Annotated in this window: 98 protein-coding genes and 1 pseudogene (1 of these 99 running past the window's edge); 55 read left to right on the forward strand and 44 right to left on the reverse strand. The window is 69.3% G+C overall.

Annotated elements, in window-relative coordinates:
* Positions 1 to 44: 44 nt before the first annotated feature.
* Both N5079_RS13685 and N5079_RS13690 read right to left on the reverse strand, forming a co-directional pair.
* Complete coding sequence (locus N5079_RS13685; RefSeq protein ID WP_261584038.1) at positions 45 to 1,223, reverse strand: trypsin-like serine peptidase; 1,179 nt, start codon at positions 1,221 to 1,223, stop codon at positions 45 to 47.
* A gap of 409 nt (positions 1,224 to 1,632) precedes the next feature.
* Positions 1,633 to 2,763: a trypsin-like serine peptidase gene (locus N5079_RS13690; RefSeq protein WP_261584039.1), complete on the reverse strand. Its 1,131-nt coding sequence runs from the start codon at positions 2,761 to 2,763 to the stop codon at positions 1,633 to 1,635.
* Positions 2,764 to 3,137: 374 nt separating this feature from the next.
* Between N5079_RS13690 and N5079_RS13695 the strand changes: the two genes are divergently transcribed.
* Positions 3,138 to 3,437, forward strand: a complete 300-nt coding sequence (locus N5079_RS13695; protein WP_261584040.1) for a subtilase-type protease inhibitor — start codon at positions 3,138 to 3,140, stop codon at positions 3,435 to 3,437.
* Positions 3,438 to 3,571: 134 nt separating this feature from the next.
* Here the strand turns inward: N5079_RS13695 and N5079_RS13700 are convergent, their stop codons facing one another.
* A complete protein-coding gene (locus N5079_RS13700) occupies positions 3,572 to 4,696 on the reverse strand; it encodes a trypsin-like serine peptidase (RefSeq protein ID WP_261584041.1) in 1,125 nt (374 codons plus the stop codon).
* Between the two features lie 296 nt (positions 4,697 to 4,992).
* Entirely contained in the window at positions 4,993 to 5,448 is a 456-nt protein-coding gene (locus tag N5079_RS13705; RefSeq protein WP_261584042.1) for a protein-tyrosine phosphatase family protein, read from the reverse strand.
* Positions 5,449 to 5,601: 153 nt separating this feature from the next.
* On the opposite strand from N5079_RS13705, the gene N5079_RS13710 reads away from it, so the two are divergent.
* The 3 genes from N5079_RS13710 to N5079_RS13720 all read left to right on the forward strand — a co-directional run bounded on the left by N5079_RS13710 (position 5,602) and on the right by N5079_RS13720 (position 7,330).
* On the forward strand, positions 5,602 to 5,907 hold the full coding sequence (locus tag N5079_RS13710; RefSeq protein WP_261584043.1) for a hypothetical protein: 306 nt from the start codon (positions 5,602 to 5,604) through the stop codon (positions 5,905 to 5,907).
* Positions 5,855 to 6,280 (forward strand): type II toxin-antitoxin system VapC family toxin, encoded by a 426-nt coding sequence (locus N5079_RS13715; RefSeq protein ID WP_261584044.1) that lies wholly within the window; start codon positions 5,855 to 5,857, stop codon positions 6,278 to 6,280. The genes N5079_RS13710 and N5079_RS13715 overlap by 53 nt, the downstream gene beginning before the upstream one ends.
* 87 nt (positions 6,281 to 6,367) lie before the next feature.
* Positions 6,368 to 7,330: a zinc-binding dehydrogenase gene (locus tag N5079_RS13720; RefSeq protein ID WP_261584045.1), complete on the forward strand. Its 963-nt coding sequence runs from the start codon at positions 6,368 to 6,370 to the stop codon at positions 7,328 to 7,330.
* Between the two features lie 24 nt (positions 7,331 to 7,354).
* Here N5079_RS13720 and N5079_RS13725 read toward each other — a convergent pair whose 3' ends face one another.
* The 6 genes from N5079_RS13725 to N5079_RS13750 all read right to left on the reverse strand — a co-directional run bounded on the left by N5079_RS13725 (position 7,355) and on the right by N5079_RS13750 (position 14,157).
* Positions 7,355 to 7,537 (reverse strand): hypothetical protein, encoded by a 183-nt coding sequence (locus tag N5079_RS13725; protein ID WP_261584046.1) that lies wholly within the window; start codon positions 7,535 to 7,537, stop codon positions 7,355 to 7,357.
* Positions 7,538 to 7,566: 29 nt separating this feature from the next.
* Positions 7,567 to 8,334: a PadR family transcriptional regulator gene (locus tag N5079_RS13730; RefSeq protein ID WP_261584047.1), complete on the reverse strand. Its 768-nt coding sequence runs from the start codon at positions 8,332 to 8,334 to the stop codon at positions 7,567 to 7,569.
* A complete protein-coding gene (locus N5079_RS13735; protein ID WP_261584048.1) occupies positions 8,331 to 9,089 on the reverse strand; it encodes a DUF4097 family beta strand repeat-containing protein in 759 nt (252 codons plus the stop codon). Before N5079_RS13735 ends, N5079_RS13730 begins: the two co-directional genes overlap by 4 nt.
* A gap of 259 nt (positions 9,090 to 9,348) precedes the next feature.
* Complete coding sequence (locus tag N5079_RS13740; protein WP_261584049.1) at positions 9,349 to 9,522, reverse strand: DUF6104 family protein; 174 nt, start codon at positions 9,520 to 9,522, stop codon at positions 9,349 to 9,351.
* An 87-nt stretch (positions 9,523 to 9,609) separates the two neighbouring features.
* Positions 9,610 to 13,320: a multifunctional oxoglutarate decarboxylase/oxoglutarate dehydrogenase thiamine pyrophosphate-binding subunit/dihydrolipoyllysine-residue succinyltransferase subunit gene (locus N5079_RS13745; protein WP_261584050.1), complete on the reverse strand. Its 3,711-nt coding sequence runs from the start codon at positions 13,318 to 13,320 to the stop codon at positions 9,610 to 9,612.
* A 171-nt stretch (positions 13,321 to 13,491) separates the two neighbouring features.
* Positions 13,492 to 14,157 carry a B3/4 domain-containing protein gene (locus tag N5079_RS13750; RefSeq protein WP_261584051.1) on the reverse strand — a complete coding sequence of 222 codons (666 nt, stop codon included), beginning with the start codon at positions 14,155 to 14,157 and terminating at the stop codon, positions 13,492 to 13,494.
* 410 nt (positions 14,158 to 14,567) lie between these two features.
* Between N5079_RS13750 and N5079_RS13755 the strand changes: the two genes are divergently transcribed.
* Positions 14,568 to 15,644 (forward strand): MBL fold metallo-hydrolase, encoded by a 1,077-nt coding sequence (locus tag N5079_RS13755; RefSeq protein ID WP_261584052.1) that lies wholly within the window; start codon positions 14,568 to 14,570, stop codon positions 15,642 to 15,644.
* 73 nt (positions 15,645 to 15,717) lie between these two features.
* Here N5079_RS13755 and N5079_RS13760 read toward each other — a convergent pair whose 3' ends face one another.
* From N5079_RS13760 to N5079_RS13770, 3 genes are all read right to left on the reverse strand, one after another.
* Positions 15,718 to 18,330, reverse strand: coding sequence for a discoidin domain-containing protein (locus tag N5079_RS13760; protein ID WP_261584053.1), 2,613 nt, complete (start codon positions 18,328 to 18,330; stop codon positions 15,718 to 15,720).
* A 97-nt stretch (positions 18,331 to 18,427) separates the two neighbouring features.
* Positions 18,428 to 19,474, reverse strand: a complete 1,047-nt coding sequence (locus N5079_RS13765) for an enolase C-terminal domain-like protein (protein ID WP_261584054.1) — start codon at positions 19,472 to 19,474, stop codon at positions 18,428 to 18,430.
* Positions 19,471 to 20,265, reverse strand: coding sequence for a FadR/GntR family transcriptional regulator (locus N5079_RS13770; RefSeq protein WP_261584055.1), 795 nt, complete (start codon positions 20,263 to 20,265; stop codon positions 19,471 to 19,473). The genes N5079_RS13765 and N5079_RS13770 overlap by 4 nt, the downstream gene beginning before the upstream one ends.
* A gap of 232 nt (positions 20,266 to 20,497) precedes the next feature.
* On the opposite strand from N5079_RS13770, the gene N5079_RS13775 reads away from it, so the two are divergent.
* The 11 genes from N5079_RS13775 to N5079_RS13825 all read left to right on the forward strand — a co-directional run bounded on the left by N5079_RS13775 (position 20,498) and on the right by N5079_RS13825 (position 32,259).
* A complete protein-coding gene (locus N5079_RS13775; RefSeq protein WP_261584056.1) occupies positions 20,498 to 21,829 on the forward strand; it encodes an ABC transporter substrate-binding protein in 1,332 nt (443 codons plus the stop codon).
* On the forward strand, positions 21,826 to 22,713 hold the full coding sequence (locus tag N5079_RS13780) for a carbohydrate ABC transporter permease (protein ID WP_261584057.1): 888 nt from the start codon (positions 21,826 to 21,828) through the stop codon (positions 22,711 to 22,713). Before N5079_RS13775 ends, N5079_RS13780 begins: the two co-directional genes overlap by 4 nt.
* The gene (locus N5079_RS13785; RefSeq protein ID WP_261584058.1) at positions 22,710 to 23,639 is read left to right on the forward strand and encodes a carbohydrate ABC transporter permease; all 930 of its coding nucleotides are present in this window, start codon (positions 22,710 to 22,712) and stop codon (positions 23,637 to 23,639) included. The genes N5079_RS13780 and N5079_RS13785 overlap by 4 nt, the downstream gene beginning before the upstream one ends.
* Before the next feature lie 58 nt (positions 23,640 to 23,697).
* On the forward strand, positions 23,698 to 25,413 hold the full coding sequence (locus tag N5079_RS13790; protein ID WP_261584059.1) for a class I mannose-6-phosphate isomerase: 1,716 nt from the start codon (positions 23,698 to 23,700) through the stop codon (positions 25,411 to 25,413).
* Positions 25,414 to 25,418: 5 nt separating this feature from the next.
* Positions 25,419 to 26,330, forward strand: a complete 912-nt coding sequence (locus N5079_RS13795; RefSeq protein ID WP_261584265.1) for an ROK family protein — start codon at positions 25,419 to 25,421, stop codon at positions 26,328 to 26,330.
* Between the two features lie 318 nt (positions 26,331 to 26,648).
* The gene (locus N5079_RS13800; RefSeq protein ID WP_261584060.1) at positions 26,649 to 27,659 is read left to right on the forward strand and encodes an ABC transporter substrate-binding protein; all 1,011 of its coding nucleotides are present in this window, start codon (positions 26,649 to 26,651) and stop codon (positions 27,657 to 27,659) included.
* Positions 27,656 to 28,483: an ABC transporter ATP-binding protein gene (locus N5079_RS13805; RefSeq protein WP_261584061.1), complete on the forward strand. Its 828-nt coding sequence runs from the start codon at positions 27,656 to 27,658 to the stop codon at positions 28,481 to 28,483. The genes N5079_RS13800 and N5079_RS13805 overlap by 4 nt, the downstream gene beginning before the upstream one ends.
* Positions 28,476 to 29,396 (forward strand): ABC transporter permease, encoded by a 921-nt coding sequence (locus N5079_RS13810; protein ID WP_261584062.1) that lies wholly within the window; start codon positions 28,476 to 28,478, stop codon positions 29,394 to 29,396. The genes N5079_RS13805 and N5079_RS13810 overlap by 8 nt, the downstream gene beginning before the upstream one ends.
* Positions 29,393 to 30,793, forward strand: a complete 1,401-nt coding sequence (locus tag N5079_RS13815; protein WP_261584063.1) for an LLM class flavin-dependent oxidoreductase — start codon at positions 29,393 to 29,395, stop codon at positions 30,791 to 30,793. The genes N5079_RS13810 and N5079_RS13815 overlap by 4 nt, the downstream gene beginning before the upstream one ends.
* A gap of 52 nt (positions 30,794 to 30,845) precedes the next feature.
* On the forward strand, positions 30,846 to 31,529 hold the full coding sequence (locus N5079_RS13820; RefSeq protein WP_261584064.1) for an NADPH-dependent FMN reductase: 684 nt from the start codon (positions 30,846 to 30,848) through the stop codon (positions 31,527 to 31,529).
* Between the two features lie 148 nt (positions 31,530 to 31,677).
* Positions 31,678 to 32,259, forward strand: coding sequence for a flavin reductase family protein (locus N5079_RS13825; RefSeq protein ID WP_261584065.1), 582 nt, complete (start codon positions 31,678 to 31,680; stop codon positions 32,257 to 32,259).
* 34 nt (positions 32,260 to 32,293) lie between these two features.
* Here the strand turns inward: N5079_RS13825 and N5079_RS13830 are convergent, their stop codons facing one another.
* Positions 32,294 to 33,352, reverse strand: a complete 1,059-nt coding sequence (locus N5079_RS13830) for a dihydrodipicolinate reductase (protein ID WP_261584066.1) — start codon at positions 33,350 to 33,352, stop codon at positions 32,294 to 32,296.
* A 208-nt stretch (positions 33,353 to 33,560) separates the two neighbouring features.
* Between N5079_RS13830 and N5079_RS13835 the strand changes: the two genes are divergently transcribed.
* Positions 33,561 to 34,457, forward strand: a complete 897-nt coding sequence (locus tag N5079_RS13835) for an SDR family oxidoreductase (protein WP_261584067.1) — start codon at positions 33,561 to 33,563, stop codon at positions 34,455 to 34,457.
* Positions 34,458 to 34,478: 21 nt separating this feature from the next.
* On the opposite strand, the gene N5079_RS13840 is transcribed toward N5079_RS13835, so the two are convergent.
* From N5079_RS13840 to N5079_RS13870, 7 genes are all read right to left on the reverse strand, one after another.
* Positions 34,479 to 36,716 carry a glycosyl hydrolase family 95 catalytic domain-containing protein gene (locus N5079_RS13840; RefSeq protein WP_261584068.1) on the reverse strand — a complete coding sequence of 746 codons (2,238 nt, stop codon included), beginning with the start codon at positions 36,714 to 36,716 and terminating at the stop codon, positions 34,479 to 34,481.
* 381 nt (positions 36,717 to 37,097) lie between these two features.
* A complete protein-coding gene (locus tag N5079_RS13845; protein WP_261584069.1) occupies positions 37,098 to 39,473 on the reverse strand; it encodes a glycoside hydrolase family 65 protein in 2,376 nt (791 codons plus the stop codon).
* Positions 39,470 to 40,213, reverse strand: coding sequence for an HAD family hydrolase (locus N5079_RS13850; RefSeq protein ID WP_261584070.1), 744 nt, complete (start codon positions 40,211 to 40,213; stop codon positions 39,470 to 39,472). Before N5079_RS13850 ends, N5079_RS13845 begins: the two co-directional genes overlap by 4 nt.
* Positions 40,214 to 40,246: 33 nt before the next feature.
* A complete protein-coding gene (locus N5079_RS13855) occupies positions 40,247 to 40,759 on the reverse strand; it encodes an MSMEG_6728 family protein (protein WP_261584071.1) in 513 nt (170 codons plus the stop codon).
* 322 nt (positions 40,760 to 41,081) lie between these two features.
* Positions 41,082 to 42,167 (reverse strand): Zn-dependent alcohol dehydrogenase, encoded by a 1,086-nt coding sequence (locus N5079_RS13860; RefSeq protein WP_261584072.1) that lies wholly within the window; start codon positions 42,165 to 42,167, stop codon positions 41,082 to 41,084.
* Positions 42,168 to 42,215: 48 nt separating this feature from the next.
* On the reverse strand, positions 42,216 to 42,419 hold the full coding sequence (locus N5079_RS13865; protein WP_261584073.1) for a ferredoxin: 204 nt from the start codon (positions 42,417 to 42,419) through the stop codon (positions 42,216 to 42,218).
* A gap of 70 nt (positions 42,420 to 42,489) precedes the next feature.
* A complete protein-coding gene (locus tag N5079_RS13870) occupies positions 42,490 to 42,981 on the reverse strand; it encodes a pyridoxamine 5'-phosphate oxidase family protein (RefSeq protein WP_261584074.1) in 492 nt (163 codons plus the stop codon).
* Between the two features lie 147 nt (positions 42,982 to 43,128).
* Here N5079_RS13870 and N5079_RS13875 point away from each other — a divergent pair, with 147 nt between their 5' ends.
* On the forward strand, positions 43,129 to 43,758 hold the full coding sequence (locus N5079_RS13875) for a class I SAM-dependent methyltransferase (protein ID WP_261584075.1): 630 nt from the start codon (positions 43,129 to 43,131) through the stop codon (positions 43,756 to 43,758).
* A 173-nt stretch (positions 43,759 to 43,931) separates the two neighbouring features.
* On the opposite strand, the gene N5079_RS13880 is transcribed toward N5079_RS13875, so the two are convergent.
* The 3 genes from N5079_RS13880 to N5079_RS13890 all read right to left on the reverse strand — a co-directional run bounded on the left by N5079_RS13880 (position 43,932) and on the right by N5079_RS13890 (position 47,283).
* Positions 43,932 to 44,993 carry a prenyltransferase gene (locus N5079_RS13880; protein ID WP_261584076.1) on the reverse strand — a complete coding sequence of 354 codons (1,062 nt, stop codon included), beginning with the start codon at positions 44,991 to 44,993 and terminating at the stop codon, positions 43,932 to 43,934.
* Positions 44,990 to 45,703 (reverse strand): class I SAM-dependent methyltransferase, encoded by a 714-nt coding sequence (locus tag N5079_RS13885; protein ID WP_261584077.1) that lies wholly within the window; start codon positions 45,701 to 45,703, stop codon positions 44,990 to 44,992. The genes N5079_RS13880 and N5079_RS13885 overlap by 4 nt, the downstream gene beginning before the upstream one ends.
* A gap of 266 nt (positions 45,704 to 45,969) precedes the next feature.
* Positions 45,970 to 47,283, reverse strand: coding sequence for a glycosyltransferase family 4 protein (locus N5079_RS13890; RefSeq protein WP_261584078.1), 1,314 nt, complete (start codon positions 47,281 to 47,283; stop codon positions 45,970 to 45,972).
* A 199-nt stretch (positions 47,284 to 47,482) separates the two neighbouring features.
* Between N5079_RS13890 and N5079_RS13895 the strand changes: the two genes are divergently transcribed.
* Positions 47,483 to 48,508, forward strand: a complete 1,026-nt coding sequence (locus N5079_RS13895) for a GDP-mannose 4,6-dehydratase (RefSeq protein WP_261584079.1) — start codon at positions 47,483 to 47,485, stop codon at positions 48,506 to 48,508.
* Between the two features lie 167 nt (positions 48,509 to 48,675).
* Here the strand turns inward: N5079_RS13895 and N5079_RS13900 are convergent, their stop codons facing one another.
* The gene (locus N5079_RS13900) at positions 48,676 to 49,164 is read right to left on the reverse strand and encodes a MarR family winged helix-turn-helix transcriptional regulator (protein WP_261584080.1); all 489 of its coding nucleotides are present in this window, start codon (positions 49,162 to 49,164) and stop codon (positions 48,676 to 48,678) included.
* An 88-nt stretch (positions 49,165 to 49,252) separates the two neighbouring features.
* Between N5079_RS13900 and N5079_RS13905 the strand changes: the two genes are divergently transcribed.
* Entirely contained in the window at positions 49,253 to 49,840 is a 588-nt protein-coding gene (locus N5079_RS13905; RefSeq protein WP_261584081.1) for an NADPH-dependent FMN reductase, read from the forward strand.
* 10 nt (positions 49,841 to 49,850) lie between these two features.
* Positions 49,851 to 50,265, forward strand: a pseudogene (locus tag N5079_RS13910) (IS5 family transposase); the annotation flags it as partial.
* 44 nt (positions 50,266 to 50,309) lie between these two features.
* Here the strand turns inward: N5079_RS13910 and N5079_RS13915 are convergent.
* Entirely contained in the window at positions 50,310 to 51,557 is a 1,248-nt protein-coding gene (locus tag N5079_RS13915) for a cytochrome P450 (protein WP_261584082.1), read from the reverse strand.
* Positions 51,558 to 51,867: 310 nt separating this feature from the next.
* Here N5079_RS13915 and N5079_RS13920 point away from each other — a divergent pair, with 310 nt between their 5' ends.
* From N5079_RS13920 to N5079_RS13945, 6 genes are all read left to right on the forward strand, one after another.
* Positions 51,868 to 52,725 carry a fumarylacetoacetate hydrolase family protein gene (locus tag N5079_RS13920; RefSeq protein ID WP_261584083.1) on the forward strand — a complete coding sequence of 286 codons (858 nt, stop codon included), beginning with the start codon at positions 51,868 to 51,870 and terminating at the stop codon, positions 52,723 to 52,725.
* Positions 52,722 to 54,032 (forward strand): L-fuconate dehydratase, encoded by a 1,311-nt coding sequence (locus N5079_RS13925; protein ID WP_261584084.1) that lies wholly within the window; start codon positions 52,722 to 52,724, stop codon positions 54,030 to 54,032. The genes N5079_RS13920 and N5079_RS13925 overlap by 4 nt, the downstream gene beginning before the upstream one ends.
* A gap of 40 nt (positions 54,033 to 54,072) precedes the next feature.
* Positions 54,073 to 54,825, forward strand: a complete 753-nt coding sequence (locus tag N5079_RS13930) for an SDR family NAD(P)-dependent oxidoreductase (RefSeq protein WP_261584085.1) — start codon at positions 54,073 to 54,075, stop codon at positions 54,823 to 54,825.
* Between the two features lie 31 nt (positions 54,826 to 54,856).
* A complete protein-coding gene (locus N5079_RS13935; protein ID WP_261584086.1) occupies positions 54,857 to 55,162 on the forward strand; it encodes an L-rhamnose mutarotase in 306 nt (101 codons plus the stop codon).
* Entirely contained in the window at positions 55,159 to 56,094 is a 936-nt protein-coding gene (locus N5079_RS13940; RefSeq protein ID WP_261584087.1) for an aldo/keto reductase, read from the forward strand. The genes N5079_RS13935 and N5079_RS13940 overlap by 4 nt, the downstream gene beginning before the upstream one ends.
* Before the next feature lie 240 nt (positions 56,095 to 56,334).
* On the forward strand, positions 56,335 to 57,183 hold the full coding sequence (locus N5079_RS13945) for an amidohydrolase family protein (protein WP_261584088.1): 849 nt from the start codon (positions 56,335 to 56,337) through the stop codon (positions 57,181 to 57,183).
* A gap of 574 nt (positions 57,184 to 57,757) precedes the next feature.
* Here N5079_RS13945 and N5079_RS13950 read toward each other — a convergent pair.
* A complete protein-coding gene (locus tag N5079_RS13950; RefSeq protein WP_261584089.1) occupies positions 57,758 to 58,477 on the reverse strand; it encodes a hypothetical protein in 720 nt (239 codons plus the stop codon).
* A gap of 672 nt (positions 58,478 to 59,149) precedes the next feature.
* Between N5079_RS13950 and N5079_RS13955 the strand changes: the two genes are divergently transcribed.
* A complete protein-coding gene (locus N5079_RS13955; RefSeq protein ID WP_261584090.1) occupies positions 59,150 to 59,713 on the forward strand; it encodes a C40 family peptidase in 564 nt (187 codons plus the stop codon).
* A gap of 115 nt (positions 59,714 to 59,828) precedes the next feature.
* On the opposite strand, the gene N5079_RS13960 is transcribed toward N5079_RS13955, so the two are convergent.
* The 3 genes from N5079_RS13960 to N5079_RS13970 all read right to left on the reverse strand — a co-directional run bounded on the left by N5079_RS13960 (position 59,829) and on the right by N5079_RS13970 (position 62,626).
* Complete coding sequence (locus tag N5079_RS13960; protein ID WP_315967830.1) at positions 59,829 to 60,509, reverse strand: FadR/GntR family transcriptional regulator; 681 nt, start codon at positions 60,507 to 60,509, stop codon at positions 59,829 to 59,831.
* A 225-nt stretch (positions 60,510 to 60,734) separates the two neighbouring features.
* Complete coding sequence (locus tag N5079_RS13965; protein ID WP_261584092.1) at positions 60,735 to 61,895, reverse strand: steroid 3-ketoacyl-CoA thiolase; 1,161 nt, start codon at positions 61,893 to 61,895, stop codon at positions 60,735 to 60,737.
* 128 nt (positions 61,896 to 62,023) lie between these two features.
* Complete coding sequence (locus tag N5079_RS13970; RefSeq protein WP_261584093.1) at positions 62,024 to 62,626, reverse strand: TetR family transcriptional regulator; 603 nt, start codon at positions 62,624 to 62,626, stop codon at positions 62,024 to 62,026.
* A 255-nt stretch (positions 62,627 to 62,881) separates the two neighbouring features.
* Between N5079_RS13970 and N5079_RS13975 the strand changes: the two genes are divergently transcribed.
* The 6 genes from N5079_RS13975 to N5079_RS14000 all read left to right on the forward strand — a co-directional run bounded on the left by N5079_RS13975 (position 62,882) and on the right by N5079_RS14000 (position 69,751).
* Positions 62,882 to 64,774: an AMP-binding protein gene (locus tag N5079_RS13975; protein ID WP_261584095.1), complete on the forward strand. Its 1,893-nt coding sequence runs from the start codon at positions 62,882 to 62,884 to the stop codon at positions 64,772 to 64,774.
* Positions 64,774 to 65,844 carry an acyl-CoA dehydrogenase family protein gene (locus N5079_RS13980; RefSeq protein ID WP_261584096.1) on the forward strand — a complete coding sequence of 357 codons (1,071 nt, stop codon included), beginning with the start codon at positions 64,774 to 64,776 and terminating at the stop codon, positions 65,842 to 65,844. The genes N5079_RS13975 and N5079_RS13980 overlap by 1 nt, the downstream gene beginning before the upstream one ends.
* Positions 65,844 to 67,016 (forward strand): acyl-CoA dehydrogenase family protein, encoded by a 1,173-nt coding sequence (locus N5079_RS13985; protein WP_261584097.1) that lies wholly within the window; start codon positions 65,844 to 65,846, stop codon positions 67,014 to 67,016. Before N5079_RS13980 ends, N5079_RS13985 begins: the two co-directional genes overlap by 1 nt.
* 32 nt (positions 67,017 to 67,048) lie before the next feature.
* Positions 67,049 to 68,044, forward strand: coding sequence for a bifunctional MaoC family dehydratase N-terminal/OB-fold nucleic acid binding domain-containing protein (locus tag N5079_RS13990; RefSeq protein ID WP_261584099.1), 996 nt, complete (start codon positions 67,049 to 67,051; stop codon positions 68,042 to 68,044).
* Positions 68,044 to 68,454: a MaoC family dehydratase gene (locus tag N5079_RS13995; RefSeq protein WP_261584100.1), complete on the forward strand. Its 411-nt coding sequence runs from the start codon at positions 68,044 to 68,046 to the stop codon at positions 68,452 to 68,454. Before N5079_RS13990 ends, N5079_RS13995 begins: the two co-directional genes overlap by 1 nt.
* Positions 68,455 to 68,578: 124 nt before the next feature.
* Positions 68,579 to 69,751 carry a lipid-transfer protein gene (locus N5079_RS14000; protein WP_261584101.1) on the forward strand — a complete coding sequence of 391 codons (1,173 nt, stop codon included), beginning with the start codon at positions 68,579 to 68,581 and terminating at the stop codon, positions 69,749 to 69,751.
* 89 nt (positions 69,752 to 69,840) lie between these two features.
* Here the strand turns inward: N5079_RS14000 and N5079_RS14005 are convergent, their stop codons facing one another.
* Complete coding sequence (locus tag N5079_RS14005) at positions 69,841 to 71,382, reverse strand: RNA polymerase sigma factor (RefSeq protein WP_261584102.1); 1,542 nt, start codon at positions 71,380 to 71,382, stop codon at positions 69,841 to 69,843.
* A 315-nt stretch (positions 71,383 to 71,697) separates the two neighbouring features.
* Here N5079_RS14005 and N5079_RS14010 point away from each other — a divergent pair, with 315 nt between their 5' ends.
* The 5 genes from N5079_RS14010 (at position 71,698) to N5079_RS14030 (ending at position 75,992) form a co-directional block, all read left to right on the forward strand.
* On the forward strand, positions 71,698 to 72,825 hold the full coding sequence (locus N5079_RS14010) for an ABC transporter ATP-binding protein (RefSeq protein ID WP_261584103.1): 1,128 nt from the start codon (positions 71,698 to 71,700) through the stop codon (positions 72,823 to 72,825).
* A complete protein-coding gene (locus tag N5079_RS14015; protein ID WP_261584105.1) occupies positions 72,822 to 73,496 on the forward strand; it encodes an ABC transporter permease in 675 nt (224 codons plus the stop codon). The genes N5079_RS14010 and N5079_RS14015 overlap by 4 nt, the downstream gene beginning before the upstream one ends.
* The gene (locus tag N5079_RS14020) at positions 73,493 to 74,155 is read left to right on the forward strand and encodes an ABC transporter permease (RefSeq protein ID WP_261584107.1); all 663 of its coding nucleotides are present in this window, start codon (positions 73,493 to 73,495) and stop codon (positions 74,153 to 74,155) included. The genes N5079_RS14015 and N5079_RS14020 overlap by 4 nt, the downstream gene beginning before the upstream one ends.
* A gap of 37 nt (positions 74,156 to 74,192) precedes the next feature.
* Positions 74,193 to 75,110 (forward strand): ABC transporter substrate-binding protein, encoded by a 918-nt coding sequence (locus N5079_RS14025; RefSeq protein WP_261584108.1) that lies wholly within the window; start codon positions 74,193 to 74,195, stop codon positions 75,108 to 75,110.
* A 405-nt stretch (positions 75,111 to 75,515) separates the two neighbouring features.
* Positions 75,516 to 75,992, forward strand: coding sequence for a flavin reductase family protein (locus tag N5079_RS14030; protein ID WP_261584109.1), 477 nt, complete (start codon positions 75,516 to 75,518; stop codon positions 75,990 to 75,992).
* 31 nt (positions 75,993 to 76,023) lie between these two features.
* On the opposite strand, the gene sppA is transcribed toward N5079_RS14030, so the two are convergent.
* The 4 genes from sppA to N5079_RS14050 form a co-directional block, all read right to left on the reverse strand.
* Positions 76,024 to 77,715 (reverse strand): signal peptide peptidase SppA, encoded by a 1,692-nt coding sequence (sppA, locus tag N5079_RS14035; RefSeq protein WP_261584110.1) that lies wholly within the window; start codon positions 77,713 to 77,715, stop codon positions 76,024 to 76,026.
* Positions 77,716 to 78,001: 286 nt separating this feature from the next.
* Positions 78,002 to 79,552, reverse strand: coding sequence for a glycosyl hydrolase family 18 protein (locus N5079_RS14040; protein WP_261584112.1), 1,551 nt, complete (start codon positions 79,550 to 79,552; stop codon positions 78,002 to 78,004).
* A gap of 182 nt (positions 79,553 to 79,734) precedes the next feature.
* On the reverse strand, positions 79,735 to 80,526 hold the full coding sequence (locus tag N5079_RS14045; RefSeq protein ID WP_261584113.1) for an aminotransferase class IV family protein: 792 nt from the start codon (positions 80,524 to 80,526) through the stop codon (positions 79,735 to 79,737).
* A 236-nt stretch (positions 80,527 to 80,762) separates the two neighbouring features.
* Positions 80,763 to 81,152, reverse strand: a complete 390-nt coding sequence (locus tag N5079_RS14050; RefSeq protein WP_261584114.1) for a hypothetical protein — start codon at positions 81,150 to 81,152, stop codon at positions 80,763 to 80,765.
* 209 nt (positions 81,153 to 81,361) lie between these two features.
* On the opposite strand from N5079_RS14050, the gene N5079_RS14055 reads away from it, so the two are divergent.
* Positions 81,362 to 82,201 carry an IS5 family transposase gene (locus N5079_RS14055; protein WP_261584115.1) on the forward strand — a complete coding sequence of 280 codons (840 nt, stop codon included), beginning with the start codon at positions 81,362 to 81,364 and terminating at the stop codon, positions 82,199 to 82,201.
* Positions 82,202 to 82,408: 207 nt separating this feature from the next.
* Here N5079_RS14055 and N5079_RS14060 read toward each other — a convergent pair whose 3' ends face one another.
* Complete coding sequence (locus N5079_RS14060; RefSeq protein ID WP_261584116.1) at positions 82,409 to 82,822, reverse strand: hypothetical protein; 414 nt, start codon at positions 82,820 to 82,822, stop codon at positions 82,409 to 82,411.
* Positions 82,823 to 83,142: 320 nt separating this feature from the next.
* Between N5079_RS14060 and N5079_RS14065 the strand changes: the two genes are divergently transcribed.
* Positions 83,143 to 84,069, forward strand: coding sequence for a hypothetical protein (locus tag N5079_RS14065; RefSeq protein WP_261584117.1), 927 nt, complete (start codon positions 83,143 to 83,145; stop codon positions 84,067 to 84,069).
* Positions 84,070 to 84,191: 122 nt separating this feature from the next.
* Here N5079_RS14065 and glgB read toward each other — a convergent pair whose 3' ends face one another.
* The 4 genes from glgB to N5079_RS14085 form a co-directional block, all read right to left on the reverse strand.
* Positions 84,192 to 86,399, reverse strand: a complete 2,208-nt coding sequence (gene glgB / locus N5079_RS14070) for a 1,4-alpha-glucan branching protein GlgB (RefSeq protein ID WP_261584118.1) — start codon at positions 86,397 to 86,399, stop codon at positions 84,192 to 84,194.
* Between the two features lie 69 nt (positions 86,400 to 86,468).
* Positions 86,469 to 87,875, reverse strand: coding sequence for a maltokinase N-terminal cap-like domain-containing protein (locus N5079_RS14075; protein ID WP_261584121.1), 1,407 nt, complete (start codon positions 87,873 to 87,875; stop codon positions 86,469 to 86,471).
* A complete protein-coding gene (gene treS, locus N5079_RS14080; RefSeq protein ID WP_261584122.1) occupies positions 87,872 to 89,617 on the reverse strand; it encodes a maltose alpha-D-glucosyltransferase in 1,746 nt (581 codons plus the stop codon). The genes N5079_RS14075 and treS overlap by 4 nt, the downstream gene beginning before the upstream one ends.
* 31 nt (positions 89,618 to 89,648) lie before the next feature.
* Entirely contained in the window at positions 89,649 to 91,814 is a 2,166-nt protein-coding gene (locus N5079_RS14085) for an alpha-1,4-glucan--maltose-1-phosphate maltosyltransferase (protein ID WP_261584123.1), read from the reverse strand.
* Positions 91,815 to 92,376: 562 nt separating this feature from the next.
* Between N5079_RS14085 and glgP the strand changes: the two genes are divergently transcribed.
* The 12 genes from glgP to N5079_RS14145 all read left to right on the forward strand — a co-directional run bounded on the left by glgP (position 92,377) and on the right by N5079_RS14145 (position 110,267).
* Complete coding sequence (gene glgP, locus N5079_RS14090; RefSeq protein WP_261584124.1) at positions 92,377 to 94,974, forward strand: alpha-glucan family phosphorylase; 2,598 nt, start codon at positions 92,377 to 92,379, stop codon at positions 94,972 to 94,974.
* 143 nt (positions 94,975 to 95,117) lie between these two features.
* The gene (locus tag N5079_RS14095) at positions 95,118 to 97,268 is read left to right on the forward strand and encodes a glycogen debranching N-terminal domain-containing protein (RefSeq protein ID WP_261584126.1); all 2,151 of its coding nucleotides are present in this window, start codon (positions 95,118 to 95,120) and stop codon (positions 97,266 to 97,268) included.
* Between the two features lie 28 nt (positions 97,269 to 97,296).
* Positions 97,297 to 98,394, forward strand: coding sequence for a glycosyltransferase family 4 protein (locus N5079_RS14100; protein WP_261584127.1), 1,098 nt, complete (start codon positions 97,297 to 97,299; stop codon positions 98,392 to 98,394).
* Positions 98,395 to 98,440: 46 nt separating this feature from the next.
* The gene (locus tag N5079_RS14105) at positions 98,441 to 99,214 is read left to right on the forward strand and encodes an enoyl-CoA hydratase/isomerase family protein (RefSeq protein ID WP_261584128.1); all 774 of its coding nucleotides are present in this window, start codon (positions 98,441 to 98,443) and stop codon (positions 99,212 to 99,214) included.
* 412 nt (positions 99,215 to 99,626) lie between these two features.
* Complete coding sequence (locus tag N5079_RS14110) at positions 99,627 to 100,058, forward strand: hypothetical protein (RefSeq protein WP_261584129.1); 432 nt, start codon at positions 99,627 to 99,629, stop codon at positions 100,056 to 100,058.
* A gap of 6 nt (positions 100,059 to 100,064) precedes the next feature.
* Entirely contained in the window at positions 100,065 to 101,294 is a 1,230-nt protein-coding gene (locus N5079_RS14115) for a DUF6395 domain-containing protein (protein WP_261584133.1), read from the forward strand.
* A complete protein-coding gene (locus N5079_RS14120) occupies positions 101,279 to 102,133 on the forward strand; it encodes a M55 family metallopeptidase (protein ID WP_261584135.1) in 855 nt (284 codons plus the stop codon). Before N5079_RS14115 ends, N5079_RS14120 begins: the two co-directional genes overlap by 16 nt.
* A gap of 291 nt (positions 102,134 to 102,424) precedes the next feature.
* On the forward strand, positions 102,425 to 103,933 hold the full coding sequence (locus tag N5079_RS14125) for a flavin monoamine oxidase family protein (RefSeq protein ID WP_315967831.1): 1,509 nt from the start codon (positions 102,425 to 102,427) through the stop codon (positions 103,931 to 103,933).
* A complete protein-coding gene (locus N5079_RS14130) occupies positions 103,934 to 104,482 on the forward strand; it encodes a YbaK/EbsC family protein (RefSeq protein ID WP_261584144.1) in 549 nt (182 codons plus the stop codon).
* 106 nt (positions 104,483 to 104,588) lie between these two features.
* The gene (locus N5079_RS14135) at positions 104,589 to 106,793 is read left to right on the forward strand and encodes a serine/threonine-protein kinase (RefSeq protein ID WP_261584147.1); all 2,205 of its coding nucleotides are present in this window, start codon (positions 104,589 to 104,591) and stop codon (positions 106,791 to 106,793) included.
* A gap of 11 nt (positions 106,794 to 106,804) precedes the next feature.
* Entirely contained in the window at positions 106,805 to 108,835 is a 2,031-nt protein-coding gene (locus N5079_RS14140) for a serine/threonine-protein kinase (RefSeq protein ID WP_261584150.1), read from the forward strand.
* A 37-nt stretch (positions 108,836 to 108,872) separates the two neighbouring features.
* Positions 108,873 to 110,267 (forward strand): serine/threonine-protein kinase, encoded by a 1,395-nt coding sequence (locus tag N5079_RS14145; RefSeq protein ID WP_261584152.1) that lies wholly within the window; start codon positions 108,873 to 108,875, stop codon positions 110,265 to 110,267.
* Positions 110,268 to 110,293: 26 nt separating this feature from the next.
* Here the strand turns inward: N5079_RS14145 and N5079_RS14150 are convergent, their stop codons facing one another.
* The gene (locus tag N5079_RS14150) at positions 110,294 to 110,956 is read right to left on the reverse strand and encodes a DUF234 domain-containing protein (protein ID WP_315967833.1); all 663 of its coding nucleotides are present in this window, start codon (positions 110,954 to 110,956) and stop codon (positions 110,294 to 110,296) included.
* Positions 110,957 to 111,085: 129 nt separating this feature from the next.
* Between N5079_RS14150 and N5079_RS14155 the strand changes: the two genes are divergently transcribed.
* Together N5079_RS14155 and N5079_RS14160 are read left to right on the forward strand one after the other, a co-directional pair.
* Positions 111,086 to 111,865, forward strand: a complete 780-nt coding sequence (locus N5079_RS14155) for an electron transfer flavoprotein subunit beta/FixA family protein (RefSeq protein ID WP_261584154.1) — start codon at positions 111,086 to 111,088, stop codon at positions 111,863 to 111,865.
* A gap of 10 nt (positions 111,866 to 111,875) precedes the next feature.
* Positions 111,876 to 112,829 carry an electron transfer flavoprotein subunit alpha/FixB family protein gene (locus N5079_RS14160; RefSeq protein WP_261584155.1) on the forward strand — a complete coding sequence of 318 codons (954 nt, stop codon included), beginning with the start codon at positions 111,876 to 111,878 and terminating at the stop codon, positions 112,827 to 112,829.
* Positions 112,830 to 112,925: 96 nt separating this feature from the next.
* Here N5079_RS14160 and N5079_RS14165 read toward each other — a convergent pair whose 3' ends face one another.
* From N5079_RS14165 to N5079_RS14175, 3 genes are all read right to left on the reverse strand, one after another.
* Complete coding sequence (locus N5079_RS14165; protein ID WP_261584157.1) at positions 112,926 to 113,615, reverse strand: rhomboid family intramembrane serine protease; 690 nt, start codon at positions 113,613 to 113,615, stop codon at positions 112,926 to 112,928.
* Between the two features lie 225 nt (positions 113,616 to 113,840).
* Positions 113,841 to 115,082: an MFS transporter gene (locus N5079_RS14170; protein ID WP_261584159.1), complete on the reverse strand. Its 1,242-nt coding sequence runs from the start codon at positions 115,080 to 115,082 to the stop codon at positions 113,841 to 113,843.
* Between the two features lie 254 nt (positions 115,083 to 115,336).
* Positions 115,337 to 115,343: the end of a TetR/AcrR family transcriptional regulator gene (locus N5079_RS14175; protein WP_261584160.1), read on the reverse strand. 485 nt of this gene lie beyond the right edge of the window; the window shows 7 of its 492 coding nt (coding positions 486-492); its start codon lies beyond the right edge, outside the window — the gene reads right to left on this strand; the stop codon is at positions 115,337 to 115,339.

The raw sequence follows: 115,343 nt of genomic DNA on the forward strand, positions 1-115,343 counted from the left end.
AGCAAGCCGTGGGACGGCTATGCGATCAAGTCGTATACGGGTGACTAGGCGATGGAGCCGGACCAGACGTTCGCGGCGGCCTTGTAGACGCCGTACAGCTCGCCGTCGAAGTACGGGGAGACGCTGGTGTCGATGCGCTTGTTGCCGTTGGTGTCGGCGACGCCGCTGGTGACGCCGTTGAGGTAGCCGAGGCGGCGGCTGTTCTTGTAGTTGAGCAGCCAGGCGGAGCCCGAGGAGCCCTCACCGGTGAAGGAGGACTTCACGCCGACCAGTTCCTCGGCCTTGACCGCGGGGGCCTTGGCCGCGAACGTCTTGCCGTACGACCACTTGAGGGTCTTGCCGGAGAAGGCGTAGTTGCCGTCCGGGTGCGACCCGCTCGGGTAGCCGAACACGTAGACGGACTTGCCGAGCTTCTGGTTGTAGGCCAGACCCTGCCCGCCGACGTTGTCACCGAGCCGGCCGAGGTCGACGAACTTGAGGACGTAGTACTTGCCGTCCTTGGACTTGCGGATGTGGTGGTCGTACTTGTCGTAGGTCGCCTTGTCGACCTGCTTCCAGTCCCATTCCGCGGTGTCGCGCAGGTTGGTGCCCGGACCGGCCTTGATGCCGTTGTAGACGGTCACGAACGCGTAGTCGCGGTCGCCGTCCTCGTACACGTCGAAGTCGTAGTGCGTGAAGGCCTGCTTGCCGACGTAGATGCCCCAGGGCGCCTTGCCCTGGTAGTAACCCGGGATGAAGACCCAGCGGTCGAGGGTGGCGGCGTTGCTGTCGGTGTCGTAGACGCAGTGCCCGGCCGTGGCGACCAGGTTGCGGTAGTGCGCCTGGACCGAGGTGGCGGTGCACCAGTGCGGCCGGCCGTCGGCGCCCCGGAAGAAGACCTTGCCGGTCGTGCGGGGCAGGTTGACGTTCTTGGACGAGCCGCCGGACTTCTTCTCGTCACCGATCGCGGGGACGACGCCGGGCTTGCTGTCGGCCGAGGGTCCACCGGTGGAGATGTGCTTGGCGACGACCTGGGTCTCGTACGGCGTCGCGTTGACGAGGTTGGCCGCCTTCTGGTTCAGCCAGTAGGCGACCACGTTCTTGGCGGCGATTCCGCTGGTGGCCAGCGGGTCCGAGGCCGTGTCACCGGCGGCCTGAGCGGGCGCTGCCAGGGTGGCCCCGATGAGGCCGGCGGCGGCGACGCCCCCGATGGGGAGGATCAGGCGCTTGACTCGGGTGTTCATGAAACTCCTGGGGATATAGCGGGACGCCACGTGCGCCCCATCCGTCAGTAAAGGGATAGTCAGGACACTACCCTCCGGATTTACGAGCGCTTTACCCATCTGGACCCGCTTGAGCGGCGTGACTTTTCCGTGATACTTCACAACGGGAGTCAGCTTCGAGATCATCTTGTGACGTTCGCGCAGGTGGTGTCCGGGGACTTCTCGGTCAAGTCGGCCGGGTGTCGCGACGGCGGCCGAGTGCATCATGTGATGTAAATCACAGAGAGGTCATGGCACCGTTTCAGGACATATCGCGTCTAATCCTCTTTGGGTGCGGCGTTCGCGGCAGCCGTACGGCATGGAAAAGGCCCGGCGGGAGAGCCGGGCCTTCCGGTTGGGCGGGGTGAGCGCGGGCGTGCGGGATGGGTGATCAGCTTGTGGACTGACGGGTGGCCCGCTGGTAGACGCGCTGGGTGAGCGTGTTGAAGTAGGGCGAGGAGATGGCGTCCACCCGGCCCCCGCCGTTCAGGTTCCAGGTCAGGCTGGTGATCCCGTTGAGATACCCGGTCTTCTTGGCGCTGTTGTAGCCGATCACCCAGGGGCCGCCGCTGGCTCCCGAGGTGAAGGCGCAGTCCGGGAGGCGTACTCCATGCTCGACCTGCCACGTCGGGGCCGCGGCGAAGCGCTTCTCGGTGACGCCGTAGCACATCTTTACCGTCTGCCCCGAGTAGGGCCGGCTGCCGTCGGGCTGCGCGCCGGCCGGGTAGCCGAAGGCGAAGACGCCGCGCCCGATCGGCTTGTTGGAGGAGAAGAGGAAGGCGCCCACCTTGTCCTCGAGCAGCCCGGCGTCGACCGACCGATACTGCACCTTGCCTCCCGCGGTGTAGGGCTGCCAGGTGAAGCCGCGGTGCACGGTGACGAAGGCGTAGTCGCGGTCGAAGTCGCCCTGCCCCGCGAAGTCCTCGTGCATGTAGAGCGTGTGACCGACGTAGATCCCGGCGTCGGCCTTGCCCTCGTGGTAGGACGGGATGAAGATCCAGTCCTCGACCGGCTTGTCCTGCGGCAGGGAGAACGCGCAGTGCCCCGCCGTCGCGACCAGGTTCTTGTACGGCGAGTGCACCGCTGAGGCGGAACACCAGTACTCCTTGTCGCCGACCTTGAAGAACACTTTGCCGACCATGGGCGGCACGCTCGGATCCTTGGCGCTGCCGTGGGCGGCGCTGGCGGTGGTCGGCCTGGCGCTGAGCGCGGGCCCCACCTCAAGGGCGGAGGTCGAGGTCTTCGCGGTGGGCGACGGCTTGGTGCTGGGCTCGTAGATGCTGGCCTGCTTGAGCCGCTCGGGGCTCCAGTAGGACGCGACCCGCTGCATGTCGGCCGCCGAAGGGGCCAGGGCGAACGAGCTGACCCCGTCCCTGAGCGAGATGTCCTTGAGGGAGATCGACGTGCCTCCCGAGACGGGCCGCATTGACGCCGGCGCCGCCGTACCGGGGTTCACGAGCATGGCGACCACGCTCGCGGCGGCGACGACGCCACCGATGCTGAGCGCGAGGTGCCTGGCCACTGGGAACCTTCCGGCGTGGGGATATCGATCGTAAGGGGTGATTTTTCCAGATCAACACGGTTACGGCCCAGCTTCTTGGCCAGCTCGTTATGAAACCAGTGGAACCGAAGGGATCTAGGGGACGTCAGATTTGCCCATGGGCGCGGAGTGGACGCTTGCCCGCAGGTACCCCTCCGGCAAGGCTGACGACCAGCCGAAACCGGGGGGATCGAATGAAGCCACTCCTTGCTCTACTGGCCAGTACGGCTATCGCCGCCGGCCCCGCGACCGCTTTCGCCACGACGGTGCCTCCACCGCCGCAGCCGTCGGCGGCCGCGCGAACGACCAATGCGCCGGTGACCACATCCCATCTCGCCGCGCCTCGCGTGCGGGCGATGATCCTGACTTCCGCGAGCGGAGAGAAGGCGCAGCCGCCGGAGCGCTACGCCCTTCTGAGCTGCACACCGACGGCCGGCGCCCGACTCGCGCGGACCGAGGCGTGTGACCTCCTCGAGAAGGCCAAGGGCGACCCGGCCAACCTTCAGCCGAGCCGCGACACCTACTGCCCGATGATGTTCAGTCCAGTCACGGTCACGGCGACCGGGATCTGGGACGGCAGGTTCGTCCGCTTCGAGCACACCTTCGGCAACGCCTGCGAGCTGCGCTCGACGGCGGGCTCGATCTTCGACATCTGAGCCGCTTGCGAAGAGGGCCCGGTGGATGGACGTCCACCGGGCCCTCGACGCCTGACCGAATGGCCGTGCGGTCAGAGAGCGCGTGTCACCGCGTACGGATCAGTGCCCGTGCGGGTGAACGCGGCGCTCAGGCGTCAGGGAGTCCACCGGTTGGCGGCCACCTTGTAGACGTCGTAGGTCTCACCGTTGAAGTACGGCGACGAGATCCTGTCGTAGCGGTCGTTGCCGTCGGTGTCCCAAGCCACGCTGTTGATGCCGTTGAGGTAACCGGTCCGGCTCTTGCTCTTGTAGTTGTACAGCCAGGGACCGCCGCTGGCGCCGGCGGTCATGCCGCACTTGAACCCGATGTGCTCCTGGATGTTGTACTTGGGAGCCGCCGGCATGGCGCCGGTCTGGCCGTAGCACCACTTCATCGTGCGCCCGGTGAACGGCCGGTCGCCGTCCGGGTGCGGGCCGGCCGGGTAGCCGAACGAGAAGACCTTCACCTTCGTGCTGCGGTTCCAGGTCAGGCCCTGGCCGCCGACGTTGTCGCCCAGGCGGCCGACGGCCGTCTTGGTGAGCTGCCAGGTGTTGCCGACCTTCTGCCACTTGATCTTGAAGCCGGAGGCGACGTTGACGAACGCGTAGTCGTAGTCGTAGTCCTCCTTCACCACGAAGTCGTCGTGCGCCTGGAACCACTGCGCCGGGTAGATGCCGTAGGGCGCCTTGCCCTCCCACGCCTGGTCGCCGTCCCAGTACGACGGGATGAAGACCCAGTGGTCGTAGAAGTCGTTGGTCACCGGGTCGTAGATGCAGTGCCCGGCGGTCGCCACGACGTTGTGGTACCGGCTCTGGACCGACGTGCCGGAGCAGTACTTCCAGCTCCTCGGGTCCAGCGGGTTCTGACCGGGCAGCGTGAAGAACACCCGGCCGACCGTGTTCGGCAGGTTGACCTGCTTGGTCTTGCCAGACGTCCCCTTCTCCTCGCCGATCGGCGGGACGACGCCGGGCTTGCCGTCGGGGGTCGCCTTGCTGACCTTGCCGAAGCCCTTGACGGAGTTGCCGAGTTCCTCGGTGTAGTCCTTGGCCGCCCGCAGCCTCTCGGGTGACCAGAAGGCGACCGCGTCGCTGGCCGACTCCGACGCCGGCTTGGCGGTGACGTCGTTCGGCCCGGCGCTGATGGCCGCAGCGCTGGAGGCCGACTGGGTGGCGCCGACCACGCCGAACGCGAGAAGCGATCCGGCGAGGGGGATGGCGAGGCGCCGTGCTCGGGAAATCATGGAGCTCCTTTCCCCGGGACGTTTGAGGGTGCGTCCCATTCGTCAGGAAAACGCTCCGAACATTAATGAGCCGATCTTTCCTCTTGCTCCGGATATAACCAGAACAATCAGGAGATTGGCCTATCCGTTATCGATGCCGAGTGGTTATGGGTGCCATCCGCGCAGCTCAGCGACCATCTGGGCGGGCGGTCGCGCGGATCGCCCTCCCGGTTTACCGGCGATTCTTGACGGGTCTTTCTTCTCATTGATATGGATCCGCATCGCGGGTTTTGTCTCGTCCCGCAGGTCGATCCTCGTCACAAATCGGACGGCCTGTTCGTGGAGAACCAGGTCACCCAGCGGCGCTGCCAGGGGGTCTCGACCGCGCGGTGGTTGTAGTGCTCGCGGACCCAGGCGACGGCCTCCCCCGGCGGCAGGCCCGCGAGTGTGGCGAGGCAGGCCATGACCGTGCCGGTACGGCCGACGCCTCCGTTGCAGGCCACCTCGACCCGCCGTTCCATGCGGGCACGCTCGCGCAGGTCGACGATCGACGCGGCGGCGGCGTTCCAGTCCAGAGGCAGCAGGAAGTCGGGCCAGCGAACCCACTCGTGCGGCCACTCCAGGGTCGCATCATGGCGGCGCCGCAGCCGGGCGGAGCCCAAGTAGAGCCCGAACTGGGGAAGAGGTCCGTCCGGCGCGGGAGCCCGCAGGCCCCGCCCGCGCACCCAGATGCCATCGGGCATCTCAATCGCCCCAGTGAGCAACGCCGCCATGTGCCGATTGTCACGCACCGTCGGGGAGTTGGCGACATTCACCACCTTTCGGACACCTTTTCGAAAATACTTGAGTTCAGTGACTGACCCATTACTTTTCGTGTTGACATAAACATGTCGGGCGAGGACGCTGGAGCCGTGCGGAGAACCACGGTGCGAATCGACGAGACCCTTCTCAACGAGGCCAAGGCGTTCGCGGCCCGAAACGGCCGAAGCCTCAACTCAGTAATGGAGGACGCGTTGAAACAGTTGCTCGGCCGGGCGGCCACCGTGAGCGAACGCCCCCGGGTGGAGCTTGTCACGGCTGGTGATGCCCTAGATCAGGGCCTGGTCGATCTGAGCCCCGGCGCGATCAAGGAAATGTTGCTGCAGGAGGACACCGAGCACTACTTGGAGGTAATGCGGGATGAGGCTGCTCGACGTGAACATTCTCGTCAACGCCCATCGACGGGACGCTGAGCGGCACACGGAGTACCGGGCGTATCTCGAAGACCTCGTCCATGGTGACGAGCCGTATGCGGTGACGGACATGGTGGTGAACGGGTTCATCCGTATCGTGACCCTGCCCCGCCTCCCGAACCGCAGCAGGACCGAGGACGCGTTGCTCTTCGCCGACCAGATCCGCAACCAGCCGCATGCCACCATCGTGAATCCCGGGGGGCGGCACTGGGGGATCTTCACCCGCCTTTGCAAGGAGACACGGGCAGCGGGGAAGCTGATCCCGGACGCCTACCTCGCGGCCCTCGCCATCGAGCATGGATGTGAGTTCATCACCTGCGACAAGGACTTCGCGATCTTCCCCGGGCTCCGATCGAGGCATCCCCTCAACTGACGCCTCTCCTGCTGCGCCCGTGCGGGGTTCGGGGTGGCGGCGATCCCCTGACGCGATCTTGGTGCGGTGGCGGAGTAATGTTCTGGCATGTTCGCCGTAACCGCCACGCAGACCGACCCGGACAACCCGCTCAAGGGCCTGACGCTGGGGGAACATCCCGAGCCCACGGTCCCCGACGGGTGGACGACGGTCACCGTCAAGGCCGCCGCGCTGAATCACCACGACCTCTGGACGCTCAAGGGCACGGGCATCCGCCAGGAGCAGCTGCCCATGGTCCTCGGCTGTGACGCCGCCGGCCTCGACGAGGACGGCAACGAGGTGATCGTCCACTCGGTCATCGGCACACCGGTGAACGGCGACGAGACCCTCGACCCCAAACGTTCGCTTCTGTCGGAGGTCCACGACGGAACGTTCGCCGAGAAGGTCGCGGTTCCGAGGCGCAACCTCGTCCCCAAGCCGGCGGCGATCACCTTCGAGGAGGCCGCCTGCCTGCCCACGGCCTGGCTGACGGCCTATCGCATGCTCTTCGACAAGGCCGGGCTGGAGCCGGGCTCGACCGTGCTGGTCCAGGGCGCAGGTGGCGGTGTGGCCACGGCTCTGATCGCGCTCGGCCGTGCCGGAGGGTTCCGGATGTGGGCGACGAGCCGCTCAGAGGAGAAGCGCGCCCGAGCCCTGGAGTTGGGCGCCGACCGGGTGTTCGAGACGGGCGCGAGGTTGCCCGAGCGAGTCGACGCCGTGATGGAGACGGTCGGCGAAGCCACCTGGAACCACTCGCTGAGCGCGCTGCGCCCCGGCGGCCGGATCGTGACCTGCGGGGCCACGAGTGGCCTGGTGGCTCCCACGCAGCTCGCCCAGGTCTTCTTCCTGCAGAAGTCCATCATCGGGTCGACGATGGGCACCCGCGAACAGCTCGCCAGACTGGCGGTCTTCCTGGAGCAGACAGGAGTGCGGCCGGTCATCGACCGCGTCCTCCCGCTGGCTCAGGCCAAGGACGGCTTCAACGCGATGCACCAGGGCGACCTCTTCGGGAAGATCGTCTTCACCGTCTGATCCGCTGTCTGATCCGCTATACGTCTATACGTCGAGAAGGGCCCGCCACTCCGGGAGGACGGCCTCGAAGGGGGCGCCCTCCAACAGGGCGGGCTCCTGCGGAGGGGCCTCCAACCGGAGGGCCCCGGTCTGAGCGGCCTCAGGGGCTTCGCGCGGCGGGGGAGGCGGCAGCCGCAGGAACGGGTTGCGCCAGCCGTACGGGCTCATCGCCGCTCCTTTCACGAGACGGACGAGGGTCAGGGGCGGAGGGTGTCGCGGATACGCTGGGCGGCCTCGTCCAGGACGGCCCGGCACTGCGTGAGCGAGGCTTCGGTGACCCCGCCCTCGCTGGCCTCCCGCCTGATCTCCGCGACGAAGTCGGCGAGCAAGCGCCCGAGCTCGGCGTCGTGGACCGGGCCGCCGTCCCTCTGGGGCGGCTGCCCGGTCAGGGACCAGGTCTCCTCCCAGATGCGACGCCAGTCTCGCTGCCAGCGCTCGGTCTCCTCGCGCAGCCGCTCCTTGTGGTGGCGCCACTCCTCCTTCTGCTGGCGGAGCGTGTCCTTGGCCTGCTGACGCTGCCGCCGCCACTCCTCCTTCTGCTCCCGCCAGGCGTCGCGGTTCTCCCGCGCGGCGTCCTTGTTGATGTCCCTGGCCATCTGGGTGAGCTCGTGGCGGAGCGACCGTACGGTCTGCCGCACGTCCTCCTTGACCTCACGGGCGATGTCCTGGACGGAGGCAGTGATCTCCTGCTCCAGCTCGGCGAGCTCGTCCATCCGGTCGTTCAGCTCGCGCCTGCCCTTGTCGGTGAGGGTGAAGACCTTCTTGCCGTCCACGACCTCGTGGGTGACCAGGCCCTCCTCCTCCAGCCGCGCGAGCCGGGGATAGATCGTCCCCGGGGAGGGGGAGTAGACGCCGAGGAAGCGGTCCTGCAGGAGCCGGATCACCTCGTAGCCATGTCGTGGGCTCTCCTCAAGCAGCTTCAGCAGGTAAAGCCGGAGCCGTCCATGCCCGAACACCGGACTCATTCCGCCTCCTCGTGCGCAATGGTGGCGGGTTGCCCGCTCAGCAGGGTGATGTCGCCGGACACCGTGGTGGCCGAGAGGGAGGCCATGCCTCCGCCGAGGCGGCCGGTGATGGACCTGATCCCCGGGTGGCTCACGCTCCGCAGCTCGGGGAAGGCGGATTCGATCCTGCCCGAGGTCGAGCGGATGGTCACGTCGCTGTCGGCGGTCCGCGGGAGCCGTACGACCACGCTGCCGGAGATGCTGTTCAGCGTGACATGGCCGGTCGGAGTGAGCTCCAGATCGGTGGTGATCCCACCGGAAACGGTGTTGGCGCGCAGCCGCCGCGGGGTCCCTCCGGCGACGGTCAGCTCGCCCGAGACGCTGCTGAACGACAGATCGCCGGCCAGACCGCGGCTCTCCACCGAACCGGAGACCGTCTCGGCGTGGACGTCGCCGCTCACGCCGTCCAGGACGATCTCACCGGAGACGCTCTTGACGCTCGTGCGGCCCTCCAGCCCGGCGACCACGGCGGAGGCGGTGATGACACCGGCCTGCACCGGGCAGTCCCTCGGCACGGTCAGCGTGAGCGTGGTGGACCGCGAGCCGGGCCGCAACCAGCCCAGGATGCCGTCCCAGGTCAGGTCCTTGTACGTCACGGTGAGGCGGCCGTCGTCGTCGTGCGTCACGATCAGCGGCGGCGTGCGGATGTCGGTCACCTCAAGGGTGGGTGGCCCATCACTGGCGAGGACGGCCAGGCGGCCGGCCACGATGCGCACACTCAACCCGGTGACCGGGCCGAATGTGAGCTGTTCGGGTTTCTCGATCGACCAACTAGGCATTGCACCGGCCCTTCGACGCGAACTTCACCGCCCTTGGTCCGGGCGTGAGGACAGGTTCACCCGCCCTAAGAACACGATATGTCGCGTCTGGGGAAAGTCAAGATGTATCGCGTTTCTCGGGGTGATGCCGTACGCGAAACAGGCGTCTCGTGGCGGCGTCTGTCAGTCGCCCCCGTCTGTCGGTCGTCCTGGTCTGTCAGTCGTCCTCGTCGAGGCGGGCGAGCCAGGTGGCCAGCCGTTCGACGGGGATCTCGAACTCGGGATTGAGGTCGACGAACTCGCGCAGCCGCTCGGCCAGCCAGCCCACGCTGACCTCCTCGTCGCCGCGCCGGTCGACGAGCTCCTCGATGCCCCTGTCGGTGAAGTACATGCTGCTGTCTGCTCCAGTTACGGGGAAGTCCCCCACAGCGGGACCGTGGGGGACTTCCATGGTGTCGTACGGCTCGCGCCCTCCGCGCTAGCCGAAGATGGCGTTGAGGATCGCGGCCACCTCGGCGTCGTGCTTGGAGTGGGAGCCCGTCGCGGGCGACGAGTTCGGCGTGCGGGAGACGCGCCGCATGGTGAGGCCGCCGAACAGCTCCGGCTTCTCCACCATCTTGAGCGTGAGGTACGGCCAGGGGCCCATGTTGACCGGCTCGTCCTGCGCCCACACGAGCTCGACGCTGTCGCTGTACCGCGCCAGCTCGGCCTTCAGCGGGTTCTCCGGGAACGGGTAGAGCCGCTCCAGGCGGACGAGCGCCACGTCCTTGCGCCCGGCCTTCTCCCGCCCCGCGAGGAGGTCGTAGTAGATCCTGCCGGAGCAGACGACGACCTTGGTGACCGCCGACGGGTCGACGCTCGCGTCGCCGATGACCGGCTGGAAGGCGCCGGAGGTGAACTCGGCCGTCGCCGACGCCGCGGCCTTGGACCGCAGCAGCGACTTGGGCGTGAACACGATCAGCGGCTTGCGGCGGTTCGACAGCACCTGCCAGCGGAGCAGGTGGAAGTAGTTCGCCGGGGTGGTGGGCTGGGCCACGGTCATGTTGTCCAGCGCGCACATCTGCAGGTAGCGCTCGATGCGGGCGGAGGTGTGGTCAGGGCCCTGGCCCTCGTAGCCGTGCGGCAGGAGCAGCACGACCGAGGAGCGCTGGCCCCACTTCTGCTCGCCCGACGAGATGAACTCGTCGATGATCGACTGGGCGCCGTCGGCGAAGTCGCCGAACTGGGCCTCCCAGACGACCAGGGCGTCCGGCCTGACCACGCTGTAGCCGTATTCGAAGCCCATCGCCGCGAACTCGCTCAGCAGCGAGTCGTAGATGTAGAACTTCGCGGTCTCCTGGTTGAACGCCTTGAGCGGGGTGTGGTCCTCACCGGTCACCCGGTCGACGAGCACGGCGTGCCGCTGGCCGAAGGTGCCCCGGCGGGAGTCCTGCCCGGCCATGCGGACGGGGTGCCCGTCGATCAGAAGCGAACCGAAGGCGAGCGTCTCGCCGGTGGCCCAGTCGATCGCGTCCTCGGTGATCATGGCGCCGCGGCGCTGGAGAACCGGGGCGAGGCGCGGGTGCACCGTGAAGCCCTCGGGCAGGTTGAGCTGGGTGTCGATGACCCGCTTGACCGTCTCCTCGGAGATGGCCGTCTTGGTGTCCTCGTGCGACCACGGGATCAGCTCGTCCGGCTCCGGCGCGACGACCGCGCCCGGCTCCAGCGGCCGCTTGGTGGCCTCGCGGGTCTCGGTGAAGGCCCGCTCCAGTTGCTCATGGTAGTCGCGGAGCGCCTGCTCGGCCTCCTCGACGGTGATGTCGCCGCGGCCGATCAGCGCCTCGGTGTAGAGCTTGCGGGTGGACCGCTTGGCGTCGATCAGGTCGTACATCAGCGGCTGGGTGAAGCTCGGGTTGTCCGCCTCGTTGTGGCCCCGCCGCCGGTAGCAGACCAGGTCGATGACCACGTCCTTGCGGAACGCCTGGCGGTATTCGTAGGCGAGCCTGCCGACGCGGACCACGGCCTCGGGGTCGTCGCCGTTCACGTGGAAGATCGGCGCCTGGATCATCCGGGCGACGTCCGTGGCGTAGACGGAGGAGCGCGAGCTGGCCGGGCTGGTGGTGAAGCCGACCTGGTTGTTGACCACGATGTGGACCGTGCCGCCGGTGCGGTAGCCGCGAAGCTGCGACAGGTGCAGCGTCTCGGCGACCACGCCCTGGCCGGCGAACGCCGCGTCGCCGTGGACGAGCACGGGGAGGACGGTGAAGCCCTCCTCGCCACGCTCCAGGAGGTCCTGCTTGGCCCGGACCACGCCTTCGAGGACGGGGTCGACGGCCTCCAGGTGGGACGGGTTGGCCACCACCGAAGCGGCGATCTTGGTGCCGTCCGCGGCGACGAAGTCGCCCGCGGCCCCGAGGTGGTACTTCACGTCGCCGGAGCCGTGCGCGCTGCGCGGGTCGAGGTTGCCCTCGAACTCGCCGAAGATCTGGGCGTAGGACTTGCCGACGATGTTGGCCAGCACGTTGAGCCGGCCGCGGTGCGCCATGCCGATGACGACCTCGTCGAGGCTGTCGGAGGCGGCCGAGCTGATGACGGAGTCGAGCAGCGGGATGAGCGACTCGCCGCCTTCGAGCGAGAACCGCTTCTGCCCGACGTACTTGGTCTGGAGGAAGGTCTCGAACGCCTCGGCGGTGTTGAGGCGGCGCAGGATGTTGAGCTGTTCCTCACGCCCCGGCTTGGCGTGCGGCTTCTCCACCCGCGCCTGGATCCAGGCCCGCTCTTCGGGGTTCTGGATGTGCATGTACTCGATGCCGACCGTGCGGCAGTAGGTGTCGCGGAGCACACCGAGGATGTCGCGCAGCTTCATGAGGGGGCGGCCGCCGAAGCCGCCGGTCGCGAACTCGCGCTCCAAGTCCCACAGGGTCAGGCCGTGGGACTTGATGTCGAGGTCGGGGTGCTTGCGCTGGCGGTACTCCAGCGGGTCGGTGTCGGCCATGAGGTGGCCGCGGACACGGTAGGCGTGGATCAGCTCGATGACCCGGGCGGACTTGGCCACGTCGTCGTCGTGGGTGGCCGAGATGTCCTGGACCCAGCGGATCGGCTCGTACGGAATGCGGAGCGACTCGAAGACCTCGTCGTAGAAGCCGTCGGCCCCGAGCAGCAGCTGGTGGATCCGGCGCAGGAAGTCACCCGACTGGGCGCCCTGGATGATCCGGTGGTCGTACGTGGAGGTCAGCGTCATGACCTTGCTGATCGCCAGGCGGGACAGCGTCTCCTCCGACGCGCCCTGGTACTCGGCCGGGTACTCCATCGCGCCGACGCCGATGATCGTGCCCTGGCCGGGCATCAGGCGCGGCACCGAGTGGACGGTGCCGATCGTGCCGGGGTTGGTCAGCGAGATCGTGGTGCCCTGGAAGTCCTCGACGCCGAGCTTCCCGGCGCGGGCCTTGCGGACCACGTCCTCGTAGGCCACCCAGAACTTGCGGAAGTCCATCGCTTCGGCGGCCTTGATCGACGGCACGAGGAGCTGGCGGCTGCCGTCGCTCTTCTGCACGTCGATGGCTAGGCCGAGGCCGACGTGTTCCGGCTTGACGAGGACCGGCTTGCCGTCCACCTCGGCGTAGGAGTGGTTCATCTCGGGCATCGCCTTGAGCGCCTTGACGATCGCGAAGCCGATCAGGTGCGTGAAGGAGATCTTGCCGCCGCGCCCGCGGGAGAGGTGGTTGTTGATCACGATGCGGTTGTCGATGAGTAGCTTCGCGGGAACGGCCCGCACGCTGGTCGCCGTCGGAACCGCCAGCGAGGCCTCCATGTTGAGGGCCGTGCGGGCGGCGGCGCCGCGCAGCTTCTCCTCGGCCGCGCCGACCGGCACCGGGGTGGCGGCCTTGGGCTTCTCCGGAGCGGCAGCGGGCTGCGCCTTCGCCTGCGGAGCGGGCGCCTGCGGAGCCGTCTGCGGCGCCGGGGTCACCGGAGCGGCGGGGGCCGGAGCAGCGGGGGGAGGGGGAGCGACGGCGGTTGCGCCGTTCGACGTTCCGTTGGGGGTCTTGGGGGAAGCTGACTTCCCCGTTCCGTTGTAGTCAGCGAAGAAGTGCCACCAGGCCTTGTCCACAGACTCGGGATCTTCGAGATACTTCTGATAGAGCTCGTCGACAAGCCACTCGTTTTGCCCGAAGCTTGCCAGCGGGTTTGTCCGCGACGACTCAGACGACACGGCGGAAATCGCCTTCTTCCGCAGATCGGCGTTGATGTTAGATGAACCTGTCCAAGGCTACTCGCCCTGAACAGTGAGGTGCGCCCCTGAGGCCGCAGGTCCCGGTCCATCCTCCCAGGACCGATCAAACAGGTCACGCGCGGGTAGTCCGTCTGGGTGGTGAGGTGACACTTACCGCATGGTCACACTGGCGTCGCCGCTGATCAGGCGGGTCTCCACCCGGATTTCCGGCGTGATGGCGGTCAGTAGCCCGGCCAGCTCCGCGCCGGCGGCGTCCAGCTCGCCGAGCGAGAGCGGCTCCAGCCGTTCCAGCAGGAACAGCGCGTCCACGGTCTCCTCGGTGATCCTCGTGCGGACGCACTGCCGCCAGTTCCACCGCCGGCAGGTGACGCCCGCGTCGTCGCGCCAGACGACCTCGCCGATCTCGGGGTCGCCGAGCGCCTCGTCGGACGGCTCGTCGCCCGCCGCCCGGACCAGGCGGGCGTGGCCCTCGTAGCGGCCCAGGTCCTCGCCGCCGATCGGCAGGCCGTGCCGTACGGACACGGCGTTGTAGGCGTCGACCACGAGGTTGATCTCGGGGAGCGGCATCCGGCGGATGAGGGCGTCGACCGACGGCCGGGTCCGCTGCGGCTTGGCGCCGAACGCCCGGTAGGCCGCGCGCCACGCCTCGATCTTCTCGTGGTCGAGCGGTACGGCTTCCGCCGCCGCGTCGGCGAGCCAGCCGCGCGACCTGTCGTCAGAGGGCCCGTTGCGCAGGCCGTACGCGCCGATGACCAGCACGGCGAAGTCGGGGCGCAGCGCGGTGACGGCGGGGTCCACCCGGATGTCGTCGATCACGCCCCCAGGTTAGAGCCCACCCGACCGCCCAAGTCCGGCGTGATCATGCACAGGTTCCCGGGAAGAGGCGCGAGCTGGGCAAACGCTGTTCGTGATCATGCACAAAGTCCTTCCGGCGGCGCTCGGCCTGCGGAAACACGGTTCGTGACCATGCATGGCGCGAGGTCAAGCAACTGCATGATCACCAATCGGCAAGCCGCAGGTGGGGGACGGTACCCGGGAACCCGCGCATGATCACGAAGTGGTGATGCGCAGGTAGGAGCCATTGGCAGGGAAGGTGTGCATGATCACGGCGGAGGGTGGGGGGCTCTCGGCTGGTGGGACTCGGGCTCCGCTCGCTGTACGGCACCTGCAGTAGAACGTTATTCGGTGAGGGGGCACAATCGGGGGTGCGAAAGGGGTGCGACGGGATGACCAAGGTGACCAAGGTGATGGTGACGGCGGCGAGCGAGGAGCAGCGCGCCGCGTGGCTCGGCAGGACGCTGCCCGAGGTGGAACGCGTGCGGCCGGGCCTGTGGTCCATCCCGGTGCCCATCCCCATCAACCCCCTGCGGTACGTCCTGGTCTACGCGCTGGAGATCTCCGGCGGCGTCGCGATCATCGACGCCGGGTGGAACACCGACGAGGCGTACGAAGCGCTGGAGGCCGGTCTCCGGACCGCGGGATACGAGGTCACCGACGTCAAGGCGGTGCTCGTCACGCACATCCATCCGGACCACTACGGCCTGGCGGGGCGGATCCGGGAGGTGTCGGGCGCGTGGATCGGGCTGCACCCGGCGGACGCGCGGCTGCTCCACGACCGCTACGACGAGTCGGCCATCGACGCGCTGGCGGACCGGGAGCGGAAGCTGCTGCTCAGGTGCGGCGTGCCGCCCCTGACGGCCCAGGAGCTGGCCGGGGCCTCGATGTTCCTCCGCCAGCTCGTGACGATGGCCGCGCCCGATCGCCTGATCGAGGACGGCGACCGGCTCGACCTGCCGGGATGGGACGTCCGGGCGATCTGGACGCCGGGGCATTCGCCTGGCCACCTGTGCTTCGTCGAGCCGGAGCGCAGGCTGCTCTTCTCCGGCGACCACGTGCTCGCCAAGATCACTCCGATCGTCGCGGTGCACCCTCAGTCGTCGGCGAACCCGCTCGCCGACTACCTCGACTCCCTGCGGGCCGTCGGCAAGCTCGACGTGGACGAGGTGCTGCCCGCCCACGAGTTCCGGTTCCTGGAGCTGGCGGACCGGGTCGACTACGTGATCGGCCACCACGAGGAGCGGCTCACGGAGGTCGAGCGGGTCCTCGCAGAGTCCGGCGGCAGCACGTGCTGGGAGCTCGCCACCCGGCTGACGTGGTCGCGGCCGTGGGAGACGATCCCCCCGTTCATGCAGCGGAGCGCCAACAACGAGACGCTCGCCCACCTCGTGTGGCTGGAGGCCCGCGGGCTGGTGTCCCGTGTCCCCGGGGAACCGGACATCTGGCACCCGGCCGGCCGGGCGTAGGCAGTTCCCACGTACGGCACGGGCGCCCCCGTCTGGTGACGAGGGCGCCCGTGGTGTTTCGTGAGATCCGGCCTCAGCTGGTCGGGCCGTAGGCGGCGAGCTCGAAGACGCTGCCGCCGTTCCAGCTGGAGTCGGTGACGGTGATGCGGATGTAGCGGGCGTTCACCGCGCTGCCACTCAGCGAGTAGTTCGTCTGGGCGGTGGTGTAGGTGGAGGTGTGGTCGTCCAGCGTGCTCCAGTTGGCCGGTTCGCCGGAGTCGGCCGAGTACTCGATCTTGTACTTGTAGCCGTTCGACTTCTCGAAGGTCGTCACGACCGCGGTGATCTGCTTGACCGACCCGAGGTCCACCTGGAGCCAGGACGGGTCGGGCAGCCCGGATCCCTGGGCCCATCGGCTGCTCATGGAGCCGTCGACGGCCTTGGCCGGGGTGTAGTCGGACGAGAACTCGGAGGAGGCGGTGGCCGTCTTGCCCAGGGCGAGGTTGACGGCGCCCGGCATGGTCAGCACCACCGGCGTGCTCTCGTCCGACAGGTTGCCGGCGGTGTCACGTGCCCGGACGGTGTACGGGTAGGTGCTGCCGGGGGTCAGGCCGCTGATCCGCACGGGGGAGGACGCCCCCGCGCTGACGAGCCGGCCGTCGCGGTAGATCTCGTAGCCGGTCACGCCCGTGTCGTCGGTCGACGGGGTCCAGCTCAGGTCGGCGACCGTGGGGAGGACGGCGGACGCCTGGAGCCCCGTGGGCGCGCTCGGGGCGGTGTGGTCCGCGGACGGCTGGCCGGGGTCGAGGTCGCGGAAGGCGGGTTCGAGCCCGGCCTCGCCGGTCACGGACGCCGGGAGCGCGTCGCAGCCCGAGACCGTCGTGTTGTTCGCGACGACGTTGTTGGGGCTGCCCTGCAGGGCCGTCGTGGCGTTGTCGGTGAAGTTGTACTCCGCCGTGTTGTGCCGGGCCCCGCCGCCGTTGATCAGGAGCCACCTGACCTTGAGGCGGCAGAGCGCGTTCTCGGTGACCCGGACGTAGCGGCTGCCCTCGTCGAGGTAGATGGGGCCGTAGCCCGTGTCTCCGACGTCGTGGATGTAGTTGCGCGAGATCACAGTGCCGGGGTCTGCGCCGAGGTGGTAAATCCCGCCGCCGTCGGACAGCTTCTTCATCACATCGTAGATCAGGTTCGTCTGAATGGTGCTGCCGATACTCGTCGTCGGCGTGTCGTAGATCGGGACGCCGGAGTTGCCCGGGTAGGACGGGTTGCCCGCCGGGTCGGTCAGCCCGAAGCCCCAGCCGATGGAGATCGCGCTGTACGGCAGGTCGTACAGCTTGTTGTGGGTGACGGAGGTCCTCGTCGTGTAGCCCACGAAGATGCCCACGGCGTCGGCGTACTCGGCGGCGACGTTCGTCACGACGTTGTCGGCGAGCGTGTTGTCCTCGGTCACCCGCCGGGGGTCGTCGGGGTGGTGGTCGCCGGCGGAGATGCCGCCGAGCTGGATGCCGGCGGAGGAGATGTCGGCGAACCGGTTGCCCTTGACCTTGGCGTCCTTGGTGCCGGCGTCGAGGTTGAGCCCGGCGGCGCCGAGCTGGGTGAAGACGTTGCGCTTGAAGGTGATGTCGCGGTCGTTCTCGAACGTCACCGCGGCGGGCGTCTTGGCCCACAGGTCACGGGTCGCGTCGAAGTTCGGGTTGTCGGCCCCGACGATGTGGAAGCCGGCCTGCACGTCGGCGTAGCCCTCGTCGGTGTTCGGCGCGAGCCAGGTGGAGTGGGAGAAGGTCAGCCCCTCGAAGCGGATGTTGTGAATCGGCGCGCTGACCGTTCCGGTGCCCTTGATCAGCGACTCCAGCTTTCCGGCCACTACGGTCACCGTGCGCGGGTCCTGGCCGGCCAGGGGCTTGTAGTAGAGGGCGTGGGCGCCCTTGTCGAGGTACCACTCCCCGGGCTGGTCGATCAGCTCGTAGGCGTTCTCGATCCAGGTGGGCTGCTCCATGCCGATGCCGGTGTGCAGGTTGGCGTTGTGCCAGCACGGCTCCCGCACGGTGATGTCCGACCCGGTGATGGACGCCACCGGGCAGCGGAGGAGCTTCCAGTCCTTCCGGCTCACGATCTCGATGCCGGACTGGTTCTTCCAGGCGGCCATCGCCGGGTCCGACGTGGTGAACCCGGTGGCGGTCTTGGTGAACGTCGCCGGGTTGTCGGGCGTGCGGGCCCGGGTGGCGCGCTTGCCGTCCACGTAGAGCTGCCGGGTGTCGAGATCACCGGCGTCGGCGCGGTAGATGTTCTTGGCCGCGTCGTACAGCGTCCAGCCGGTGATCGTACGGCCGCCGCTGATCACCGGGTGACGGCCGGGCAGCGCCCGGTAGATGACGTCGTGGCCGTTGGCGCCGGAATCGGCCGCGGTGAGCTCCAGCGGCCTGTCCAGCACGTATGTGCCGTCGCCGATGTGAACGACGACGTCCTGGTTCATCTGACCGTTGACGCCGCGCACGGCGTCGCGGGCGCGCTCCAGGGTCTTGAAGGGCCGGTCCCGGGTGCCGGGGCCGCCGTCGTCACCGCGTACGGAGACGTAGAAGTCGGTCGCGCCGTCCGCGCTCGCGCCCGTCGCGGTCACGGAGATGGAGGAGGGGATGAGCGGGAGAGTGACGACGGCGGAGAGGAGGAGAAGTCTCGAACGCCGCGAGAGGCGGTGCCATGGAACCATCGGTTCGCCTTAGAGAAGGGCCCTTCGAGAAGGGCTTTGTGCAAGGGGGTTGTGAGAAGGGACAGGGGTTGTGAGAAGGGGGCGGGGTGATGGGGGCTCAGGCGACGGGGTCGCCGAAGCCGGGCTCGGTGGCCGCGCGGACCATGCCGTCGGCGCCGACGGAGGGGTCGGTGACGATGGGGTTTCCCCAGACCAGCGCCTCGTAGTAGGTCGTGTTGGGGATCGACATGCACAGGTGCTGGTTGACGACGCCCATGCCGTGCACCTCGGCGCGGAGCCCGAAGCTCTCGGCCAGGTGGGCGATGCGCATGGCGCCGGTGACTCCGCCCTTGAAGATGGCGGAGGTCCGGACGTAGGTGGCGGTGCCGGAGCTGATGAAGTCGGCGATGTTCATGTGGGAGCCGTCGCTCGTCTCCCCCACCAGGAGGGGCACCGGCACCCGCTCGGCCAGCCATCGGTGGCTCGTGATGTTGAACTCCCGCATCGGCTCCTCGTACCAGAGGTAGCCGAGGTCGGAGAGCGCCCGCCCGAGCCGGACCGCGTCGGCCAGGTCGAAGCCGGCGGAGCCGTCGTACATCAGCGGGAAGCCGTCCCCGACGTGCTCGCGCAGCCTGCGCGCCAGCTCGGCGTCGCGGTCGACGTCCCCCCAGGCGTGAAGCTTGATCGCGCCGAAGCCGCGCTCGACGCACTGGTCGGCGACGTCGAGATACTCCTCGATCGACCCGTAGGTCACGGTGGACGCGTAGGCCGGGATGGCGTCGCGGAAGTTGCCGACGAGTTCGTGCACGGGCAGCCCCGCGAGCCGGCCGGCGATGTCCCACAGCGCGACGTCGACCAGGCCGAGGAAGTACAGCGGAAACTCCTCGATCCGGTCGAGCTCCCACATGCGGTGCCAGAGCCATTCGCGGCGCAGCGCGTCCTGGCCGACCAGCTCGTCGCGGACCCGCCGCTCGACGAGATCGGCGGCGATGACGCCGCGGGGCGTGGGCGCGGAGCCCACCACTCCGTCCTCGGTGCGGATCTTCAGGACGCCGCCGGTGCGTTCCGGCTCGGGGCCGGGCAGGCCGTCCCGCCAGTGGAGATCCGGTTGGGCGGGCAGCCGGACCAGCTCCACCCAGACGTCCCGGATCGTGGTCCCGCTCATGACTCATCCCTGGGCTCGCCGACGACGTTGAGCAGCCGGTCTCTGATCTTGCGTTCGAACTGCGCCTGCGTCGTGTCGATGTGCGCGACCATCGCGGCGGCGGCCGCCTCGGGCTCGCCGGAGGCGATGGCCTCGGCGACGGCGAGGTGCTGGCGGGCCGCGACGGTCAGCGACCCGGGCAGGTCGCCGTGGAAGAGGAGCAGGTCCGACTGCTGCGCGAAGTCCCGCAGGGTCGTGACCGCCGCCTGGAGGAACACGTTGCCGGAGGCGGCGGCGACGGCGTCGTGGAAGAGCCGGTCGAAGCGCGCGAACTCACGGTGGTCGGATCCGGGGGCGGCGTTGAGGGACTGCTCCGCCGCCTCGCGGATCGCGCGCACCTGAAGCGGGGTCGCGAGGCCGGCGGACCGGCGCGCGGTCTCTCCCTCGATGAGCCGCCGATGGTCGAACATCATGAGGACGTGTTCCAGGTTGGTCGGCTGGAAGTAGGCCACCTGTTCCTCGGCGACGGCGTTCGAGGGCACCGCGACGAAGATTCCCGCACCTTTGCGCACTTTGATCCGGCCCATCGCCGCCAGGACCTTGATGGCCTCGCGGGTGACCGACCTGCCCGACTGGAAGATCTCCGCCAGCCGCTGCTCGGTTGGAAGACGGTCTCCTGGCTGGAGCTTCTCCTCGGCGATGTAGGCCAGCAACCGTTCGGCCACGAGCTCGTAGCCGGGGCGGTAGCTCGTCGGCGCGGGAGCCGGCTCGGGCGGGGAGGCGCCCTCGTCGGGGGCGGGGCGTGGGCTCATGTCGTCCTCTCGATACGGCGCCACTGGAAGTATCAGATCTATCCGCGAGCAGCATGGCACATCAGCAACAGATTGGAAATAGACCCGATCTATTTGCCGGATCCGTCCTTGACATTCCGGGTAGGGCGCTCGAATACTTACGCTCCAACAGCCATCAGATCTCCATGGTGAGACCAATAGATCTGATACATCACTCGGACGGCTGCGTCCCACCCGAACGAAGGGGTCCCCCATGAGCAGTCGACCACGCGTCCGTGCCGTGAGCACCGCCACCACCACTGCCGGCACCGCCCTCGCCGCCGCTCTCGCGCTCGCCGCCTGCGGCACCGGCGGTGGCGGGACGGCCGCGGCGCGACCCTCCGCCGACCCGAACGCCAAGATCGTGGTCTGGGCGGACGCGACCCGCGTCCCGATGGTGCAGGAGTACCAGAAGGCGCATCCCGCCGCGAAGATCGACCTGGTCACCATCCCGAACGAGTCCGGTTACATCGAAACCAAGGTCCAGCTGGCCAACCGGTCGGGGCGGGGCTGGCCCGACGTCGTGTTCACGGGGGAGAACATCGCGACGTTGCAGGCCAAGCCGTACGACTGGGCGGCTCCGCTGGACGGGAAGGTCAAGCAGGACGTCGTCGGCCAATTCGCCAAGAGCTCCGTCTCCAACTGCACGATCGAGGGCCACCTCTACTGCCTGCAGAACGACATCGCCCAGACCGTGCTCTGGTACGACAAGGGCCTGATGAAGCAGTTCGGCTACGCGGTGCCGAAGACCTGGAAGGAGTACCAGGAGCTCGGCGCCAAGGTGGCCGCCGACCACCCGGGATACGTGGTGGGCGCCCTCGGCGCGCACGGCATGCTGTTCACCTACTACCAGTCGAGCGGCTGCCCGATGACCGACGCCCAGTCGAGCACCACGGTCCGCATCAACGCCACGGCGGTGGAGTGCACGCGGGTCAACGACCTGCTCCAGCCGATGCTGGACAACGGCTCGGTGTCGCGGCTCGACGAGTTCGACCCGGCGTTCGTCGCCCTCGGCACCAAGCGGAAGATTCTGATGCTTCCGTTCGCGTCGTGGGCGGGGGACTTCGCCTTCAAGCCGACCTACAAGACCCCGGCCGGCCAGCTCGCCGCTGCCCCGATGCCCACCTGGGAAGGTGAGAGCACCGGATACTCCGGCGCCGTGGGGGGCGGGGTCTGGGCCGTGGGCAAGCACGCCGCCAACCCGCAGGGCGCGGTCGACCTGATCACCTGGCTCACGACCGACGTCGGCCTGCAGAGCAAGCAGCCGACCTACCCGGCCTTCCGCCCGGCGGCCAAGGCCTGGATGGCGGGCAAGGCGAACGACCCCTACTACGCCGAGGACCCCTCGCCCGTCTTCGAGGCGCAGGCCGACCTGATCCGCGAGAACTGGAAGTACACCCGCTACGCGGCGACGGTCATCAACGGCTACAACGAGACGGTCGCCAAGGGCATCCAGGACAAGCAGCCGCTCGCCGGCCTGCTGCCGAAGTACGCCGAGCAGCTGACCCAGGCGGCGAAGGACGCGGGTTACACGGTGGTCCAATGACGCAGCCACGGAAGCGGCACGCCGCCCCGTACCTGTTCCTCGCGCCATACCTGATCTTCCTCGCCGTGTTCGGCGTGGCGCCCGCCGTCTACGCGGTGTGGGTCTCGTTCGAGACCCCCGAGGCGGCCTTCGCCGGCCTCGCCAACTGGACGGCGGTCCTGGCCGACGCGCGGCTCCTGCCGTCGGTGCGGAACGTGGGAACGTACCTCGGCCTCTGGCTGCCCACCATGCTGGTGCTGGTGACCGGGCTGTCGCTGCTCGCCCACCAGCGCGGTGGGCGGCTGTCGGCGGCGAGCCGCTTCGCGTGGTACCTGCCCGGGGCCGTCACCGGTGCGGCGGCGGCCCTGCTGTGGCTGTTCATGCTCAGCCCGGGGATCAGCCCGTTCTCGCCGCTGCTGCGGCTCGCGGGCGTGTCCTCCGGAACCGATCTCCTGTCCGGGCAGGGGCTCCCCGTCGTGCTGACGGTGATGGCCACGACGGTCACCGCCGGAGGCTGGATCGTCGTGGTGTACGCCGCGCTCAACACGGTGCCCCCCGAGATCCTCGAAGCCGCACGCGTCGACGGGGCCACCGCCTGGCAGGTGACGAGGTACATCAAGCTGCGGCACATCCGGCCGCAGCTCTCCCTCATGCTCATCTCCAGTTTCGCGTACGGCACGCAGATCTTCGTCGAGCCGCAGGTGCTGCGCTCGGCGTTCACCAGCCAGGTCAGCGAGACGTGGTCGGTGAACCAGCTCGCCTACTTCTTCGCGACACAGCGGGGGAACTTCGGCATGGCCGCCTCCCTGTCGCTGATGCTGCTCGGGGTGGGCCTGCTGGTGGCGGCGATCGTGATCGCCAAGACCGATCTCTACGCGACCGGCGCCAGGAAGGGGGCGCGATGACCGCGCTGCACGCGAGCACCGCCACGACGGCCGCACCGGACACCGGCTCGGGGCGACTCCCGCGCCGCGCCGGCTCGGTCGTCGGGGCGGTCGTGATGCTCGTCTCCGCCGCCGCGTTCGTCATCCCGCTGCTGTGGCTCCTGCTCGCGCCGACCCACACGCGCGACCGGCTGACCTCCGGCTCGTCGCTGACGTTCGGCTCGTTCGCCGACCTCGGCCGCTCGTGGTCCAACCTGATGACGTTCGGCGACGGGCTGGTCCTGAAGTGGCTCGCCAACTCGCTGGGCTACTCGATGGGGGCGGTGGTGCTCTCGCTGCTCATGGTGGCCCCCGCCGGATACGCCCTCGCGATGTACGACTTCCCGGGGCGGCGGCTGGTGCTGAACGCCACCCTGGTGACCATGATCATCCCGCAGGCCGCGCTGATCCTTCCGCTCTACCTGGAGATGGTGAAGCTCCAGCTGATCGACTCCATCTGGTCGGTCGTGCTGCCGAGCGCGTTCTTCCCCTTCGGGGTCTACCTGACGTACCTGTACTACAACGACAATCTGCCGCGCAGCCTCGTCGAGGCCGCCCGGCTGGACGGCGCGTCGGAGTGGCGGGCCTTCCTGTCCCTCGGGCTTCCGCTGGGCCGTCAGGCCCTCGGACTCACCGGCTTCTTCTGCTTCGTACAGGCCTGGAACCAGTACTTCCTGCCGTTCGTCATGCTGTCCGACGACGGCAGGTACAACCTCCAGCTCGGCCTGCAGACCCTGATCAGCTCCACCGGCGCAGTCAACCCGTCGTACGGCGCGACGACGCTGCCGATCCACCAGCCGGAGGCGGCGCTGGCCGCGCTCATCACCGTCGGGCCGATCTTGGTGATCTTCCTCGTCGCTCAGCGCTATCTGCGGGCGGGGCAGATCGGCGGCGCCGTCAAGGGCTGACGAGCCCCGCACCCACCCTCTCCTAGCTTTCTCACGACCCCGAAGGTGATGTGACCCCGTGTCCACCGTCCGTCCGTACGATCCGGAACCGACCTATCCCGCTCTCGGCGCGGGCGTTCGCGGCGGCTGGGACGCCCTGGCGGCCGAGTTGCCGGGCGGGGGAGTGCTGGCTGTGGACGGCCCGCAGATCCTCGACTGGGCGGCGCTGGTCAGCGGCCTGCGGAAGGCCGCCGAGCAGCGGGGCATCCGGGTGCGCGTCCTCGACGCGCGCGACCACATGGTCGAGTGGAAGGAGGTCGTGCGCAGGACCGCGCCGGTAGAGGAGCTCGCCGACGACCCCGACTTCGCCACCCTGCCCGGCGGCACGCTCGCCGACCTGTTCGACGACGTGCCTCTTCACACGGGCGGGCCAGATTCGATGGCCCGGGACCTCATGCTGGTGTACGGCCCCGGCGCGAGCCTGGCGGGCCCGGATGCCATTTGGTACGCCGACCTTCCCAAGAGGTACGCGGAGAGCGCCGTCGCGGCGGGCCGGGAGCGGAACGTCGGGCAGCGGCCGGACGACGGGCCGCCGACGACCCGGCGTCTCTTCTACATCGACTGGCCCCTGCTCGACCGGCACCGCGACGCCCTCGCGGAGACCGTCGATCTCTGGATCGACACCCGGGACGCGGCGTTCCCCACGTCCATCCGCGGGGACGACCTGAGGGACAGCCTGGCCGCCCTCGCCGGCGGGCCGTTCCGGACCCGTCCCACGTTCAACACCACCTCGTGGGGCGGCCAGTGGGCGAAGGGCACGCTCGGCTTCCCGTCGGAGGGCCGCAACACCGCCCTCGGCTACGAGCTGATCGCGCCGGAGAGCGGCATCCTGCTGGGTGAGCGCGGCCGGGCGGCCGTGGAGGTCCCCTTCCAGCTCCTGGTGGCCCTACGGCCGCACGCCGTGCTGGGGGAGGCCGTGCACGAGCGGTTCGGAAGCTCGTTCCCCATCCGGTTCGACTACCTCGACACGGTGGGCGGCGGCAGCCTGTCCGTGCACTGCCATCCCCGCGACGACTACATGCGCGACGTGTTCGGCTGGCCGTACACGCAGCACGAGACCTACTACATGATGGTCGGCGGCGAGGACGCCGTCGTGTACCTCGGCCTGCGGGAGGACGTCGACCTGGCCGAGTTCGAGCGGCTCGCCCACGCGGCGGACGACCACGGCCTGCCCTTCGACGTCGAGCGGTTCGTCCAGACCTTCCCCGCGGAGCTGCATCGGCTCTTCCTCATCCCCGCCGGGACTCCCCACGGCAGCGGCAAGGGCAACGTGGTGCTGGAGGTCAGCGCGACCCCCTACCTCTACTCCCTGCGGTTCTACGACTGGCTGCGCCGGGACGGCGACGGTGCGCAGCGCCCCGTCCATGTCTCCCACGCCTTCCGGAACCTCAACCGGAGGCGGAGCGGTCCCGCCGTGGCCACGGATCTCGTGCAGCAGCCGCAGGTCCTCAGCCGTGGCGACGGGTGGGAGGAAGAGGTGCTCGGTTCCCTGCCCGAGATGTTCTTCGAGGTCCGCAGGCTCCGGATCGACGCCGGAAGAGCCGCGCGGCAGGACACCGATGGGCGGTTCCATGTCCTCAACGTGGTCGAGGGCGACGGTGTCGTCCTGGAGACCGCCGAAGGACGGCACCCGCTGGCCTATGCGGAGACGATCGTCGTGCCCGCGGCCGTGGGCCCCTACCGCGTGACGGCCGACGATCAGCCCGCCCGTCTCGTCAAGGCTCTCGTCCGTTGAGGGACGTGGGGACGGGCCTGGAGAGTGCGCCGGCGGTGGCCACGCTGGACGTGGGCGGCACCCACGTCACCGCCGCCCTGGTGGAGACCCGCACCTGGACGACCGTCGCGGGGTCGCGGCACCGTCGCGGCCTGGACGCCAAGGGCACGGCCGGCGAGATCGTCGGCACGCTGGCGTCGGCTCTCGACACGCTCGGCTCGATGTCCGGCCGTACGGTCGGCATCGCGATGCCGGGGCCGTTCGAGTACGCCACGGGCATCGGGCGGTTCCGCGACGTGGGGAAGTTCGACGGGCTCGACGGCGTGGACGTCCGGGCGGCGCTGACCCGCGCGCTGGATCCCGCACCTGAGCGGATCGTCTTCCTCAACGACGCCGTCGCCTTCGCGCTGGGAGAGCTCCGCCGCGGGGTCCTGGCCGGACGTCGGCGCGGGGTCGCGATCACCCTCGGCACCGGCGTCGGGTCCGCGTTCGTCGCCGGTGGCCGGGTGGTGACGGAGGGGATCGGCGTACCGCCGGAGGGACGCGCGGATCTCCTCCGCATCGACGGCGCCCCTCTGGAGGACGTGGTCAGCCGGCGCGCGATCCTCGCCCGATACCGGCGGCGGTCCGCCAGGGGTGCCACCGACGTGGCCACACTGGCGGGGCTCGCGCGGGCGGGCGATCCCGGCGCCGCGGAGTCCCTCTCCACACCGCTGACGGCGCTGGGACGCGCTCTCGCCCCCTGGCTGGCGGACTTCGAGGCGGAGGCGCTGGTGCTCGGCGGCGGCATCGCGGCCTCGTTCGACCTCGTCGCCCCTCCGCTGCGCGCCGGTCTGCTTCGGACGCGCCCGTCGCTGGCCGCCCTCCCCATCGAGCTGACGACCGGCTTCGAGCAGTCGGTGGAGGCCGGCGCCGCCTGGCACGCGATCACGACCTGAGAGGCCCGGAGATGAGGCGTTCACGTTGAGTGTCGCCTCAAGGGCATTCTATGTAAATCCAGTAGGAATTGTTGACTATGCTCCCGGATGCGTTTAGCGTCTCCGGTATGAGCCAGGGCTTGTACTTGATCCGGCGCGCTCACGTGGACTTCGGCCACGTGGTCAGCGCCCAGTGTCGCCGCGCCTTCTAGGAAAGACCCCCGTCCCGGAGACGGGCAGGCCGCCCCATCGACGTGGGCGGCTCCTCCCCCCTTCCTATCCCCCGCCGCGCGACCGGATCGGCCGCGCGAGCCAGCGCGTACAGCTCTGAGGGTTTCCATGAACAAGTTCAGATTAGTCCTAGTCTTTACGTTTCTCGTCGCGCTCAGCGCCTGCGGGTCGTCCGGAGGCGCGTCCGGTGACGGAGAGGTCACCGAGCTGCGCTACCAGGGCAGCGTCGGCGCCGTCACCCCTCCCGAGCTCGCCGAGGACCTCGGCTACCTGGGCAAGGTCAAGCTCAAGTGGGTCGGCAACACGATCAGCGGCCCCCAGGACATCCAGTCGGCCGCGACCGGGCAGACCGACTTCGGCGGCGCGTTCAACGGCGCGGTCATCAAGCTCGTCGCCGCGAAGGCGCCGATCAAGGCCGTCATCAGCTACTACGGCTCGGACAAGGACGCCTACAACGGCTACTACGTCCTCGACGGCAGCCCGATCAAGACCGCGCGCGACCTGATCGGCAAGAAAATCGCGGTCAACACCCTCGGCGCGCACCATGAGGCGGTCATCAAGGAGTACCTGAAGCGCGCCGGGCTGACCAAGGAGGAGATCAAGCAGGTCGAGTTGGTCGTCACGCCCCCGGTGAATACCGAGCAGGCGCTCCGGCAGAAGCAGATCGACGTGGGCACGCTCGGCGGGATCCTGCGGGACAAGGCTCTCGAACGCGGGGGCATCCACCCGCTCTTCACCGACTACGAGCTGCTCGGCGCCTTCAACGCCGGGACCTACGTCCTGCGCGACGACTTCATCGCCAAGAACCCGGCCACGACCCGGACCTTCGTCACCGGGGTCGCCAAGGCGATCGAGTGGAGCAAGACCCACCCGCGTGACGAGGTCGTCGCCCGGTTCAAGTCCATCATCGCCAAGCGCAAGCGCAGCGAGGACGCCACGGCAATCGGCTACTGGAAGAGCTACGGCGTCTCCGCCAAGGGGGGCCTGATCGGCGACAAGGACTTCCAGACGTGGATCGACTGGCTCCAGCGGGAGGGCGAGCTTCAGCCCGGCCAGGTGAAGCTCTCAGACCTCTACACCAATTCCTTCAACTCCTACGCCAACGGGAGTGCCCAGTGACCGCCTCGAGCGAGAGCCGTACGGGCGGCACGAAGATCGGGATTCGCGGGGTGAGCAAGGTCTTCCAGGTCCGGGACTCCGCCGAGGTGTTCACCGCCATCGAGGACGTGACCCTCGACGTGCGCGAGGGCGAGTTCCTGACCCTCGTCGGCCCCAGCGGCTGCGGCAAGTCGACGCTCCTCGACCTCGTCGCCGGCCTGGCCGCCCCCACCTCGGGCGAGATCCTCCTCGACGGCACTCGCATCACCGGTCCGGGCCTGGACAGGGGGATCGTCTTCCAGCAGTACGCGCTGTTCCCGTGGCGTACGGCTCTGGCCAACATCGAGTTCGGCCTGGAGGCCAAGGGAGTCGCCAAGAAGGAGCGGGCGGAGAAGGCGCGGCACTACCTCGACCTCGTGGGGCTGACCGGGTTCGACCAGCGATATCCCCACGAGCTGTCGGGCGGCATGCGGCAGCGGGTGGCCATCGCCCGGAGTCTCGCGTTCGACCCCGACGTGCTGCTGATGGACGAGCCGTTCGCCGCGCTCGACGCCCAGACCCGTGAGTCGCTCCAGGAGGAACTGCTGAGCATCTGGGAGAAGACCGGAAAGACGATCATCTTCATCACCCATGGGATCGACGAGGCCGTGTACCTCGGCCAGCGGGTGGCGGTCATGACCTCCCGGCCGGGCCGGATCAAGCAGGTCATCGGCGTGGAGTTCGACACCCGCGAGGGCGACCTGCGGGCCGATCCGGCGTTCGGCGAGTACCGCCATCAGCTGTGGACCCTGCTGCGCGACGAGGTCGCCGCCGCGCGGGCGCAGGAGGTGGCGGGCGTTGGCTGACACCCTGACCTCAGGTCCCGTCCCCTCGCGTACGGCCGCGCGCCCCGGCACAGCGGCCGGCCCGGGAGTGACGGCCGGGAGACCGGCCCCGGACACGGCCGTCACCGCGCCCGCGCGGGGTGCCGCGCCGTCGCGCAGGTCTCGGGCAGCCCGCCGCCTGCGGGCGGCAGGCGGCCTCGGCAAGCGATCATTGGCCGTCGGGCTGCTGCTGGCGCTCTGGGAGGTCCTGCCCCGGACGGGAGTGGTCGACCGCGTCTTCCTGCCGCCCGTGTCCGAGGACCTCGTCGCGTGGTACGGCCTGCTGCGCAGCGGCGAGCTGCTCGACCACACGCAGGCCAGCCTGGTCCGGTCGCTCGCCGGATTCGGCCTGGCCATCGTGGCGGCGATCCCGCTCGGGCTGCTGATCGGCTGGTACAAGCCGGTGGCCGAGTTCGTCAGCCCGGTGCTGGAGCTGTTCCGCAACACCTCGCCGGTGGCCCTGCTGCCGGTCTTCACCCTCATCCTCGGTATCGGGGAGACGTCGAAGGTCGCCTTCGTCTTCTACGCCTGCTCCTGGCCGATCCTGCTGAACACGATCAGCGGCGTGAAGACCGTCGACCCGCTACTGATCAAGTCGGCCAGGTCGATGGGCCTCTCCTCGATCCGGCTGTTCCAGAAGGTGCTGCTGCCCGCCGCCGTCCCGACGATCTTCACGGGCATCCGGCTCGCCGGGGCGTACTCGATACTCGTGCTCCTGTTCGCCGAGATGGTAGGCGCCAAGGCGGGGCTCGGCTACCTCATCAACGCCGCCCAGTCGAGTTTCCGGATCTACGACATGTACGCCGGGATCATCACAATCTCGGTGATCGGCCTGCTCTTCAACCAGCTCCTGGTCCATCTGGAGCGTCGATTTTCCACGTGGAGGACCACATGACCAGGAAACTGCACCTCAACGCCTTCCTGATGGGGGTCGGGCACCACGAGGCGGCCTGGCGGCATCCCCTCAGCGAGCCGGACCGGCTGACCGACGTCCGTCACTACCAGAACCTTGCCAGGATCGCGGAGCGGGGTAGGCTCGACTCGGTGTTCCTGGCCGACGGCCTCGCGCTGTGGGGCAACGTGAAGCACAACGCGCTGGGCGGGCTCGAGCCCCTGACGCTGTTGTCGGCGCTGGCCGCCGTCACCGACCACGTCGGGCTGATCGCGACCGTGTCCACGACGTACAACGAGCCGTTCCACGTCGCCCGCAAGTTCGCCTCGCTCGACCACATCAGCGAGGGCCGGGCGGGCTGGAACATCGTGACCTCCGCCGGAGAGGCCGAGGCCCACAACTTCGGCATCGACCGTCCCGCACACCGGCAGCGTTACGAGCGCGCCTCCGAGTTTCTCGACGTCGTCACCAAGCTATGGGACAGCTGGGAGGACGACGCGGTCCTCGGCGACCGGGCCGCCGGCGTCTACGCCGACACCGGCAAGATCCACCAGATCGAGCACACGGGCGACCACTTCCGGGTGAAGGGCCCGCTCAACACCCAGCGTCCGCCCCAGGGCCGCCCGCTGCTCGTCCAGGCGGGCTCGTCCGAGGACGGCAGGGAGTTCGCCGCGCGGCACGCCGAGGCGGTCTTCACCGCCCAGCAGACCCTTGAGGAGGGCCAGGAGTTCTACGCCGACCTCAAGGCGCGGGCGTCCCGGTACGGCAGGCGGCCCGAGGAGATCGTCATCCTCCCCGGCATCTCGCCCATCCTCGGATCCACCGAGCAGGAGGCGCTCCGGCTGGAGAAGGAGCTGGAAGACCTCACCATCCCGGCGTACGGCGTGGCCCAGCTGTCCAACATCCTCGGCGTCGACCTGTCGGAGCACCCGCTGGACGAGCCGCTGCCCGAGATCACGCGGCAGACCGAGGGCCAGCAGAGCCGGCTGAAGCTCGTCACCGACCTGGCCCGGCGGGAGCACCTGACCCTCCGCCAGCTCATCGGCAGGCTCGCGGGCGGCCGCGGGCACCGCGTGGTCGCCGGAACCCCGGAGCAGGTCGCCGACCAGATCCAGGAGTGGTTCGTCAACGGCGCGGCCGACGGGTTCAACATCATGCCGCCCATCCTGCCGAGCGGCCTGGAGGACTTCGTGGACCACGTGGTCCCCGTGCTCCAGGCCAGGGGGCTGTTCCGGTACGAGTACGAGGGACAGACCCTGCGAGACAACTACGGCCTGGCCCGCCCCGTCAGCCGTTACGCCGCGAAGCCCGCAGAGGGCCCTTCCGGCGACACGGCGGACAGCACGGGAGAAACCAGGGCGGAGAACACGGTGAACGACACGGTGGTGGTCGCCTCGTGACCGCCGGCCGGCGGGGTATCACGAAAGCCCCGGCTCAAGTAAGGAGAACGTGATGAGCATCGTGACGCTGGTGGGGAACCCGAGGGACGGATCCCGCACGCTGGCCGTGGCCGTCCGCGCGGCCGAAGCGCTGGCGAGGCGGCTCGGTCCCGGCCCGGTGGCGAACGGCGGCTCCCCGCCGAACGGCCCCGCCGCCGGATCGGCGACATCGCCCGGAGCGGAGCTCAACGTGCCGGCCGCCCTCGCGGGGCTGCTCGGCACGGAGTTGGTCGTCACGGAGCCAGTCGGTATGGAGCGGTTTGACCCGGTGCCGGTCGGCGCGGAGCTGATCGACACGGTGGACCTCGCCGGGCTCGCGCCGCACCTGTTCGCCCCCGAGCCGTCGCCGGGTGTGGAGGTCGCGCTGGAACTGGTCCGCGACGCGGACGTCCTGGTGGTCGCCAGCCCGACCTACAAGGGCACCTACACCGGGCTGCTCAAGGCGTTCCTCGACAAACTGCCGCATCAGGCGCTGGCGGGAAAGGCGGCGCTGCCGCTGCTGGTCATGGGCGACGCCAAGCACGCGCTCGCCGTGGAGGTGCACCTGCGGCCCCTCCTGGTCGAGCTCGGCGCGTTCGTGCCGACCCCAGGGCTCGCAATTCTGGAGTCCCAAATTCCCGATCTGGATGATGTGCTGGAGAAGTGGGCCGGCGTGGTGGCCCGCCAGCTGTCGTTCCGTCAGGAGGTGCCCGCATGACGGCCAGAGGACCACACCGGGCGTCGCGGCCCGGGGAGACGTCGGCTCGTGCGGTGTGGCCTGGGAAGACGCCGGGTCGTGAGGTGTCTGGGAAGACCTCGGGCCCTGAAGCGTTAGATCGTATGACGTCGCATTGGGAGGAACGGAAATGACAGCCCTCTACGGCTCTCCCCCGGAGAATCCGGCCCCGTCGACGTCGGAGGACCCGGCCCCGGCGCGGCTCCGCCTCGTATCCCCCCATGACGCCGAGCACGTCGACGGCGACGAGTTCCGCCGGGCGCTCGCCGTACACGCGGCGGGAGTCGTCGTGGTGACCGCACGGCCGGAGGGCGTGCCGGTTGGGCTGACCGCCACGTCGTTCTCGTCGGTCAGCCTGGCGCCGCCGCTGGTGTCGTTCTATGTGGCGCAGTCCTCCACGACCTGGCCGTGGCTGCGGCGGGCCGAGCACTTCGCGGTGAACGTGCTCGCCAGCGATCAGGCCGATCTCGCCGCGAGGTTCGCGAACAGGAGCGTCGACCGGTTCGCCCACCCCACCCGGTGGACTCCGGGGCCGGAGGACGTGCCGCTGCTCGAGGACGTGTCCGCCCACCTGGTCTGCCGCCCCCACCACACGGTCGAGGTGGGCGACCACATCCTCGTGGTCGGCCTGGTGACCTCGACGAACGTTGGCACGCCGGGCCGCCCTCTCCTCTATCACCAAGGCAGGTTCGGCCGCTTCCTGCCGTACTGACCCTCGCCCCGCCGGCCGGTCACGGGGTCGGAGGTCAGGCCAGGCGGACGGCGCCGCGGCCGGTCGCGAGGGGGAGGTCGAGGAACGTGCGGATGCCGGGCGGGGCCGCGCACACGGAGGCGATCGAGTTGACCGCGTGCGCGGCGGCCCCGGCCAGGCCGTGGGTGACCTCGTCGATCGTGATGGCCATGGTCGGCTGTCCCTCGATGTGGATCGCGAACCCCGGGTCCGCCCATCGGGCGACCCTCTCGGCGTCGGCCTTGTAGATGCATTCGACCGTCATGAACGGCCTGCTGCGCACGAGACCGGTGAACATCCAACGGGAGGCGCACACCGTGCCGGGCAGTACCACGCCCGCCGCGATCTCGAACTCCTCGGCGGCCAGCTCGTATTCGTCGGTCTCCTCGATCTCGTCGAGCTCCACCCCGAGTGCGGTGGCCACGAGTTGGACGCTCTCGGCGAAGAGTGACCGCTGGAAGGCGCGGAAGGGCCGTACGGCTCCGGCGTAGTCCTTCGGCGCCCGGGAGAAGCCGATCAGGTCGGTGACGATCTGCCGGGACGGATGACCGCGATAGTCCGACGACTCCCGGACGTAGATGTGGTCGAGCCGGGCCGACAACCCGGTCAGCGCGAGCGGCAGCAGGTCGCTCATGAACCCGGGGTTGATGCCGGTTCCGTGCAGCGAGGTCCCGCCACGGGCGCAGGCCGCCTCCAGGCGCTCGACGACGCCGGGGCCGTACGCCTGGGGATAGACGAAGCCGGTGGTGGTGATGACGTTCTTGCCCGAGGACAGCAGAGCGCAGATGGTCTCGATGTCGGTCGCGTGGTCGCCGCCGAAGTAGGACGCGGGCAGCGGCATGTGGAGCACGCAGTCCGCCTCCAGCGCGAAGATCTGCTCGACGTCGTCGGTGCAGGTCACGCCGGCGGGGCTCAGGCCGACCAGCTCTCCGGCGTCTCGCCCCACCTTGTCGGGGTCGTAGACGAGCACACCCGCGAGATCGAACTCCTTACGTGTGATCACGCTGCGCAACGCGTATCCCCCGACTGCGCCCGTGGCCCACTGGACCACGCGCAGGGGCTGAGATGAGGGCATGCGTGGCCTCCAGCCAGGTCGCTCTGGGCGGGGGCCGTGCTGGGAGGGTGTCGTCGTTGACCCACGCCCGTCGGGGCCCAGAACTATAGCAGATTTTCACAGGATTGATCACTATCCGCGGTGGTGTGTTGCCGACTACTGCCTTGTCGCGATCGGCAAGCTATTGTTTGGGCAACTAGAATGTTGTTCTCCTCGAAGGGTGGAGGCCATGCAGGATCTCAGGTTCGACGGCAAGGTCGCGGTCGTCACCGGCGCGGGACATGGACTCGGCCGCTCGCACGCGCTCCTGCTCGCCGAGCGGGGAGCCAAGGTGGTCGTGAACGACCTCGGCGGCGCCCTCGACGGCTCCGGCGCGTCGACCGGACCGGCGGCCGAGGTCGTCGAGCTGATCACCAAGAACGGGGGAGAGGCGCTCGCCAACGCCGACAACGTGTCCACGCCGGAGGGCGCCCAGGCCATCGTGCAGGCGGCGCTCGACACCTTCGGCCGGATCGACATCGTCGTCAACAACGCCGGGATCCTCAGGGACAGGTCGTTCGGCAAGATGAGCGTCGAGGAGTTCGACGCCGTGCTGGCCGTACACGTGCGCGGCTCCTTCCTGGTGAGCCGGGCGGCGTTCTCGCACATGAAGGAGCAGGCCTACGGCCGGATCGTGAACACCTCCTCGCCGGCCGGGCTGTTCGGCAACTTCGGCCAGGCCAACTACTCCACGGCCAAGATGGGCCTGGTCGGCCTGACCAAGACACTCGGCATCGAGGGCGCCAGGGCCAACATCAAGGCCAACGCGATCGCTCCGGTCGCCTGGACGCGCATGACGGAGGAACTCCTCCCGGCCGAGTTCGAGGCCAGGTTCACCCCGGAGCGGGTCAGCCCGCTCGTCGCCTATCTCGCCCACGAGAGCTGCGAGACCACGGGCGAGGTGTTCTCGGTCGGCGCCGGCCGGGTCGCCCGCGTGTTCGTCGCCGAGGGGCCCGGCTGGCGTACGGACGACCTCACCATCGAGGCCATCCGCGACAACTGGGATGCCATCATGGCCGAGCAGCCCTATATCCAGCCGACCACGCTGGGCCAGCAGGCCGCCGCGTCCATGCAGGCCATGCTGTAGGGCGGCTACCTGCGCCTGCTCCTACGGCAACCCCCACGCGGGGGAGCTGCCATTGGCCGGGACGTCTTGTGGCCGTGATGGACGCTGACCTTGCCGAGTGATCAGTGCCGTCTCGCCTCTGCGCAGCGGAATCTCGATCGTTTCCGTTCCCCGATATGGCAGGGATTTGCCGTACTCATCGCGGACTTCGATCGGGCCCTCGACGCCGTGCCGGATCCGCAGCGGCTCACCCGCCTCGCTGCGGATCCTGATCCATTCGGTACGACTGTCGCTGCGCCAGGCGTCCACCAAGAACGCGCCCTGCGTGCGCAGTCGTTCGATTGAGACGTCGGCCCAGGTCGCGGAGACGGCGGGGAACACCGTGACCACCCCTCCGTGGCTCTGTATCAGCATGTCGAGCACTGACTGGGCAGCGGCCAGCGGGCTCTCGATGGCGAGGTTGCCGCCTTCTCTGTACATGGTGTTGGGGGTGATGGCGCAGTTGTCCACGACGTTGCCGTCGATGAAGAAGCGCAGGTACGAGAGCGCCTCCTCCGGATTGCCGAACAGCGTCTCCATCGAGGAGGCCGCTGCGAAGCTGTAGCCGTGCCACCGCTCCCGCATGCTTGCCCAGTGCTCAAAGCTGCGCCTGTCGAGCGACTCCTGCAGCGGATACAGCCAGAGCAGGTGCGAGTAGTGCCGGTGCGACTCCGCTAACGGCACGTTCGCCCCGATCATTACTCCTTGCTCGCCCGCGTGGTACGGCACCAGCCGCGTGAGGATCTCCTGCCACCGGGGCCTGAGCGGGTCGTCCAGGCGTAGCCGGTCGGCGCTGTCGAGGAGGGTGCGGCAGCCCCAGCGGATGAGCGAGAGGTCGTAGGTGGCGTCGGAGGCGTTCGCGTACTCGGGGGAGCGGGTCTCGGGCAGGTGCAGCCTGCCGTCCGAGCCTTCTACGAGAAAGCGGGCGTAGTAGTTGATCGCACCGGTGAGGATGGGGTGGAGGACCTCGCGCAGCACGCGGTCGTCCATGCTGTGGCGGTACGCGAGCCAGACGTTGTGCATGCCCCAGGTAAGGTTGCCCGTGTGGTCGTTCGGGCTCACGCCTGGCACGCCGACGTATCGCGGCCCCGGTCTGAGCATGTGGTCGCCCGGATGGCACAGCGCGTATGACTTCCCATCGCGATAATCCGGATTTACGTTAAGCTCCAGATTTTCACGATATTTCCGGAAAGTCGTAGTTATGGCATCCAATTCCGGGTGATTCGAGCCGTTGATCAGCGGATAGGAGACTTGGACGTTGAGATTCCACCAGATGTTGGTCCAGCTGTTTCCCGCCTCGGGGAACCACGGGCCCCACTCGGTCACCACAGGCGCGTTTGCTCTGGTGGCCGAGGCTATCTTGTAGAGCTGGATCCAGTAGAACCGCTGCAGGAGCTTGTCCGGAATCGACACCAGGCTGCGCCGGTAGAACCGCTGCCACCACCGCCGATGGACCAGGACGTGCGCCTCCGGGTTCCCGTCGAGCACGTGGCGTACGTTCCGCACCGCCTCCTCGACCCCCGTCGAATCCGGGTACCCGTAAACGATGGTTGCCGCGAGCACTCGCTCGGTCCCGTTCCTGACCTCACGCCAGGCCGTGGTGTACCCGCCTCCGGCGTGCATGGGCTGCTCGACGTACCCGTCGGCGACCACCGGCTCGGGATTGCCGCTGTATTCGGGCGGACGCCGGATCGTCCTGGTCGTGTATGACGGCAGCGGCGTGAACCCCCACACCACCGACTCCTCTCCAGGGCTCGGCGTCGTGGACACCAGCAGCACGCCGCGATGGCTGAGCACGAGCGCGCTGAGCCGGACGCTGCCCAAGGTGGTCGTCACGGTCCCGGTCAGTTCGGCCCTCTCCAGGTCCAGCCGCCAGTCCACCGCCGTGACCGTACCGGCGAAGGTCAGCGTCAGGTAGCCGATGGGCAGCCTTGAGTACCCGATCGCCGCCTCCCACTGCCCACGCTGATCCTGCACGAGGGAGTGGTTCAGCATGAACCGCAGAACGTTCCCCTCGCCACCCTTGTTGTAGACGTGCACTCCGAGAAACCCGTTGCCTAGGAACGGCCCGTTCTGCCAGCCACTCGGCAGCCGCTTCCAGACCATGGTGGCGTCACGCAGGACCTCCCCGTGCACGTCCCTTCCCTCCGGCACGGCCGCGGCCCACGCGGCGGGGGAGGTCATGACCACGGCGGAGGCTCCCGCGCCGAGGACGAAGGCGCGGCGTGAGATTTCGGTCATCGGGCGGATCCTTCCGAGGGAGCGCGAGAAGGTGTAGTTGGTGAGAGGGGTCAGGGTCAGAAGAGAAACCTCCTTGAAGGCGGTCCACGGTGACGGACGCAGCGAAGCAACAAAGACATCCGATGAATCTGCGTCAGCGGCCACGATTTCTCGGCACTTCTGCCCGAATGGTGGTGCTAGCGAGTCAATTCATCTGATGATTAAGAAGATCTAGTCAGCCGACCATGTCTGTCAAGTCCTGTCTCGCCCCTTGACTCACGCTGCGGAGAACACAGGGGAGCGAAGCCGTTCGGCGGAGACCTTGCATGATCACGGCGAAATTCGGTTACCTGACCGGCTCTCTAGCTGTACGGCCGGCGTGGACCAAGCCGGGGATGGCCCTCACGGGCCCAGGTCAGGGGCGGAGAGGCGGGTGTGGCGGGGGATGGGCTCGCGGCCGGGAGGCTGGCGGAGCCGTTCGGTGGGGTCGGGCGTGATGGGGGTGGGGCGGGTCACCGCGTGGTCGCCCACGGTGAACTCGTCGCCGTGGTGCTCCAGCGTGAGCGGCGGGCCGTCCAGGAGCCGGTAGCTCGTCTGGCCCGCGGTGATGTCCACCCGCAGGAGGCGTCCTCGATAACGCAGCCGGAAGGCGAGCCGCGTGATGCCGGACGGCAGCCGGGGGGCGAACCGAATCCGCCCCTGGCGGGCGCGCATCCCGCCGAAGCCGGCGACGAGCGCCGTCCAGGCCCCGGCGAGCGAGGCCATGTGCACCCCGTCGCGGGTGTTGTTCTCCAGGTCGCGCAGGTCCATCAGCGCCGCCTCGCCCAGGTAGTCGTAGGCGAGGTCGAGCTGACCGACCTCGGCGGCGAGCACCGCCTGGGTGCAGGCGGACAGCGACGAGTCCCGGACGGTGAGAGCCTCGTAGTAGGCGAAGTTGCGGGCCTTCTCCTCGGCGGTGAACGCGTCGCCGCGCAAGTGCATGGCGAGCACGAGGTCGGCCTGCTTGACGACCTGCTTGCGGTAGAGGTCGAAGTAGGGCACGTGCAGCAGCAGCGGATACTGCTCGGGCTTGGTGGCGGCGAAGTCCCACACCGCGTGTTCGGTGAAGCCCTCGCTCTGCGCGTGGACGCCGAGCCGCTCGTCATAGGGCACGAACATCGCGGAGGCGGCGTCCCGCCACATCGCGATTTCCTCCAGGCCGACCCCGAGCTGCTGAGCGTGGTCGGTGTGACGGGTGGCGGCGTCGGCCGCGGCGCGGAGGTTCTGCTGGGCCATCAGGTTGGTGTAGACGTTGTTGTCCGCGATCGCGCTGTACTCGTCGGGGCCGGTGACCCCGTCGATGCGATACCGCCCGTCGACGTCGTGGTGGCCGAGGGCGCACCAGAGCCTGGCCGTACCGACCAGCAGCGGCACGCCGGTGTCCCGCTCGAAGGCGGTGTCCTCGGTGGCGTCGACGTACCGCGTGACCGCGTCGGCGATGTCCGCGTTGATGTGGAACGCCGCGGTGCCGGCCGGCCAGTATCCCGAGCACTCCTCGCCGTTGATGGTCCGCCAGGGGAAGGCCGTGCCGTGGAGCCCCAGCTGTTCGGCGCGGTCCTCGGCCTTCGGCAGGATCGACTGCCGCCAGCGCAGCGCGTCCGCCGCCGCCCGCGGATAGGTGTAGGTGAGAACCGGGAGGACGAAACTCTCCGTGTCCCAGAAGGCGTGGCCGTCGTAGCCCGAGCCGGTCAGCCCCTTGCCCGGGATGGGCCGCCGTTCCAGCCGGGCGCCCGCCTGCAGCAGGTGGAACAGCCCGAACCGGACGGCCTGCTGCACCTCCGCGTCGCCCTCGACCTCGACGTCCGCGCCGGCCCAGTAGTCGTCGAGGAACGCCCGCTGCTCGCGCACGAGGCCCTCCCATCCGGCCAGCCTGGCGGCCGCGAGGGCGGCGACGACCTGGTCGTGCATGGCGGGCCGGGAACGCTTGGCCGACCAGCCGTAGGCGAACAGCTTCACTATGCGGAGCCGTTGACCGGGGCTTAGCCGGGTCGCCACGGTGAGGCGGCTGACGTCGTCGGAGCCGTCGGCCTCGATCCGCGTGCCCTCCGGGCCGTCGACGTGGTGGCGCATACCGGCGGCGACCCGGAGCCCGCTGGCGCGGGTGGTGTGGATCATCACCGCCATGGTCTTCGCGGCCGCGTTCTCCTCCAGGACCAGGGGAGCCTGCAGCGCGGCGGCGGCGCGCGGGTCGTTCTCCATGCCGGGCAGGGTCTCGTTCGCCACCAGCTCCGACTGAACGACCACACCCAGCGGCTGACCCACGGGCTCGACCTCGTAGTGGACGGCGGCGACGGCCCTGTGGGTGAACGACACCAGGCGGGTGGAGGTGATCCTGACCTCGCCATCGGCGGGGGAGCTCCAGTGCACCCGGCGGGTCAGGGTGCCGGCGCGGAAGTCGAGCACGCGCTCGTGCTCGTGTAGCGTGCCGTACCGCACGTCGAACGGCTCGTCGTCGACGAGCAGCCGGATCAGCTTGCCGTTGGTGACGTTCACCACGGTCTGGCCGGACTCCGGGTACCCGTAGCCCGCCTCGGCGTACGGCAGGGGCCGCAGCTCGTAGACGGAGTTGAGGTAGGTGCCGGGGAGGCCGTGCGGCTCCCCCTCGTCGAGGTTGCCACGCAGGCCGATATGCCCGTTGGACAGCGCGAACACCGACTCGGTCTGGGCCAGCACGTCCATGTGCAGGCGGCACTCGCGGACCGACCAGGGCTCCACCTTGAACGCGGGATGCTGGATCATGGCCGCTCCAGCAGTTCGGCGAGGTCGGTGACGACGATGTCCGCCCCGTGTTCGCGCAGCTCGTCCGCCTGGCCGGCCCGGTCGACGCCGACCACGAAGGCGAAGCCGCCCGCCCGGCCCGCCTGCACCCCGGCCAGCGCGTCCTCGAACACCGCCGCCTCGGCGGGCTTGAGGCCGAGCGCGTCGGCGCCCGCGAGGTACATGTCCGGCGCGGGCTTGCCCGAAAGGCCCCGCCGCTGGGCCACCGCGCCGTCGATCCGCGCCTCGAAGAGGTCGGCGATCCCGGCGGCGGCCAGGATCCGCTCGGTGTTGGCGCTTGACGAGACGACGGCGCGGTGCATGCCCGCTTGGCGGGCGGCGCGCACGTACCTCACCGAGCCCTCGAAGAGGTTCACGCCCTGCTCCTCCAGGACCTCCCGCACGAGCGCGTTCTTGCGGTTGCTGATCCCATGGACAGTGGGGGTGCCGGGCGGGTCGCCGGGCGTTCCCTCGGGGAGGCTGATCCCGCGGGCGGCCAGGAAATCCCGCGTGCCGTCGAGCCGCCTCTTGCCGTCCACGTAACGGTCGTAGTCGGCGACCGGGTCGAACGGCGTGAACGGCTCTCCCGTCCGCTCGGCCCGCTCCCGGAGGAACCGGTCGAACGTCTTCTTCCAGGCGGCCGCGTGGACGGTGGCCGTGCGCGTCAGCACGCCGTCCATGTCGAACAGGCAGCCTCGCACCCCGTCGGGCAACCCCAGCATCCGCATCCCTGCTTTGATAGGAGTCCTCGGAGGTCACGTACCCCGTCCGCGGCCCGCTTCCCCCTCCGGGGCCGCGCGGGACGGCGGGCGGTCCGAGGACGGCCACACGTACGGAAGATCGTCGGGGTCGCCGGGGAAGATCGGCCGGTAGAACGCGGGGTCCTTGCGGAGCAGGGCCGACCGGTGGCTGAGGTGGAGGGCCGGGTCGCCGAGCCACGGCGGGAGCTCGCCGGCGTCCCCGAGGGCCCGTTGCGATCGCGGTACGGCGATGCCCACGCTGCCGAGCAGTTCGCGCGTGAGCGTGGCCGCGCACGTGTCCGCCCGGCCCATCTCGCGCCAGACGTCGCAGATCTCCAGGCCGTAGCGGACCAGAGCCTCCTCATATCCGGTCCACATGCGGGCCACGGGATGGTGCCGCCAGCCGTACCCGGGCACCGTCAGCGCGCGCAGGACCTGGAGCGCCTCGACCCGCTGCTTGCCGAGGCGCAGCGGGTCGAGCACCCGTGCGGTCGCGGCGAAGCCGGGGTAGGGCAGAAAGGTCTGCATCTCCTCGGATTGGTTACCCGTCCGTCTCCGAAATATCCCAGCTCAGACCGGGCGCCTCCGACCGGGAGTGCGCCACGGGTGTCACCCGAAACCGGGCGATTCACCCTTCACGCCTCGCCCTTGACAAACGTCACGCGGCTACTACAAAAATGCCCAATAGTCGTGCCAATTGCGGTCAGCGACACACCTCTCGTTCGCAGATCGTGGTCCGGGTCGTGGAGCAGCAGCAGATCCAGCGACCTTAGGATGCGCTGGGGCACCCCGGCGGAGGGGCCCCCGCTGCGCCGAAATCACTCAGTTGAAGACCTTTGATCGAAGGCGTTCAGTCGAAGACGACGATCTGGCGGAGCACCTCGCCGCTCCTGAGGGCGGCGACGGCGTCGTTGAGGTCGGCCAGCCGGATCCGCGAGCTGATCATGCTGTCGAGGTCGAGCTTGCCGGCCTTGTAGAGGTTCGCGAAGAAGGGGAAGTCCCGGCGCACATCCGAGCCGCCATAGAGGGAGCTGAGGATGTTCTTGCCCTCGAACAGCAGGTTGAAGGCGGTGAGCGGGACCAGGTCGTCCATCGCCCCCGCGCCGACGATGATCACATCGCCGCCGCGCCGGGTGGCCTGCCAGGCCGTCATGATCGCGGCGGACTTGCCGACGACCTCGAAGCCGTAGTCGAAGCCCTGGCCGCCGGTGATTGTCGCGATCGCGTCCGTGAGCTGGTCAGGTGTGCAGGCGTGCGTCGCGCCGACCTTCTTGGCCAGCTCGTGCTTCGACTCCAGCGGGTCGATCGCGAGGATCGTGGTCGCTCCCGACACCCGGGCGCCCTGGATGACCGACAGGCCGACCCCGCCGCAGCCGACGACGGCCACGGTCGTCCCCGGGCGGACCTTGGCCGTGTTGATCACGGCGCCGACGCCGGTGGTGATGCCGCATCCGATCAGCGCGGCCGCCTCGTACGGAATCTCGGGGTCGACCTTGATGGCGCCCTGCCACGGGACAATGATCTCTTCGGCCCACGTGCCGCAGCCCGCCATGCCGAAGGCCGGCGACTGGCCGCCGTAGACGAACCTGGCCTCCATGAAGCTCTTCATGACGTAGGTCATGCAGAGGAACGGCTGACCGACGGCGCAGTTGGGGCAGTCCCCGCAGGCGGGGGTCCAGCTGATGACGACGTGGTCGCCGGGCTGGACCGACTTAACGTGCTCGCCCACCTCCACGACCTCGCCCGCGCCCTCGTGCCCCGGGATGACCGGCAGCGGCATGGGCAGGACGCCCGAGAGGACAGAGAGATCCGAATGGCAGACCCCCGTCGCCTTGATCCGCACCCGGACGTCCTCCGGGCCGACGGGCGTGAGGGTGAAGTCGTCCCGGATGTCGAGCTTTTCGTCGCCGACCGCGTGCAACAGAGCGCCGCGCATAAGGACCTCCTGGGGGTGACTCGTCTTCGAGCGTGGGTGTTTGTCCGGTTACTCCGGCGATGACTCTTCGAGTGAGAGTGCGGCTTTGGGGCAGGCGCGGACCGCGTGCCGCACGCGGTCCAGCATCTCGGCGGGAGGCTCCGGGATCAGGACGTGCAACTGGTCGTCGTCGTCGACCTCGAAGACCTCTGGGGCCAGGCCCATGCAGACGGCGTTGGCCTCACAGACCAGGTAATCGACCTTGACCTTCATAACCAAGCTCTCCCTTTGTACGGCTGCTCGTCCCGCGATCCCGTGCCCACCTGTGAGATCGCGAAGACCGCTATCGCCCCACGTTAGCGCCGGACAGCTTGCGGTGATCCCAGGAGACGACGCGGGACGGCTCGACGACGAAGGCGACCCGCTTGCGGCCGGTGTGCGCGACGTACTCCCGGAGCGGTTCGACGTCCGCCTCGGGTGCCGTCATGCCGGTCATCCGCCGGGTGACGTCCATGCCGACCCCCAGGACGTCCGACGGGTCGTCGATGAGCCGGGCCGTGCCGTAGATCATGACACCGCGCAGCTCGAAGTAGTCGTCCCCCGCTTCGATCAGGCAGGTGACCCGTGGGTCGCGCCCGAGGTTGCGGGTCTTCTGGGCCTTGCCGTACGTCCAGAAAGTGATCTTCCCGTCGCGGAGGCCGTAGAACATCGTGACCATGTGCGGCGTGCCGTCGGGATTGATCGTGCCGAGCTGGAGCTTGCGGGCGTCTCGCAGGAAACCGGCGATCTCCGCCTCGTCCATCGTGATGCCGGCGCGCTGGTTCGCTTGGTTCACGCTGCAAAGTAGAACACGTTCCATAAGGCCCGACAAGGGGCGAGTGGAAGCTTGTTCCGGTGGCCGAGCGGTAGCCGTTCCCGGATAGGGTTCGACCTCGGCGGGCGGCCCCCGCCGGCCGTACGTACTCGGGTGCAGAGGGAGATCATGACCGTCACGATGCCCGCGGACCTCCGTCGTTTCGCCGAGCGGGCCAGAGGCTTCATGCCGCCGGACGAGGGGCTCGCGTTGTTCGACGTCGCCTGCGAGTACGGCTCTCGCGGCCCCATCTGCGAAATCGGCACATACTGCGGCAAGTCGGCCATCTATCTCGGGGCGGGCGCTCGGCAGTCGGGCTCGGTCGTGTTCACGGTCGACCACCACCGGGGATCAGAGGAGATCCAGCCGGGCTGGGAGCATCACGACCCCGAGCTGATGGACCCGCGCTTCGGCCGGATGGACTCGCTGCCGTTCTTCCGCGAGACCATCGCCTCCGCCGGGCTGGAGGACGAGGTCATCGCCGTCGTGGGCGCCTCGGCGACGGTCGCCCGGTTCTGGAACACCCCGCTCGCCGTCCTCTTCATCGACGGAGGCCACTCCGACGACCCGGTGACCAGGGACTACGAGGGATGGGCGCCCCACGTGATGGAAGGGGGAGCGCTGGTGTTCCACGACATCTACCCCGACCCGGCCATGGGCGGCCAGGCCCCCTACCGCGTCTACCAGCGCGCGCTGGCCTCCGGAGCCTTCAAGGAGAACAGAACGGTAGGCTCCCTCCGCGTCCTGGAACACCTCTAGCGCCTCTAGCGCGTGATCATGCACGGGTTCCGCGGTTTGCCGTGTGAACTGCGCCTCCGCCGTACGTGATCATGCACGCGTTCCGTCGAGTGTCGCATGGCCTGCGGTCATGCCGTACGTGATCATGTAGGCGTCGGCGTGCGGCGCTCTGTGGCCGTGTGGTTTTGCCGTACTCAGGCCCTGGCGCGCTCGCAGCCGCATTCGCCGGTGATGCGGACCTGCTGACGCCCGGCCTCGCGGAAGATGCCGGACCCGGGCGTGGCCTCGGCCAGGGCGTCGGCCGCCAGGATCACCGCGGCGGCCGTGTACCCCGACCGCTCGTGCGGGAAGTGCTTCTCGTTGACGAACTGCCAGCCGGTCCAGTAGGAGCCGTCCTCGTGCCGCAGGTGCTGCATGTCCGCGAACACCGCCAGGGCCCGCTCCCGGTCTCCGGCCGCGTCGAGGGCGAGCACCAGCTCGCAGGACTCGGCCCCCGTGACCCACGGCTGGTCCGACACACAGCGGACCCCGAGGCCGGGCACGACGAAGGTGTCCCACTCCAGGTCGAGCCGCCGGCTCGCCTCCGCGCCGCGTACGGCACCGCCCAGGATCGGGTAGTACCAGTCCATCGAGAAGCGGCTCGTGTCCGCGAACGCCTCCGGATGGGCCGACAGGACGTGTCCGAGCTGGTCGGCGGCGAGCTCCCAGTCGGGCTGCGGGTCGTTCAGCCGTTCGGCGAGCAGGACCCCGCTGCGCAGCCCCTGGTAGATCGACGACGACCCGGTGAGCAGGGCGTACGCCGCGGGCCGGCCGTTGGCGTCGCGCTCCCAGGCGATCTCGCCACGGGTCGTCTGGAGGCCGACGACGAAGTCGAGCGCCATGGCCACCGTCGGCCACATGGCGCGGGCGAAGCCCTCGTCACCCGTCACGAGCAGGTCGTGCCAGACCCCGACGGCGACGTAGGCGGCGTGGTTCGACTCGCCGTTGGTCTCCGTGGGCTCGCCGCCCACGAGCTTCATCGGCCAGGATCCGTCCGGCCGCTGGTGCCGGACCAGCCAGTCGTAGCCTCTGCGCGCCTCTTCACGGAGCCCGGCCACGGTCATGGCCATGAGGCACTCGACGTGGTTCCAGGCGTCCACGTGCCCCTCGGGCCACGGCACGCCGCCCTCCGCGTCCTGGATCGCCGCGATGCTCCTCGCCGTCTGGATCACCTGCTCGGCGGTGATGATCCCCGGTACGGCGGGGACCCCCGTCATGCGGGTTTCCGGACGTAGACCACCACACTCTTCCCGATCAGAGGGTTCAGTACGGCTTCCGCGATCCGGGTGGCGGCGGGGCGCTTCATGATGTCCCACACCAGGAGCTCGTGATAGGCCTTGGCCAGGGGGTGGTCGTCGTTGTTGACGCCGACCGCGCACTTGATCCACCAGTACGGCGAGTGCAGGCCGTGGGCGTGGTGATGGGGGCCCACCTCCAGGCCGGAGGACTTGAGCTTGGCCTCCAGCTCGGCCAGCGTGTAGATGCGGATATGTCCGCCGGGGGCGGTGTGGTAGTCCTCGGACAGGGCCCAGCAGATGCGCTCGGGCAGGAAGCTCGGGACCGTGATGGCCGCCCGGCCGCCCGGCTTCAGTACTCGGGCGATCTCCCGCATCGCGGCCATGTCGTCGGGGATGTGCTCCAGGACCTCGGCGGCGATCACCCGGTCGAAGGAGGCGTCGGGGAACGGCATGTCGAGCGCGTCGCCGACCACGGTCTCCCCGGAGGCCCCGTCAGGGATCTGGCCTTCCTTGTCCATGGCCGCGAACATGGACGCCACGCCTTCGAGCTCGGCGGCGTCCATGTCGAAGGCGACCACGTCGGCGCCCCGGCGCAGCACTTCGAAGGCATGCCTGCCACCACCGGCGCCGAGGTCCAGAACACGGTCTCCTCGCCCGACGGGCAGCCGGTTGAAGTCGACGGTCAGCACTCACGCCACCTTTCCATGATCGTGCGGATTTGCCGTGCGGAAGCCGTAAGCGCGTGCGTTCCCGTGCCGGGAGCGTGCGGGAGCCGTACGGGGCCGGGGCGAGTGGAGTCGCCAGGCCGCGCCATCCTGCGGGGGCCGTGCGGGTTTGCCGTGCGGGAGCCGTACGCGCGTGGGTTCCCGTGCGGGTTTGCCGTGCGGGAGCCGCACGGGCGTGGGTTCCCGTGCGGGAAGCGTGCTGGAGCCGTACGGGGCCGGGGCGGGCGGGGTCACCGGTCGGAGGCCGTGCGGGCGGGCGCCGTGCGGGCGGCGATGGCCTCGCGGTACGCGCCCACGGTGCGCTGGGCGACGACGGGCCACGCGTAGCGCTCCATCACACGGTCGTAGCCCCTGCGGCCGACCGCCGCGCGCTCCTCGGGGGAGTCGAGCAGGCGGCGCAGGACCGCGGCGAGCTCCTCCGGGTCGCCCGGGGCGACCTGGAGGGCGGCGTCGCCGACCACCTCCGGCAGGGCGCCCGTCCTGGAGGCGACGAGCGGCGTGCCGCAGGCCATGTGCTCCACGGCGGGCAGCGAGAAGCCCTCATAGAGCGAGGGGACGACCGAGACCTCCGAGGTGGCGATCAGCTCCGCCAGCTCCTCGTCCGAGATGCCGTGGACGAATTTCACGTGGTCGTGCAGTGAGAGCTCCGCGACAAGCTTCTCGGTGGGCCCTCCCGGCGTGGGCTTGCTGACCACGGTCAGGTTGACGTCCCGTTCGGTGGCGAGCTTGGCGACCGCCCGCAGAAGCGTCGCGACGCCCTTCATGGGGGAGTCGGCGCTGGCCACGGCCACGATCGAGCCCTCGCGCTTGGGCAGGTGGGGGCGCGGGTGGAAGAAACGGGTGTCGACGCCGAGCGGGATCAGCCGCATGTTCGACTGGGGGACGTTGAAGTCGCGGTGGATGTCGGCCAGGGACGACTCGCTGACCGTGAGGATCGGGTTGAGCCGGGGGGCGACGATGCTCTGCATGCGCACGAACCCGTACCAGCGCCGCATGGAGAGCCTCTTCCAGCCCTTGGCGGCCTTCAGCTCGATCCGCCGGTCGACGCTGATCGGGTGGTGGATGGTCCCCACGACGGGGAAGAGCTTCTGGATGCCCAGCACGCCGTAGCCGAGGGTCTGGTTGTCCTGGACGACGTCGAAGTCGCCCTGCCGCTTCTTGAGCTCGCGGTAGGCCCGCAGGCTGAAGGTGAGCGGCTCGGGGAAGCCGGCCGTCCACATCGTGGCGACTTCCAGGGCGTCGATCCAGTCGCGGTATTCGCCCAGCTTGGGCGTCCGGAACGGGTCGTCGTCGTTGTAGAGGTCGAGGCTCGGGACCTTGTTGAGGATGACGCCCTCGTCGAGCTCCGGGTACGGCTGGCCGGAGAAGACCTCCACGTGGTGCCCGAGGGCCACCAGTTCACGGCTGATGTGGCGTAAGTACACCCCCTGGCCGCCGCAGGTGGGCTTGCTGCGATAGGACAGCAGCGCGACTCGCAGCCTCTCCGCCAAGGGGTACCCCTTTCCAGCTGTGCCCCCCGAGGGGCTGCCACCGAACCCTACCATTTGACCTTAGAGGGGGCAGATAAGGTGAAATTGTCCCTCGCCTGGCCCGCACCATGCCGGAACTGCGACGTTAGCTTACCTGAACGCCGTTCGGTGTAACACGTTCTATCTAGCGTGGTCGGGTGATAGCGCCCGGACATTAGCAGGGCGGTACATTCGCCTCTCACAGACCAAAGTTGGGCACAGCGAGGAGGACCCGTTGGCCAGACGTGCGCTGCTCACCGGCATCACCGGTCAGGACGGCTCCTATCTCGCGGAGCATCTGCTCAGTGAGGGCTACGAGGTCTGGGGGCTCGTCCGCGGCCAGGCCAACCCGAGGGTGCCGCGCGTACGGAAGCTCCTCCAGGACGTCCAGCTCGTGCGGGGCGACCTGCTCGATCAGGGCTCGCTGATCTCGGCCGTCGAGAAGGTGCAGCCGGACGAGGTCTACAACCTGGGCGCCATCTCGTTCGTCCCGATGTCGTGGGAGCAGGCCGAGCTGACGGCCGAGGTCACCGGGATGGGCGTGCTCCGCATGCTGGAGGCGATCCGGGTGTGCTCCGGGATCACGGCCTCGCGGGGGTCGGCGTCCGGACAGATCCGCTTTTATCAGGCTTCGTCCTCTGAGATGTTCGGCCAGGTCAGGGAGACCCCGCAGACCGAGCGGACCCCCTTCCACCCCCGCTCGCCGTACGGCGTGGCCAAGGCGTACGGGCATTTCCTGACGCAGAACTACCGCGAGTCCTACGGGATGTACGCGGTGTCGGGCATCCTGTTCAACCACGAGTCGCCCCGACGGGGAGCGGAGTTCGTCACCCGCAAGGTCACGCTGGGGGTGGCGCGGATCAAGCTCGGTATGGCGACCGAGCTGCGCCTCGGCAATCTGGAGGCCCGCCGGGACTGGGGTTACGCGGGGGACTTCGTCCGGGCCATGCACCTCATGCTGCGCGCCGCCGAGCCGGAGGACTACGTCATCGGCACAGGCCGGACGCAGTCCGTACGGGAGCTGGCCGAAGCCGCCTTCGGTGCGGCGGGTCTGGACTGGGAGCAGTACGTCGTCTGCGACCAGGCGTTGCACCGCCCGGCGGAGGTCGATCTCCTGTGCGCCGACCCGAAGAAGGCACGGACCCAGCTCGGCTGGGAGCCCACGGTGTCGTTCGAGGAACTCGTCGCCATGATGGTGGAGGCCGACCTGCGCCTCCTCGCCGGCGGGGGAGACCCCGACCAGGACTCCTCCTGGCCCTGACCCCACCCCTCCCCTCCCTCCCGCCGTGATCATGCACAGGTTCCTGCGGGGTGCTCCCCACCTGGCCCCCCTCCCGCCGTGATCATGCACGGGTTCCCGCCTAGGGCCTGTCTGAGAATGCCCAGGGCCGTATCGGCGGTGTCTATGAGGGCAATGTGGGACGCGGTCTAGGACACGCCGTCGCTGGCAGCCTCGCTGCGGTGCGGCTCCAGGCGATCGACTGCTTGCTCGCTCCATGCCCGGATGACTGATGCCTGCTCGGGGGTCAGTGAGTCGAGGAAGTGGCGGCGGATGTTGCCGCCGTGCACGAGGATGGCAGTCTGGGCGGCGCGGAGCCCCTCGGCGGTCAGCCCGATCCCCGCGCGGCGACCATCGGCCCCGTACTGGGTGCGCTTGACGAAGCCGCGTTTTTCCATGCGCGTCAGCTGATGTGAGACGCGGCTCTTGTCCCAGTCGAGTGACTCGGAAAGCTCACCGACACGCATCTCGCGGCCAGCGGCCTGCCACAGCGTCACCAGCACGCTGAACTCGGCCTTCGAAATGTCGCAGTCATGCTGTAGACCACGCTCCAGCTCCCTGGTGAGCAGGCGCTGCGCGCGCATCCAGGTATCCCAGAACTCCCACTCCTCCGGTTCCAGCGATCGAGTCTCCGTCATGTCGCCGAGGATACCGCGACCAGCAGAGTTGTCACTTCAACTCCGCCCAATCTAGAGTTGACGTGACAACTCTCTCGGAAGGAAGACCATGCCACTTCGCATCGCAGTCATCCTCGGAAGCACCCGCCCCGGACGCCGCGGCGACAAGATCGCCGCCTGGGCACTGGAGGCCGCCCGTGCCCACGGCGGAGCCGACTACGAACTCATCGACCTCGCCGACCACGACCTCGGCAACCTCGACGAGCCCGGCAACCCGAACTTCCAGCAGTACCAGCACGACCACACCCGCGCCTGGGGCGCACTCATCGACAGCTTCGACGGCTACGTCTTCCTCGTCCCCGAGTACAACCACTCCTTCCCCGGAGCCCTGAAGAACGCCCTGGACTACGTCTACCGGGAATGGAACGACAAGGCCGCCGGGATCATCAGCTACGGCGGCTGGGTCGCCGGGGCCCGGGCCGCCGAAGCGCTGCGGCTCGTCCTCGCCGAACTCCAGGTGGCCACGGTCCGCGCCCAGCCCACCATCTCGACACACCCCTCGTTCCACACCGGCACCTTCGTCCCCCAGGATGGCCTCCACACCGCCGTAGGCGACATGCTCGACCAGCTGATCGCCTGGTCCGGCGCCCTGCGCGGGGTGCGCCAGGCCAAGACGCAGACGCCCACGGCTGCATGAGGCCCAGTTCGTGACCGATCACGTGATACGACGCGGCGAGCTGACGGACGCAGCATGGGAGGCGCTGAAGCCCCCTGCTGCCGGCTACCGATGGACCAGGCCGTCCGTGGCGCGACCACCGGCAAGTAATCAACGGCGTGTTATGGCGGTTGCGAACGGGTGCTCCCTGGCGTGACCTGCCAGAACGCTACGGGCCGTGGCAGACTTTTTATGAGCGGTTCGCCCGTTGGGAGCGGGACGGGACCTGGACCCGCCTCCTCGAGCAGATTCAGGCGCGGGACGACTCCGTCGGAGCGGTGGAATGGACGGTGCCGGTGGACTCCACCATCAACCGCTCCCACCAGCACGCGGCCGGTGCGCGGAAAAGGGGACGGGCGCGAACGGCGTTCACGGCGGAAGTCCGCACAGGTGGGAACGGCCGTCCGGGAACCTGTGCATGATCACGCCGAGAAGGGTGGGGTGTTGATCATCACGCGGAGAGGGTGACGGGGAGGGTCTTGATGCCGTTGATGAAGTTGGACCGCAGCCTGGTGGCGTCGCCGGTCTGGCGGATGCCCGGGAGGCGCTCCGCCAGGACTTCGAAGAGGACCCTCAGCTCTAGCTTGGCCAGGTGGTTGCCCAGGCAGAAGTGGGCGCCGCCGCCGCCGAAGCCGATGTGCGGGTTGGGGTCCCGCCCGATGTCGAAGACGTCCGGCGTGGCGAAGACGTCCGCGTCCCGGTTGGCCGAGGCGTAGAACACGACGACCTTGTCGCCTTCGGCGATCTTCGTGCCCCTGATCGCGGTGTCGGCCGTGGCCGTACGGCGGAAGAGGTTGACGGGCGACACCCATCGGACGATTTCGTCGGCCGCCGTGCGGGCGAGCGCCGGATTCTCGACCAGCCGCGCCCACTGCTCGGGATGCTCGAAGAGGGTGAGCATGCCGCCGGACGCCGCGTTCCTCGTGGTCTCGTTGCCCGCGACGACGAGCAGCAGGACGAACAGGTCGAACTCGTCCTCCGCCAGCACCTCGCCGTTGTCGGCCGGCTGGATGAGCTTGGAGACGATGTCGTCCCTCGGCTGCTCCCTGCGCGCGGCGGCGAGGGCGTTGGCGTACGCGTAGACCTCGGCGGCCGCCACGGCGCCCTCCTCCGGGGTGGTGGCGTAGTCCGGGTCCTCGCTGCCGATCATCCGGTTGGACCACTCGAAGATCTTGTCCCGGTCCTCGACCGGCGCGCCGAGCAGCTCGCAGATCACGTACAGCGGCAGCGGCGCGGAGATGTCCCTGACGAAGTCGACTTCAGCGATCTCAGAAGTCGGCATGAGATCGCGCGACAACGCGGACTTGCGCTGCGCTTCGTCGACGAGCTGGTGGCAGATGTCTCGGATGTGCTCTTCGAGCTGGCCGATCGCGCGGGGTGTGAAGCCGCGGTTGACCAGCGACCGCCGCCGGGTGTGCTCCGGGGGGTCCTGGTTGAGCATCATGAGCCGCTGGAGGTCGCGCTGCTCCTCCGGCATCTCGTTGAACAGCGCGAGCCGCCGCGCTGACGAGAACAGGTCCGAGTGACGGGACACGTGGACGACGTCCTCGTGCTTGGTGATCGCCCAGAAGCCGGGCCAGCCGCGCTCGGCGTCGCCCTCGTGCCAGAAGACCGGGGCGTTGTCCCGGAGCCATCGCAGCTGGTCGTGCGGGACACCTTGGCTGGCGTAATCGTCCTGGTCGACGAGGTCGATGTGCATGGGACCACCTAGTTGCGTTCGGCTGCCGTTGTCGAGGGGCGATTCCGGCCCATGACGGTGAGATATCCGTTTGATCAATCGCTTGTTCGGAGCCTCTTACTGAAACGTGTTCTATTACGGCCTCGTGCGCTCGTCAAGGCTGCCTCCCCGGTAGTGATCCCTGGTAACGATGATGTAACGACACCTGTTTTCAGTAACCGACAGTCGTCATCGCAGGTCATCCGATGTCTTTACGCTTGTGGACTTGACATCACCGCCACCTCCCACGAACCTTCTCTTGGAGAAAACATCGGATGTATAGGGGGACCTTGTGAAGCTGCTTCGGGTTGGATCCAAAGACGCCGAGCGCCCGGCGGTGCTCGACGGCGAGGGTCGCCTGCGCGACCTGACCGGCGTCTTGAACGGAGCGGATCTCGACGGGCGGTTCCTGGCCGGCGATGGGGTGGAACGTGTGCGTGCCGCCCTCGCCGATGACGACCTGCCCGTCCTGGACGCCGAAGGGCTGCGCATCGGGGCGCCCGTCGCGCGCCCGGGAAAGGTCGTGTGCATCGGTCTCAACTACCGCGACCACGCCGCCGAGTCCGGTGCGGCGATCCCGGACGAGCCGGTCGTCTTCATGAAGGCATCCAACACAGTCGTCGGACCTTTTGACGACGTCCTCGTTCCGAGGAAAAGCGAGAAGACCGACTGGGAGGTCGAGCTGGCCGTGGTGATCGGCAAGACAGCCCGCTACCTGGAGTCCCATGAGGACGCGCTGTCGGTGATCGCAGGTTATGCCATCTCCAACGACGTCTCCGAGCGCGAGTTCCAGCTGGAGCGCGGCGGCCAGTGGGACAAGGGCAAGTCGTGCGAGACCTTCAACCCGCTCGGCCCGTGGCTGGTGACGGCCGACGAGGTCCCCCACCCCCAGAGCCTGGGCCTGCGGCTGTGGGTCAACGGCGAGCTCCGCCAGAACGGCGACACCAAGGACATGGTCTTCGAGGTGGCCGAGATCGTCCGCTATCTGAGCTGGTTCATGGTCCTCGACCCGGGAGACGTGATCAACACCGGGACCCCGGCGGGCGTGGCACTCGGCATGCCCAGCCAGCCGTACCTGCGGAAGGGCGACGTGATGGAGATCGAGATCGACGGCCTCGGCCGGCAGCGCCAGACGGTTGGCCAGGCATGACGGCGGAGCAGGTCACGTCGAGAGAGTCCTCCGTGATCACGGCGATGGAGACCTACGACATCCGGTTCCCGACGTCGGTCGAGCTCGACGGCTCCGACGCGATGAACCCGGACCCCGACTACTCGGCGGCCTACCTCGTGCTCCGCGACGGCGAGCACGAGGGCCACGGCTTCGCCTTCACCATCGGCCGGGGCAACGACATCCAGACCGCCGCCATCAAGGCCCTGGAGCCGTACGTCATCGGCAGGTCCACCGACGACATCGGCGCGGTGTACCGCGAGATGGTCTACGACTCCCAGCTCCGCTGGCTCGGCCCGGAGAAGGGCGTCATGCACATGGCGATCTCCGCGGTCGTCAACGCCCTGTGGGACCTCAAGGCCAAGCAGGCGGGCAAGCCGGTCTGGCTCCTTCTGAGCGAGATGTCCCCCGAGGAGATCGTCGACCTCGTCGACTTCCGGTACATCACCGACGCCATCACGCCCGAGGAGGCCCTGGCGATCCTCCGCGCGGCCGAACCCGGCAGGCAGGAGCGGATCGCGCACCTCAAGGAGCACGGCTACCCCGGGTACGCCACGTCGCCCGGCTGGCTCGGCTACAGCGACGACAAGCTGCGCCGCCTGTGCAAGGAGGCCTGCCAGGACGGCTTCACGCAGATCAAGCTGAAGGTGGGCGCCAACCTCGACGACGACATCCGGCGCATGCGGATCGCCCGAGAGGCGTGCGGCGACGACATCCGGATCGCCGTGGACGCCAACCAGCGCTGGGACGTCGGCACGGCCATCGCCTGGGTGAACGCGCTCGCCGAGTTCGACCCGTGGTGGGTGGAGGAGCCCACGAGCCCCGACGACGTGCTCGGCCACGCGACCATCGCGCGGGAGGTCGCCCCCATCAAGGTCGCGACCGGGGAGCACGTGCAGAACCGGGTGATCTTCAAGCAGCTCCTGCAGGCGGGCGCCATCTCCTACCTCCAGCTCGACGCCGCCCGCGTCGCCGGGGTCAACGAGAACATCGCGATCCTGCTGCTCGCGGCCAAGTTCGGCGTGCCGGTCTGCCCGCACGCCGGCGGTGTGGGCCTGTGCGAGCTGGTCCAGCACCTGTCGATGTTCGACTACGTCGCCGTGAGCGCCTCCATGGAGGACAGGGTCATCGAGTACGTCGACCACCTCCACGAGCACTTCGTCGACCCCGTCGTGATCAGCAACGGCGCTTACCGGGCACCGCTCGCCCCCGGCTTCAGCGCCACCATGTACCCCGAGTCCATCGCGGCCTACTCTTACCCCGATGGACCGGTCTGGAGATCCTCATGAGCTGTTCGACCCCCCGAAGCATGCAAGGGATGAGTGACCGATGAGCGCGGAATTCGACGGCCTTGCCGCACTCGTGACCGGCGGCGGCTCCGGAATCGGGCTCGCCACGGCGACCCTGCTCGCCGAGCGCGGCGCCCGCGTCGCCTGCCTCGACATCAACCCGCCCGGCGAGCCGTTCCTCGGTCTCAAGGCCGACGTCAGCGACGACTCCTCGGTCCGTACGGCTGTCGCCGCGGCGGCCGAGCACTTCGGCGGGATCGACATCGTCATCAACAACGCCGGGATCGGAGCCGCCGGGACCGTCGCGGACAACCCCGACGACGAGTGGCTCCGGGTCCTCGACATCAACGTGGTGGGCATGGTCCGCGTGGCCAGGGCGGCCCTGCCGTACCTCCGGCAGTCGCAGCACGCGGCCATCGTCAACACCTGCTCGATCGCCGCGACGGCCGGGCTGCCGAACCGGGCGCTCTACAGCGCATCCAAAGGGGCCGTACTATCGTTGACCCTCGCGATGGCGGCAGATCACGTGCAGGACGGCATCCGGGTCAACTGCGTCAACCCGGGCACGGCGGACACCCCCTGGGTCGGCCGCCTGCTCGACGCCGCGCCCGACCCCGTCGCCGAGCGGGCCGCGCTCGAACAGCGCCAGCCGATGGGCCGGCTCGTGAGCGCGCAGGAGATCGCGCACGCCATCGCGTACCTCGCCAGCCCGCTCGCCTCCGCCACCACCGGTACGGCTCTCGCCGTCGACGGCGGCATGCAGGGCCTGCGGCTGCGGCCCCGCTCGTCCTAGTCGTCCCGGTTTCCCAGCAGAAGGCTCACCCATGCAAAGGATCGCTCTGCGCACCCGCATCAAGGCGGGCAGCGAGGAGGAGTACGAGAAGGTCCACGCGATCATTCCGGCCGACCTGGACGCCGCCCTGAGGGAGGGCGGCGTCCACACCTGGCGGATCTGGCGCGACGGCCTCGACCTCTTCCACTACGTGGAGGTGGAGGACTACGCCCGGCTGCAGGAGTTCCTCCGCGACCACCCCGCTGACCAGGCGTGGCAGGCCCGGATCAACCCCCTCCTCGACGGCGACTTCGACCCCTCCTCCACCGGGCTTCACCAGGTATGGGAGCTCCCGTGAACCTGACCAGGCACGGTTTCGGAGCCGCGCCCATCGGCAACCTGTTCTCGGCCCTGACGGACGAGGAGGCGTTCGCGGCCGTGGACGCCGCCTGGGACACCGGGATCCGGCTCTTCGACACCGCACCTCACTACGGCCTCGGCCTGTCCGAGCGGCGGCTCGGGGCGGCGCTGCGGGAGCGGCCGCGCGAGGAATTCGTGGTGTCGACGAAGGTCGGACGCCTGCTCGTGCCGAGCTCGGCCGGCGGGCGCGACGACCATGCCTTCCGTGACGACCAGGGCTTCGACGTGCCGGCGACCCACAAGCGGGTCTGGGACTTCTCCCGCGACGGCGTCCGCCAGTCGCTGGAGGAGTCCCTGGAGCGCCTCGGCCTCGACACGATCGACATCGCCCTCATCCACGACCCGGACGACCACTGGAAGGAAGCCGTCTCCGAGGCGTACCCGGCGCTGGCCGAGCTCCGCGACCAGGGCGTGGTCAAGGCGATCGGCGCGGGGATGAACCAGTGGCAGATGCTCGCCGGCTTCGTCAGGGAGACGGACATCGACGTCGTTCTGCTGGCCGGGCGCTACACGCTGCTCGACCAGTCGGGCGCGGACGAGCTGCTCCCGCTGTGCGTGGAGCGTGGAGTGTCCGTCCTCGCCGGAGGAGTGTTCAACAGTGGCCTGCTGGCCACCCACGATCCGAGCGGGACGTTCAACTACGCGCCGGCGCCTCCCGAGCTGCTCGAACGGGCCCGGGAGATGGCCAGGGTGTGCGAACGTCACGGCGTCACGCTTCCGCAGGCGGCGATGGCCTTCCCGCTCCGGCATCCGGCGGTGAAGTCGGTCGTCATCGGCATGCGATCGGCAGCCGAGGTCGAGCAGAACATGACCCTGGCCGCCCAGCCCATCCCCGACGCCCTCTGGCCCGATCTCTTCCCCTCGGCGTGATCATGCACGGGTTCCGGATGTGTCCTCTGGCCAGCCGCAACCTTGTGCGTGATCATGCACGCTTTCCTGGATATGCCCTCTGGCCAGCCCCAGCCCTCGTCGTGATCATGCGCAGGCTCCCGGCCGGGCCGTCGACCAGCGCGAACCCCTTACGTGATCTTGCATTGATTCCTCTTTGACCCATCTGACCATGGACATCCCCCATCGTGATCAGGCATGGGGCGTACCGGGAGACTTGACGTGATCGACGCACACCATCATCTGTGGGATCCGTCTCGGCGGAAATATCCGTGGATGTCCGGCGACGCCCTGACGCCGTTGCGGAAGCCGTACACGCTGGAGGACCTTCGGCGGGAGACGGCCGCGGCGGGCGTGAGCGGGACGGTGCTCGTGCAGACCGTCTCCGACTCGGACGAGACGGCCGAGTTTCTCAGCACGGCCGCCGCGTCGGACGGCCTGATCGCCGGAGTAGTCGGCTGGGTGGACCTCACCGCGGCCGACGTGGCCGACCAGGTGGACAAGCTGCGCCACCTGGTGGGCGGCGACCGGCTCGCCGGCTTCCGCCATCAGGTGCAGGATGAGGCCGACGCCGCCTGGATCGCCCGGCCCGACGTCCGCCGGGGGCTGCGCGCGATCTGCGACGCCCGCTTGGCCTACGACCTGCTGGTGCTGCTGCCGCAGCTTCCCGTGGCCCGTGCCGTGGCGCGGGAGACCCCCGACCTGCGGTTCGTGCTCGACCACGCCGCCAAGCCGCCGATCGCCTCCGGGGAGATGGAGCCCTGGGCGAGCGAGATCAAGGAGATCGCCAAGCTGCCCAACGTGGCGTGCAAGCTGTCCGGCCTCGTCACCGAGGCGTCGTGGACGTCATGGGAGACGCCGCAGATCTCGCCATATGCCGCCCATGTTCTGGAGTGCTTCGGCCCTGACCGTGTGATGTTCGGCTCGGACTGGCCGGTCTGCGAACTCGCCGCGTCGTACGGCCAGGTCGTCGAGCTGGCTCGCGAACTCACCGCCGGCCTCTCCGAGCCCGAGCGCGCGCAGGTCTTCGGCTCCACCGCCCAGGAATGGTACGGCCTGCCCCGCACCTGAGGCTGGATCCTCAACCGGGAGAAACATCACGGATCCCCGGGTGCGTGCGGTCCGGGCGGCCCGGCGCGCCAGGAGTGCCGAGGTGTGTCGTGAATGTGAGGCGCCGAGGGCCCTCCCGCACCATCGCGCCCTTGCCCTTTCGAAGGGCCCCCCGCAGCGAGAACGGCACCGTTCAGACGTTGAACGCCGTGCCTCACCATGGCGGAACATGCGCAGCCGTGCAACAAGATCGGGTGCAACCTCCACGAGTGTCCCGCTCCCGATGGTCGTTTGGCCCGTAGCCCGCCCGTGGATTACCCAGCGTCCGGCCTCGGCGATTTTCGTCATGACCGGATCATTGTCCACCGAGACCAGCGACACGTCGTCGCGACCAGCCATTCCGTGGACTAGCCAGCCCGTCCCCACACCGGCGCCGCTGCCCAGTTCCAGTACCCGTCCGCCCGGCGGGACCGCGGCTCCGAGAGTCGCCAGAAGGCGGCCCACGAGAGGCTCGCTGGAGAAAGTGAATCCATGCTCTTCGGCACGGACCAGAGCATCGGCGACGACCGCAGGAAAATCCTCCACGTAGGTCAGCCTAGCCGGAGCCCCCAATTATGGTCCGCACCACGTCCAATATCCCTACAGCGGCAAGGGCAGAAGCCATCAGGTTAAAACAGATAGCGATAAGGCAGCCTTGACCACCGCCCATCCGACCAACGTAGGCCGGCCCCTGAGGTCCGGGCCCGCACCAGATCGGACGGGGTTCGAAAAACAGGAACGCGATGGCTCCGATCTCACCAACCGTGAAAAGCCAAAACCACGCCCAGCGATTGCCCAGGCGGGGCCGCGCTGTCCCGAGCATGATCACGAGCGTGGCTATCCACGCCGCCTTGACCAGCCAGCTCAGCCGGGGAACGGGGACCTGGAACGGCCAATCAAGAAACAGTCCCTTGCCATCGTCATGCCGCGAAACCCTCCGCACGACCGGGCCTGGACCCGCCGCGCTGAGATCGTGCGACAGATCGCGCCTGGTATAGGTCAGGTTCCACAGCTCTTTCGCCTGATACCAGAACAGAGGGCCGCTGGACCAGCGTAAATCGTCCAGGCAATTACCGGTGCCCTTATAGATCACGTACGTGACCTGCCCTGCCCGCAGCGCCGTCTGGAAATCCGCAGCGGAACGCTCCAGGGGAGCCGCGCTTAGAACAGTTATGAGGCCGCCCCATAGCAGCACGACCAGCAGGGCCACACGCACCCACAAGCCGGCGATCCGGTACGGGTCACGCAGGACCAGCGTTTCCTCGTGCGGACGCACGCGTCTCCCCCTGGTGTCGTTCACTTTCTCAAGCCGGAGCCATTCTGCTCCGAACAGGCACAGAATAATATGCGATCGCCGTATTGCGACTCAAAGAGACGGCCCGCTCATCCCACTCCCTACCCCAATGAAAGGCACTCGTCTGCGCGGTTGCGTCACAGGAGTGGTGTAAGAGTTTCCGCAGCTCAGGCGCGTAGCAACGTCCCGACCGGGGCTGAAACGATCTCTTGGCCGTCTACAGGAGCTCTCCGTTCTTCTGTGGAAAACGCCAGTTATCCACAGAACTGGGTTCGGCGGCGGGCGGCTGTGGCCGGGATCGCATCCTGAGGCTCGATTTCCCATCGATTTCCCATCGATTTCCATCGAGTGCGGGAGGAAACAGTGATCCCATTCATCCTGGCCATCAGTCTCGGCGCCGGGGCCGTCGCCGGAGCAGCATTCAACGCGCCTTGGAGAGAGGAGGTGAATCCGGGCCGAACGACACCCGCTTCTGCTCTGCGGAGCAGCTCGGGGCCGAGCAGGTCAGCGCCCGGGGGAGCGCTGCCGAGCAGGTCGGCGCCGGGTGGACCCATGCCGCCGATTGGAGCAGAGCGAGGTTGGGAGGAGCTCGGCTGGGTGTGGTACCGATCGGAACGCCCAGGACGAGGAGAGCCGCATGGGCAGGCCAGAGGTGTGAGGCCACCCAAGGCTCCCACTGAGTGGTGGGTTCGTCCCGGCGGCCCGCCGCCCGACCGGCGAAGCGAGGCGGAGCAGGAGAAACGCTCCGGCAAGACGTCTTCGAGGCATAAGACGACGAAGATCGCGACGGAGAGGACCACGCGGACGACGCGGGGCGAGATCGCGGTCCACGCGGCGGAGAGGTGGCTCGGCCTGCCGTACACCTGGGGTGGCGGCTCGCTGAGCGGGCCGAGCCGGGGGATCGGTAAGGGCGCGGTCCGTGTCGGGTTCGACTGCTCAGGCCTTGCCGTGGCGGCGTGGGCGAGGGCCGGAGTGAAGCTGGCTCACTACACGGGGACGCAGTTCCACCAGGGCCGTCGGGTGTCCCTCCACGGCATACGGCCTGGCGACCTGCTGTTCTTCGGCGGCGGCTCTGGGGCTCCCGCCCACGTGGGGTTGTACGCCAAGGGCGGGATGATGATCCACGCGCCGAAGACGGGAGATGTCGTGCGCAAGGTCGACGTCCTGCACTCGGCCTTCTACCTGCAGACCTTCCGCGGGGCCGTACGGCCCGGCTGACCGCACCCGGTGGCACACCCATTCGGTTGCCCAGGGGGTTCCGCATTGTGGCGCGCAGGGGCATGCGCGGCGGTATGTGGGCGGCACGTGCGGCGGCACACGCGCTGAGGAGGAATCAGAGGGCTTGGCGGAGCCACTCCTCGACGCCGGCGACGTGGACGGTCGCCCAGGCCCTGGCCACCTCGGGCTGGCGGGCGGCGATCGCCTCGTAGATCGCCACATGCTGCTCCCGCGTCTTGCCGAGCGCGCCCTCCTGGGTGAGACCACGCCACACCCGCGCCCTGGTAGTCGGCCCGGACAGGCTCTCTATCAGGGAGCAGAGCACGGCGTTGCCCGAGCCCGCCGCGATCCGCTGGTGGAACTCGAGGTCGTTGGCCACGAGCTGCTCGACACTGGGCTCTGGGGGCAGCGAGTCGAGGATCTTGCGCAGGTTCTCGATGTCGGTGTCGCTCATCTGCGTCGCCGCCATCGCCGTCGCGGCAGGCTCCAGAATCCTTCTCACCTGGAAGAACTGCAGGACCGTGTCGTCCCGGTGGAAATCGACCACGAACGACAACGCGTCCAGAAGGAGGTGCGGCTCCAGGCTGGTGACATAGGTGCCGTCGCCCTGCCGTACGTCAAGGACATTGATCAAAGCGAGCGCTCGGACCGCCTCACGGAGCGAGTTGCGGGACAGGCCCAGCCGCTCCGCCAGATCGGCCTCTTTGGGCAGCCGATCGCCCGGGGCCAGCTCCCCCGAGATGATCATGTCTTTGATTCTGTCGATAGCCGCGTCGGTAACTGCCACGCCATGCACCCCTTGGAGCCCCTGCCGACAGGCGATATGTCACGTTTGCCCGGACTCTTAGACATCCGATGTCTAAGAGTCTATGACGAAGTGCCTCGTCACCCGATCCGACCCGAGCCTATTCCTGCTGTAAGAAGGCAGGTTACGGATTTGGTGGCGCCCACGGGCGCGCACGGGCGCGCACGGGCGCGCACGGCGGGTGTGGTGGGTTGGGGTGGGTTGGGGTGTGGTGGGTCAGACGCGTTCGAGGATTGCGGCGGTTGCCAGGGCTCCTCCGGCGCACATCGAGATGAGGGCGGTGGACGAGTCCGACCGCTCCAGTTCGTGCAGTGCCGTCGTGATCAGGCGCGAGCCGGTCGCCCCGACCGGGTGGCCAAGCGCGATGGCTCCGCCGTTCATGTTCACCCGGTCCATGTCCGGCTGGTGGGCCGACGCCCACGAGAGCACGACGGCCGCGAACGCCTCGTTCACCTCGAAGAGGTCGAGGTCGCCGATCGCCATCCCGGTCCGTGCGAGCACCTTCGCCGTCGCGTCCACCGGGCCGTCGAGGTGGTAGTACGGCTCGGCGCCGACAAGCGCTTGGGCGAGGATCCTGGCACGGGGACGTAATCCGTGCTGAGCGGCTGCCTCCTCGCTCATCAGCAGCACCGCCGCGGCGCCGTCCGAGATCTGCGACGAGGTGCCCGCCGTGTGCAGGCCATTCTCGCCCAGCACCGGCTTGAGCCTGGCGAGCCCCTCGGCCGTCGTCTCGCGCAGCCCCTGGTCCTTGGTCACCATGCGGCGCTCGCCTGTCGGTGTGCCGTCCTCCCCGAGCACGGGAGCGACCACGGGCAGGATCTCGCGTTCGAACCGGCCGTCGGCCCACGCCTTGGCCGCGAGCTGCTGCGAGCGGGCGCCGAAGGCGTCGAGCTGCTGACGCGTGGTGCCGCGACGGCCCGCGATCCGCTCCGCGGCGGTGAACTGGTCCGGCAGGTCGACCGACCAGTCGTCGGGCTGGGGCCTGGCGGGGAGGACGTTGCTGCCCAGCGGCTGGCGGCTCATCACCTCGACACCGCACGCGATGCCCACGTCGATGACGCCCGCCTGGATCAGCGCCGCGACCAGGTGTACGGCCTGCTGCGACGATCCGCACTGCGCGTCGATCGTCGTCACGCCCGTCTGGTACGGCAGGCCCGCGTACAGCCAGGCGTACCGGCCCACGTGACCGCCCTGCTCTCCGGCCTGGGTGACGCAGCCGGCGAACACCTGTCCCACGGTCGAGGGGTCAATGCCGGATTTGTTCACCAAGCCCTTCAGGGTGGCGCCCAGCAGGGCCCGCGGTTTGACGCCCGACAGCCAGCCGCCCTTCTTTCCGATCGGAGTGCGTACCGCTTCGACGATGACCGGCGTGCCCACGGGGACCTCCTGCGCTCAGAACCTTGTTCTGGTTCAGAATGTAACCCGTTCTACTTTCGACTGGAAGAAGCCAGGTCCAGCGGGGGGGGGGGACGTCGTTCCGCCGGCGAGAAACTCGACGCCCGGAGTCAGAAGTCGGCGAGGAGGCGTGCGGCGGCGATCTCGATGCGCCGCTGGATCTGGTCGTAGGTCCGGCGGCCACGCAGCATCTCCAGCAGCTCGTGGACCCAGACGCTGGAGAGGGATCCGGCAAGGGCGAACTGCTCCTCGGAGGCGTCCTCCTCGGTGAGGCCCTCTCCGGCGACCCGCAGGAGGAGCCCGGCCATCCGGTCGCCGAACGGCGTCTCCACCTCCGCCAGGATCAGCGAGCGGATGAGGGCGTCGGCGAGTTCCGGCTCACGCATGAGGCCGCGAGTCGCCCGCATGAGGACGTCGACGCCCCGCCCGGCGGCCGTGGACGCGCTCGGCGGCCGTCGCTCGATGCTCGACTCGAGCAGATCGATCTCCTCGCCTACCACCGCCACGACGAGATCCATCTTCGACGGGAAGTAGCGGTAGAGCGTGCCAAGAGCGACGCCCGCGCGCTCGGCCACCGTGCGCATCTGCATGGCCTCGACGCCGCCCCGAGAGGCGAGCGCGGCCGCCGCCTGGACGATGCGCTTGCGCCGCTGATGCTGACTCCGGGTCCGGACGCCGGGGGCGGCAGCGGTAGAGATCGGATGGCTTTCCACGCTGGGCGCTCCCTCCGGAGGTGGCGTGAGGGCATCAGTGGCGGCATCCGAGACGGCATGCGGGGTACGCATAGGAACACGTTATCTGATTTCCTCGTGTCCGGCTGGGTTACTCACCAGTCACAAAGAACCGCGTCCATCCATGACTTTCGTGTTTCATCTACGTGTCATGGATGGTTCAAGAAGTTACCCCCTAGACAGAGATTAGAATCCGTTCTAGTTTGCGGTTCTGTCGACATTCGCGAGGAGGCGGGATTGGGAGAGGCGAGCGAGTCCTCACACTCTCCGATGACGCCCGCCGCCGCAGAGGCGGCGGAGACGCTCGCGGGGTCAGCCGCGGGGTCAGCCGCGGGGTCAGCCGCGAAGTCAGCCGCGGAGACCGTCGGGGAGACAGCTGCGGAGACACTGGCGGCGCTGATCGAGCGGCGCGGCGCGGACGACCGCCCCGGGCTGCTGTTCGAGGACCGCGTCTGGACGTGGCGGGAGTACGTCGCGGAGTGCCGCTCGCGGGGCGCCTGGATGGCCGGCCGCGCGGCGGAGCTGGGCAAGGACGCGCTCCACGTCGGGGTGCTCCTCGACAACGTCCCGGAGCTCGTCTTCCTGCTGGGGGCGGCCGCTCTGTCGGGCAACGTCCTCGTCGCCCTCAACACCACGCGGGCCGCGTCCGAGCTGGCGCGGGACGCGCGGGCCACCGACGTCGACCTCCTCGTCGCCGAGGGCTCCTACGTCACCCTCGCGGACGAGATGGCGGCCGAGCTTCACATCCCCGTCATTTCAGCCGATGCCGTATGGCCCGGCAGGGCGTACACAGGTCCAGGGGCTGATGCCGTCCGGGGGGACGCGCTGACGATGCTGATCTTCACGTCGGGGACGTCGGGGAGGCCGCGGGCGGTCAGGGTCACCCAGCGGAAGATCGCGGTGCCGGGTATGAGCCTGGCCGCCCTGCTCACGCCCGAGGACGTCGTCTACTGCTCCATGCCCCTCTTCCACTCGGGCGCGATCATGGCGGCGTACGCTCCGGCCGTCGCGTCGGGGGCCGCTCTGGTGCTGCGGCGCAGGTTCTCGGCCAGCGGCCTCATGCCGGACGTCAGGAAGTACGGCTGCACTTACCTCCACTACGTCGGTAAGGCCCTGTCCTATGTGCTGGCCACCCCCGAGCGCCCGGACGACCGAGACAACACGCTGAAAATCGCCTTCGGCAATGAGGGCAGCGCGATCGCCACCAGGCGCTTCGGGGAGCGCTTCGGGTGTCACGTGATCGACGCGTTCGGCTCCACGGAGACCGCGATCTCGATCTCGCCGGACCCCGCCGGGCCGCCGGGATGCCTGGGACGCCTGCCCGGCGGCGTCGAGATCCGCGACCCGCTGACCGGCAGGCCGTGCCCGCCGGCGGTCATCGAGGGCGGACGGCTCCGCAACGCCGGGGAGGCGATCGGCGAGCTGGTCAACACGGCCGGGCCCGGCCTGTTCGACGGCTACTACAACGACCCCGAGGCCGACGTCGAGCGGGTCCGCGACGGCGCCTTCTGGAGCGGCGACCTCGCGTACGCCGACAAGGAGGGATACGTCTTCTTCGCCGGGCGGGGCACCGAGCGGCTCCGCGTCGACGGGGAGAACCTCGCCGTCGCCCCCATCGAGGGTGTGATCAGGGAGTTCCCCGGTGTCGTGGAGGCCGCCGTCTATCCCGTGCCGGACGCGGCGGCGGGAGACCAGGTCATGGCCGCGCTCGTCCTCACACGCGAGCGGGGCACGCCGGAGCGAGACATGCCGGAGGGAGACGCGGTGGCGGGAGACACGCCCGAGCGAGATACGCCCGAGCGAGATACGCCCGAGCGAGATACGCCCGAGCAAGACACGCCGGAGCGGGATGACTTCGACATCGCGTCGTTCTCCGCTTTCCTCGCACGCCGCGATGACCTTGGCGCGAAAGCCGTACCTCGATATATCCGGATCAGCACCGCACTTCCGCAGACGCCGTCCAACAAGGTCATCAAGCGCCGCCTCGCCTCCGAAGGATGGCGGGTCGGCGACCCCGTCTGGTGGCGGCCGCCCCGTGAGGACGGCTGGCGGCGGCTCACCCCGGAGGACACCACGGAGATCGCCAACGAGTTCGCCCGGCACGGCCGGCAACACCTTCTGGAGAGCTAGTGGACTTCAATCTGGACGAGACCCAGGCAGAGCTGCGCACGCTGGCATCCGGCGTGCTCGCCCGCGAGGCCACCCAGGCCAGGATCGACGCGCACGAGAAGAGCGGCCAGCCGTACGACACCGGGACCTGGAAGGCGCTGGCCCAGGCGGGGCTGCTCGGCGTGTGCCTCCCCGAGGAGGCGGGCGGCGCGGGGCTGGGCGCGGTCGAGATGGCGGTGATCCTGCGGGAGGTGGGCGCGCACGTCGCGCCGGTCCCCGTGCTGTCCAGCCTGGTCGCCGCGCTCACCATCGCGCAGTACGGCACGGCGGCCCAGAGGGAGGCGCTCGCGCCGCTGGCCGAAGGGGAGATCGTGCTCACGTTCGCCCTCCGGGAGCCGGGCGCGGATCTCGCCGAGCCTCCCACGGCCACGGCGGCGGACGGCAGGATCACGGGCCGCAAGAGCATGGTGTCCTATGCCGCCGAGGCGGCGAAGATCCTCGTTCCGGCCCAGGTCGAGGGAGCCGGGATCGGGCTCTTCCTGGTCGAGCCGGGGGCGGTGGCAGTGCGGGACACGCCGCTCTCGACGGGAGAGCCGGGCGCGGTGATCACCCTGGACGACGCCCCCGGCGAGCTCGTCGGCCGGCCGGACGGACGGGCGTGGGAGTCGCTGCGGCTCCACGCGCTCGCGGGGATCACCGCCACCGCCTCGGGAGTCCTCGCGGGAGCGCTCAAGCTGACCACCGACTACATCCGGACCCGCAAACAGTTCGACCGGGCGCTGGCCGAGTTCCAGGCCGTGACCATGCAGATCGCCGACGTGTACATCGCGGGGAGGGCGCTCGACGTGGCCGTGTGGTCGGGCGCGTGGCGGCTGGCCGAGGGGCTGCCCGCGGAGGAGGACTTGGCGATCGCCGCCTACAACACCGCCGACGCCGCGCTGCGGGCGCTCTACACCTGCCAGCACCTGCACGGCGGCATCGGCCTCGACGTGACCTACCCGCTGCACCGCTACTTCGCCTGGGGCAAGCACGCCGCCCACCTGCTGGGCGGCGCGGAGGCCCAGCTCGACCTGATCGGAGCGCTGGTCTGATGTTCATCGAACTGACACGGGAGCAGCGACGGCTCCGCGACGAGCTGCGTGACTACTTCGCCGGCTGCCTGAGCGACGAAGATCGCGCGAAGATCGCCCAGGACCCGTTCGGGCACGCCTACATGGAGCACTGCCGCAGGCTCGGCCGGGACGGCAAGCTCGGCCTCGGCTGGCCGAAGGAGTACGGCGGGGGCGGGTACGGCCCGCTGGAGCAGCAGATCTTCGCCAACGAGATCGCCAGAGCCGAGGTGCCCTACCCGATCATCACGCTGCAGACCGTGGGCCCCACCCTGATGCAGTACGGCACGGCCGAGCAGAAGGAGTTCTTCCTGCCGCGCATCCTCGCGGGGGAGTGCCACTTCGCGATCGGCTACAGCGAGCCGGAGGCGGGCACGGACCTGGCCTCGCTCCGGACGACGGCCGTCAGGGACGGCGACCACTACGTCGTCAACGGCCAGAAGATCTTCACATCCGGGGCGCACTACGCGCAGTACATCTGGCTGGCCGCCCGCACCGATCCGCAGGCGAAGAAGCACCGCGGGATCACCATGATGATCGTGAACTGCGACGATCCCGGCTACTCCTGGACGCCCATCATCACGATGGACGGCCGGCACCACACCAACTCGACCTACTACTCCGACGTCCGCATCCCGGTGGACATGGTCGTCGGTGAGGTGAACAAGGGCTGGGACCTCATCGTCAACCAGCTCAACCACGAGCGGGTGACCCTCGGCCCGGCGGGCAACATCGCGCACACCTACCTGCGGTTCGTCCGGTGGGCCAAGGACAAGCCCGGCAGGAACGGCAGGCCGCTCTACGACGAGCCGGCCGTACGGCGGGCGATCGCCCGGGTTTACGCGTACTTCCGGACGAACGAGCTGCTCAACTGGCAGGTCGCCGCGAACATGGATCTCGGCTGGCTGGGGGCCCCCGACGCCTCGGCCACCAAGATCTACGGCTCTGAGCGGATGCAGGACGTCGGCCGGATCGTCGGCGACACGCTGGCCCGGTTCGGAGATCCTGGCGACGAGGAGACCCGTGACCTCATCGACCGTGTCGACCACGGCGTCAAGGGCGCGATCGTGCTGACCTTCGGCGGAGGCGTCAACGAGGTGCAGCGGGAGCTCATCGCCATGCTGGGCCTCCAGCTCCCCAAGCCGCCGAGATGAGCCCTGGAGCCGGGATGAGCCGTGGAGCCGGGATGAGCCGTGGAAAGGGGAGCGAGACGGTGACGGCGGAGTCGGATGTGCGCGATCAGCTCATGGCGGTGGCGGAGAAAGCCATCGAGGCGGGAGAGGGCCCTCGGCTGGCCACGCCGTACCCGGTGAACGCGACCATGATCCGGCACTGGACCGAGGCGATGGGAGATCGCAATCCCCGCTACACCGGTCCGGACGCCGTCGCACCGCCGGCGATGATCCAGGTCTGGTCGATGCAGGGGCTCGACCGCGACGCGGCCAGGCAGACGAGGGTGCCGCTGGACGACGTGCTCGACGCCCTCACCGAGGCCGGGTACACGGGGGTGGTCGCCACCAACTGCGAGCACACGTATCACCGGTACGTGCGGCCCGGAGAGGAGCTGACCGTCGGCACGCGGATGGCCGACCTGGCCGGTCCCAAGCAGACCGCGCTCGGCGAGGGCTACTTCGTCACGTGGAACGTCACCTGGTACTCCCGCGACGAGCCGGTGGCGGAGATGCTGTTCCGGCTCCTCAAGTTCCGTCCTCGGCGTAAGCCGGCGGCGCGCGAGCCGTACCCGCTGAAACCGGCCGTCAACAGGGACACCGAGTTCTTCTGGGAGGGGGTGGCCAGGGGGGAGCTTCGCATTCAGAAATGCCGTGGCTGCGGCGAACTGCGGCATCCCCCTGGGCCGATCTGCCCCTCGTGCCGTTCGACCGACCGGACCTACGCCGTGGCGAGCGGTGTGGGCACGGTCTACAGCTACGTGGTCCACCACCATCCGCCGGTGCCGGGACGGGAGACGCCTTTCGTGGTCGCTGTGGTCGAACTGCCGGAAGGAGTGCGGATTGTAGGCAACGTCGTGGACTGTCCCCCTTCGGAGGTGGGTATCGGTATGCCGGTGTGGGTGACCTACCGCGAGATGGACGACGAGCTGACCTTGCCGATGTGGGGGCCGATTCAGGCGCCGATTCAGGGGCCGGTTCAGGCGACGATACGGGTTCCGAGGGAGTCGTGATGCAGAGCCGCACGTCGACGGAGGAGCAGGTCGTAGCCGGAAAGACGCTGCCGCCGCTCACGATCGAGCTCACCCCCACGGTGATCGTCTCGACCGCGATCGCGACCAGGGACTTCACGCCGGTTCACCATGACACCGAGGGCGCCCGGGCACAGGGGTCGAAGGACATCTTCCTCAACATCCTCACGACGATGGGGCTGGTCGAGCGGTACGTCACCGACTGGGCCGGTCCCGGCGCCCTGCTCCACGGCATCAAGGTCAAGCTCGGCGTGCCGGCGTACGCGGGCGACACCCTCACCTTCTCCGGCACGGTGGCCGGGGTGGCGGACGGCGAGATCACGATCGAGGTGATCGGCATGGTCAGCCTCGGCCCCCACGCCACCGCCACCGTCCGCCTCACCCGCGCGTGATCATGCACAAGTTCCCGTGAGAGGCCGCGACCTCCGGGTCCCCTTTGGTGATCATGCACAAGTTCCCGCGCAGCGGCTCCGGCCTCCCGGATGCCGTTTCGTGATCATGCAGGAGGTCCTTCCCATGCAATCACTTTCCGGCCGTACGGCTGTCGCCGGCATCGGCACGACCGAGTTCTCCAAGGAGTCCGGGCGCTCGGAGCTCCAATTGGCCGCCGAGGCGGTGTTCGCCGCGTTGGACGACGCCGGGCTCCAGCCGTCCGACGTGGACGGCATGGTGACCTACACCCAGGACACGAACCAGGAGATCGCCGTCGCCCGCGAGGCCGGCATCGGCGATCTGTCGTTCTTCTCCCGCGTGGAGTATGGCGGTGGGGCGGCCTGCGGCACGGTTCTTCATGCCGCCATGGCGGTGGCGACGGGGGCCGCTCACACGGTCGTGTGCTATCGGGCGTTCAACGAGCGGTCCGGTCGCCGTTTCGGCCAGCCGGACGCCCGGTTGGGGGGCCAGCCCTCGTCGCAGGGACTGGAGATGAGCTGGCATGTGCCGTACGGGCTGATGACCCCGGCGGCGTGGGTGGCCATGTTCGCCCAGCGCTACATGTACCAATACGGCGTTACGTCGGAAGACTTCGGGCGGGTCGCGGTGGCCATGCGGCGGCACGCCTCGACGAATCCGGCCGCGTGGTTCTACGGCAGGCCGATCACCTTGGCGGAGCACCAGAGCTCCAGGTGGATCGTGGAGCCGCTGCACCTGCTGGACTGCTGTCAGGAGAGCGACGGCGCGGTCGCGCTGGTCGTGACCTCCGCCGAGCGCGCCAGAGATCTGCGCCGCCCGGCGGCGGTCATCACGGCCGCCGCCCAGGGTGCGGGCGCGGGGCAGATGATGATGACCAGCTACTACCGCGACGACATGGCCGGTCTGCCCGAGATGGGGGTTGTCGGAAGGCAACTGTGGGAGAAGTCGGGTCTCACTCCGGCCGACATTCAGACGGCCATCTTGTACGACCACTTCACGCCGTTTGTTCTCACGCAGCTGGAGGAGTTGGGGTTCTGCGGCCGGGGGGAGGCCAAACACCTCGTCCAGGACGGCGGCATCGAGATCGACGGCCATCTGCCCGTCAACCCGCACGGCGGACAGCTCGGCGAGGCCTACATTCACGGCATGAACGGCATCGCGGAAGCCGTACGGCAGATCCGTGGAAGCGCGGTGAACCAGGTGCCGAAGGTGCGGAACGTGCTCGTCACGGCCGGGACCGGCGTCCCGACGAGCGGCCTGATCCTGTCGGGCGGCTGAACACCGCCAAGACGGTAGACCGTGATCGCGCGAGAGCCGCGCGGGCCGGAGCGTCCCGCAGGTGCCGCGTCGCGTTCAGATCCCCGTAGCTAAGGGGTGACGATGGTGGGGACGCAGAAGAAGACGATCAACGCGATGGCGAGGCAGATGAGGAAGCCGACGAGCTCCCACACCCAGTCGTAGTGGTGCTCGCCCATCTTGATGGGCTTCACCTTTTTGCCGCCCTTGCCGCCCTTGCCGCCCTTGCCGCGCCGGGCGGCCGCCGCCTCGGTGCGCGTGAGGGTCGGCTCCTTCACGGTGCGCGCCGCCGTGCCGCCCGCCTGAGCCGTGACTCCTGAAGTGGCCTCGGCAGCGGCGCCGGTTGTGGCCCAGGCAGTGGCCTCGGAAGTGACCCGCGAAGCGGCGCCTGGAGCCGAGCCCCGCGTCGGACCCGGCGTCAGGTTCGCCGGCACGCCCAGAGTGCCCAGAATGCTCGGAGAACCTGAAGTCACCGGGGCGCCTGCGGGAGCCGAAGCGTTCTGGGCGGACACGGCACCCCCAAGGCTGGGGGCGTCAGTCGAGGGCGACACGGGCGTGACCGGCAATACGGGCACGTCCGCCGCCATCGCCGCACCGGCGACCGGCACCGAAGCCTCAGCCGCCGAAGCGGCCGGAACGGACGAGGCAGCCGAAGCCATCGGCGGTTTCTCGTCGGTATCGGCCGGTCGGAACGCGTCGAAGCCCTCCGAGGCTTCGGCTTCCATCGGGACGGGAGCGGGCAAGGCCGCCGGTTCGGCCGCACGCCGCTTGCGCGTACGGCTCTCGCCGAGGGCGGCGAGGAGCGCTCCCCGCAGCTTGGGCATGGGCTCGGTGGTGGCCTCGTGCTTGGGCTTCCGTCTCGTCTCCGCCGGGGTGATCGCGCCGGTCTGCACGACGCACGTGTTGCTCACCTGGTCGGGGTTGTTCAGCGGCAGCGGCCAGGTCGGCGTGGTGGGCCAGAGCTTCTTGGTCGGCAGCTTGGGCGCGGCGGTAGCCGTACCGGGGTCCTCGAAGGGCAGCGAGGAGAGCACGCGGGCGCGCACCGCGGCTGACGGGCGGCGCCACGGCAGCCGGGCCAGCACGTCCTCCACCGGGGCGACCCCGATCGCGTCGTAGACCTCGGCGACGTCCCTGGCCACGAAGGGCGCCGACCTGGCCGCCGCCGTCGCGGTCTCCAGCGTCTGCGCGAAGCGCCGCCGGGCGCCGAGCCGCAGCTCCTCGGCGGTGTCGGGCGCCACGTCGAGCACGACCGCCAGTTCCGGCGCCACCAGGCCGCAGACGGCCGACAGGAGCAGAACCTCGCGCTGGTGCGGCCGGATGTCCCGGAAGACCCGCTCGATCAGCGCGGTGGCGGGGTCGGCGATCGAGTCGACGGCGGGGAGGGCGTAGCTGACGTCTCTGCGGTAGATCTCCCGGCGGGCCAGCGCGTAGAGGACGGCGCGCGGCGGCTCGACGGTCGGGACGCCGGTGAAGACCGCCACGATGGCGTCGGCGGCGGAGGCCGACTCACCGAGCTGGTCGTGGCAGTACGCGAACAGGCCGGCGGCGTGACGCTCGTAGAGCTCGGCGATCAGCTCGCTGCGGGAGCGCTGACCGGTGAGCGATGGGGTCACGACCGGCTCCTCTGGGTTCGTGGCGGAGGGGCTGGAGAGGTTCCAGAGAGTAATCATGCCAAGACATCGCGGGTCAGCGCACTATTAGATGCGTTTTTGATAGATATTCAGTCGCGGGTTTCGCGGACCATTGGGATCTCCCGAAACTCGGGCGGACGGGACAGACTAGGCAGGTGCCCTTAGGCTGACGGGCACATCATGTGGCGGGGGCCACGAAAGAGGCCGTCACGCCGGGTGGCTAAGGCAGCCGCTCCTGGGAACAGTGAGGGCGCTCGCGCTGTTGGTTTGATCGCAATTTCAAGGGACGAGGTCCGCGTGATCACATTTGAAGGCGTCACCAAGCGCTACGAGGACGGAACGGTGGCGGTGGACCACCTCAGCCTCGAGGTGCCCACTGGCGCGATCACCGTGTTCGTGGGGCCCTCCGGCTGTGGCAAGACGACCTCGCTCCGCATGATCAACCGAATGATCGACGCCACTTCCGGGCGGATTCTGCTCGACGACCAGGATGTGAAGAACATCGACCCGCCCACGCTGCGGCGCGGCATCGGGTACGTCATCCAGCAGGCCGGCCTTTTCCCGCACCGCAAGATAGTGGACAACGTGGCCACCGTGCCCTATCTCCTGGGCTGGGACAAGAAGAAGGCCCGGGCGCGGGCGATGGAGCTGATGGAGCTGGTCGGCCTCGACCCGAAGCTGGCGGGCCGCTACCCCTTCCAGCTCTCCGGCGGCCAGCAGCAGCGGGTCGGGGTGGCCAGGGCGCTCGCGGCGGACCCGCCCGTGCTGCTGATGGACGAGCCCTTCAGCGCCGTCGACCCGATCGTGCGCGCCAGCCTCCAGGAGGAGCTGCTGCGCCTGCAGTCCGAGCTGCACAAGACGATCGTGTTCGTCACCCACGACATCGACGAGGCCATCAAGCTGGGCGACACGGTCGCCGTCCTGCGCGTCGGAGGGCGGCTGGCGCAGATGGCGGGCCCCGCCACCCTGCTCACCGAGCCCGCCGACGAGTTCGTCCGCGAGTTCCTCGGCCGCGACCGGGGCATCCGGCGGCTGTCGTTCATCTCCGCCAAGAGCGTCCGGCCCGGCGCGGCTCCGCCCGACCTCGTGGTGGACGACGACGACCGGCCCCTCGGGTGGCGCTGGAACGGCGGGCTCGCGCCGTACGGAACGTTCAACCCCGAGCGCGACTCGCTGCGCGCGGTGCTGGACGCGGCCCTGCTCTCGCCGAACGGCACCGCGGTCGCCGTCAACGGTGACGGCCGCGTGGAGGGCGTCGTGACCCGCGAGGCGCTGGACGAGGTCCTCGGCCAGTACGCCGTGGGCGTCCACGAGGACCCCGGCCGCGGCGGGCCCGGCGGGGAGACGGCCGGGGCCGATTCGGGAGCGGCCGATGTGGGAGGGGCCGATCTGGGAGGGGCCGATCTGGGAGGGTCGCCGTCATGAACGACGAGCCGCTGGTCCGCTGGGACTGGATTCTGCGGAACTGGGACAACGGCAGCCCGTCCGCCATCAGGACCCTGCTGGAGAACCACGTCGTGATGGCGTTCCTGCCGGTGGTCTTCGGGCTGCTCATCGCGCTGCCGCTCGGGCTCGCCTGCATGCGCTGGCGCTGGCTCTACCAGCCGACGGCCGGGCTGATGAACGTGACCTACTCGCTGCCGTCGCTCGTGCTTTTCTCGATCTTCCTGTCCGTCACCGGGCTCAGCCAGTCGACGGTGATCCTCCCGCTCACCTTCTTCACGCTGGCCGTGCTGATCCCGGCCGTGGTCGACGGGCTCACCTCGGTTCCGGACCACGTGCGGCAGTCGGCGGTCGCGATGGGATTCCGGCCGCTGCGCCGTCTTCTCCAGGTCGAGTTGCCGGTCGCCGTGCCCGTGGTCCTCGCGGGCCTGCGGGTCGCCACGGTGTCGAGCATCAGCCTGGTCAGCGTCGGCGCGCTGATCGGCCAGGGCGGCCTCGGCAACCTCTTCATCGACGGCTGGCAGCGGCAGTTCTACACGCCGATCGTCGTCGGAATCGCGCTCATCGTGCTGCTCGCCGTGCTCTCCGACGGCCTGCTCGTGCTCGCGCAGCGGCTGCTGACCCCGTGGTCCCGGGCGAGGAGGACGGCGTGAACTGGCTGATCGACTTCTTCGGCGACGCCGCGAACTGGTCCGGCCCCGACGGGATCCCCGCCCGGCTGCTGGAGCACCTGGAGTTCTCGGCCGCCGCCTTCCTCATCGCGGCGTTGGTCGCGGTCCCGCTCGGCATGCTGATCGGCCACACGGGGCGGGGCGCGCTGCTCGTCGTGATCTCCGCGAACGCCGCCCGCGCCCTTCCCACGCTCGGGCTGCTGGTGCTGGTCGTGCTGCTGATCGGCGTCGGGACCGTCCTCCCGGTGCTCGTCCCGCTCGTCGTGCTCGCCATCCCGCCGATCCTGGTCAACACCTACGAGGGCGTGCGCGGAGTGGACCCCGACCTCCGGGACGCGGCGTACGGCATGGGCCTGCGCGGCTACCAGGTCCTCTTCCGGACGTTGACGCCGGTGGCGCTGCCGCTGATCCTGCTGGGCCTGCGGCTCGCCGCGATCCAGGTGGTGTCGACCGCCACCGTGGCCGCGTTCGTCGGCCTGGGCGGGCTCGGACGGTTCATCATCGACGGTCTCGCCACCAAGAGCTACTCCAGCGTCATCGGCGGAGCGGTGCTGATCGCGGCCCTCGCCCTCGCCGTCCAGTTGGGATTCACGCTGCTCAACCGGGCGGTCGTCTCCCCGGGGGTGCGGCAGGTCCGCTAACCTTCCTATTACCCCCCGAATGTGAAGGGATTGCACGATGAGACGTATCCTCAGCGCTGCCGCGGTCGCCCTGACCGCAGCGCTCGCCCTATCCGCGTGTGGTGGAGGGTCGGACCCCCTGACCACAGCCACGACGTCCGCCGCTCCCGCGACCTCGGGGGGAACGGCCGCCAAGGTCGTGGTCGGCTCCTTCAACTTCCCCGAGAGCGTGCTCCTCGGCTCGATCTACGCGCAGGCCCTCCAGGCCAAGGGCGTCACGGTCGAGGAGAAGCCCAACATCGGCAGCCGTGAAGTGGTCTACGACCAGGTGAAGAGCGGCGGGTTGACGATCCTGCCGGAGTACATCGGCTCGCTGAACGCGTTCGTGGACAAGAGCACCACGGCGAAGACCAAGGACGAGATCCTGGCCAACCTCAAGGCCAAGCTTCCGCCGGAGCTGGAGATCCTGGACCCGTCCGCGGCCGAGGACAACAACTCGCTGACGGTCACCAAGGAGACGGCCACCAAGAACAACCTCGCGACGATCGAGGATCTGGCCAAGGTGTCGAAGGGCTTCGTCGTCGGCGGCCCGCCGGAGTTCAAGGAGCGGCAGGAGGCCAACTTCAAGAACGTCTACGGCCTGGAGTTCAAGCAGTGGAAGCCGACCGGCGACACCACCGCTGACGCGATCAAGAGCGGCACGATCCAGGTCGGCAACGTCTTCACGACCGACCCCAAGATCGTGCTGAACGACCTGGTGCCGCTGAAGGACAACAAGAACGCCTTCGGCGCCGAGAACGTCGTCCCGCTGGTCTACAAGGCCGGTGTGAACGACACGGTGACCTCGACCCTCAACGCGATCTCGGCCAAGCTCGACACGGCCACGCTGGTGTCGCTGATGAAGCGGATCGCGGTCGACAAGGACGACCCGCCGGTGGTCGCCAAGGACTGGCTGACCCAGAACGGCCTCCTGTAACCGGAGCCGCCCCCCCTCGCGCGTGATCATGCACAGGTTCCTGGGAAGGTGTTCTGGTCAGGGACAACTCTGCGCGTGATCATGCGCGCAGTCCTGGATCGGTCCTCCATCAGGGAGAACGTCGCTCGTGATCATGCACGCTTTCCCGTGAATGACTGCGGGCCTGCGCCGAGACTCTTGGTGACCATGCGACGCACGGATTGCATGATCGCGAAGGGGAAAGCCGCAGGCCAGGCCCCTGCCCGGGAAACTGTGCATGATCACCACAAGGGTTGGCGCAGCTCAACGGGCTCCGGCGGAACCCGTGCATGATCACTACGAGGGTTGGCGCAGCTCAACGGGCTCTGGCGGAACCCGTGCATGATCACCAACAGTAGTGGTCACCAACAATGGGGAGGGAGGGGCATGTTCACCGAGGCCATGGGGCAGGTGCCGGCGGGGGTCGGCGTGGTGACGGTCAAGGACGGCCGGGACGACGTCGGCACCACCGTGGCGACGCTCATGTCGGTGTCCCTCGACCCTCCGCTGGTCCTTATCAGCCTCGGCGCGGAAAGCTACCTCGCCGAGGTGCTGCTCCGCCGGGACCGCTGGGCGGCCAGCCTGCTCGCCGACGGCCAGCAGGCCATCGCTTCGCGGTTCGCCACCCCGGGCAGGCCCAGCGCCCGACTCCTCCTCGCCGGCGTCCCGCACCACCGCGGGACGCACAGCGAGGCGCTCGTCGTCGACGGCGGCGTGACGGCGCTGGAGGTCGAGACGGCACAGGTCGTCCCGGCCGGGGATCACACCCTGTTCATCGGGGAGGTCCTCGGAGTCGACTACGTCGACCCCGTCAAGGCCCCGCTCGTACGGCTCCGCGCCCGCTACCGCCCCGTGCCGCAGTAGAGGCCGGCGACCCCCGTAGCCGAACCGGGGGTTAGCGGATCGTCCACCAGCCGGGAAGGACGAGCGGGCCGTACGCCGGGAGACCGAGTTCCCCGGCCAGCCGGGCCATCGGGCCCCAGGCCTCCAGCCGGACGCGGGTCAGCGCGGCCGACCTGTCCTCGCTGGACTCCGGCGGCCGTAGCCGCTCCAACGGGTGCATGCGCGGATATGTCCGGACGGTGGCATCGGAGGCGAGCCCGGCCTTCTTACGGGCGAGGGCGAGCGCGTCCTCCAGGCCGCCGAGCTCGTCGACGAGACCGGACTCCCGGGCGTCGGCGCCCGTCCAGACCCGGCCCCTGGCCAGCTCGTGCGCCCTGTCCTTGTCCATGCGGCGCCCATCCGCCACCTTGCCGACGAAGTCGTCGTAGATCCGGTCGAGCCAGGCGTTCACCCGCTCCCACTGGGCGTCGGAGAACTCGCGCGCCGGGGAGAACATCCCGGCGTTGGCGCCTTCCGTGATCGCCTCGGTCACCACGCCGAGCTTGCCCAGCAGCTCCCCGACGACCGGCTTGCCGCCGAACACGCCGATCGATCCGGTGAGCGTGCCGGGCTGGGCCACGATCACGTCGGCGGCCATCGAGACGAAATACCCGCCCGACGCGGCCACGTCGCCCATGGAGATGATCACCGGCTTGCCGGCCTTCCGGGCCAGCACGACCTCACGCCAGATGGCATCGGAGGCGACGTACGACCCGCCGGGGCTGTCCACCCGGAACACGATGGCCTTGACCTTCTCGTCCCTGCGGGCCGAGCGCAGGGCGGCGCAGATCGTGTCGGAGCCCATGGCGCCCCCGCCGCCCAGCGGTGAGCGCCCGCTGCGGCCGAGCCGGATCGAGCCGATGCCGTGGACGAGCGCGACCACGTCCTCGCCGGGGTGCGGCAGCCGCTTCGACAGCACGGACTTGGCGTACCGCGACACATAGAGCAGGTGGGCGTCGTCCTTCACCGTCTCGGCGTAGACCTCGTCCCGGTACTTCAGCGCGTCCACCAGCCCGGCCTCGACGGCTTCGGCGCCGATGAACGGGCCGCGGTCGATCAGCTCACGCACGCGCTGCGGGTCGAGCGAGCGCGCCTCGGCGATGCCGGCCGTAATCTGTTCGGTCACCGACTCGGCGATCCGGGTGGCCGACTCGCGGTGCGGCTCGGTCATGTGGTTCTGGGTGAACATGTTCGCGGCGGTCTTGTACTCGTGCCGCTGGCCGAGCTGATACTCCACGCCGGCCTTGGCGAGCGCGTCCCGGAGGAAGCGCTGTTCGAGCGCGACGCCGGTCAGGCCGACGTCACCGGAGGGCTGGAGGTAGACCTTCTCGAACGCGCTGGCCAGGTAGTAGGGAACGGTCCCGGCCCCGAACTCGCCGAACGTCTCCCCGAACGCGACGGTCCGCTTGCCCGCCGCCCTGAACTGGAGCACGGCGGCGCGCAACTCCTGGACCATGCCGAGCCCGAGCGGGTTGCCGCCTATCTTGACGATCAGCGCCTTGACGCGGGGGTCCTTGCGGGCCCGCTTGAGGCCGGACAGCACGTCGGTGAGGCGCGCCTTGCGCATGGACAGCAGCGCGCCGAGCGGGTCGGCGGGCGGGCCCTCGGACAGCCCCTCGGTCAGATCGAGCTCCAGCACCAGCGGTGCGGTACGGCGCTGCCGCACCCGGTCGACAGTCTCCAAGATCGCCTTAGTCGCGTCCATAAATGCCACCTTAAGCGACGGTGTCCCTATCGACGCGCCTCCCGATTGGTACGGCTTTCGCCTGCTTTCGAGCTGTGCCGTCCGAGGTTGTGGGCGTAGAGGGTGTGCCGTACGAGATGGGGTGCTGTGTCGCGGGAGGCTGCGGGAGACATGTGAAGGCCCCCGCGTCCGGAGACGCGGGGGCCTTGGCCAGCCGCGGTCAGTGGCGGCCGAAGTGGCCCGGGGGGTGGGCTGATACCGCGGCTGGAGTCGATGGATCCACGTGAGCCGAAGGCTGCTCGGCCGGTTACCTCAGGCCGTTGGAGATGGCCGTGATCAGCTCACCGTTCGAGGTGTCCCCGGTGAACTCCCAGAAGAACGCGCCGCCGAGACCCTGGTTCTTGGCGTAGGTCATCTTGCCCGCGATCGTGCTGGGGGTGTCGTAGCTCCACCAGTTGCTGCCGCACTTGGCGTACGCCGTGCCGGCGATGGTGCCGGTCGCCGGGCAGCTGCTCTTGAGGACCTTGTAGTCCTCGATGCCGGCCTCGTACGTTCCGGGCGCCGCACCCGTGGCGGTGCCGCCCGGCGCGCTCTGCGTCACGCCGGTCCACCCGCGGCCGTAGAACCCGATGCCGAGGAGCAGCTTGCTCGCCGGGACGCCGAGGCTCTTCAGCTTCTGGATGGCCGCGTCGGAGTAGTAGTTCGCGATCGGGATGCCGGTGTAGGAGGTGAGCGGCGCGTGCGGCGCGGTCGGTCCCTGCGCGGCCCAGGCCCCGAAGTAGTCGTAGGTCATCACGTCGTACCAGTTGACGTACTGCGCGGCCGTGCCGTACCCGCCGGCGTCGATCTTGCCACCGCTGGTGCCGTCGGCCGTGATGGCCGAGGTGATCAGGTAGCTGGACCCGAACTTGGCGCGCAGCGCCTTCATCAGGTTGGTGTACGCGCTGGTGCCGCTGGTGTCACAGGACAGGCCGCAGGCGTTCGGGTACTCCCAGTCGATGTCGATGCCGTCGAACACGTCGGCCCAGCGCGAGTCCTCGACCACGTTGTAGCAGGAGTTGGCGAACGCCGTCGGGTTGGCCGCCGCCTGCGTGAAGCCGCCCGAGTAGGTCCAGCCGCCGAAGGAGAACAGGACCTTGATGTTCGGGTAGAGCTTCTTCAGCTTGCGCAGTTGGTTGAAGTTGCCGCGCAGCGCGCCCGCATCCCACGTGTCGGACGTGCCGTCCACGCTGGATCCCGCGTCGTAGAACTTGTCGTAGTCGGCGTAGGTGTCCGACAGCGCGCACTGGCCGCCCGCGACGTTGCCGAAGGCGTAGATGATGTGCGTCAGCTTGGCGGCCGAGCCGCTGGTGACGAGGTTCTTCACGTGGTAGTTACGCGCGTAGACGCCCCAGTTGGTGAAGTAGCCGATCACCTTCTTGCCGCCGGGGGGCGGCGTGCCGGTTGGCGTCGGGGTTGGCGTCGGCGTCGGCGTCTTCGTGGGCGTCGGGGTCGGCGTCGGGGTGGGGGTCTTGGTCGGCGTCGGCGTCGGGGTCGGCGTCGGCGTCGGCGTCGGGGTCGGCGTCTTGGTGGGAGTCGGCGTCGGGGTGGAGCCCGAGAGGGGCTTCCACAGGGCCGGGACGTTCGGCGGCTCCCAGCCGGTCAGGGACGTGTGGGCCTGGATGCACTCGTAGTCGACCCCGTTGTAGGTCACCCGCGCGCCGATGGCATAAGAGGTGTTGGGGGCCCAGGCCGCGTAGGCCAGCGCGACCAGCTGGCTCTGGGGAGCGGCGGTGGTGCTGGCGGAGGCGGTCCCGAGGGCGAGCGGCGCGAGGAGCGCCGCTCCGGCGACGAGGGACCCGAGCAGGATCTTTCGCAAGAAAGGCTCCAGGTGGGGGGAGGGAGGACCTGGTAACTCATAGGAAAGTTTCCTATCAGTTGGCCTAACCGTAGAGAACCTGCCATGGCCCGTCAACGCGTTCGCGCGTGGTTAACCCTCACTTAAGCCTCCCCTAAGGTGCGGCGGCCCAACAGAGACCCAGGCCGCGCGTCCGAGGCTAGCTACAGGAACTCTCCCGGAATTGCCGCGTACTCGTCCTGCAGGCGGCTGATGATAGGACGATTTGCTACGAACTTGATCTCGTCGATGGATCGGATAGGCCGGACGCCGATAGCGGCATTCGTGACGAAAGCGGCCTCCATGGCTCCTATTTCATCAAGAGTGATTTCGACGTTCTCAAAGTCGATACCGGCGCGCTCCATGAGATCGGTGACGAGACGCATCGTTACGCCTGGCAGCCAGTTGGACCGCGGCCACAGGACCTTGCCATCTCGAAGGAAAGCGACGTTCCACGTCGCACCTTCGGATACCCGCGACTTGTCATCTATGAACAGGACGTCGTCGTAGCCATCGAGCTGCGCCGCCCGCCGGTGGCGTACAGTCCCGAAGAGACCGACATGCTTGACCTCCGGCAACTCGCGCTCATATTGAGCTGAGCGCAGCTTCAATGCCGGTAACGTCCCAGTCGATGCGGGCCGGGCGGAGACCATGATGCCCGGATTCGCATCGGTCCCCGGATGCCCGAGGTCGAGCGCTGGATCGAACACGGTGACCCGCACGATCGTCGGCAGCGTCACTGCCGTCACCGCACGTCGGACGAGGTGCCGTACGAGATCCATGTCAAGGACGACACCATGGAGGGCTCGACAGTCATGAAGGAGCCGGTCCAAGTGCAGTGAAAGGCCGCGAACCCGTCCGCCCTGCTCCACTCGCATGGAGGTGAAGTGGCCGTAGTTGTAGAGCCCGAGTGCGCTGAGGTCATCAGGTGTGACCGGTCGTCCGTTCAACTCCATGCGATCATCCTCGCATTTCGGGCCCGTGGCGTACGGGAGGTGGCTGCGGGCTGAGGAAGAAGACAGGGGCGGTCCAGGAGCCGGGGCGAAAGGGTGCTCCGCCTTGACGGACGCCTGGACGCGGGAGGCGCATGACTGTCGTAGCTCTCGGGAGGGGCGGTATGGCCCGCCTGCCGGGACGGGGGGATGTACGGCAGGCGGGAGGTCGGGGCTCGGAGGATACGGGGCGCTGACCGTCACGGTTCGGTGGAGGGTGGGGTCTCCATCGCACTCAGGGTCGAGAGCGCGATGAGGTGGATGCCGAAGCGCTGGGCCTCGTCGGCGGCCAACGCGGCGATGGGGAGATCGTCGAGTTGCAGGTGCACGCGGGGTGGCTCGTCGCCGGGGGCGAGAATCAGGTCGAGCCACAGCCGTTGTGAGTTCTGGCCGGCGAGTGTCGCATAGGTGCTCAGCTCGACCGCTCGGAGCCAGGCGTAGTGCACGCGTTCGCCGGGCCGTTCTCCGGTGTGGGTCTCCACGCACCAGGGCGGGCACGATCGGCCGGGGGCGCGGTCGCGCATGCCCGCGACCGAACCGCCGCCGCGCCCCTGTCCGCTCCCGCCACTGATCACGCGGCTCCGGGCCATGCGCCTGACCCTGCTCCTTGTTCCCGGACGCCGACGTGGACGCCATCGATGAGGTCCTGAAGGCGGTCCGAGCAACAGCCGTACCGGAGGAAACAGCGGCCTGAAGGCGTTCCTGGTGGAGAAGCACGCGTGAGTGAGTGTTTGAGAAGGTCGGTAACGGTCTCAGCGTCTCGTCGCCGTGACGGTCGAGGAGTCGCGATCATGGCTGGGTGCCACGCGAGCGCCGCTACCCCTCCGACCTGACCGACGCGCAGTGGGCGCTGATCGAGCCGCTGCTTCCCGCGCCCAACAGGGGCGGTCGGCCGGAAAAGCACTCCCGCCGCGACATCGTCGACGCGATCTTGTACGTGGTCCGCACCGGGTGCGCCTGGCGTCAGCTGCCGTTCGACTTCCCGCCCTGGCAAACGGTGTACTGGTATTTCGTCCGCTGGGAGGAAGCCAAGGTCACCGAGCAGATGCTGGCCGTACTGCGGCGGCGGGTCCGGGCGGCGCAGGGGCGGGCCGAGGAGCCGACCGCGGGGATCATCGACTCCCAGAGCGTGAAGGGTGCCGACACCGTGGGCCGAGAGTCCCGCGGCTACGACGCCGGCAAGAAGGTGAACGGGCGTAAACGGTTCATCGTCACCGACACCCTCGTGTTGCTGCTGGTCGTGTGCGTGATGGCCGCCTCCGTCCAAGACCGCGACGGCGCGAAGACGACCCTCCTGGCCATGTACCTGGTCACGCCGGTCCGGTACGTGTTCGCGGACGCGGGGTTCGCCGGAGCTCTGGTGGAGTGGACCCAGCGGGTCCTGCGTACCGTGCTGCACATCGTCCGCAAGGCGCCGGGCCAGATCGGTTTCACGGTGATTGAGCGGCGTTGGGTCGTCGAACGGTCGCTGGCGTGGCTGACCAGTCACCGCCGCCTGGCCCGGGACTATGAACGTCACCCCGCCACCGCCGAGGCCATGATCCGCTGGGCGGCCATCAACGGCATGGCCCGCCGCCTCACCCGTGGCCGCGCCGCTACACGCCAACAGCGATACGCCATCGACCAGGCGGCGAATTAGCCCTTCTCGAACACGTACTTAAGAGACTTGGAGAAGATCATCGGTCTCTGCCAGGCGGTGACAGATCGACAGAGCCGGATGGCTGCTACTGCTTGCTTGGTCTCATTAGTTGAGTCGTCACTGGAGTGGCCGGGCATGACGGCCTCCACGTACCCGGCGTCGCGCCCATAGTCGCACTCGCACCGAGCGACCCGAGGACCACCAGCCTCAGATCGCGCCTGTGACGACGAGAGCGCCTACGAGGGTCGCGCCGACGTCACCGAGCCATTCGGTCGAGCCCGCGGCTCCGTAGATGTTGCCGTCCACGTCGATCACGGCGACGTGCTCGCCGGGCTGCGTGCCGTCGGCCAGGTCGCCGGTCTCGACGTGAGCGAGCCGGAGCCGCCGGTCATCCGAGACGAACGGGCCGCTCCAGTTACACGACGTTTTGATGCAATCTCGGATCTGCACCGTCAGAGTGCCCCGAATCCCTTCGCCCTTCACCGCCCGCAGTGAGGGCCCGAGCATCAAGAAACCGCTGACGGCGATAGCGAGGCCGACCAGCGCCGTCATGGTCGCGCAGCCGAGGCCGAACGGTTCCTTCGCCTCACCGGCAGGCAGCGCTGAAACCTCGTCAGACATGGTCAGAAGGTACTTGATCGGTCAGTACCTTTGAGTGGCGGGCCAGTCGAGCGAGGCGCATGTTGTCTCGCTGAGCGCACTTTGAGGGGTAACGACGAGGGGGCACCCGACCACCCTGGCGACAAATCGGACGGCCGTCACGCCATCACCCGGCACACTGACGACCTTCTCAAACACGCTCTGAGGAACGATCGTTCTCGCACGGCTTCCTGGAGGGTCTTCGCGCGCCCACATACGGACCGGCCGCGTTGTCCCCGGCTTCGCTGACTGAGACAACGCGGCTCCGTAATTTCTACAGAAAATTCTACGGATAACTTGCGATGAAGATGTCGAATTCCATGTGGGTGGCCTGCCTGCTTGCCGCCGGTGTCCTGGCGACTTCCGGATGCAGCAGGGCGGAGCCTTCTCCAGAAGCGAAGATCACCCCTGCCGTCACCAGCGAAGCCGATCTCAGCCTTCCGTTGGATGCCTACGACCTGGATGTCACTGCTCGGTCAGTCGTGCAGACTGCCCGCTACAAACTGATCAAGGACTGCCTGATTTCGTTTGGGTTGCCCTTCAAGCCACATGACACCCGGCCGGTGACCTACCCCAGGAATGCAACGTACCTGGGCTGGCTGGGTGCTAAGCAGGTGCAGCAGTACGGCTACAGCGGGCCGCCAGGACAGAAACGAGAGGAAGCGGCCGCGGTCACCGGAATTCGCGGCTATGTGATTCCCAAACGCCAGGACGCGGTTCATGTGGGGACGATCCGACGGTATCACGGTAAAGCTGTGCCGGAGGGAGGCTGTGACGGTCTGGCTCAGCGGACACTCAATGGAAATGCACCCGGGCCGGACGGGAAGGTCCCTGCCAAACCCGGCATCTATAAGAACCTTTATGTGTTCATGGACAACGCGTCCGATCTCGCTTATCGAGACTCGCGCATGAAATCCATCGACGAGAGGTGGAGTCGATGCATGCATGCGGCGGGATTCAGCTACCCTGCTCCAGGATACGCAGAATCAGATAGCCGCTGGTCAAGTCGCGGCGGAGAAGAGGCAACGTGGACCCCGCCCACCGCGGCGGAATTACGGGTCGCACGTGCCGACGAAAGATGCCGGTTGCAGGTTGACTACAGCGGAGCCAGGCGGGCCATCTACAGGGACGCGCAGCAGAAGATCATCGATGCGAACAGGCCGGCACTGGACAGATTGAGGACCCTGCTTGAAACGCGGTACGCGAATGCGGTCAACGTGATGAAGTGATCTCGGCCTCGATGGCTCAGGTTCGGGCCGTGCTGGTTGATGGGGTTCGGCTTGGAGGACGGTTCCTCCTGATCGCCCTGTTCGTTCGTCTCGGCATCGAGATTCTCCGCGGCCGATCCTGATCACTCTGTCGCTGCGGCCTCACCGGGACGCTCGGTCGCTTCGGTTGGCTGCGCGGTCTTCTCCTGCTGAGCCCCGGGGTTGCGCAGCCAGATGGCGCCGAGGGGCGGGACGCGGAGCCGTGCGGAGAAGGGCAGGCCGTGGCGCGGGATGTCGGTGGCTTCGACCGAGCCGAGGTTGCCCACCCCGCTTCCGGCGTACTCGTACCCGTCGGTGTTGAGGACCTCCTCCCAGGTGCCGCCGAAGGGCAGGCCGAGGTGGTAGTCCTCATGGGGACCACCGGAGAAGTTGGCGACGCAGGCCAGGACCGAGCCGTCCGAGCCGGAGCGCAGGAAGGAGAACACGTTCCCCGGCGCGTCGTCGGCGTCGATCCAGCGGAAGCCGTCCGGCGTGAAGTCCTGCGAATAAAGGGCGGGCGTGTCGCGATATATCCAGTTGAGGTCGCGAACCAGCCGCTGCACGCCCTGGTGGAAGTCGAAGTCCAGCACCCACCAGTCGAGGCCCTTCGCCTCCGACCACTCGGAGCCCTGGCCGAACTCGCCGCCCATGAAGAGAAGCTGCTTGCCCGGGTGCGCCCACATGAATGCGTACAGCGCCCGCAAACCCGCGAAGCGCTGCCACTCGTCGCCGGGCATCTTCGCCAGGAGCGACCCCTTCAGATGCACGACCTCGTCATGCGAGAGCGGCAGCACGAAGTTCTCCGAGTAGGCGTACATCAGGGAGAACGTCATCTGATGGTGGTGGTACTGCCGGAAGATCGGCTCGTGGGCCAGGTAGTTGAGCGTGTCGTGCATCCAGCCCATGTTCCACTTGAAGCCGAAGCCGAGCCCGCCGAGGTGCACGGGCCGGGACACGCCGGGCCACGCGGTCGACTCCTCCGCGATCGTCACGATTCCGGGGGCCTCGCGGTAGCTGACCGAGTTCATCTCCTTGAGGAACTCGATCGCGTCCAGATTCTCCCTGCCGCCGTAGACGTTGGGCGTCCACTCGCCCTCGCGCCGGGAGTAGTCGAGGTAGAGCATCGAGGCCACGGCGTCCACCCGCAGCCCGTCGATGTGGAACTCCCTGAGCCAGTAGACGGCGTTGGCGACCAGGAAGTTGCGGACCTCCCGGCGGCCGAAGTCGAAGACGTAGGTGCCCCAGTCCGGGTGCTCCCCGCGGGCCGGGTCCGCGTGCTCGTAGAGCGGCGTGCCGTCGAAGCGGGCGAGAGCCCACTCGTCCATGGGGAAGTGCGCCGGGACCCAGTCGACGATCACGCCGATGCCCGCCTGGTGCAGCTCGTCGACCAGGTGACGGAAGTCGTCCGGCGACCCGAACCGCGAGGTCGGGGCGTAGTAGGACGTCACCTGGTAGCCCCACGACCCGCCGAACGGGTGCTCCGCCACCGGGAGGAACTCCACGTGCGTGAAGCCCATGTCCTTGACGTAGGCCACCAGTTCGGAGGCGAGCTCCCGGTAGGACAGGCCACGCCGCCAGGAGCCGAGATGCACCTCGTAGGTGCTCATCGGCTCGGCGAGGGCGTCGCGGGCGGGCCGGGCCGCCATCCACTCGTCGTCCCGCCAGTCATAGTCCGACCGCTCCACGATGGAGGCGGTCGCCGGAGGCACCTCGGTGCGACGCGCCATCGGGTCGGCCTTCTCCCGCCACACGCCGTCCATGCCGAGGATCTGGAACTTGTACCGGGCGCCCGGCCCGATGTCCGGGATGAACAGCTCCCACACGCCGGACCGGCCGAGCGAGCGCATCGGGTGCGCCCCGCCGTTCCAGTGGTTGAAGTCGCCGATCACCCGCACTCCCTGGGCGTTCGGCGCCCACACGGCGAACGCGGTGCCGTCGGTGTCCTCGTGGCGGAGCGCCCGCGCGCCGAGCACCTCCCACAGCCGCTCGTGCCGCCCCTCGCCGATCAGGTGCAGGTCGATCTCACCAAGCGTCGGCCAGTGCCGGTACGGGTCTCCCGTCTCGTACGGCTCGGCCCCCGGGTAGGTGATCCGCAGCCGGTAGTCGGGGATCTTGTCGATTCCGGGGAGGGTCACCTCGAACACTCCGAAGGCGACATGGGCCAACTCGTGCGCCTCGCCGTCGACCAGAGCCTCGATCTTCTCGGCGAAGGGCCGCAGCGTCCTGATCGTCACGCCGTCGGGGCCCGGATGGGCGCCGAGTATCGAGTGCGGGTCGTGGTGCGCGCCGCCTGCCAGCCGGTCCAAATCCATGTGCCTTACCCTGCCTTCAAAATGCTTCAGAACCGTCCGACATGCTGACAAATCCGCATAGCTGACGCCTCAGCTGAACGCCGAGAGCGGGATGGGGAGCCACGAGGGGCGGTTGCGCGCCTCATAGACGACCTCGTAGACCGCCTTGCTCAGCTCCAGTGCCCGGAGGAGGACCGCGTCGCGGCCGCGGACCCGGCCGCCGCCCTCCGAGTATCCCGCGAGGAAGGCGGCCCGGTTGTGCGCGGCCCATTCCTGTGCCCGTTTCTCCAGCGACGGCTCATGCGACTCGGCGCGCGGATGGCCGGCCAGGAGGTGCCGCGCAGCGTAGTCGAACGACCGCAGCATCCCCGCGACGTCCCGCAACGGCGAGTCCAGCGCCCGCCGCTCGGTGAGCGGCTGGCCGGGCTCGCCCTCGAAGTCGAGCACGACCCAGTCGGCGTGGGTCCGCATCACCTGCCCGAGGTGGTAATCCCCGTGGACCCGCTGGACGGGCACCTCGTGGTCGAGGTCCGCCATGCGGTCGAACGCCTCGGCCGCCACGTGCGCGTGACCGGCCAGCGCCGGCACCTCGGCCACCGCCCTGTCCAGCCGGCGGCGGAACCGCTCGGTCATCCGCTTGATCTCCGGCGGCTCGATTACCCCGGTCGGGAAGGCTTCGGCCAGCTCGCCGTGGACCTGGGCGGTGGCCGTGCCGAGCCGGAACGCCTCCGCCGAGAAGTCGCCGCCCGCGTCCTCCGCGGCGAGGCCGGGCGGGGATGCGTACAGGTCCCGCACGCTGGTGAGGGCCATCGTCCAGCCCTCGCCCGCGTTCTTCAGGTACTCCTGCATGATGGCCAGCGTGGTCGGCTCGCCGTCCAGCTCGGTCTCGATCCAGCCGTACGGCTTGGCGATGTGAGTGGAGCCGGCCGCCGCCAGCGCGGTGACCACCTCCAGCTCCGGATTGGTTCCGGGGCTGAGCTGGCGGAACAGCTTCATGATGTATCGGTCGCCGAAGACGAGCGACGTGTTCGACTGCTCGGCGGTCAGCACGAGGCTGCGCTGAGAGGTGTCGATGGCGGCGCCGGGCGCGTGGTGGAACCCGAGATCGTGTGCGCGCAGCCCGGAATCCATGCCGGTGAGGAACCGGGACGTCAGCGACGCGTCGTGGGCGGCGTCGTACGCCTGCCGCTCGCGGCCGTCCCAGTCACAGGAGCCGATGAGGACGTGCTTCAGCCGGTCCGGCAGGTCCGTCCGCAGGCCGACCGGGATCTGGTAGCGCGTCCTGCGCTCGCCCTGCCGTACGGACACGATGAGGTGGACCAGCCGCGGGTCGCCCGTGTCTGGGCCGCCCGTGTTCGGGCCGCCTGTGTTCACGCCGCCCATATCGAGTTCGGTCAGGGATTCGACGGACAGGTCATCGATCGCACGCCCCTTGCCGGCGAACCACCGCTGTCCGGTGATCCAGCCGGCGAGAAGCTCCTGAAGTGAAGTCGTCACTCCTCCTTCGTGCCGACCGCCCTCGGGGGTACGGGCAGTGTGAACCAATAGAACCCATGCCCCGGAAGCGTCAAAAGATACGGAAGCTCGCCGATTGGGGGGAAAGGAACTCCGCCCATGCACTCGACGGGCATCGATCCCTCGAATCTGCGCAGGTCGAGCTCGACAGGTTGGGGGAAGCGCGACAGGTTGTTGACGCACAGCACCCGGTCGTCGCCGAGCTCGCGGACGAACGCGAGGACGCTCGGGTTGGAGGAGTTCAGCTCGGTGAAGTCGCCCAGGCCGAACACCGGGTGGCGCTTGCGGATCTCGATCATCCGCTTCGTGAAGTGCAGGAGGGAGCTGGCGCTCTTCTGCTGGGCCTCGACGTTGATCGCCTGGTAGCCGTAGATCGGGTCCATGATCACCGGCAGGTAGAGGCGGCCGGGGTCGCAGTCGGAGAAGCCCGCGTTGCGGTCGGGCGTCCACTGCATCGGCGTGCGGACGCCGTCGCGGTCACCGAGCCAGATGTTGTCGCCCATGCCGATCTCGTCGCCGTAGTACAGCACGGGCGAGCCCGGCAGGCTCATCAGCAGGGCGGTGAACAGCTCGATCTGGTTGCGGTCGTTGTCGAGGAGCGGCGCGAGGCGGCGGCGGATGCCGACGTTGGCCCGCATCCTCGGGTCCTTGGCGTACTCCGAGTACATGTAGTCGCGCTCTTCGTCGGTGACCATCTCGAGCGTGAGCTCGTCGTGGTTCCTGAGGAAGATGCCCCACTGGCAGTTCTCGGGGATCTTGGGCGTCTGGGCGAGGATCTCCGAGATCGGGTAGCGGGACTCCCGCCGGACCGCCATGAAGATGCGCGGCATGAGGGGGAAGTGAAACGCCATGTGGCATTCGTCACCGCCGGTGACCGGGTCGCCGAAATACTCCACCACGTCGGCCGGCCACTGATTGGCCTCTGCCAGCAGCACGCGGTCGGGGTAGAGGCGGTCCACCTCCGCCCGGACCCGCTTCAGGTACGCGTGGGTCTCGGGGAGGTTCTCGCAGTTGGTCCCGTCCTGCTCGAACAGGTAGGGGATGGCGTCCATCCGGAAGCCGTCGATGCCGAGGTCGAGCCAGAAGCGCAGGACCTCCAGCATCGCGTCCTGCACGGCCGGGTTCTCGTAGTTGAGGTCCGGCTGGTGGTGGAAGAAGCGGTGCCAGTAGTACTGCCCCCGGACCGGGTCGTGGGTCCAGTTGGACGACTCGGTGTCGATGAAGATGATCCGGGCGTCCTGGTACTTCTCCTCGGTGTCGCTCCACACGTAGAAGTCGCCGAACGGCCCGTCGGGGTCGTTGCGGGAGGCCTGGAACCAGGGGTGCTGGTCGCTCGTGTGGTTCATGACGAGGTCGGCGATCACGCGGATGCCGCGCTTGTGCGCCTCGTCGACGAGCCTGATGAAGTCACCCAGATCACCGAAGTCCGGGAGGATCTTCATGAAGTCCGCGATGTCGTAGCCGCCGTCGCGGAGCGGGGATTCGTACAGCGGCAGCAGCCAGAGGCAGTCGACGCCGAGCCACTGGATGTAGTCGAGCTTGTCGATGAGGCCGCGGATGTCGCCGGTGCCGTCCCCGTTCGAGTCGGCGAAGCCGCGGATAAGCACCTCGTAGAAAACAGCCCGTTTGTACCAGTACTGGTCCCGCGGCTTCTCGTGCGTGAAGGTATTCGGGATGGGCTGGTTCGCGCTGGGCTGAGGTGTGGGCTGAGGTGTCGAGCTCACCTTTTGACTCCCCGGTTGTGCAGGGCTGCGCTCACGGGCGGTGCGCTGACCCGTGGCGGAGCGTGAAGATATGTGCGGGATTGACATGCGGGTCGAGACGCACGTAGTTGGCCTGCCGCCAACGGTACGACTCGCCCGACAGTTCGTCGTCCACGACGAACTCGGCTTGCCAGTCGAGACCGAGAGCGGGCATGTCCAGCCGGACAGTCGCCTCGCGGGTGTTATGCGGATCCAGATTGACGACGGCCAGAACAACATCGCCTAGGCCGTGCCGTCGTGTGGCCGTGTCGTAGGCGCCGGGCAGTCGCTTTGAGAAGCAGATCAGGTCCGGCTGGTCGACGCTATGGAACCGTAGGTTACGCAATTCCTGGAGCGCCGGGTGGGCTCTTCTCAACAAATTGAGGCGCGTGATGAAGGGCGCGAGGCTCCGGCCCTCACGCTCGGCCGCCGCCCAGTCACGCGGCCTGTACTGATATTTCTCGCTATCGAGGTACTCCTCGCTGCCGGGCCGGACGGCCACGTTCTCCGCCAGCTCGTATCCCGCGTAGACGCCCCAGCTCGGCGCCATCAGCGCGGCGAGGACCGCTCTGATCTTGAACGCCGGAACGCCTCCATGTTGAAGGTACTCGTGGAGGATGTCGGGGGTGTTAACGAACAGGTTCGGGCGCAGGAAGTGCGACGTCTCGTGGGACAGCTCCGCCAGGTAGTCCTCCACCTCGGGCTTGGAGTTCTTCCAGGTGAAGTAGGTGTACGACTGATGGAACCCGACCTTCGCGAGGGTTCGCATCATCGCCGGGCGGGTGAACGCCTCGGACAGGAACAGCACGTCGGGGTCGGTGGCGTTGATGTCCGCGAGCAGCCGCTCCCAGAAGCTCACCGGCTTGGTGTGCGGGTTGTCCACCCGGAAGATCCGCACGCCGTGGTCCATCCACAGCCGGACCACCCGCTTCACCTCGGCGTAGATCCCCTCCGGGTCCTTGTCGAAGTTCAGTGGGTAGATGTCCTGATACTTCTTCGGAGGGTTCTCGGCGTACGCGATGGTCCCGTCGGCCCTGATGTTGAACCACTCCGGGTGCTCCTTGACCCACGGGTGGTCGGGGGAGCACTGGAGGGCGAGGTCGAGGGCGATCTCCATGCCGAGCTCCCTCGCCCGGGTCACGAAGTCGTCGAAGTCCTCGAACGTGCCGAGGTCGGGATGGATCGCGTCATGCCCGCCGTCCTCCGAGCCGATCGCCCACGGCGATCCCGGGTCGTACGGCTCGGGGGTGAGGGTGTTGTTGCGCCCCTTGCGGAACTGCGTGCCGATCGGGTGGATCGGAGGCAGGTAGACGACGTCGAACCCCATCTGCGCGACGGCCGGCAGCCGCTTCGCCGCAGTCCGGAAATTTCCGGACTTGGGGGCTACGCCGGTATCCGATGCGACGCTGCGCGTCGCGGCTCGGTCGCTGATAACCGGCGGCTTCCCTCGTCGCTCGTCCGCTCGTTCCTCGCTCCCTTGCTCCTCAGTCCAGCCACCGGCGCTCCCTCGCGGCTCGACCTCGGCGCCCTCGGAGCGCGGGAAGAACTCGTACCACGACCCGAACAGCGCCCGCCGCCGGTCCACCCGGATCCGGTTCCTGCCGGACCGCGTGACCAGGTCGCGCAGCGGATGCGCGGCGATCAGGGCGGCCGTCTCCGGGAGCTGCGTCACCGCGAAGCGGGCGCGCGGGTCCACGTCGTCGTCGCGCAGCTTCGCCGCGACCGCCTGCAGCGCGCTCCGATGCCCGCACGCCGGACCGCCGTTCGCGCTCCGGCAGTCCGCGGCCCGTACGGCTCTCGCCGCCCGATCGAACAGCCGGGCGCCCTCCTCGCACATGAGGTCGGCGTCCATGCCGCGCGGGATCTTGATTCCCGCGTCGTGCAGCCACGTGGCGATGGGGTCGCTCCACGCCTCCACGCGGAAGTGCCACAGCCCCTCGTCGGGCAGGTGCACCTCCACGCTCCACCGGTCGGTGCCCGGCGCGACCTCGCGCATGGGCATCAGCCGCCCCGGCGTCCCGCTCGGGTCGATCAGCACGACCCCGGCGGCCACCGCGTCGTGTCCCTCCCGGAACACGATGGCGCTGATCTCGAAGGTCTCACCGGCCGCGGCCTTCGCGGGCAGCCGCCCGCACTCGACGACGGGGTGGATGTCCTGGATTGGGATTCTTCCGATCATCGTCACTCAAGTTAGCGACGGCACGCCCGGTGCCGCCGGATTTCGGCGCAGGATTGATCTTCTTTGTCGGGCGATCTCACGGGAGACCACCGTCTTGGTGGATCTAATGCCCACTTCCCCGATGGGTGCTTCCTTCACGTGGCTTCGCGGGCAGTTTCGGACAACTTCAGGGTGATACGGGTGATCTGTGCTGATTATGCTGATCTTGCTGGTACCCCCGTTGCGCCGGTTTCGGGCAGCACAAGGAGAGACCCATTGGGGGGCCGGCTCGTCGCTCTTACAGGGGTTGCCCTAATAGTCCCCTCTTACCCGTGCGGATGAAAGACCGCGCGCCGTGTTTGGTTCGTCGCTCCCAGGAGAACGATCATTGGCGAAGGCAAGCCGTACGATCTCGCTTGGCATCACCAGCACGAGTGTAGTTTGGTGAGGTTTGAGCCGGTTTGTAAGTGGTGAGAGCGCTATGCAGAAAAGCCCAGGGCACTGTCGCGCCGGCGGACATCCTTGGGCGGACAAGAGTGTTCCGGTCGCGCGTCGTGGCGCTGAGTAACTAGGGTCTGGCCCCGTGAGAGCAATCCGCAGGTTCACCGTACGCACCGTTCTTCCCGCCCCACTCGCGGCACTTGGCGAGCTGGTCCAGAACCTCCGCTGGTCGTGGCACCCGGAGACCATGGACCTGTTCGCCGAGGTGGATCCCGAGGTATGGGAGCGGGTGGATCACGACCCCGTCGCGCTGCTCGGCGCCGTCGAGGCCGACCGGCTGCGCGAGCTGGCCCAGGACCGGCGTTTCCTCCGCAGGCTGGCGGACGCGGCCGACGACCTCCGCGAGTACATGACCGCCCCTCGGTGGTACCAGTCCCTCGACGGCGCGCCGGCGGCCATCGGTTACTTCTCGCCCGAGTACGGCATCGCCGCCGCCCTGCCGCAGTATTCGGGCGGCCTCGGCATCCTGGCCGGCGACCACCTGAAGGCGGCCAGCGACCTCGGCGTGCCCATCCTCGGCGTCGGCCTGCTGTACCGGCACGGCTATTTCTCGCAGTCGCTGTCGGCCGAGGGGTGGCAGCTGGAGCACTACCCGTCACTCGACCCCGGCGGCCTGCCGCTCACGCTGCTCCGGGAGGAGGACGGCTCTCCGGCCCGCATCAGGATCGGCCTGCCGGGCGCCCGCACGCTGCACGCCCAGATCTGGGTGGCCCAGGTCGGCCGGGTGCCGCTGCTGCTGCTCGACTCCGACGTGGCGGAGAACGACGCGGCGGCCAGGGACGTGACCGACCGGCTCTACGGCGGCGGGGGCGACCACCGGCTCATGCAGGAGCTGCTGCTCGGCGTGGGCGGCGTCCGCGCCCTCCGGGCGTACTGCCGCGTCACCGGCCACCCCGAGCCGGAGGTGTTCCACACCAACGAGGGCCACGCCGGCTTCCTCGGCCTGGAGCGCATCCGTGAGCTGACCGAGGCGCGCCTGTCCTTCGAGGAGGCCCTCGAAGCCGTCCGCGCCGGCACCGTCTTCACCACGCACACGCCCGTCCCGGCCGGGATCGACCGGTTCCCGGCGGAGATGATCGCGCGGCAGTTCGGCGGGGACAACGCCTGGCCGACCGTGGGGGTCGAGCGGATCCTGGAGCTGGGCGCCGAGCCCGACGCAGTGGACGCCGACAAGGCGGTCTTCAACATGGCCGTCATGGGCATGCGGCTCGCCCAGCGGGTGAACGGCGTGTCCGAGCTGCACGGCCACGTCAGCCGGGAGATGTTCCAGGGGCTGTGGCCGGGGTTCGACGTGGACGAGGTGCCGATCGGGTCGATCACCAACGGCGTCCACGCGCCCAGTTGGGTGGGCCGCGAGGTCATGGAGCTCGCCGGCAAGGAGCTGCCCGCGCTGATCGACAAGACCCAGGGCTGGGAGGGCGTGCAGAAGCTTTCCGAGGCCGACATCTGGGCCATCCGCGGCAGGCTGCGGGCCCGCCTGGTGACGGAGGCGCGCAAGCGGATCAAGCGGTCCTGGCGGGAGCGCGGCGCCACGGAGGCGGAGCTGGGCTGGGCCGACGAGGCGCTCGACCCGGACGCGCTGACCATCGGGTTCGCCCGCCGGGTGCCCTCCTACAAGCGGCTCACGCTGATGCTCGCCGACCCGGGGCGGCTCAAGAAGCTGCTCCTCGACCCGGACAAGCCGGTCCAGATCGTCATCGCCGGAAAGGCCCACCCGGCCGACGAGGGCGGCAAGAAGCTCATCCAGCAGATCGTGCGGTTCGCCGACCAGGAGGACGTGCGGCACCGCATCGTCTTCCTCCCCGACTACGACATGGCCCTCGGCCAGCTCCTGGTGACCGGCTCCGACGTGTGGATGAACAACCCGCTGCGCCCGCTGGAGGCCTGCGGCACCTCGGGCATGAAGGCGGCGCTCAACGGCGGCCTCAACCTCTCCATCCGCGACGGGTGGTGGGACGAGTGGTACGACGGCAACAACGGGTGGGCGATCCCCAGCGCCGACGGTGTGGCCGATCCGGAGCGCCGGGACGAGCTGGAGGCGGCGGCCCTCTACGACCTGATCGAGCGCGAGGTCGCCGACCGCTTCTACGACCGGGCCGCCGACGGGCTGCCCCGGCGGTGGCTGGAGATGGTCAAGCACACGCTGAGCTCGCTCGGCCCCAAGGTGCTCGCCGGCCGCATGCTCCGCGACTACGTCGTGGACCTCTACACCCCCGCCGCCCGGTCCGCCGGCGCGCTCGCGGCCGACAACTTCGAGAACGCCCGGCAGTTCGCCGCCTGGAAGCTGCGGGCGAGCAAGGCGTGGCCCGGCGTCCGGGTCGAGCACGTCGAGGCCACCGGGATCGGGGACACCCCCGAGCTGGGGGCGCGCCTGGAGATCCGGGCGACGATCGCCCTGGGCGAGCTGTCTCCGGACGACCTCCAGGTCCAGGCGGCCTACGGCCGCGTGGGGGCGCACGACGAGTTGATCGCTCCCACCTACGCGACGCTGAAGGCCGACTCGGTCGACGACGACGGCCGGGGCTACTACACGGGCGTCCTGCCGCTGGACCGCACGGGAGCCTTCGGCTACACGGTCCGCGTGGTGCCGTTCCACCCGTTGATGGCCTCTCCGGCGGAGCTCGGGCTCATCGCCGTCCCGGAGGAGCCCGTCGGCATGACCAACGGCACGCTGCGATAGGACAGAACGGGTAAGACTCGCGTCGCGGCCCGGGGATCCGGGCCGCGTCCCGCCTGGGAATCCGGCACGCGTGTCCGGCATGCGCGTTCTGGACATGGGGAGAGAGGACACCCGGACCGCCGACACTTTGGGGGAGTGATCAAATGGGGAGCGCGTGGACCTTCCAGGGCCAGCCGGCCGCTTTGGGGGCCACCACGGTGACGCTGATCGAGGGCAACTCGTTCTGTGTCTCCGCGTGGAACGGCGACATCACTCCCGGCGGCCCGCAGGGCGTCTACCACGCCGACACCCGGCTGCTGTCGCGATGGGAGCTCAAGGTCGACGACGTGCCCGTCGAGCCGCTCCAGGTGCTGGGGGCCGAGCCGTACCACGCCGTGTTCCTCGGCCGGACGCGGCCGAGGCCGGGGCGCGCGGAGAGCACCCTGATGGTGGTGCGCGACCGCTATGTGGGCGGTGGTGTCCGCGAGGACGTGACGCTGCGCAACCTCTCGAACGAGCCCGCCGGCTGCGTGGTGGACGTCCATCTCGCGTCCGACGTGGCCGACCTCTTCGAGGTGAAGACGGACCGGGTCACCCACGTCCCTGATGTGGACATGGTCCCGACGGGGAGCAGCCTGCGGATCTTCTCCCCGAGCCGGTCGCGCGGTGTGACGATCACGGCGAGGGAATCCTTCGCCGTGCCCGGCCTGCTGTCCTTCCGGGTGGTTGTGCCCGCGCGGGGCGAATGGAAGACCACCGTCCAGGTGAACCCGATCATCGACGGGGAGGAGTCGCAGGCCTGGTTCTCGGAGCTCCATCCTGTCGACCACGCCGAGCCGGCGGTGCGCCTGGCCGACTGGCACCGGCAGATCCCCGGCGTGATCACCACGCACGCCGGGCTCGCCAAGGCGCTCAGGCGGTCGAGGGAGGACCTGGGGTCGCTGAGGCTGTTCGAGCCGGGCCGTCCCGACGAGCCGCCGACGATCGCCGCCGGCGCGCCGTGGTTCATGACGCTGTTCGGCCGCGACTCGCTGCTGACCTCGTGGATGGCCCTGCCGCTCGACCAGTCGCTGGCTCTGGGCACGCTGCGCCGCCTGGCGAGGCTCCAGGGGACCACGGAGGATCCGCTCACCGAGGAGGAGCCCGGGAAGATCCTCCACGAGCTGCGGTTCGGCGTGCCGACCCGCGCCTCGCTCCACGGCGGCGCCTGCTACTACGGCTCGGTCGACGCCACCCCGCTCTACGTCATGCTGCTCGGCGAGCTGCGCCGCTGGGGCATCCACCGCGAGGCCGTGGAGGGGCTGCTCCCGGCGGCCGACGCGGCGCTGTCCTGGATCGAGAACTACGGCATGCGCCGGGGGCCCTGCGAGGGCCTGCTGTGGTACCGCCGCATGACCGACCAGGGCCTGGTCAACCAGGGCTGGAAGGACTCCTTCGACGGGATCACCTTCGCGGACGGGACCCTGGCCCGCGCGCCGATCGCCGTGGCCGAGGCGCAGGGCTACGTCTACGCCGCCTACATCGCCCGCGGGCACTTCGCCCACGAGATGGGCGACCACGAGGCCGAGCGCAAGTGCGCCGAGCGGGCCCGCCTCATCCGCGAGACGTTCAACGAGCGCTTCTGGCTGCCCGACCGGGGCTACTACGCCATCGGTCTCGACGGCGACGGCAGGCCGATCGACAGCCTGGCGTCCAACATGGGCCACTGCCTGTGGACCGGCATCGTGGACGAGGACAAGGCGGAGTCCGTCGCCCACCATCTGCTGTCCGACGAGATGTTCACCGGTTTCGGCGTCCGCACCCTCGGGTCGGACATGGGTGCCTACAACCCGATGAGCTACCACAACGGGTCGGTCTGGCCGCACGACAACGCTCTGATCGTGGCCGGGCTGATCCGTTACGGCTTCGTCGCGGAGGCCCAGCGGGTCTCCATGGGCCTGCTGGACGCCGCCGAGGCGTTCGGCGGGCGCTTACCGGAGCTGTTCTGCGGCTTCGGCAGGAAGGAGTTTCCCGTGCCGGTGCCGTACCCCACGTCCTGCTCGCCGCAGGCGTGGGCGGCGGCCGCCCCGATCCAGGTGATGCGCTCACTGCTGCGGTTCGATCCATGGATCCCGTACGGCCAGGCATGGGTGGCGCCGGCACTACCCAAAGAAATCGGCGACCTGCGGATCACCGGACTGCCGCTGGCCGGCGCCCGGGTCGATCTTCTGGTCCGGGAGAACGGCGAGACGACGATCAGCGGGGCGCCCGAGGGCATCGAGGTGCACTACGAGCCCCGCCCGCCGGTCAGCATGCTCATAGGACATCGCGGGTAGCCGGGGGACACACGATCTGGAGGTCCCGATGGATGCGACAGACGATAAAAGCGGCTCATGCGACGCGCTGCACATCGCGATGGTGGCACCCCCCTGGTACGACATCCCGCCGCGAGGGTACGGCGGCATCGAGTCGATGACGGCCGACCTGGTCCGCGGCCTGACCCGGCGAGGTCATCGAGTGACATTGATCGGCGCGGGCGACGGCGTCGATCTGCGCACGTACGAGCAGCCGCCCTCCGAGCGCATCGGGGACCCGATCCCCGAGGTGGCGCACGCGGCCAAGGCCGACAGGTTCCTGGAGGGCCTCCGGGCCGACGTCATCCATGATCACTCCCTGGCCGGGCCTCTCGGGGCCCGTGGCAGGTCCGCGCCGACGGTGGTCACCTGTCACGGCCCGGTCACCGGTGAGATGGGGGAGTTCTACCAGGCGCTGAGCGCGACCGTCGCGCTGGTCGCCGTCTCCTGGGCGCAGCGGGCCCACGCCCCCGGCCTGAACTGGGCCGGTCGCGTGCACAACGCGGTGGCCGTGGACACCTTCCCGTTCGTGGACCGCAAGGAGGACTGGGTTCTCTGGCTGGGCCGGTTCAACCCGGACAAGGGCGCCCATCTGGCGATCGAGGCCGCACGGGCGGCGGGCCGCCGCATCCTCCTGGCCGGCAAGCAGAGCGAGGACGTGGAGCGGGCCTACTTCGAGAACGAGGTCGAGCCGCTGCTCGGCCCAGGAGCGGAATACGTCGGTGAGGCCGACGCCGATCTCAAGCGCGAGCTGCTCTCCAGGGCCCGCTGCCTGGTGTTCCCCCTCCAGTGGGAGGAACCCTTCGGCATGATCATGATCGAGGCCATGGCCTGCGGCACGCCGGTCGTCGCGTTGAAGAGGGGATCCGTGCCCGAGCTGGTCGCGGACGGCGTGACCGGCTTCGTCCGCGACGAGCCGCCGGAGCTGCCGTCCGCCATCGAGGCCGCCGGTGAGCTCGACCCCGCCGCCGCGCGTGCCCACGTGGCCCGCCATTTCGACGTCTCGGTGATGGTCGAGGGATACGAGCGCGTCTACCGCAAGGTGATCTCGTCGGAGGAGGTCCGAAAACCCCGGCACCTGTTGCCGGTGGCCGCTGATCTATCGTGAGCCGGGCCAGTGTTACAGGACGGGCCGGTGGAAGGACGATGGTGTCATGAGTGAGTTCGTCAGCGTGGAGATCGCCGACCAGATCGCGACCATCCGGCTGGACCGGCCGAAGATGAACGCGCTCAACCGGCAGTTACAGGAGGAGATCGCCGAGGCCGCCCAGCTGGTCGACGGCGACCCCGGCGTCAACGCGGTGATCCTCTACGGTGGCGAGCGGGTGTTCGCGGCGGGGGCGGACATCAAGGAGATGGCCGTCATGTCCTACGCGGACATGTCCGTCCATTCGCGCGTTCTGCAGGACTGCTTCACCGCCGTGGCCCGGATCGGCAAGCCGGTCGTCGCCGCGATCACCGGGTACGCCCTCGGAGGCGGCTGTGAGCTCGCGCTGTGCGCCGACTTCCGGGTCGCGGGGGAGAGCGCCAAGCTCGGTCAGCCGGAGATCACCCTCGGCATCATTCCGGGCGCCGGGGGGACCCAGCGCCTGCCCAGGCTCGTCGGACCGGCCAGGGCCAAGGACCTGATCTTCACCGGCCGGCACGTCGACGCGGCCGAGGCCCTCGCCATGGGGCTGGTGGACCGGGTGGTTCCCGACAACGAGGTCTACACGGCCGCGTTGGAACTGGCCGCGACCTTCGCGGGCGGGCCGGCCGCCGCCGTCCGGGCCGCCAAGCTCGCGGTCGACCAGGGGCTGGAGGTCGATCTCGACACCGGGCTGGAGATCGAGCGGCTCCACTTCTCCGGCCTGTTCGCCACCGAGGACGCCAGGGAGGGCATGACCGCTTTCGCCGAGAAGCGCCGCGCGAGGTTTTCCGGCAAGTGAGTTCACCGGCCGCCAAAACCGCCGTGATCATGCAGGGTTTCCCGGGAAACCCGGCAACGTGGGATTCCACGGATCGTGATCATGCACCGATTCCGCCGCACGCGGCTTGACCAGGGTCGACACTATTCGTGATCATGCAGCCCGGCGTGCGCTACCCCGGTATGTCTCCGGCGGTGCCTGCTGGCCTGGGTCAAACCCGCACGCCGGCCGGAGAGCCCGAGCCCTGAAGCGGCCAAGGTCAGCCCGGCGATCACCGGCGAGCCGATCGCTCGGGTGAAGCGTCTCGGCTGCTGACACGCGCTCCGGGGTCTCCGATGGTCCGAAACCTGGAGACACGCCGCGGACGTTCCCGCCGGACGCCGTCGCCCGATCCGTGCGAGGGCGGCTGGAATTGCGGCTATCGTGGCGATCCATGATGCGGTTGGTCATGCGGGCACTGGCTCCCTCACGCCTTCGCCGGGCCGTACGGTCCCGGACGGACGCGCGGTATGTCACCAAGACCGACCACCGGCAGGACATCAAGGACACCCTGTGGGAGATCCAGATGCTCCGCCGGGAGGTCGTGGCGCTGCGCGGCGAGGTGGACCGGCTGTGGCAGGCGGTGCAGACCGGGTCGGGCCGGCCGTCTTCCGCCGTCAAGGGCGGCTCCGACCCCCGGGCCGCGGAGGCTCACCGGCTGGCGACCGAGACCGCCGAGGCGCTCGACACGGTGCTCCGGAACGAGGTGCGGATCTGGCAGGCCATCGACGGCCTGTCGGCCCGGCTGCCCGGCGACGGGCACATTGAGCGGGCCCCCGGCGAGGCGCGCATAGGGCAGGTCCCCGCTGCCGGGCCCGTGGGGTAGGCCGCCATGCGCGTGGACTGGACCTCTGACGCCGGCGTCTGGCGGCTGACCTTCCTTCTCGACCCCGAGGACGAGACCACCGGAACCTGCGCCGACGGGCAGCGTCTAGAACTGCGCACCAACACCTGTCACGTACGGCTCCCGCGCACGCGAGAGCCGTACGCGCATCCGGACCTGCTGGCCGTGGCGGCGTGGACGGTGGCCGCCCCGTGGACCAGGCGGAGGGTGACCTTCGATAGGCCGATCTCCGCCGGTCTCGCCGAGGCGTTGCGCACCGGCTGGGGAGTGGACGCCGGGCCGGTCGGCGAGGGGCCGCGGGAGGGGACCCGCCTGGCGATCTCCTACAGTGGCGGCGCGGACTCGATGGCGGTGGCGGACGTCTTCCCGGACGCCCCGTTCGTGCACTTCGAGAGGGTGAGCCACCCCCGGGTGCCGAACCGCTGGACGCACTACCGCTCCGACGTGCTGGCGCGTCTCGCGCGGGAGACGGGCCGTGACGTGACGATCGTCCGCTCCGATCTGGAGTTCGTGCTCGACTTCCCCCGGCCGGGCTACCCCGAGCATCACGCCGTGGCCGCCGGGGCGCTTCTGCTCGCGGACGACATGGACCTGGGCGGCCTGGCGTTCGGCTACGAGCTCGGCTCGCGGTGGCTGGGTGGCGACCGATACCTCCTGCGGTTCACGCCCGACAACCCGATGTGGTCGGCCGAGGGACCGTGGGGCCGCCTGTTCGCCGCGGCCGGGCTGCCGGTCGTACTGCCCGTCGGCGGCGTCAGCGAGGCCGTCACGATGCGCATCGCGCTCGGTTCCGATCTGCGCGAGCAGGTGCGGTGGTGCCTGCGCGGGTCGGGGGACGGCCCGTGCGGGAAGTGCGGCAAGTGCCTGTACAAGGAGCTGATCCAGGCGGCCGTCGAGCGGCGCCCGCTCCGGACCTCCCTCACCGCCGGGAGCGGAGTCGCCCGCCGGTGGCAGGAGCCGCCGCCGTACGGTGGTCAGGAGATGATCGAATACGGCTGCGCGCACGTGCCGGGCATCGAGACCACGCCGTTCGCCAGGGCGGCGGAGCATCTGGGGGCCACCGAGGAGTCAACCCGCTGGCTGGAGCGCTGCTACCCTCCGGCGATCGGCGAGATCCCCGAGCGATGGCGGGGGCAGGTCGAGGCCTACATTTTGGACAACGTGGGCCTGATGACCTCGGACGACGCGCGCCGGGTGGAGACATGGGGGACAAGATGAAGATTTACCTCTCGGTGGACATGGAGGGCGTGACCGGCCTGACCGACCCCGAGGAGATGCACGCGGGCGGCCGGGGCTACGAGCGCGGCTGTGAGCTCATGACGGGGGACGCCAACGCGGTCGTCGAGGGCGCCTTCGACGGCGGGGCGGACGCCGTGCTGGTCAACGACGCGCACGGATCCACCAAGAACCTCAGGGTGGACCTGATCGACCCGAGGGCGACCCTGATCAGGGGTCCGGGCAAGCCGCACCGGATGGGCCAGGGGCTGTCGCGTGACTTCGCGGCGGCCTGCTTCGCCGGCTATCACGCCCGGGCGGGCGTACAGCACGGCGTGCTCAACCACACCTGGATGGGCAAGGAGATCCAGAACGTCTACCTGAACGGCGAGATCTGCGGCGAGACGCGGCTGGTGGCCGGGTTCGCCGGTTCGCTCGGCGTGCCGGTAGCGCTTGTCACTGGCGACGAGGCGGTCTGCGAGGAGGCGCGCGAGCTGCTCGGCGACGTCGAGACGGTCGCGGTCAAGAAGGGCATCGACCGGTTCGCCGCCGAGTTGCTGCCCCCGGTCGTCGCCCAGCGGAAGATCCGCGAGGCGGCCGCCCGGGCCATGGGCAGGCTCGCCGACTTCCGGCCCTACGAGGTCGCTCCGCCGTACACGCTGGGGGTGGAGTGGAACTCCACGGCCATCACGGCGGCGTGCGCGATAGTGCCGGGGGTCAAGCAGGTCGGGCCGAGGGACACGGAGTTCACCACGGACGACTACCACGAGATCATGGCGATCTTCGGGCTCTTCTCCATGATCGGTGGCCGGATCGCGTGCGACAGCGGGGTGTACGGCTGACGCGGTCCTTTTCCTGGCGGTTCACGTTTCGGGGGGAGAGCGGGAGGTGGTGCATGATCACAACGTTTGTCCGGGCTGGCCGGGGTGGCCGCGCGGGAAGGTGTGCATGATCACGGCGTGGGTTTGGGCTGGTCGGGGTGGCCGCGCGGGAAGGTGTGCATGATCACGCCGAGTGGCCCCACCCCCAATACCCCGGACAATACCCCGGACAACGCCCCCAGCACTCCCCGTAGCCATAACGGCGGCCACTCCCACAACATGACGCGGCGAGCGTTACTCGTGGGAGTGGGCGTGGCGGGGGGCGCCGGCGCGATGTACGCCGCCATGGGCGCCCTCGGGCTCGCCCCCGACCGGCAGCAGAAGGACTACGCGCCCCCACAGCGCTCCGACTTCGCCCTCCGGGGCAGGGGAGCGGCCAAGGTCGTGATCCTTGGTGCCGGGGTCGCCGGGCTGGCGGCGGCCTACGAGCTGGGCAAGGCGGGCTACGACTGCACGGTGCTGGAGGCGCGCGACCGGGTCGGCGGGCGGAGCCTCACCCTCCGGGGCGGCGACCGGCTCACCGAGCTCTCCGGGGAGACCCAGGAGGCGCGGTTCGGCGACGGCGTCTACTTCAACGCCGGCCCCGCCCGCATCGCCCAGTGGATGGTCACCCTCGACTACTGCCGCGAGCTGGGCGTCCCCATCGAGCTGTTCGTCAACGACAACCCCAGCGCGTACGTCTACAACGCCGGGATGAAGGCCCCCGTCCGCGCCCGCACGGCACGCGCCGACACCTACGGGTACATCAGCGAGCTCCTCGCGAAGGCCACCAACGACGGCGCGCTCGACAAGCGGCTCACCTCCGGCGACAAGGAGCTCCTGCTCGACCTGCTGTCGGATTTCGGGGACATCGGGCAGCGCTTCACCTACAGCGGATCCGAGCGCAGGGGCTTCCAGGCGAACCCCGGCGCGGACGCCCCCGTGCCGCTCGGCCCCCCGCCCGCCGTCTCCGAGGTGCTGCGGTACGGCCTGGGCCGCTCGGTGGCCTTCCCCCTCAGCTTCGAGCAGGCCATGCCGATGTTCCAGCCGGTGGGCGGGATGGACGCGATCGCGCGCAAGCTCGCCGACGCCGTGGGCCGCGACCGGATCAAGACCTCCGTCGAGGTCAAGAAGATCACCAATGTGCCCGGCGGCGTCGAGATCACGCACAGCGGCGGTTCGACGACGGCCGACTACTGCGTGGCCGCCCTGCCGCCCCACGTTCTGGCCCGGATCCCCGGCAACCTCGGCGCCCAGGTGACCGGCGCGCTGCGGACCCCCCAGCCGGTGTCAGCGGGCAAGATCGGGCTGGAGTACCGCCGGCGCTGGTGGGAGACCGACGACCGAATCTACGGCGGCATCACCGAGACCGACATGGACATCTCCCACATCTGGTACCCGTCGTACGGCTTCCACGGCCTGCGGGGGCTCGTCGTCGGCTACTACAACCTGGGGGCCGACGCCGACGCCTACGCCCGGCTGAGGCACGCCGAGCGGCAGAGCCGGGCGATCGACCGGGGCATGCGGATCCACGGCGGCAAGTACCGCACCGAGATGCTGTCCAGCGTGTCGATCGCGTGGCGGAACCAGCCCCACATCGAGGGGGCGTGGGTGGCCTGGCCCTCCTACGAGAGCGCGTTCCGCCTTCTCCAGGGGCCCGCCGGGCGTGTCTATTTCGCGGGCGACTGGCTCACCCATCTGATCGCCTGGCAGGCCGGGGCCCTGGAGTCCGCCCGTAAGGTGGTCACGCAACTGCACCAGCGCGTGTTGAAGGAGAGCTGAATGCCACTCGACATGCCACTCGACATGCCACTCGACTGGGTTCCGGCCGCCGACAGGCTCGACCTGCTCGCGGAGCCGGTGGCGAAGGCGGTGGCGTCCGCACAGGGCGCGAGAGCGGACGTCAGGGTCGCGGAGATCGACCCGGACCTGGCCGACACGGCCGCGTTCTGCGAGCGGTACGGCGTCGCCATGGAGGACTCGGCCAACTGCGTGATCGTCGCGGGGAAGCGGGGCGGCGAGACGCGGTACGCCGCCGTCATGGTGCTCGCCACCGACCGCGCCGACGTGAACGGGGTCATCCGGCGGCACCTCGACGCCCGGAAGGCGTCGTTCGCCCCGCAGGCCGACGCGGTCGAGATGACCGGAATGGAGTATGGCGGGATCACACCGATAGGGCTTCCCACGGAGTGGCCGGTCCTCGTTGATGAAAATGTGACCCGGCGGCCCTTCGTGGTCATCGGCAGCGGCGTTCGCCGCTCCAAGCTGGCACTTTCCGGTGAGGCGCTGGTGGCGGCGACGGGCGCGGAGGTCCTCGCCCTGACGATCTGACCGTCATTTGGGAAACCGTGTCCCGTTCCCTGACGTTGTGCTGAGCAGGAATGTGGCGCGATGGTTCACTCATGGGCGGTGTTTTAGTCGGTATGGTGCTTACGCCATGAATCAGGACGACCGACTGGGCCCGTACCGGCTGCTACGGCGGCTCGGTGAGGGCGGCATGGGCGTGGTTCACCTCGCCCTCGACCCGCACGGCAGGCAGGTGGCCGTCAAGGTCCTGCGCTCCGAAGTCACGGGGGACGACGTCGCGCGCAGGAGGCTCTCGCGCGAGGTCGAGACCATGCGCAGGGTCCGCAGCCCGCACATCGCCGAGGTCGTCGACGCCGACGTCACGGGCCAGCGGCCCTACATCGTGACGCGCTACGTCCCCGGCCGGCCGCTCGACGAGATCATCAAGCAGGACGGGCCGTTCTCCGTGGACGCCCTGCTCAAGGTGGCGAACGGCGTGGCGCAGGCGCTGGCCGCGGTGCACGCCGCCGGCGTCATCCACCGCGACCTGAAGCCCGGCAACGTGCTCATGCTCGACGGCCAGCCCGTGCTGATCGACTTCGGCATCGCCCAGGCCGTGGACGCCACCCGCCTCACCCAGACCGGCATGTTCATCGGCACGCCCGGTTATCTGGCGCCCGAGATCATCGAAGGTCACGAGGCCGGGCCCGAGGTCGACGTGCACGCCTGGGCCGGGACGCTGCTGTTCGCCGCGACCGGGCAGCCGCCGTTCGGCAAGGGCACGCTGGAGATGATCTTCTTCGCCATCACCTCCGGCAAGGCCAACGTGGACGCCGCGCCCGCGCTGCTGCAGCCGGTGCTGCGGGCCGCCTTCCACCGGGACCCCGCGAGGCGCCCGACGGCGGGCGAGCTGGTCCAGCGGATCGGCGAGCTGATGCCGCAGGGCCGCAGGCCCCGCGTCCCCGACGAGATCACCACCGTGCCCAACGTCGACGAGACGACGGGCCAGCCGGTGGTCCCCGATGTCGGACCCTTCGGTCCCCGGTCCTCAGGGTCTTCTCCGCTCCCCGCGTACGGCGGCGCGCCGCAAGGGGCCGCCACCACACCGCCTGTCCTGCCGATGACCACCCCGCCCGTCGCTCCCGTGGCTCCGCCGCCGCTCGTGCAGTCACCTCCCGGCGAGGAGTTCGTCTCCCTGCTCAAGGACGCCCCGGCGGGGGGAAGGCCGGCCGACCCGTACCCGACCGTGCGGGTGACCGGGGAGGATCTGCGCAAAGCGGGTCTCACCGGGGGCGCGGCCGAGGGCGACATCCCCACCTGGTTCCCCGGTCAGGGGGCACAACAGGCCCCACAACAGCAACCACAGCAGGGACCACAGCAAGGTCTCGCCGAGGGCGACATCCCGACCCGGATGGCGCCGCCGAAGCCGGTGGTCCAGCCGCCGTCCGCGTGGGAGACCCCGCAGCGGCGGCTGCCGGAGGGCGACGTCCCGACGAGGCGGGTGACCTCCGAGGAGCTGCGCCAGTCGGTCGCGCAGAACCAGGCGTTCTTCGAGCAGGCGCCGGAGATCTACGAGAGGACGCCGCAGGTCCACCAGCCGCATCCGCCGACGCCGTTCCTGCCGACGGTCCGCGTGCCGCCCCCCACCGTGTCTTCTTCGGCGCCGCCCACGCTGCCGCCCGGTATGCCGGCAGGTGCCTCGCCGTCCACGGTCCCGCCGTCGCAGCTTCCGGCGGGCGCGCTGCTGCAACGCTCGAAGGCGTACGGCGTGGCGAGCGCGCTGCTGCTCGTCGCCATGACGGGCCTCGCGGTCATCGCCCCGCTGCCGGTGTGCGTGCTCGCGCTGCCCCTGGCGGTGCTGCTGAGGGCCGCCGACATCGCGCAGCCGCAGCTCAACGCCCGGCGGCCCGCGGGCGCGGCCGCCACGGACGTGATCCGCGTGCTGAGCCAGCCCGCCGCCCTGGTCAAGTCGATCGGCGTCACGCTCGCGCTCGTGCCGTACGCGCTGGTCCTGGGCCTGCCGGTGGCGCTGCTGCTGACTGTGCTGGTGGCCTCCATGCCCGTCCTCGCCGCGCTGAGCTGGGGGATCGCGGTGGCGTTGTGGACCGTCTGCGCGGGGCCGGGAGTGGAGGGTCCGAGCCGGCAGATGCGGCGGACTCTCGCCTCCCTGGTGCCGAGCGGCGGAGCGGCGGCGGGGCTGGCCTGGGGGATCGGGGCGGTCGCGACGGTGGTGGCGGCGATAGCCGTGGCCAGCGTCATGGGTAAACAAACTGCAGGGCACTTCTGGGGTTCCATCGACGTTCTCGACATAGTGCAACGTCTGACCGACCTGCGGAACCGGGCGGGGAACCAGTGACGGGGGACAACATGTCGGCTACCGAGGCTCCGGAAAGGATCGGCCCCTACCGGCTGCTGCGGCAGCTGGGGGAGGGCGGGATGGGCGTGGTCCATCTCGGCCTGGACGCGGAGGGCCGCGAGGTCGCCGTCAAGGTCCTCCACCCCCACGTGGCGTCGGACCTCAAGGCCAGGGACCGGCTGACCCGCGAGGTCGAGACCATGCGCCGCGTGCGCAGCAAGCGCGTCGCCGAGGTCCTCGACGCCGACCTCACCGGCGCCATGCCGTACATCGTGACGAGGTACGCCCCCGGGCGGACGCTGGAGCAGACCGTCCTGGAGGACGGGCCGCTGGCGCACCGTGACGTCATCCGGCTCGCCCGCGGCCTGTGCGAGGCGCTGGTCGCCATCCACGCGGCCGCCGTCGTCCACCGGGACCTCAAGCCGGCCAACGTGATGCTCGTGGACGGCGAGCCGCTCGTCATCGACTTCGGCATCGCGCATCTGGTCAACGCCACGAGGCTGACCCAGACCGGGATGTTCGTCGGCACGCCGGGCTACCTGGCGCCGGAGATCATCCGGGACTCGGAGATCACGCAGGCGGCCGACGTCCACGCGCTCGCTGCGACGGTGTTCTTCGCGGCCACCGGCAAGCCGCCGTTCGGGTCCGGCACGTTCGAGTCGGTCTGTTACAACATCCTGGAGGGCAAGGCCCAGGTCGACCTCGCCCCCGCGTGGATGCGCGGCTGGCTCCGGCTGGCGCTCGCCACGGACGCCGGGTCGCGCCCCACCGCCGCGTCGCTGCTGCGCCTGTCGCGGGCGCTCGACCCGTCTGTGACGGTCTTCCAGGAGACCCCGGTCTCCCCGGCGGGCGGCGGCGGAACGAAGGTCCTCGACGGAACGGCCGTCAACGGGCACGTCCCGGATGGGACGAGAGTCCTGGACGACGCCGCGTTATCCGGGCTTTCCGGCGCTTCGGGTGTTTCGGGGGTTCCCGGCGTTTCCGGTGTTCCGGGGGCTTCCGGGGTCTCGGGGCCGCCGAACGGCACCAGCGTCCTCCCGGTCGACGACAGCTACTCGGATCTGCTCCCGCCGGTCAACTACGTCACACCCGAGCGCCCACGCCGCGAGCCGCGGCCGCCGAAGGCGCGCCAGGCGGACTTCGCGCCTCCCCCTTCCGGCTATCCGCCCGCGCACACGCCGGGGCAGGTCTCACCTCCGGCCGGTTACGCGCCGCCCTACCAGCCGCCGGGGGCGTATCCGCCGCCGCACCCCGACGCGCGGGTGGCGGGATATCCGGCGCCTCAGGGCACGGTCTCGCCGCCGGGCAGGGCGGTGCCCACGGCCCCGCCGAGCCAGGCCAGGCCGTACGCGCCGGAACAGGAAAGGCCGCGCTACCGCGCGGGACATCCGGTCCTGGCGGGCCTCCTGCTCGTCGCGCTGGTGGCCCTCACCTGCCTGCTGCCGGTGACGGTGAGCCTGTTCGCCATCGTGGCGTCGCTCTGCCTCAGGGTGGGCCACTACCTGCTCGGCGACCTGGCGGAGCGCCGCTCGGTCCGGGGCAGCAGCGGCAGTGACCCGCTCCTGGCCGTGCTGGGCACGCCGTGGGCGCTGATCAAGGCCGCGCTCGCCACGCTCGTCCAGGTGCCGCTCGCGGCGATGTTCGGCCTGTGCGTGTGGGGCGGGCTGGTCTATCTGGGGCGGATGGGCACCGATCCGGCCGCCGCCTACGCCGCGGGCGCATTCGTGGGCGGGCTGTTCATCCTGCCCGGCGGCGGAGCCCCCCGGAAGGCTGTCGCGAGGACGCTGACCTCGGTGATCCGCAGCCCCGGCGCGGGGATGGTCGTTACGATCGCGGTGGGCACGCTGGCGCTCTTCGCCGTGATGACGGCCCTGTCGGCCGAGGCGTCCTGGGCGCCCTGGCGCCCGCCGTCGGTGGTCATCGACCACATCGTCACCGACCTGACGCAGAAGGGTAAGAACACGGTCGTCAACCTGATAGGCGGCGTCATCGGTGACCTCCTGAACAGAATCGGCCTGAGCTTCCTGAATTTCTGGAGCTGACCGGGCTGCCGGAGCCGCGAGGCGAAAGGGGAGCGGGATGGGTCCGTCGGAACACGTGCCACCCCGTGCGACCCTGGGCCCCTACCGCCTGCTGTCGCCGCTCGGATCGGGCGGATTCGGGGAGGTCCATCTCGCTCTCGATCCCGAAGGACACACCGTCGCGGTCAAGGTGCTCCTCCCGCACGTCGCCTCCGACGCCTTCGCGCTCACCCGGCTGGCTCGCGAGGTCGAGACCATGCGGCGGGTGCGCGGCCCGCACATCGCAGAGGTCCTCGACGCCTCGCTGACCGGGCCCCGGCCGTACATCGTCACCCGTTACGTCCAGGGTCGCGCGCTCAGCACGGTGATCGCCTCGGAAGGCCCGGTCCGCGACGACGACCTCGTACGGCTCGTGCGCGGCCTGGCCGAGGCTCTGGAGTGCATCCACGGGGCCGGGGTCGTCCACCGGGACCTCAAGCCCGCCAACGTGATCATCGCCGACCGCGAGCCGTACGTGATCGACTTCGGCATCGCCTGCGCGCTGGAGTCCGCCTCCGTCACGGCGTCGGGGGCGGTCGTCGGCACCCCCGGCTACCTGGCCCCGGAGGTGCTGGAAGGCCACGACGCCGGGCCGGAGTCGGACGTGTTCGCCCTGGCGGCGACCCTGGCCTTCGCGGCGTCGGGGCGGCAGCCGTACGGGACCGGACCGGCGGCGGCGATCGCCTACCGGGTCGTCCACCGCGAGCCGGACCTGTCCGGCGTCCCCTCCTGGCTCGGCCCGCTGCTGGCGGAGTGCCTGCGGACCGATCCCGCCGCCCGGCCGACGGCCCCGCAGTTCGCCGCGCGTCTCGGCGTCGTCGCCCCGCCGCCTTCCGAGCGACGCGCTGAGGAGCGCCCCCGGGAGCGGGCGAAGCCGATCGATCTGCCGCTCTACGCGGACCACTTCGAGCCCGCGGGCTGGGGGAACCCCGCGCACTACGCCGGGTCCGTTCCGCCGGCCGGACCGCACCCCCTCGATCGTCCCCCGCTCGATCGCCCCAGGGATGCCGAGCCGACCGTCACGGGAACGGTCGGCGAGCCGCGCACCCGCGAGTGGCGGCCCGGCGACAGGAAGCGGTCCATCGAGGCCATCCGGGCCCGGCATCGCGCGAAGCTGCACCGCCGCTGGGTGCTCGGCTCCAGCGTGGTCGTCGGCCTGTTCGCCGCCGCCGCCCGCCGCTACCTGCCGGAGGTCTCGCTCCTGCTGCTCGCGCTGTACGGCACGGTCGTCGTGATCGACGTGGGGCTCGGCCTGCTGGCCAAGTCGCGGTCGCGGGTGATCGTGGACGCCATGGGCGGAGTCGGCGTCGTCGCCGTCTGGGCCCTGCTGAGCACGCTGTTCAGCACCACGACCCTCCTCTTCGCCGTCGGCACCGTCCTGTTCCTCCTCATCGCCCTCGTCTTCGCCAGCTAGACCCCCAGCCAGATCTTCAGTTAGACCTAGGGAAAGACCGCCGCGGCGGTGACACAGAGGGTCTCCGCGTCCGCGTTGACGATGGTCTGCCTGGCGGCGACGGCGTAGCGGAGGTCCCCAGGGGTCCTGGTCAGGTGGGCCGCCTTGGAGGCGAGGTCCGCCTTGAGCCGGCCGGCGTTCACCTTCTCCGCCCATTTCGCCTCGCCGACGAGGACGGGAGTCCTCGACCTGCCGCTGAGCGCCACCGCGTCGATCTGGTGCTGTCCGTCCCCCAGCCACCATGGGCCGATGGCGACCACCTCGGGGCCGATCTCCCGTGCGCGGTGCCTGAGGTGGTCGCGGAAGGCGTTCTCCCAGGGGTCGCCCATGTGGTCGTCCAGGGACGCCATGAGCACGGGAAGCACCGTCTCCCCGAGCCCTCTGTCGATCTCCGGCAGGTCGCGGGACAGCGCGCCGACATCTGGGTCGGTAAACAGCCGGCGGGTGGGGGGAGGGGTTGGATCTGGAACATAGTTCGGTATCGTGGAGCGCGGCGGGACTTTCGGTGGGCCGGCCCCGGGCTTCGGATACGGGCTTCGGGCATGGTTTCGGGTATGGGCTACGTCACTGGCCCGGGCCGTACGTGACCGGGGGTTTGCGCCTAAGCTACTCATGGGTAACATGGCGTGGGGGACCAGGGAGCGCTGCATCACCCGGGCCACCCGCTGTCATTACGCTTACGAGCACCTGGCAGTCTTGCAGCACGTGTCCGTACCCCACGGGCACGTATCAAGAACCGCGGCGTCAGCCGTACTGAAAGGGGAGGTCGGCCACCGGCCATGAACATCGTCGTCTGCGTGAAGCAGGTCCCCGACACGGCGACCGAGCGCAAGCTGAGGTCCGATGACAAGACGCTCGACCGCGACGCCGCGGACGGCGTCATCAACGAGCTGTGCGAATACGCGGTCGAAGAGGCGCTGAAGATCAAGGAGGCCCACGGGGGTGAGGTGACCGTCCTCACCATGGGTCCGAGCAAGGCCACGGACACGATCCGCAAGGCACTGGCGATGGGCGCCGACAAGGCCGTCCACCTGGTCGACGACGCCCTGCACGGCTCGGACGCGCTGTCCACCTCCTACGCCCTGGCCCAGACGCTGAAGAAGATCGGGTTCGACCTGGTCATCCTCGGCTCGGAGTCCACCGACGCGCGCACCGGAGTGCTCGCCGCCATGTTGGCCGAGCGCCTCGGCACCCCGCAGCTCACGCTGGCCCGCAAGGTCGACATCGACGGGTCCGCCGTCACGATCGAGCGCGTCACCGACTACGGCTACGACAAGGTGGAGGCCTCGCTTCCCGCCGTCGTGTCCGTGGTCGAGAAGATCAACGAGCCGCGGTACCCGTCCTTCAAGGGCATCATGGCCGCCAAGAAGAAGCCGGTCGAGACGCTCGGCATCGCCGACGCGGAGATCGCCGCCGACCAGGTCGGCCTGGCGAGCGCCTGGAGCGAGGTCGTGGAGTTCGCCGCCGCTCCGCCCCGCGCGGCGGGCACGGTCGTCAAGGACGAGGGCGACGGCGGCGCCAAGGCCGCCGAGTTCCTCGCGTCGAAGAAGTTCATCTGAGGGGCTAGGGATGAGTGAGATTCTGGTTCTCGTCGAGCACGTCGACGGTGACGTCAAGAAGGTCACCCTCGAACTGCTGACGCTGGCCCGTTCGCTGGGCGCGCCCTCGGCGGTCTGGGCCGGTCCCGGCTACTCGGATGCCGCCAAGGCCAAGCTCGCCGAATACGGCGCCGACAAGATCTACGTCGCCGACAGCGAGGAGATCGCCGGCTACGTGGTGGCCCCGAAGGCCGAGCTGCTGGCCCAGCTCGTGTCGGAGAGGTCCGCGGCGGCCGTGCTGGTCGCCGCCACGGCCGAGGGCAAGGAGGTCGCGGGCCGCCTGGCCATCAAGACCGACTCCGGCGTGATCACCGACGCGGTGGGCCTGGGCGAGGGCTTCGTCGCCGACCAGTCCATCTTCGGCGGCGGCGTCAACGTGCGGAGCCGTGTCACCAAGGGCACGCCGATCGTGACGGTGCGCCCCAACTCCACCGCTCCCGCGGCCTCCGCCGGCGCGGGCGCCGAGGAGAAGGTGGACGTCGCCCTCTCGGACTCCGCGCGCGCCGCGAAGGTCGTCGAGCGGGTCAAGCAGGAGAAGGGCGCCCGCCCCGAGCTCACCGAGGCCGCGATCGTGGTCTCCGGTGGCCGCGGAGTGGGCTCCGGCGAGAACTTCTCGATCATTGAGAAGCTCGCCGACTCCCTCGGCGCGGCGGTCGGCGCCTCGCGTGCCGCCACCGACGCGGGCTGGTACCCCCACCAGTTCCAGGTCGGCCAGACCGGCAAGACGGTGTCGCCGCAGCTCTACATCGCGGCCGGCATCTCCGGCGCCATCCAGCACCGGGCCGGCATGCAGACCTCGAAGACCATCGTGGTGATCAACAAGGACGCCGAGGCGCCGATCTTCGAGATCGCCGACTTCGGTGTCGTGGGCGACCTGTTCCAGATCGTCCCGCAGCTCACCGAAGAGGTCGAGAAGCGCAAGTAGGCAGCACCCCGGAGCGGCGCCGCACCTTCCGTGCGGCGCCGCTCCGGCATTGCCCCGGTCCCGTACGGCTCTCGCGCCGTTCTCCCACGTCCCGCCTCAGCCGGCCGTACGGACCTCGGGGCGAGGGGAGCCCGCCCGGGCGAGGACGGCCCCGATGACGAGGCCGGCGAGCAGCGGCGGGCCGTGCAGGTCGCCGAGGGCGGAGAGAACGACCCCGGCGGCGAGCCCCGGCAGCGGGAACACCCAGCGCGGGAGCCGCTCCCGATGGGCGATGAGCTGCGTTCCCGCCGTCGAGACCGCCACTGTCGCGATGAGCCCGGCGGCCGAGTGGCCGAACGCCGTCGTGAGGACCACCACGGAATAGAAGGCGGCCGCCGAGCCGGCGATACGGTCGGCCCGGGAGAGCGCGAAGGCGGCCAGCAGGCCCCCGGCGAGGCCGCACACCGCGATCGAGTTGCCCGCTCCCGTGGCGCCGGACAGCATGCCCGCCACCTGCCCGGCGACGGCCCCGCCCAGGTAGAGCGCCAGCCACCTCGCCGGACCGAGGGCGCGCTCGGCCAGCAGGCCCAGAACGGCCAGGCTCACGAGGTTGAAGGCGGTGCCGATCAGGCCGCCGTCCTGGACCACGAGAGAGGTCGCCGGCCGCCACCACTGGCCCGAGCCGACGAGAGACGGGTCTCTCTCGAAGGCGGTCAGCAACGAGGGGAAGAAGAGCTGCAGCAGACTGGGCACGGCCGTGATCAGGAACACGATCACGGTGACGCGGGGGAGCGGCTGAATCTTCACGTGTTCGAGCTTGCCGCACCGCCTCCCGCGGCGGGAGAACGCGATGTCCGTGCTTCGGCAGGACAAATGTCACACCCGCCGCTTGAACGGCGTGCCTCGAGTCGTACCTGAAGTCGCACCTGGAGCCGCCCTGGAGCCGCGGACCGGATCCGCGACGCTACCGGACCCGCGCGACGACCCGCTTCCCATCCGTGAGGTTCCGCGGCCGGGACACGTGCGCCGGGGTCAGGCCGCCAGAGGGAGCCGGTCCGTCTCCAGGCCGTCCTTCTCGGTGAGGGAGGTCTCCCTGCGGATCTCCAGCGCGAGCGGGGCCGTACGGGACCTCGGGAGGAGCCGGGCGACCACGGCGACGAGGACGCCGAGGACGACGGCGGTCACCAGGGCGGCCCGCAGCGACGTCGCCGACGACAGGAACCCGATCACGACCGGGCCCAGCAGCAGGCCCGCGTATCCCATGGCGCCCGCCTGGGCGATCGCCGGGCCGGGGTCGGCCGTGGCGGTGCCCGCCAGGGAGAGCGCCATCGGCGAGATCGTCGCCACCGCGAGCCCCACGAAGAACATGCCCGCGACGGCGGCCAGGGCCGACGGCGCCACGATGATCACCAGGAACGTGGCGGCCGTGGCCGCGCCGGAGGCCACGATCAGGCCGCGCGCGCCGTACCGGTCGCGAAGCCGGTCTCCGGAGAGCCGCGCGATCAGCATGCCGGCCTCGAACACCGGGTACCCGAGCGCGGCGAGCGCCTCGGAGGCGCCGAGCGTGCCGCGCAGGTAGAGGCCGTTCCAGTCGGCGACGGCGCCCTCGACCATGAACGCGCCGAACGTGATCGCGCCGAGCAGGTACACCCCGCGCGGCAGTCTCGCCCGCGGGGCCTTCGCCCGGGAGGCGGCGGAATCCGGCTGGGAGGCGCGGCCGTCCGGCAGGTACGTGCGGCTGAGGGCGAGCGCCAGCGGCAGCGAGACCAGGGCGATGACCGTGAGGTGGGTGGTGAGGGACAGCCCGGCGGCGATGGCCGCGGTGCCCAGGAGACCCGCCGAGATCGCGCCCACGCACCAGCCGGCGTGCATGCCGCTCATCAGCGACCGGCCGTAGGCGCGCTCGACCACCGAGCCCTGGGCGTTCATGGCGACGTCCACCGCGCCGAAGGCCATGCCGAAGAGGGTCGCGGCCACCATCACGGCCGGAAAGGACGGCGCGAAGGCGACGAGCGCCAGCGCCGCGGCGCAGAGGGGGGCTCCGGCCCGGAGGGCGCCGCGACTGCCGACCCGCGCCATGACGACGCGCATCACCTGCATGGTGAGCAGCGCGCCGAGCCCCCAGGCGAGCAGGGCGACGCCGACCGACGACTCCGACAACCGGAGCTTGTCGGCCAGCGCCGGAAGGCGCACAGTGAACGTCCCACACATTAGGCCGGCCAGAACGAAGGTGAGGATGGCGCCGAAACGTGCCGTCCTCAGGGCGCGGGTCATCACGGGTTCCTTTCCAAGGGCGTCCGAGGGTTCTCGGGGTTTGGGGGTTTCGGGGGTTTCGGGGTTTCGGGGGTTTCGGGGTTTCGGGGGTTTGGGGGCTTCGGGGGTTTCGGGGTTTCGGGGTTTCGGGGGTTTGGGGGTTTCGGGGTTTCGGGGTTTCGGGGTTTCAGGGTTTTCGAGTCGGGTGAAGCGGGCAGACAACAGCAGGTCGCCCTTCCGGCCTTGAGCCGGATAGGGCGACCACCAGGACAGAGTCAGAGC

Source organism: Planotetraspora sp. A-T 1434 (assembly GCF_025420585.1).
Lineage (GTDB): Bacteria > Actinomycetota > Actinomycetes > Streptosporangiales > Streptosporangiaceae > JAOEGB01.

Bases quoted from the DNA above. Each gene is read 5' to 3' on its own strand.
- N5079_RS13685 (WP_261584038.1), bottom strand. From the start codon at position 1,223: ATGAACACCCGAGTCAAGCGCCTGATCCTCCCCATCGGGGGCGTCGCC.
- N5079_RS13695 (WP_261584040.1), top strand. From the start codon at position 3,138: ATGATCCTGACTTCCGCGAGCGGAGAGAAGGCGCAGCCGCCGGAGCGC.
- N5079_RS13700 (WP_261584041.1), bottom strand. From the start codon at position 4,696: ATGATTTCCCGAGCACGGCGCCTCGCCATCCCCCTCGCCGGATCGCTT.
- N5079_RS13705 (WP_261584042.1), bottom strand. From the start codon at position 5,448: ATGGCGGCGTTGCTCACTGGGGCGATTGAGATGCCCGATGGCATCTGG.
- N5079_RS13715 (WP_261584044.1), top strand. From the start codon at position 5,855: ATGAGGCTGCTCGACGTGAACATTCTCGTCAACGCCCATCGACGGGAC.
- N5079_RS13720 (WP_261584045.1), top strand. From the start codon at position 6,368: ATGTTCGCCGTAACCGCCACGCAGACCGACCCGGACAACCCGCTCAAG.
- N5079_RS13725 (WP_261584046.1), bottom strand. From the start codon at position 7,537: ATGAGCCCGTACGGCTGGCGCAACCCGTTCCTGCGGCTGCCGCCTCCC.
- N5079_RS13730 (WP_261584047.1), bottom strand. From the start codon at position 8,334: ATGAGTCCGGTGTTCGGGCATGGACGGCTCCGGCTTTACCTGCTGAAG.
- N5079_RS13740 (WP_261584049.1), bottom strand. From the start codon at position 9,522: ATGTACTTCACCGACAGGGGCATCGAGGAGCTCGTCGACCGGCGCGGC.
- N5079_RS13755 (WP_261584052.1), top strand. From the start codon at position 14,568: ATGACCAAGGTGACCAAGGTGATGGTGACGGCGGCGAGCGAGGAGCAG.
- N5079_RS13760 (WP_261584053.1), bottom strand. From the start codon at position 18,330: ATGGTTCCATGGCACCGCCTCTCGCGGCGTTCGAGACTTCTCCTCCTC.
- N5079_RS13765 (WP_261584054.1), bottom strand. From the start codon at position 19,474: ATGAGCGGGACCACGATCCGGGACGTCTGGGTGGAGCTGGTCCGGCTG.
- N5079_RS13770 (WP_261584055.1), bottom strand. From the start codon at position 20,265: ATGAGCCCACGCCCCGCCCCCGACGAGGGCGCCTCCCCGCCCGAGCCG.
- N5079_RS13775 (WP_261584056.1), top strand. From the start codon at position 20,498: ATGAGCAGTCGACCACGCGTCCGTGCCGTGAGCACCGCCACCACCACT.
- N5079_RS13780 (WP_261584057.1), top strand. From the start codon at position 21,826: ATGACGCAGCCACGGAAGCGGCACGCCGCCCCGTACCTGTTCCTCGCG.
- N5079_RS13785 (WP_261584058.1), top strand. From the start codon at position 22,710: ATGACCGCGCTGCACGCGAGCACCGCCACGACGGCCGCACCGGACACC.
- N5079_RS13800 (WP_261584060.1), top strand. From the start codon at position 26,649: ATGAACAAGTTCAGATTAGTCCTAGTCTTTACGTTTCTCGTCGCGCTC.
- N5079_RS13815 (WP_261584063.1), top strand. From the start codon at position 29,393: ATGACCAGGAAACTGCACCTCAACGCCTTCCTGATGGGGGTCGGGCAC.
- N5079_RS13820 (WP_261584064.1), top strand. From the start codon at position 30,846: ATGAGCATCGTGACGCTGGTGGGGAACCCGAGGGACGGATCCCGCACG.
- N5079_RS13825 (WP_261584065.1), top strand. From the start codon at position 31,678: ATGACAGCCCTCTACGGCTCTCCCCCGGAGAATCCGGCCCCGTCGACG.
- N5079_RS13830 (WP_261584066.1), bottom strand. From the start codon at position 33,352: ATGCCCTCATCTCAGCCCCTGCGCGTGGTCCAGTGGGCCACGGGCGCA.
- N5079_RS13835 (WP_261584067.1), top strand. From the start codon at position 33,561: ATGCAGGATCTCAGGTTCGACGGCAAGGTCGCGGTCGTCACCGGCGCG.
- N5079_RS13840 (WP_261584068.1), bottom strand. From the start codon at position 36,716: ATGACCGAAATCTCACGCCGCGCCTTCGTCCTCGGCGCGGGAGCCTCC.
- N5079_RS13845 (WP_261584069.1), bottom strand. From the start codon at position 39,473: ATGATCCAGCATCCCGCGTTCAAGGTGGAGCCCTGGTCGGTCCGCGAG.
- N5079_RS13850 (WP_261584070.1), bottom strand. From the start codon at position 40,213: ATGCTGGGGTTGCCCGACGGGGTGCGAGGCTGCCTGTTCGACATGGAC.
- N5079_RS13855 (WP_261584071.1), bottom strand. From the start codon at position 40,759: ATGCAGACCTTTCTGCCCTACCCCGGCTTCGCCGCGACCGCACGGGTG.
- N5079_RS13860 (WP_261584072.1), bottom strand. From the start codon at position 42,167: ATGCGCGGCGCTCTGTTGCACGCGGTCGGCGACGAAAAGCTCGACATC.
- N5079_RS13865 (WP_261584073.1), bottom strand. From the start codon at position 42,419: ATGAAGGTCAAGGTCGATTACCTGGTCTGTGAGGCCAACGCCGTCTGC.
- N5079_RS13875 (WP_261584075.1), top strand. From the start codon at position 43,129: ATGACCGTCACGATGCCCGCGGACCTCCGTCGTTTCGCCGAGCGGGCC.
- N5079_RS13880 (WP_261584076.1), bottom strand. From the start codon at position 44,993: ATGACGGGGGTCCCCGCCGTACCGGGGATCATCACCGCCGAGCAGGTG.
- N5079_RS13890 (WP_261584078.1), bottom strand. From the start codon at position 47,283: ATGGTAGGGTTCGGTGGCAGCCCCTCGGGGGGCACAGCTGGAAAGGGG.
- N5079_RS13900 (WP_261584080.1), bottom strand. From the start codon at position 49,164: ATGACGGAGACTCGATCGCTGGAACCGGAGGAGTGGGAGTTCTGGGAT.
- N5079_RS13905 (WP_261584081.1), top strand. From the start codon at position 49,253: ATGCCACTTCGCATCGCAGTCATCCTCGGAAGCACCCGCCCCGGACGC.
- N5079_RS13915 (WP_261584082.1), bottom strand. From the start codon at position 51,557: ATGCACATCGACCTCGTCGACCAGGACGATTACGCCAGCCAAGGTGTC.
- N5079_RS13925 (WP_261584084.1), top strand. From the start codon at position 52,722: ATGACGGCGGAGCAGGTCACGTCGAGAGAGTCCTCCGTGATCACGGCG.
- N5079_RS13930 (WP_261584085.1), top strand. From the start codon at position 54,073: ATGAGCGCGGAATTCGACGGCCTTGCCGCACTCGTGACCGGCGGCGGC.
- N5079_RS13935 (WP_261584086.1), top strand. From the start codon at position 54,857: ATGCAAAGGATCGCTCTGCGCACCCGCATCAAGGCGGGCAGCGAGGAG.
- N5079_RS13985 (WP_261584097.1), top strand. From the start codon at position 65,844: ATGTTCATCGAACTGACACGGGAGCAGCGACGGCTCCGCGACGAGCTG.
- N5079_RS13990 (WP_261584099.1), top strand. From the start codon at position 67,049: ATGAGCCGTGGAAAGGGGAGCGAGACGGTGACGGCGGAGTCGGATGTG.
- N5079_RS13995 (WP_261584100.1), top strand. From the start codon at position 68,044: ATGCAGAGCCGCACGTCGACGGAGGAGCAGGTCGTAGCCGGAAAGACG.
- N5079_RS14000 (WP_261584101.1), top strand. From the start codon at position 68,579: ATGCAATCACTTTCCGGCCGTACGGCTGTCGCCGGCATCGGCACGACC.
- N5079_RS14015 (WP_261584105.1), top strand. From the start codon at position 72,822: ATGAACGACGAGCCGCTGGTCCGCTGGGACTGGATTCTGCGGAACTGG.
- N5079_RS14025 (WP_261584108.1), top strand. From the start codon at position 74,193: ATGAGACGTATCCTCAGCGCTGCCGCGGTCGCCCTGACCGCAGCGCTC.
- N5079_RS14030 (WP_261584109.1), top strand. From the start codon at position 75,516: ATGTTCACCGAGGCCATGGGGCAGGTGCCGGCGGGGGTCGGCGTGGTG.
- sppA (WP_261584110.1), bottom strand. From the start codon at position 77,715: ATGGACGCGACTAAGGCGATCTTGGAGACTGTCGACCGGGTGCGGCAG.
- N5079_RS14045 (WP_261584113.1), bottom strand. From the start codon at position 80,526: ATGGAGTTGAACGGACGACCGGTCACACCTGATGACCTCAGCGCACTC.
- N5079_RS14050 (WP_261584114.1), bottom strand. From the start codon at position 81,152: ATGGCCCGGAGCCGCGTGATCAGTGGCGGGAGCGGACAGGGGCGCGGC.
- N5079_RS14060 (WP_261584116.1), bottom strand. From the start codon at position 82,822: ATGTCTGACGAGGTTTCAGCGCTGCCTGCCGGTGAGGCGAAGGAACCG.
- N5079_RS14065 (WP_261584117.1), top strand. From the start codon at position 83,143: ATGAAGATGTCGAATTCCATGTGGGTGGCCTGCCTGCTTGCCGCCGGT.
- glgB (WP_261584118.1), bottom strand. From the start codon at position 86,399: ATGGATTTGGACCGGCTGGCAGGCGGCGCGCACCACGACCCGCACTCG.
- N5079_RS14085 (WP_261584123.1), bottom strand. From the start codon at position 91,814: ATGATCGGAAGAATCCCAATCCAGGACATCCACCCCGTCGTCGAGTGC.
- N5079_RS14095 (WP_261584126.1), top strand. From the start codon at position 95,118: ATGGGGAGCGCGTGGACCTTCCAGGGCCAGCCGGCCGCTTTGGGGGCC.
- N5079_RS14100 (WP_261584127.1), top strand. From the start codon at position 97,297: ATGGATGCGACAGACGATAAAAGCGGCTCATGCGACGCGCTGCACATC.
- N5079_RS14105 (WP_261584128.1), top strand. From the start codon at position 98,441: ATGAGTGAGTTCGTCAGCGTGGAGATCGCCGACCAGATCGCGACCATC.
- N5079_RS14110 (WP_261584129.1), top strand. From the start codon at position 99,627: ATGATGCGGTTGGTCATGCGGGCACTGGCTCCCTCACGCCTTCGCCGG.
- N5079_RS14115 (WP_261584133.1), top strand. From the start codon at position 100,065: ATGCGCGTGGACTGGACCTCTGACGCCGGCGTCTGGCGGCTGACCTTC.
- N5079_RS14120 (WP_261584135.1), top strand. From the start codon at position 101,279: ATGGGGGACAAGATGAAGATTTACCTCTCGGTGGACATGGAGGGCGTG.
- N5079_RS14130 (WP_261584144.1), top strand. From the start codon at position 103,934: ATGCCACTCGACATGCCACTCGACATGCCACTCGACTGGGTTCCGGCC.
- N5079_RS14135 (WP_261584147.1), top strand. From the start codon at position 104,589: ATGAATCAGGACGACCGACTGGGCCCGTACCGGCTGCTACGGCGGCTC.
- N5079_RS14140 (WP_261584150.1), top strand. From the start codon at position 106,805: ATGTCGGCTACCGAGGCTCCGGAAAGGATCGGCCCCTACCGGCTGCTG.
- N5079_RS14145 (WP_261584152.1), top strand. From the start codon at position 108,873: ATGGGTCCGTCGGAACACGTGCCACCCCGTGCGACCCTGGGCCCCTAC.
- N5079_RS14150 (WP_315967833.1), bottom strand. From the start codon at position 110,956: ATGCAGCGCTCCCTGGTCCCCCACGCCATGTTACCCATGAGTAGCTTA.
- N5079_RS14155 (WP_261584154.1), top strand. From the start codon at position 111,086: ATGAACATCGTCGTCTGCGTGAAGCAGGTCCCCGACACGGCGACCGAG.
- N5079_RS14160 (WP_261584155.1), top strand. From the start codon at position 111,876: ATGAGTGAGATTCTGGTTCTCGTCGAGCACGTCGACGGTGACGTCAAG.
- N5079_RS14170 (WP_261584159.1), bottom strand. From the start codon at position 115,082: ATGACCCGCGCCCTGAGGACGGCACGTTTCGGCGCCATCCTCACCTTC.